Source organism: Methylotuvimicrobium sp., from assembly GCF_050611805.1.
In the GTDB taxonomy this organism is placed as follows: Bacteria; Pseudomonadota; Gammaproteobacteria; order Methylococcales; family Methylomonadaceae; genus Methylotuvimicrobium.
On sequence record NZ_JBNGHF010000001.1, the window covers coordinates 173,014 to 282,589 of the forward strand.

Here is a 109,576-nt window from a genome sequence, read left to right on the forward strand (position 1 = left end):
TTGGGCGTCGCGATCAAGAGTTTTCGCAATTCAGTCAAGGAAGGCGAGGACGATAAACAATTAAGCAAAGAAGAATCCGAAAAAGTGGAAGATTCGGTCGAATTGCAACATCAAAGCAAAGTCTAAATTCTGTTATGTTCGATATCGGTTTTACCGAACTATGCATGATCGGTTTGGTCGCATTGTTGGTCATAGGGCCTGAGAAACTGCCGAAAGTGGCCCGCGTTGCGGGCTTTTGGGTAGGCAAGGCGAAAAATACGGTGACCAAAGTCAAAGCCGAAATCAAGGAAGAACTGGACGCAGAAGAACTGCGTCAAGCGGTCCGGGAGCAAAGCGGCTTGGAGGAGATCGAACATTTCAAAGCAGAGGCCGATGAGCTCAGGCAAAAAATTAACAAGCCGATGCCGTCGATCGTTCCATCACCGAAGCGCGCCAAGAAACTTTGATCCTAAAAAATAAGTTGAGCATTCTAAATCCCGTTCGCTCTGAGCCTAGTCGAAGGGTGGACGGGATTTAGAATGCTCAACTAGTGGCTGGTATGTAGAATCCGCTCATGCATCGACCAAGCAAATGAAAGTGTTGTAGACCCTTCATGCTTCGACTTGGCTCAGCACGAACGGTCTACAACAATGAAATTTGACAGATGCGTTGATACCGTTACAGTTTGCTAACCGCTAACATCATCCCCCCACATAAACGTCAGCAACACATATCGTTTTCCGGCCGTCACATCGGTAGCGGCGTGAAGTAAGGTTCCGGAAAACACTAATGCGCCTCCTGATGGCGGACGGTAACGTTTAGCTCCAAATTCCGGAAAAACGATTTCGCCTCCCGTGTAATCGTCGTTCAAATTCAGCGATAATGCGAAACGCCGATGTTTGGCATCCGGCGTCACATTATCCCTATGCAGGCGAAAATAACCGCCGGTGATTGCATCGTAAGCCACGACTTTATAACCTTCCAGTCGGGTTACCGGATAATGAAAGGCGCGGGCAATAACCGGCAATAATCGCTCAACTAATGCGTCGTTTACAGCCTGAGCCAAATCCGGATCGTTTAAGCGATGATCGCGTCTAATTTTAGTTCTGGCATCGGGAATCAGTGTCGGTTCCCCGGCGACCATGCGCACCATGCCGCTATCGAAGTTATCCGCATCATGAGCAGCAATCAATTGTGTACACAACGAAGAGGACAACACTTCGGGAACGATTAAGACCGGGGCGGTTTCATTGCAAACTATGGAGTTTTGCGCCGGGATCGCATCGAGTATGTGTTCTATTTCGTTGAGGGTGGGATTTTCAAGACAGGCAAAAACGGTCAAGGTAGGGCGCAATATCAATACCAGCGATTCGCTTACCTGTGAGGCGTTCAAAAAAGCCTGTGTCAAGCGCCCGTCATCCTGAAGTATTGGAAATGGGGAATCGATCTGATGATTTTGATTTCCGGAAAATACTCCGAGTAGGTTGGTGTGATTAGCAATCGGCGCATATCGTATGAGTTCGACTTGAATGGCGGAAAATATGATAACAACCGGACCTTGTCCACAGTATTGTTCATAAAAAGTTACCGGCATTCCGTCTATTTCCGGTAATAAAAAATCCGGAGCGATTTTACCGGGCCGGATTTTTTGACAGAGTTCGTGAGAGGGTAGCAAATGGGTCTCCAGGGGTATTGCGTGCGAGTGTTAAAAACTGAGCGCGAATTGGCTTCTTTTGCCCTGCTAGATGCGGATAATCGACGGATAGCCGTCACAAAAAGAAAACCGGATGTTCGATTGAGTTGCCGGTTAATGAAGCGGTCAATGCTGAGGGGGGCTCAGCATTGACGATTAACGCTGATGTGCTTTTATATGATAAGCAAATCAGGCAGCCGCTTTTTTGCGCATGCCGACTAAGCCTATTAAACCGCTGATCATGAACCAAACGGCGGCAGGAACCGGAACCGGGGCGAAGTCACCGTCGCGAACCGCGATGGATAGATTTTGCCATGATTTCAGATCATCGGTTTGCAGACCGAAATCGGTTTGGAAAGTCCAAGCAAAATCTTCGGTATCTAGGAAAAATTCGGTACCTGTCCAGTACACGCCGGCTTGCAAATTTTTAAAAGGCCCCGTGTTGCTGAGTCCACTGTTGTTCGTCAGAAAACCGTCTTGATCAAATTCGGCGACATTTCCTAAAGTGGCATAGAATAAGTGTGACAATTCAGAATTCGGGCTGGTAATGTTCCAACCCCAATCCGTGCTGCCGTCAGCCGTTTGATAGTTAATGCCCTCAAATTCGACGCCGTATTGAAAATCCGTGCCGTTTACCGGTTTTACAGTCGGCAAGCGCCAGCCCTCGAAACCGGCATGGTTCAAAGTGCTTGCCCATTCGACCGCTTCATCCCATGTTTTACCGGTTGCGGTCATATCTAGCCAAGTCACGTTCAAATCGGTGTCGTACCACATGCCGTCGATACGTTTTTCCAAAGCAGCTTCGGAAAATCCGGAGAATGCCAAGCCGGTCGACAAAATAGCCGCAGAAAGGGACGTTTTAGTAAGATTCATGATTAGTCTCCAAGTTAAAGTTAAGGATCTCGTTCGTTTTTTGTGCAGCACTTAACAAAATAACCGCATACTGTGACAAATCGGTGAATGTTTGTTGAAGATTTAATGACAATGCAGAATTACTTGTGCTTATCGGGATGCGGCGGAAGACATGTATAATGGAAGGCCGTTAATCATTACCTATCGAGAAAAATGCTGACTTATCCTAATATCGATCCTGTTGCGTTCAGTCTGGGTCCCGTAAAAGTTCATTGGTATGGGTTGATGTATTTGATCGGTTTTGCCGCCGTTTGGGTGTTAGGCAAAAAAAGAGCCGAGCAACCTTGGTCGCCGGTTAAACCAGAAGCGATCGAAGACCTCGTTACTTATGGCGCACTAGGGGTTATACTCGGTGGACGGCTGGGTTATATTTTGTTTTATAACTTTAGTGAGTTTTTGAACGATCCGAGCATCATTTACAAAATTTGGCAGGGCGGCATGTCCTTTCATGGCGGTATGCTCGGCGTGTTTGTTGCAATGTGGATTTTCGGGCGGAAAAATAATTGCACCATGATGCAATTGACCGACATTATCGCTCCGCTGGCGCCGATCGGATTGGGCGCGGGCCGCATCGGCAATTTTATCAATGCCGAATTGTGGGGGCGAACGACCGAAGTGCCTTGGGGGATGGTGTTTCCGAATGCCGGGCCTTTGCCGCGTCATCCCTCGCAGCTTTACGAAGCGTTTCTCGAAGGGTTGGTGTTGTTCATCGTGCTTTGGATATATAGCAGTAAACCGAGGCCGACGATGGCCGCGACCGGCTTGGCGGTGATGCTTTACGGCTGCTTTCGGTTTTTTGTCGAATTTTATCGCATGCCCGATGCGCATCTGGGTTATTTGATGTTGGATTGGGTCACGATGGGGCAGATACTATCGACGCCAATGATACTAATCGGCGGATTTATGTTCTACTGGGCTTACAGAAAAACCGCATGAAGCAATATCTGGATTTATTGGAAAAAATCTTAACCGAAGGGACGTTGAAAGGCGATAGAACCGGTAGCGGTACTTTATCGATTTTCGGTCATCAAATGCGATTTTCGTTGGCGGACGGATTTCCGTTAGTGACGACCAAAAAAGTTCATTTGAAATCGATCATTCATGAGCTACTTTGGTTTTTGCACGGCGATACACGTTTGGATTATTTGCATCGGCATGGGGTGACGATTTGGGACGAATGGGCCGATGCCGACGGTGGTTTGGGGCCGGTGTACGGTTATCAATGGCGTTCATGGCCGTCTCCGGATAAAACGTATATCGATCAGATTGCTACAGTAATCGAGCAATTAAAAAGCAACCCTAATAGCCGGCGCATGATCGTTTCGGCTTGGAATGTTGCCGATTTGCCTGATGAGAAACTCAGTCCGCAGCAAAATGTTGTCAACGGAAAAATGGCATTGGCGCCTTGTCATGCGTTATTTCAGTTTTATGTTGCCGACGGCAAATTATCTTGCCAGTTGTATCAGCGCAGCTGTGATACTTTTTTGGGGTTGCCGTTCAATATCGCCAGTTATGCGTTATTGACTCACATGGCTGCTCAGCAGAGCGGTTTAGAGGTTGGCGATTTTATTTGGACCGGCGGCGATGTCCATCTGTATTTGAATCACCTGGAGCAGGCTAAATTGCAATTGACGCGCGAGCCTTATCCCTTGCCTCGCTTAGCGATCAAACGCAAGCCGGAATCGATATTCGATTATCGCTTCGAAGATTTTGAGATGCTCGATTACCAAGCTCACGCGCATATCAAGGCGACGATTTCGGTTTAGGAATGAGTACGAAATAACGTAGGTTTTTTGATTCTTCATTTCCAGAAGGTCACTGCCATTAAGTTACCTCGTTCCCACCGCTCCAGCGTGGGAATGCATACCGATCTTGCCTCGGCAGCTACTCCCTTTTGATTAAAAAAACCGTCTAAGAAAAAGGTATGGGATGTGTCTATCGAGGACCGCCGTGAACCCGTCCATGGGGGCTTGACGGCAGCGATCCCTGCTGCCGACATCCTCGCTAGCCACACCCCATACCTTCATAAAGTTAACCATTTTTGAGTTTAAAAGGTATGAGTTCCCACGGAGGATCGTGGGAACCAGAAAGCAGTTATCGTAGTTATTTCATGTTTGTTATTCGTACATGAATTCGCTCAAGTCCGGCGCTTTCGGTAATTGCAATTGAGTTAGCCTATCCGCGTTTTTTATCGCATTCAGTCTGTCCATGTTATTGGCGTGAATGCACTGAAATGCGCCGTTGAAGTCGGCGTTTAAAAAGGCTTTGGTCAAGTGAACGCATAAGCAATAGAGTGCAGAATAGTTTGTCGGATCGCCGTCTTTACATCGATCGATTTCCTTGGACAACAAGGTCATGACCGATAGGACGAAGCCGTCGTGCCGCCAATCTACCGGTTCATCGCTGACATCGTTACCCGAAAGCGCGATTGCGCTCAACGCGTAATAGGCGAGATCGGTCAAGCCGGCCAGAATAGCCGCCATTTCGCCGGATTTGATTGCCTTAAAGGTTTCGCTGCCGCCGTCCATCAGTAACGCCTGACGTAGAATGATATCCATATCGGAAACATCAACGGGCGCTCCGTGCTCGGCTTGCGGAATCGCTAATTCGTCGTGGTAAGCCCTGATTGCTGCTAAATGCTGATTCATTGCTGCCCCCTTTTTTGATGGATGTCGAAATGAGACTGGATGAGGCGAAAAAAGTTGCGTTAATTTTGTCCGCAGCAACGTTTGAATTTTTTTCCGCTGCCGCAAGGGCAGGTGGCATTTTTGCCTTGGCCGCTTTCCGTTTTCGGTTGGCCGATCGATTTGACCAAACCGTCCAGATAATACCAGCGTTCGCCGGATTTTTTGAAACGGCTGAGTTCGTGCATGACTCGCTCTTCATTATCGAGGTTAAAAAAGGCTTTAAATTCCACTAAACCTTTAACGTCGTTTTTACCGCCTTTTTTGACGTTGACGATTTCGAGCTTTGTCCAGACCGTTTTATCTTTAGAAAAATCGATAGACTGAGGCTTTTTAGCATTGTCCCAGGTTGCTAAAAGATAAGCAGCATCATGATAGGCATAGGCGGTAAAGCGCGAACGCATTAACATTTCCGCGGTTTCGGCAAATCGGCTACCGTTATGGTAAGTTCGGCAGCATTTTTCGTACGGTAGCCCCGAACCGCAAAGACACATATCAACCATCGATGTAATAACGAGTACGTTAACGGGTGCCGAAAACGACGATGGTTTTGCCGTGGGCGGTAATCAGACCTTTATCTTCAAGTTCTTTGAGCACTCTTCCGGCCATTTCCCGAGAACAACCGACAATCCGGCCGATTTCTTGGCGAGTGATACGCAGCTGCATGCCGTCCGGGTGAGTAACGGCATCCGGTTCTTTTGCTAGGTCAAGAAGGGTACGAGCGATACGGCCTTCCACATCCATGAAGGCGAGATCGCGGAATTTGCGGCTGGTGATCAAAAGGCGAGACGCTAATTGTTCGCCGAGCATGGACAGGATTTCGGGAGCATATTCCAACAATTCTTTTTTTAATGCTTGTTTTAGCCTTTCATAACCGATTTCCGCCAATTTGCAGGGCGTTCGTGTATTAACACTGACTTCTCGAGTGTCGGTCGGCTTAAATACACCGATTTCGCCGATAAAGTCGTGTTTGTTTAAATAAGCAAGGATCAATTCACGGCCGTCTTCGTCTTCGACACCGATACTGACAGAGCCTTCGATAATAAAATAGAGGCGGTCACCGGTATCGCCGGGACGAATGATGGTGGTTTTAGCCGGGTAGGACTTGGTATGGCACAAGTGTAAAAAAGGCTCCAATGCATCTCTATATGCCGGGTTTAGCTTACTAGGGGTCATAACAACTAATCATCCTCTAACTATGTTGTAAAAAAAATTCCGCTAACAGTGCCGCATTTTTATAAAAAAATCAACAATGATGATCTTTTAAATTTAGCCTGGTGTGTTAATCTATGCGACTTTTATTGGGTCGGTAAAGACAGATGGAAGCGAAAGTTAAATGGGTTGACGGTGTTATGTTTGTTGGCGAAACCGGTAGCGGACATGCAGTCGTCATGGACGGTTCTCCAGACCATGGGGGACGCAACATGGGGGCGAGGCCGATGGAAATGATTTTACTCGGACTAGGTGGTTGCTCGTCTTTCGATGTCGTAGATATTTTGCGCAAAGGCAGAAACGATATCGTCGATTGTCGTGTCGAAATAACGGCTGAACGAGCGGACTCCATACCCAGCGTGTTCACCAAAATTCATTTACATTTTGTCGTAACCGGACGCGAACTTAAAGCGAATGCTGTAGAACGCGCGATAAAATTATCGGCGGAAAAATATTGTTCCGCATCCATCATGCTGGGTAAAACAGCAGAGGTTACCCACGACTTTGAAGTAATCGAGGTTTAATAAATTTTGAAAAAATTAAAATTACACGGCTTTAACAACTTAACAAAGTCGCTCAGCTTTAATATTTACGATGTTTGTTATACACCGGCCGATCAAAAACAGGCTTATATAGACTATATCGATGAGGCTTACAATGCAGATCGCCTCACACAAATATTAAAGGATGTCGCCGAAATTATTGGCGCCAATATTCTGAACATAGCGCATCAAGATTACGATCCGCAAGGTGCCAGCGTGACCATGTTGATTGCCGAGGGCATGGATACTGAAGTCGATGCTGAACAACTCAACAGCGAGTCTCCGGGACCGCTGCCCGAAACCGTGCTCGCGCATTTGGACAAGAGCCATATCACCGTGCATACCTATCCCGAATGTCATCCCGATACCGAGATCAGCACATTCCGTGCGGATATCGATGTATCGACTTGCGGTCAGATATCGCCGTTAAAAGCATTAAATTATCTGATACATAGTTTTGAATCAGATATTGTAATCATGGATTATAAAATACGTGGCTTTACACGAGATGTATCGGGGCAAAAGCATTATATCGATCATAATATTACGTCGATTCAAAAATATATCTCGGAAGATACGCGCGAAAAATATCAAATGATCGACGTTAATGTCTATCAAGAACACCTTTTCCATACCAAAATGCTGTTGAAAGAAACCGAGTTGGAAAATTATTTGTTCGAAAAAGAAAGCGCGTTTAGCGAAGAAGAAAAGGAAGCCATACAAGAGCAATTGCAGCAGGAAATGGCTGAAATATTTTATGGCAGAAACTATGCTTAATTTTAGTTAGCAGTGAATTTTTTGCGGATTAGGTTGAATTTGATCTATCCGTTTTCTTATGGACTTAGACATTGTGACCAAGGAAGGTTATACATAGCTTCAACATCCGGTCCTGGATATCGTCAATCTAGCCGAGACGACGAATAAAGCCGAAAATTCACCACAAAATAAGCGTTAATTTGGTGCTTATGTCTTTTTCCCTTTTCTCTCCGATAAGATTACGGCATCGATTGCCGAATTTTCCCTAAAAAATTTCCCCAAATTTTGGAATTTATCGTTTTTCCGTTATTAAGCCAAGCGTACAAATACCGTGGAGTTGATTGATTTTATATGGAGTTTGCCTGAACTGAGCGGCTATTTTGTTTCTAGTATTATTTAAAAATTAATACTATGATTCTTTTTGCGAATATATTCACATAATGCCAATATTTATAATGAATATTTGTCGGTAATATGTGTTGTCATAACATCGGTTTGTGGCTGGGGCCCTGTTGCAATGGATGACGGATTTTTTCTGGTCCCAACGGTCCTCCGTGGGAAACCATGCCTTAGCCCGCCTAGGCAAGATCGGTCGCATTACTACGCTGGAGCAGTTGTGGAAACTGAAGAAGAGCCCGTGTGTCGGCTTATCGTAGGATTTCCTTATAAATAACGCCCTGGAGCTATGAGCTTTGTTGAGATTTCGGTAACTCGCTAGACAGGGCGCCGTGAATCCAGCACCTAAATTCCATGGGTCTTTGGCAATGATTCAAAATCATGGCTTATTTAGGTGCTGGGTGAATACGATCCGTGTAGGCTTGACGGCGGCGACTGATTGCCATGGATGGCATGAATGCAGATTTTGCAGGAGCAAAAATCTGCCCTGCCGCCGACACCCGCGAATCGAGCAACTGAACCCTGCATAAAGTAGGGAAGTTATTTACGACCAAACTTTGTAATGGCCATGTATATGGCTAAAGAAAGTCTAAAGAGCCCTCAGAAGCTCTGAATTTTATGTTCACGTTATATTGGTAATCTTGATTCGGCTTAAATTATGAAACCGTTTCCCTTATTAGCTTCAATGACAATCGTAGTGTTGGCCGCCTGTACGGCAGATTCCGCCGGGGTTAAGGAGCGCGCGGCGGATTTTGCGAAAGTAGAACAGATGCGCGATGCTGATAAACTTTATATAGTGGATTGTCTCCTGCCCGGTCAAATTAGAAGAATGGGCCGGATGATGACCTTTTTAACGGCTAAGATTCCGATCAAGACCACCGCGTTGGACTGCGAAATTCGAGGTGGCGATTATGTCGCATTCGATCGTTCGAATTATGCGACCGCTTTAAATTTATGGCTTCCTGCCGCACAAGAGGGAGATGCCGAAGCTCAGGCTTATGTTGGGGAAATTTTTCAAAAAGGGCTTGGAACTCAGCCCGATTATCAAAGCGCGGCGTTATGGTTTAAAAGAGCGGCCGAGCAGGGCAACAAGCGAGCGCAATTAAGTCTCGGTTATCTCTATGAAAAGGGGCTTGGTGTCGAGCAGGATTCCGCCGCAGCTATGCAATGGTATCAGAAAGCCTCAGGGCTCGACGAGAAAGATATACCCTATGCGGCAACTCTCCAGACTTCGCCGGATGAAGGCTTACTGGAAGAAATCAAATGGCTCAAAACCGAGCTCAACAATAGTCGAAACGAAGCAAGTCGCTTATCGGACGAACTCGCGAAAACACAGCGTCAATTACAGGAAAGCCAACAAAAACTGCAACGCTACCTAGACGAACGTAACAATACCCAGTCGAAACTAGATGCGGCTATCGGCCGCGGCGACAATGCCGCAATCCCCGGTTTAAAGCGTAAATTGCAAGATGCGGAACGGGAATTATCGGCTTACACGGCTCAGATCGGCAATCTTGAAAAGCAGTATCGTCAAGAAGTCGACCAACTCAACAGCAAATTGAAGGAAACTGAAAAACGGGCCAACCAAATCTATAGCCAACTCAAAAAACAAAAGACCGAAACCGGCGAAATCCAGCTTAAATTAGTCAACGCCGAGGCGCAATTAGCAAAAACCGAGCAAGAATTGTTGTCGGCCAAGAGTCCCGTATCGGCCACTCCGGCGGCGGACGATACGCAAAAATTGGATGTAATCGAGCGCAAACACAAGGATGCTCTGCAGAAAATTCAAAAGGACTTACAAGAAAAAGAAAACCGTGAACGGCTTATGGCCGATCAAATTGCCAGACTCGAAGCAGAGAAGGAAAGATACGAACAAGAAATCCAACAATTACAAAAATCTTCGATGACTGTTGCAGCAGCGCAAAAACCCGTCATCGAAATTATCGATCCGCCATTCGTGCGGGTCCGCGGAGTGCCAACTGTAACGTTGCGTTCCATCGTCAAAGAAAGGGAAATCATCGGTAAAGCCAGTTCGCCGGTGGGTATATTATCGGTGTTGATCAACGATGTAAAAAGTCGTCTCGACGAACGGGGCCTTTTTAACAGCAGTATAGCCATTACAGCTCAAGAAACACCGGTTAGAATCGTCGCGGTCGATAAAAACGGTGCGCGCGAAAGCCTCGAATTCAAAATGACCTTGGAAGGCCCGATAAGCGATAGTCAACGCGGTAAAGAAGACATTAATCGCTTGCAGACTGTCAGCCCATGGAAAGATTTGGATTTCGGCCATTATCATGCATTGATCATCGGCAACAACCGCTATCAGAAAATTCCGTCTCTCGATACGCCGGTTAACGATGCGCGAGCGGTCGACCGGGTTCTTCGCGAAAAATACGGATTTAAAACTAAATTATTGATCGACGCTAATCGTTATCAAATCTTGTCGGCGATGAATGAAATGCGGGCAAAGCTAACCGAAAAGGATAATTTGCTGATTTACTATGCCGGCCATGGCGAGTTGGATCAAGTCAACATGCGTGGGCATTGGTTGCCGGTCGATGCCGAAGCTGACAACAACGCGAATTGGATATCTACCGTTTCGATCACCGATATTTTAAATGCGATGTCCGCAAAACACGTCATGGTCGTTGCCGATTCTTGTTACTCCGGTGCGATGACCCGTTCTTCACTGGCGAGGCTGGATGCTGGCATGAGTTCTGAAAAGAAATCCGAATGGCTGAAAGCGATGCTCAAAGCCCGGTCCCGGACCGTAATGACTTCAGGTGGATTGAAACCTGTCATGGACGGCGGCGGAGGCGAGCATTCGGTATTCGCAGCCTCCTTCATCAAAGCATTGGATCGCAACGTTTCTTTGCTCGAAGGCCAGGAATTGTACAGGAACGTATCGGCCAATATCGTAGCGATAGCAGCGAAGTACGGTATTGAGCAAGTTCCGCAATACGCGCCGGTAAATCATGCGGGGCATGAGTCGGGAGAATTTTTCTTTGTGCCTAGTAATGGTAATTGAGGTTTCGGAGTTTTCATATTTTCCGAAATTTTGGTACTTACATTTATTGAATCCAAGAGTTATAAAACAAATTATTTTAATTTATTAATTAGGGGAAAAAATGAAAGTCAATAATAAAATATTATTTTTTACATCGATAGGAACAATTTTATTGCCGGTTGGACAATCATATGCTCAGTCATATGTAGGAGCACTGAGTGAAAACCAAATTCAGGTACAGAATATGTTTTTACCAGGGGGCCCGTCTTGTAATTCAAGCGATGTTCAGTTCAGTAGTTATTGTAATGATGCATTAATAGTAAATGTACCTAATTCTCTCACCCAAATTTCATCAATGCAGACAGCTTCACAAAGTATGAACGCATTAGCTATGAACAATGTTCAGCTATCATCGATCGGCGCACGAGTTGCCGCCGTAAGGGGAGGGCGTCAAGGTGGTGGCTTGAATTTAAGCGGATTGTTGTTTGATGATATAAATAACCCGCTAGCTCTAGGGCAAACTAACAAAGCTGCGGCGGGCGATACCGGTTATGAAAGACTTGGTATATTTGTTAACGGTAACATCGGATTCGGCGACAGACGAACAACTGCCAATGAACTCGGTTACAATCTCGATGAGCACGGGACAACTTTTGGCGCGGATTATCGAATTACCGATAATTTTCTCCTTGGTGCAGCGTTCGGATACAACAATTCAACTTCCCGGTATTTTAATAGTTTAGGAAGAAATGAAAATGACAGCTATACCGGCGCAATCTACGGGTCATTTTTTACCGAAAGCGGTTTTTTTATTGACGGAATTTTTTCCGGTAGCCATCTAGAGTATGACTCGATTAGAAATATTGCGGTCGCAAATACGAACGCTCAGGGAAATACCCAGGGTGATGAATTCAATGTAAGTATGAATACCGGCTATAACATGGCATTTGGTGGATTGACCTTGACTCCTCAAGTGCGAGTCGATTACACGACGACTCGGGTCGATGCCTTAACGGAAACGGGCGGAGCGGGTTTAGCTTTGCATATCGGTGGTCAAGAGTTTGAGTCGCTGCAAACCGCGGCCGGTTTACAGCTTTCTTATGCGCTGAGTTTGCCATGGGCCGTTATCGTGCCAAGTGCGAAAGCTGAGTACATTCATGAATTTGAAAACGATAGTCGGCGAATTAATGCTCGTTTTGTAGCTGATCCCACTGCTCAGTTCTCAATAATTACCGATAATCCCGATAGAGACTACATTGTTATGAATGCAGGTATTTCGGCGCAATTCGCTTATGGTTTGTCGGCATTTGCCAATTACGATACGGTTCAAGCCCATTCCTTCGTTAATAACCATAACTTTAGCGGCGGTTTAAGATGGGCAGTATCTTTCTAGAAAATACTATGATTTAGATTTTAGTCGTATCCGAGACAATCAGGATTAGGAGTAATCCTGATTGTCTTTATTAAGGCTATGTTCGCGTTAACAGTTGAAACAGTTCTCTTTCCTACTATACTCATCGCAGATCAAAATTCGGCGTCGGGGTGCCCGTCAAAGGACGCCGTAAATACGTCCATGTAGGCTTGGCGGCGGCTTGCCCTGCCGCCGACACCAGTCAATCGAGCAACCGTACCCTCCTTTCAACCATTGGGACGATATTGAAAAAAGGAAAGCAATTCAGAGTTGTATCCTTGGGTTTCATGTTGGCTTTAAGTTCAAAAGTATCAACTATTAACGCGAACATAGCCTTTTTTAAAATGTAATTAATACGATTTAGATAGGCTTGAAGAAAATGCAACTAAACCGATATATTCAAAATACGGACTACGCGGTATATTTAACTTATTGATAATGTGCCATCTTGATCTGAGTATACTTTCATTGAATGGAATTGCATTAACCGAACAAACGGAATAATAAGTTTCCGCTTGTTCGGTTAATGCACCTATCGATATTTTAAAAGGGAACCTGCACTCTGACTCCGCCTGAAAAATTATGGTTGTTGACGAAGGAATGGGCTTGAACCGTATCGTAATTGACGAATGCAGAAATGCCGTGCATAAATTGAGCGGAAATTCCCGCGCTCATCACTATGTAATCTCGGTCCGGTTTATCGGTCTGAATGTTGAACCGAGTCTGCGTAGGATCTTGGATAAAAAACGCCTGGATATTCCTTTGATCATTTTTGAATTCGTGAATATATTCGGCCCGCGCCATCGGCACGATGACGGCCCAAGGCAGACTGACCGCATAATTTAGCTGCAAGCCGGCAGCGGTCTGCATCGAATCGAAATCCTGTTCGTCTATATGTAGCGCCCAACCTAAACCGCCCCGTTCATTCAGCGCATCCACTTGGCTGCTCGTGTAGTCGACGCGAACTTGAGGGGTAATCGTTAAGCCGCTGACGTTAAAGTTATAGCCAGTATTCATCGATACGTTGAATTCTCGACCGGAATTATCGCCTATAGCATTGGTGTTGATATTATTACCAAAGTTATATTGAATACGTCTTCTGGTCGAGTAATCGATGTGGCTGCCGCTGAAAATACCGTCGATGAAAAAACCGTCTTCGGTATAAAACGAAGCGTATACCGCACCTGTATAGTTATCGGCCTCCATATCGCCCAAGTTATTCCTATATCTCGATGTTGCATTGTTATAACCAAACGCCATACCCATCAGAAAGTTATCGGTAAACCGGTAGTCCATGCCAACGGTTCCGCCGTGCGTATCGAGATTGTAGCCGGCTTCGTTTACCGTAGTCCTCCGATCGCCGAAGCCGATATTACCGTTGACGAAAACCCCGAGCCGTTCGTAGCTATCGTCGCCTGCAGCGCCTTTATTTTGATAATCGCCCCAATTCGCAAATTGGTTGGACGACACAGGATTACCGTTGCTGTCCATCATCAGGCCGCTAATATTCAAACCGCCGCCTTGTCTACCGCTTCTGATCGCACTAATGCGATTGCTCAAGAGTCCCAACTGAGTGCTGTTCATTTCCAACGAAATCGACTTTTGTGCAGCAGTTTGTTCGGACGTTACTTGGGTTAGAATGTTGTTAGGTATAATTCCATCATCTTCACCTACTAATTCATTACATCGATCTTGTAATTCTGTCCCTAAAAGAACACCTGACGGACAAATACTTAAAATTGTATTGCTTACAAAATCCCGGTTATCCTCGACCGCATAAACATCGCTGATTGAAATGCCACATAACAATGGTGCCGTTATTAAGGCCAGTCTTTTCGGATCACCGACCCGAAAGTTATTTTTTTTCATCACTCCCCCTGTTCACTAAGAAATTTGAAAAATTAAAATTCTATCGACCATAATCATTTGATACAAGACTTATAGTGTTTTTTGTAATTATTTTTTTAATAAATGCAAATATACAATTGATTTATAGATTAATTTATGCAATTTTCAAGTATACCGTATTCTTAGATGAAACTTTTTTAAGACAACATTCTTGATGAAAAACCACTACTTCGGCACAAAGAAAAAATCCCCCGACTTATGCCCGCATGATTTACCGGCGCGTATTGCGGAACTTGCTCAATACCGTATTTCGCTGTTATCGCTACGATATTGGCCGATAAGTTGCTCTACAATTCCTGGCCTTCGAGCAAAGAAACGTTGCGATCCAAGGTTTTGATGAAGGAGGCTGCGAATACCGAATGCTCGCCTCCGTCGCCATCCATGACAGGTTTTATCCGCCTTAAGTCATTAAGGTCCGGGACCGGGCTTTGAGTATCGCTTTCAGCCATTCGGATTTATTTTCAGAATTCATGCCGGAATCATAGATGGTTAAACCTAAGGATATAGTAAAATATTCAACAGCTTGTTGGATTGATCGTACACCTGTAAATTTCGATTGAACCATTCGCCGTAAACGTATTTTTTGTTGCCTTTGCCGTCGAATAAATAGCCGGTGACGTCTCTTGTTCCGGTTTTTTTCACTATCAAAAAAACATATTGGTTATTCAAACTACCGTGCAACTCATGCCATTGATCTTTTTTAGTCTTGAGTTCCGGCTTAGTCATCGCTTTCGGTTTGATTGCCGGCGATTCCGATTCGCTGAATGTGATCCCCGCCAATTGATTGGTTTGCGCAGAACCGTTAACGAGTATCAGGAGGGAACCGGCCATAATGACCCAAGCGCAGCGCCATGTGAATTTCATTTAATCTCCCGGTTGCAGATCGCCGCTGCCGATTATGCGTTTTTCGATGTGTGCCGGATGCCCGTAGTAGATAATGTCGCCGCTACCGATCAGATAGGCTTTCAATGTTTCCCGTGCAGTAACTGAAATATCCCCGGAACCCGATAACCGGATATCTGCCAACTTGCTGACCAATCCTTGTGCATTGATATCGCCGGCGCCATTGACGGTCACGCTGAAACGGTCGATCTGTCCGTCGGCGGTCACATTGCCGCTTCCGTTGAGCGTCAGAGCAAACGACTCTTGTCTGAGAGCGGTTAGGCGAATGTCGCCGGCTCCATGGAGAGCAAGCGAATCCAGACGCGGGCTCGTTATTTCGATCGTCAGCGGTAAATGTTGTTGATAGCTTTTTCGGCTGGCGATCGTCAAAACGCTACCGCTAACCGATGTTTCGATAATCGGAATCAAATTTCGGTCGCCGATGATCTCGATACTTTGCGCCGGGCCGTTACGATAATTAAGGTCGATTCCGGCGGCAACATGGATAGCCCGGAACTTCTCGACGTCGCGGTGTTCTTTGCCTAAAACTCCGGAGCCTTGTTCGATACGCGCATCGCTGCCGCCGTAAACGACACCGTCGATGATAATTTTGCCGGTCGTCGCTTGGCCTGCAACAGCATCGGTCGGTGAGGGTAATAAAACTGATAGGCCCAAGCTCAGACCGATAGTCAGAGATCGGCGGCCGGCCCTTTGTTCGGGCCGGAAATCGGTTGTTTGTTTTCCTTGCGTTGTCATAGCGCGTCTCCTGATGACGAATCGAATAAAAAAGCCGCGTTGTTAATTCGCACTATAAAACTGAACTCTGCGATTAACCGCATCGAACGGGTCCCGGCCCGGAAGGGGTTTGGATTTTCCAAGTCCTTTGGTAGTCAATCTATTTGAAGAGACGCCGAAATTACGCGCTAAATAATTTCTTACGGATTGAGCTCTGCGTCTAGATAAATCCAGATTATAAGAGGCCGACCCGGCCGCATCGGTATGGCCTTCGATGATCAAACGTTTGTCGACAAAATCGGACATCGTCATCATTTTTCCGACTTCTTCCAAAAATGGAAGTGATTCGGGCAAAATTTCATCCGAGTTATAGGCGAATTTAATCGGCAAACCGATACTGGTTTTTTCCGCTTCGACTCGTTCGGCGGTGGCTAAATCGTCGGCCCGCTCATTCCTTTTGGGTTGGAAATTGATAGAACGCATTTTCATGGTTCCCGGAGTGCCGTTCGTTTGTCCTCCGAACAGAACTTTGCCCATTTCCTCGGCGCTGGGCGGAGCATCGTACATGCGTACTTGCTCTGCAGTAACGGTTTGGGCATATAAAGCGAGTAATAGAATGCCGCTGGCGGCGGTGATAGAGTGATGTGGTTTCATGGTACTAACCTCTTTAATTTTAAAACGAAATGTTTCGTGTCATTCATCAAACCGGTTCAAAAATAATTGCCGGAGGACTGAATAGTTCCTTATTTTTGTTCCCAACGGGTAACTTTGCCGTTTTTGTCGAAAAATACCACTTGAGTGGAGTATTCCCAGGCTTCGCCCCAATCTCCGGAAGTGGTGCCTGTACAGCTCCAGCAAGGCCTTCCCCAAGCCGCTTTAACTTGGTTTTGATCCATGCCCTTGACCAGATAGCCGGCTTTGATGACTTCGACCATTTCCTTGTCCCACTCCGGATGTTCGGAAATCATTTCCTCGCGTCTGACCGGAGCATTTTCGCAGGCTTGTAAAATTAGGCCGGCGAGTAAGATTAATGTTAATTTTTTCATAATGCTTACCTTATCGAATGACATAGTCGATTGCGGCTTTAACCGAGTTGGCCGCTATTTTGGAATCGTCGAATTGACCGTCGTTAGTAAAATGTAATGCATCGGCCGGAATCGGATTTTTAGCGGCTATAGCTCTCAGTTTATCTGTGCCGGTAGGTCCAGAAACATCGATTGTGAAATCGGCACCGGGCGCGGGTATACTGTAGGTTTTGCCAGGTAAGCAATAATTATCGGGTTGATAGATATTCGGGAAAACCGTGTCAATTTTGCCTTCCGAATTGATCAGAACGATACGGACGTACATCGGTTCGCTGACCGTGAAATCGATTTGCATCGGTTCGCCGATACGGTACTCGGATTTGTTGGTTCTAAGTGATAACGCTCCGGGAGTAGGCGAAGCGTCGATAAATTGTTGCGGTGCCGGTGTTGGAGCCGTTGGTTTATATGTTATCGGCTCTTGAGCGGCATAATGGACATCTCCTTGTCCTTTCAGATTTTTGCGCAGTTGCCGGGTGGCATGATTCAAAGGAACGTTCTCATATAAGGCAAGATAAAGCTCTTGATTCAAGTCTGTTCCCGGTAAGCCGTGTTTTTGAACAAAATTTTGTAATGCGCTTTGCGTCGGTCCGTCGAGTTGTCCGCTAGGCTGTACATTGTAGCCGTGTAAATAAAGCAATTCTTGAACCTTGGCTATTTGTTCCGGGCGGGTATACGAATAATAATCGGCTAGGACTTGATCGATTACGACATCGTCGGGTTCGACACCGGGTATCAAACGCCAATAAGGCAATTTTTGATAGCGTCCTACTAATTGAATAATATTGAGTTGTACCAGCAAACGGACGGCGGCGTGTCTACCCTGGACTTTTTTGATCTCGCCCTTGGCCCCGAAAGTGACACTTTTAATCGTGAAACCGATACTGTCTTCTTTGGTGGCTTTATGTAATTTGATACCGTTGATCGCCTGAACTCTCGGTATGCCGGTAAAAGTCTTGAAATCGATCATATTAAAATCCAATGTGACGCTGGCCAACGAAGATTTGTTTTGATCGGAATAATTAAGCCCGTATTCTTTGACTTCGATATCGACATCGAACGAATCTCCTTGCGTGACTAAGCCTCGATCGAACTCGGTGATACCGCCCGATAAAATGACCTGAGGCAGAATTTTATCCTCATAGCCGCTATAACCGGTTTGAGCGGTATTGAGCATGAATTCGGGTTCGTAAGGAATGTAAAGCACGTTCCCGCCGATTCCGTTCAAGGTGCTCTTGACCATTTCAGTGATGTCGCGCGGAATTTCACCACTTGTTGCTACCGAAGTCCCGGTATTATCAAACACTTCCTTGGACATGATTTTGACCGGCTCGTTGCTGTATATTTCGGTCATCAAGCCTAATCTATTGATTGCGCGTTGGTAAATAGTGATCTTGGCTTCAGGTAGTGTTTCATTGAGCCCAATATCGGCATTCTGCGGATTTAAACCGCAGCCGACGAGCAAGAGCGGCAAGCCAATGATTCGAAAACCGCTAGTGAGTTTATAGTTGTTCATAACACGACCTCGTTTCTAAAAATTTGGTGTTCGGACGCTTATCGTCTTCGTTCGATGCAGACTGAATTGGCGCGTCTGTTATCTGAAAGGTTGACAATGGTGGCATTTTGCAAATTGGCGCCCGGACCGAAGGTTTGATTACCTGTACCGCCGCAACCGGAATTTTGATCGGTCTTGCGTCGCGCCTTTGCCAAGGCATTGCGTTTTATAAAATCGATATTGGGATTGAGCTGTATGTTATCGTTGATGGGTTCATCAATGCCGATACCGTCGTCTAAATCGTTGGCTAGAAGCGGCGTTACGGGCAAGCCGATAATGAGTAAAAAAGTACACAATCGAATGAGTGACATAGCCGTCTTCCTCGTCATGAGGGAAACCGGACCAAATGGTCGGACCGGTTCCCATTAAGTTTAAGATTTATTTGATATCGATTGACCCGGTATTGGCCGAGCTGTTTTTTCCGATCGCTTGGGTATTGGTTAAGGTATTTTTCGATGCGTTGATCACCGTGGATTTTTCGACCTTAGAACCTTCGACGCTGATCGAGCCGGTATTGGCCGAGCTGTTTTTTCCGATCGCTTGGGTATTAGTCAAGGTGTTTTTGGACGCATTGATCAACGTGGATTTTTCGATTTTCGAACCTTCGGCGAACGCGGAAGACGAAACGGCGGCAGTTAAAGTCAATGCAAGCAGTGAAGTAGATAATGTTTTCATGTGGTTTCTCCTGGGTGGTTTTAAAAGTTCGAGGTCAGTGTAACCGAGCCTCGGGTTTAAGGGCGTAAAGTAATCACGGAAAAAACGTGATTTATTCACATCCTAAGCTTAAATTCGTTATTTAATATCGACCGAACCGGTATTAGCCGAGCTGTTTTTTCCGATTGCTTGGGTATTGGTTAAGGTATTTTTCGATGCGTTGATCACCGTGGATTTTTCGACCTTAGAACCTTCGACGCTGATCGAGCCGGTATTGGCCGAGCTGTTTTTTCCGATCGCTTGGGTATTAGTCAAGGTGTTTTTGGACGCATTGATCAACGTGGATTTTTCGATTTTCGAACCTTCGGCGAACGCGGAAGACGAAACGGCGGCAGTTAAAGTCAATGCAAGCAGTGAAGTAGATAATGTTTTCATGTGGTTTCTCCTGGGTGGTTTTAAAAGTTCGAGGTCAGTGTAACCGAGCCTCGGGTTTAAGGGCGTAAAGTAATCACGGAAAAAACGTGATTTATTCACATCCTAAGCTTAAATTCGTTATTTAATATCGACCGAACCGGTATTAGCCGAGCTGTTTTTTCCGATTGCTTGGGTATTGGTTAAGGTATTTTTCGATGCGTTGATCACCGTGGATTTTTCGACCTTAGAACCTTCGACGCTGATCGAGCCGGTATTGGCCGAGCTGTTTTTTCCGATCGCTTGGGTATTAGTCAAGGTGTTTTTGGACGCATTGATCAACGTGGATTTTTCGATTTTCGAACCTTCGGCGAACGCGGAAGACGAAACGGCGGCAGTTAAAGTCAATGCAAGCAGTGAAGTAGATAATGTTTTCATGTGGTTTCTCCTGGGTGGTTTTAAAAGTTCGAGGTCAGTGTAATCATCCTTGAAAAATTACGATGTGAAACATTCACATTCGATTTGTGATTTAGTGACCGGCAGGAAATTGCCAGCAATCTTTCCTCTTTATTCGTCTAAAGACGGTGCTACCATTAAATTAACGTAAACCCCTCATTCCGCCATGGACTGGCAAGCTTTTGAGGCGCATTAGAGCCTGAGTACAAGCGTTACTTATTTTTGCGACGTCTTATTATTGGCAGAGACTGTAAGACGGTTCTAGTTAAAAATAAGGATGGATACGATGATTTTCTCCCCACCTTCTGAGAAATCGCAATTCTTTGCTCAGTGTAATTATTCAAAACCGATTAATTAGGTTGGTCTTAAGAATAAAAAGAGAAGAATTAAAAAAATCGAATTGCATGCAACAATAATTGACCGTCTTTGTCAAGAATAGTCATCACTTTTGTTGTTGTCACGATTTATTCCGGTATAAACAAAAAGTTGCCGGTAAACGACGATTCCATCCAAGGGATTTGTTGGCCGCCGGTTTCTTGATTGACGCCTTGCAAGACCCGTTTGAAAACTTCTTCTATCGTGAGTCCGGGAACTTGCATAGTATTGAGCAAATGCTTGGTATAGATTCCGTTGTCGTCTTCGCCGTCGGCGGCAACCGAACCGGGACTGGTCGCAAAGCCGATAATGGTGCCTTTTGGTCCGTCTATTTTGGCGAGGCCCCGGCCGGCACTCCGGAAACTGCGCGGCAACGGATTGTCCCGGCAGGCATCCAAAATCACGATTTGCAAATTATCTTCGCCTTCCATCGCGCCCAATACTTGTCCGATATTGACCGCTTTATAACGGACATCGGACTGCCTTTTAATGACCGCATCCGTCGGGATTAGGTAATTTGACCCGTCGACCTGAACACCGTGGCCGGCGAAATAGAATAAACCGACTAATTTTCCCGCACTCATTTGCCGGCCGAATTTATCGATCGCCGCTTCCATTTGCTCTTGATTTCCATCGAGCAATAACGTGACCTCAAACCCTAAACGGCTCAGGGAGTCGGCCATGGCTTTGGCATCGTTGACCGGGTTCTTTAACGGGCTGAAGGCATAAGCACTATTTCCGATAACTAAGGCCGTACGGCGCAGCGGAACAGTTCCGATAGCATCAATGGCGGCGCTAGGCATGGATTGCATTGTTGGCGATGTTTCCGACAAATGTTGGGTGCCGGGCGGCAGGGTGATCATTGCGGGATTTGGTGATGCGATTGCAGGATTAGAATCGGCAAAGGCAATTTCGACATCGACATAACCTTCGTTGTCGTGGTTGCCGTTGATTACGTCGTTAGTTCTGAACATTAAGGGGCCGTCTTCGGATGCCGTAAACGTGACGTCCGAACCGACTACGAAAGGCTTTCCCTGTTGGCCGATTTTAGCGATTAGAGTCGAATGACTATATCCGTCGATAATCGTGGGGAATAACGGAGAATTATCGCACCACGCCTTGTATAAACCGATGCCGTCGGGGCCGGTAAAATTGCAGGTCGGATAAGTCCGCCATTGTCCTTTGGCCGATATCCGATAATTCTGCCCAGCCGAAACCTTGACGCCGCTATTTCGCCATTCCTCAACCGCTGCCGATACGCGGGTTTGGGTACTTGTTCCTGAAGCGAGGGGGCGAGTCGGTATGTTGTCGGTATAGTGACGTTTCGGCGCGCATGCCGATAGCGATAAACATGCCGTAATGATGATGTTAAAATATATATTTTTCATAGTGTTACGGTATAAAGACGACTAGAAATAGCTCGTGTCCTCACATAATTATAGCGGCGATTTATATTTATGGTTCATGGATTCATTTGAAAGGCCGCTCGACTTCAAGTGATAAATTCATGATGCACTGTAAGTTTGCCGAAAAGTTCGGATGACAAATTGTAATGACGCGATAGGCAAATCGATCGTGTTTATTACCCGAATACCCGGTGAATATCGCACAGAGTTCCTAAGTTAATCCGCATACGATGGAGTTGCGCTAAATCGTAACTCAATTATTAACTTAGGGTGTGTGCCATGAAAACAAGAAAAAAACCGATGGTAAAGCTATTTATGACTGCTTTACTGCAAATTCCGTTGATGTCGACCGCGTTCGGTGCTGAAGGCGTCAGTTGCGATGCTTACCGTTGTTCGATCTCGATACATGAAAGTTTGGCGATCGAGTCCGGAGTTGCCGATTTTTACGGAGACGGCGACCGTTATGAAATGATCGGGGATTTGATAGTCAAAACCCCGGCGGGCAATGTGCCGTTACTGGATGCAGAGTTGTATTTTTCCAGAAATACCGACAATACCGATATCGGATTCGAAGTCTACGGCGTTGCCGAAGCGCCCTTTCCGTCAGTACCTCTGTTGGCTGGTGCGAGCTTTACCGCCAAACCGCTGGCCGCAGTCGGATTGGCTGGCAGAAAAATGTTGAAATCTTTGCTTGAGTCGGACGGCTATACCTTGCCTTTAGCGGAAAACCCGAAAGACCCGGAAGGCGATCCTAACGATATCAAGCAGCCGGCTTATTTGTTTTTTCATTTCCAAAGCGGTTTGGCGTTCGATATGCCGCTTAATGCATTATTGGGAATGAATCAGGAGGGCGATAATCCGTTCAATTTTTCGGTGCCCGGCGATAAAAGCGTGACCTTTATTCTCGATCTAGAAGAGCCTTATTTTTTCATTTCACAAAACACGCGCGAATTGGTAGCGGAAAAATCGGAAGCCGCAATCGATTTGGCTAAACAAGCCAACGAAGAGAGGAAAAAGGAGCGGGAGCAGCAAAACGGCGGGGATACTAAAGAAAACAACGATGCAGTCAAAGACGCCGCCTCGGAAACCGCCAAATCGGCATTACCCGATTTAGGCGATCTGGCGTTTTCGTTCGAGGGCGGTATTCCATTCAGACCGGAAACAATATGGGGAATACCGGAAGGAGCGGGGGAATTCAAAGGCCATCTGTACATAGAAACCGAATTACCGCTGTATAAATTCGTCAAACTCAACGGCGAAATCGTCACGTATATCGGCAAAGAAGGTTATATGCAAGGCGGTAACGGCAAAGTCGAGGTTTCGTTCGATCTGATTCCGAATTTCCTGAACTTTTCGTTTCCGCTCGGCAATGCCACTGCAGGCGTTACGATAACCAAGGACGAACAGGCCACCTATTTCAGCGGAATCAACGATCCGAATTATTCGTTTTTACCGTCTTTCGTACCGTTCACACCGGCCAACAAAACACTGGTTTCGGGTTATATCAGCAGCGGCAATCCAGTGCTGACGCAATTGCGGGCCAAGGGTCAGTTCGGCTACGATACCGCCGGACTGAGCAAACTGGTCGGCGTCAATCTGAATAATCTAGCAGTCAACAGTGCCGATCTGACGGTAACGGTCGAAGGTATCCGGTTGCGCGGACGGACATCTTCAAGCATTCATCCGTCGATAAAATTGGGCGGTTCGGTCGATGTCGACATCTTCTTTCCGTTTACCCGTCCGGAATTGAGCTATGTTCGTATGTCGGGTCAAATGCAGGTTGCAGGCGTCGGATTGTCGCCGGTTGCTTTGGATATCAGCGCCAAAGGTTTTTTCATCAACGGAAAATTCGTCACGCCGCTCAGCGAGATCGGCATGGGCGGTCAAATTACCAACCAAGGGCCTTTATTGACCGGTAACGCAGGCATCTATTTGCCGATCGGCGATATTACCGCCGCGTTGAACAAAGCGAGGGAAGGCGTACTGAAGGCCGAACAAAAAGTCCAAGAAGCCGGGTATTTGGTCGATCAAGCGCGGAAACAAGTGCAGGCCGATCGGGACCGCGATGCGGCTAATCTGGAAAAAGCCCGTGCCGAAGTCATTAGTGCGCAAAATGGCGTTAAATCGTTGCAGTCGAAGATCAACTATCAAAACGGTTTGATTAAAAAATATAACGGCGAAATTGCTGCTAAAAAAAGATGGTATAACAAAAAGCCTTGGCACAAAAAACCGGCCGCTTGGATCGCCTACACCGGGTATCGTACTTATAAGCTGGGTCAGATAGGGGTTGCCAAAACAGCGATTGCCGGACTGAATGTTGCGATGGCGGCCGCCAAAGGGGTATTGTGGACTGCCGAACAGGTTCTGTACGGTATTCAACAAGGTATCTCGACATTGCCGATCGATTTGGATCCGCGCGTGTCCGGATTGATTATCGGCTTGGAAAGCGCGAAAGCGGCATTAAAGGTCGCGAAATTGACTTTGCCCGACTTACCGGTGATCGATCTCGATGTCGGCGGTAAAATCGATCTAACGCTCGATATCAAAGGCATTCGCGGTAATCTCAGCGCTCAAATGAACGGACAATCGCTTGCCGACGGTAAAGTGGCTTTCGATCCGATGCCTAAAGCCTGTGTGAATATCAGTAAACTCGGCGAATTCTGTACGCCTTTCTGATAAAAGCACTACTCGTGCTTGATAATTAGCCCCGCTCACGGATGTGGCGGGGCTTTTTTATGGCTACGTTCGCGTGATCAGTTGAAACGGTCTCTTTCCTACTAAATAAACCATTTAGGAAATAGTCAATGATTACTTTCCCATACTCTGAGCGTGGAAGAGGGTACGATTACTCGCTTGACAGGACGCCGTAAATACCTCCATGTAGGCTTGACGGCGGCTTTCCCTGCCGCCGACACCTGCCAATCGAGCAACCGTACCCTCCTTTCAAGAATCCGCTCAATATTGAAAAAAGCAAGTTATTCAGAGGTATATCCTTTGGTTTCTGCTGACTTTGAGTTCAAATAGGTATCAACTATTAACGCGAACATAGCCTATTTTATTCGCTCTTTGCAAATATAGCCTGACGCAAGGAAGTTCAAAAATCGAGAAGGTAGGGAAGCGCGCTGCTAAGCCAAACTTGCGTCCGAATTGAATGTTAAGAACCGGCGACCTTGATAGGCAGTCGAGCCGGCAGCTCGGCGACCGATGAAATGATCAAATCCGGCATCACGCGTCTGGCGTCCGCATAGGCTTTGCGGAATTTGCCTGTCTTCACCAGAATGCCGATCAGGCCGGCATTTTGACCGCCGCCGATGTCGGAATCGATGTCGTCGCCGACGATCGCGACGTGTTCGGGGGGCAATTCCAATTCGGTCAGCGCCGCACGGAAAAATCGGGCGATGGTTTGCCGATGATCGTCGCCTGCTGGCCGCTGGCGTATTCGAGCGCGCTGACGAACCCGCCGATATCCATTTGCAGGCCCTGCTCGGTTTGCCAAAAGCGGTTCTTGTGGACCGCGATCAGCCGCGCGCCGCCGGTCAGCAGACGAAAGACGCGGTTCAGAACCGGGTAAGACCAACGGTCGCCGATATCGCCGACGATCACGAAATCGGCCTGAGTATCCGATTGCCGGAACCGATCGAAATCGTGTCTGACATCGTCGGCGAGCAGCAAATGGCAGACCGGATCGCCGAATTGTTCGAGGTAGATCAACGTGGCGCGCGTCGCGCTGACGATCTCCCGCTCGTCTATATCGAAGCCGAGGAGGGTTATTTTGTCGTGCAGCGAAGCGGCCGACAGCGTGCTGGTGTTGGTGATGAAACGGCAACGGTAACCGCGCCGTTTGATCTCGGCGATAGCCTCGACGGCGCCTTCGATGACGTTCGAATCGACATACAAAACACCGTCGAGGTCGAAAAGAATACCTTGGATTAAAGATAGTTTTGGCATTCGGAAATCCTCGATTCGTTTCAAAAAGTGATTTTGCCGCATCATGGCCCATAGAGCCATTAAGAAGATAACAATTCGGGTTTGAATTTTGAGTTATCGAAAGGCTAGTGGAGGTTTTCAAAAAGGAATTTTGCAGATTTATCAAATATTCGAAATTTCAGCCTCATTGTTTACGCCAAGGCCAAGTGGAACTATCCAGACACGGAGGGTAAATAGAGAAATGCAAAAGACGATTGCTGTTTGCATTTGTACGATGCCGAATAGCGATTCAGTATTTACCAATTGACCGCAACGGCCGATAAAATCTTCTTCGGATTTTTTGGCAGAATTTTCCACCGGTTCAGCCGTTGCAAACGAAGTTATCAAGTGCGAAAGGTTTCGGTTTCATGTTAGGCATGTAACGAATAAGTCCATCGTCCATATTGATGATATGGCAGAAGTGCGTAAATCGATTAGAATTTCCAGCATAAGAAACTGAATTGCTCCTTGATTTTCAAAGTGATGTGAAGTCTGAACTGAAGATTATTTGCTATCTTTTGGTATTGTTTGATCAATCATGTAGTTATCGATACCTATATATCATGTTCAATTTGCATGTTATCCGGCAGAAAAAGAGGAGATCAAGGATAATCTTTGTCAACAGTTGTTTCATGCAGTTAAGATATCACGGTCAAGATAATGACTTAAACGCCAAGAATGATGAGGCTATGAACGAGAATAAATGTGAAATGGAAAACAAATTAGTTGATATCTTTCGAAGCCGATCAGCTGGGCCTTTTTTGTTCTTAGGATCTGGTTTTTCACGGAGATATTTAGGTCTTGAAGACTGGCGCGGGTTCCTTAGCAAGTTTTGCGTTGCAGGAAAACCTTTCGAATACTATTTGTCAGCTGCCAATGGAAATTACCCAAAAGTGGCTGCTCTTTTAGCAAAAGATTTTAATGAATACTGGTGGACAGCACCAGAGTATGCAGGTAACGTCGAACGCTACAAATCTAAAATTAAAGATGAAACTTCTGCCCTAAGAATTGAAATCTGTAACTATCTATCCAACTCTTGATCAGTCTAAAGCTAAAGAGTCTGATTATTCTGAAGAGGTCGGGTTGTTAGCGAATTTGAATGTCGATGGCGTAATTACGACTAACTGGGATATGTTCATCGAGCAGCTGTTTCCAGAGTATAAAACGTACATTGGGCAGGAAGAGTTGCTGTTTTCAAACCCTCAAGAAATAGGTGAAATTTATAAGATTCATGGGTGTTCCACCAGCGCTGGTTCATTGGTGTTGACTGATTCCGATTATGACTCTTTTAATGAAAAAAACACTTATCTTGCAGCAAAGTTGATAACTTTGTTTGTAGAGCATCCCGTTGTGTTTATTGGTTACTCTATCGCAGATGAAAACATTAGCAGTTTGCTGAAAGCAATCTCCGGATGTATTGGAAAAGACAACATTGAGCAATTGAGGAAAAATCTTATTTTTGTTCAGCGTTTGTCTGAAGGAGAAGAGCCAAATATTTCTGATACCTACTTGACTATCGACAGGATACAAATACCACTGGTCTTAGTTAAAACAAATGACTTCTTACCAGTATATAAAGCAATCCATTCAACAAAAAGAAAAATTCCAGCCAGAGTTTTGCGCTATTGCAAAGAGCAGCTTTACGAACTGGTTCAATCTGCTGAGCCTGAGAAGAAAATCTGCGTTGTCGATATTGATGAAATCGAAACAAAGGATGATGTTGAATTTCTAGTTGGTGTAGGTGTTGCCCAGCAAGAATTTGTAGGGCCGTCTCCAATTGGTTATGAAAGCATTAGTACAAATGACCTATTCGAAGATTTGCTCCATGAGAATAAAGGCTATGATTGCGAGCAAATTCTTAAACATGTTGCCCCCAAATCTTGTAAGTCGACGCCCAATGTGCCGGTGTTTATGTATTTAAGCAAGCTGGGAATTGATAGTGAGCGAGCATACAAAGAAAGTGGTTATCAGCTAGATAAAGTTGTTTATCGTGATATTAAAAAGATGCGAATGGAATCATATAAGAGACCGTTTTTTAGAAACTACCGGCACATGGATATGGATGAAATAATTAAAGCTTGTACTCCAGAAAATGCTTCCGCTTACATTCCATTTCTTAGTGCCGATAAAATTAACACGACAACCCTCCACCAGTTTCTAATTGAGAATGAAGAGAAGTTTGATTACGGGGTCTCTAACTATGCAAGTAACTATAGAAAATTGGCTGCTCTTTATGATAGGTTGAGATGGGGGTGGTAGCGTTTAACAAATCAAAACAGCCGACTGCTAACGCGTCGGCTGATTGAAGCGTTGAGTTTGGTAAGCAAGGTGGTGGTATCATTATGCAAACAACTTAATTGAGCAATTCGGAGTATCATTCATATTATGCAACTTGCTACCGGAACCGTTGTCAACGGAAAAATCGTGCTGGAAGGGGTCTCTCTTACCGAGGGTGCCGTGGTAACCGTCGTTACGCGCGGTTCTGACGAAAGCTTTTTACTTACCGAGGCCCAAGAAAACGAACTACTTGCGGCCATGGCTGAAATTGAACGTGGTGAATATGTAAGCTTGGAAGAACTATTGCAGTCTCTTCCCGCGCATAATTGAGCATGGCGCTTCGGATAAGAATCGCCGCACGAGCAGCAAACCAGATTCGCAAGGCATCTGAGTGGTGGTCGGTAAACCGCCCCAGCGTTCCAAACGCTATCGCCACAGACTTTGGCGAGGCAGTGGCTTTGTTGGCCGAACAACCAGGCATCGGCGCTAAATATAAAGGTTCTCGCACCGTTGGCGTTCGCCGCCTTTTTCTCAGTCGCGTAGGGTACTTCATTTACTACAAAGCTGAGGGCAGTTTCCTTCATGTGCTTGCGTTTTGGCACGCAAGCCGAGAGCACCAGCCATCTCTATAATTTGGCCTAACACAATGGTCAAAGGGACGCGCCGCCCGTTGGCGGCTTCTCTTGGCTTTCTTCAGCGGCACGCCCCTTACCTTTACTTTATATTTTCAGCACAGTCAGCAAGTAGGGGCAAAATGACACCAGAATATTGGATTGATGCTGAGCAGAGGATTGCATCTTACTTGGCGGGTAATGATGTCGAGGACATCAAATACATGCAGGTCGAGCAGACCTTTGATGATCTGAGAGGTGAAGTTCATGTATGGTATTTACTACACTCCTTGCCTAATGCCGCCACGAAGCCGCATCTTCTATCGGTTCCAGGTGTGTTTCTATATCGATATGGTCGAATCTAGCCTTGTTCCGATGTTCTATGGTTTCCAGCAAATCATAGCCTTGCTGTACAGACCATTGCCCCGGCACCAATACATGCACCGACATGAAACGTCGCGCGCCGGCATAGCGGGTGCGCAAAGCAGGGTAGGCAATTTGATCCGAAGTGATAAATTGTTCCAATACCCTACAATTTCCGCTAGTTCTTCCCCCGGCAGCGTAGCACCCATCAATCTCGAAATAGTACGGAGCAGCAGATGCAAACCTGCCCAAAGAATGTCGATTGCAACTGAAATCGCAATCACCGGATCGAGAATCTCCCAGCCTTGCATTCCCAATTGCTCAGCAAAAACCAGCGTCAACTGAAACCGATTGTCCAACGCGATCAAGCCAATACCTGGGACAATTCCGACTTTGGTCCACACGTCGATCATCAAATGCTTACTGTCGGCTTCTAAGTAATTGAATGCTGGCTGCGACCGACCGTAATCAGAATTTTAGCCGCAACCGGATTGATTAACGACGCAAACACGGAAATGGCGATACCGACATACAGTAGCCGTAAAGGCTCCGGATGCAGCAGGCGATCCACTGCCATTAAGTTAAGCCGTCACAGAATAAGTAATGTTGGCATTCAGGCTCGAATGTGCTCCAAAAGCCTGCCATCCATGGCACTAGATTCCGCCAGTCCATGGCGGAATGACGGGGTTCCCTTAACTTAATGGCAGTGACACCTAGCGCGGGCCAATGATTTCTTTTCGGCAGCCATCCACTCAATCCTAAAAAGCAGTTTAGCCCTTCCAAATTACGACGTGTACTCAAAAAAATTGGTTCAATTAAATCACAACCTGGTTCGAATTGCGGCGCGCCTGAATTTGAAATATCTGTGATCAGAATAAACTTAGTAATGGGCATGAAATAAATCGGGGGATTGTAGGTGCGAATTCATTCGCACTGTGCGGATAAATCCTCACCTACGCTGGAAATTCATCAGCGCACTTGAGGAAGTTATTTTATGCGCGTTCCTTACTTTTTCTATGATTCGTCAATCCGATCGATTAAACACAACGACCAATGATTCATCGGAATCCGGTTCGTGAATAAATCACAGAACCGGCGTTACTCGATCACCGCGTTTTCCTCTCCAAATCGGGATACTGTACCCAAGTTCAACGAAACGTTCGAACCCGTATTAACTAAATCAAATAATCAAAACCCGAGGAAAACGTCATGAAAAAATTCACAGTAACAGCAGTCGCATTGGTCGCAGTCTTCAGCGGATCGGCAATGGCCGAAGGTTCCAAAATCGAAAAATCGACTTTGATCAACGCCTCGAAAAACACGCTGACCAACACGCAAGCCATCGGCCGCAACAGCGCCGCGAGCACCGGTTCGATCAACGTGGTCGGCTCGAAAGTCGAAAAATCGACCGTGATCAACGCGTCCAAAAACACGTTGACCAACACCCAAGCGATCGGCAGGGACAGCGTCGCGAACACCGGTTCGATCGACATTCGCTAAAGCAAAAGCGGTGAATAGTTCACAATTTTAGAGTGAACGGTTCACCGCAAAACACACAGTCAAACGGTACATTAAAACCGTGGTAAACAAACTCAATACTTAAAATTCAAGAGGAAAACGTCATGAAAAAATTCACAGTAGCAGCAGTCGCAATGGTCGCAGTCTTTAGCGGATCGGCAATGGCCGAAGGGTCCAAAATCGAAAAATCGACTTTGATCAACGCCTCGAAAAACACGCTGACCAACACGCAAGCCATCGGCCGCAACAGCGCCGCGAGCACCGGTTCGATCAACGTGGTCGGCTCGAAAGTCGAAAAATCCACCGTAATCAATGCGTCTAAAAACACCTTGACCAACACCCAAGCAATAGGCCGCAATTCGGTCGCGAACACCGGTTCGGTCGATATACGCTAATGTCGAAGGTGTGGTGAATAGTTCACTACAAAACCAATAGGACACCGATAAATTAATACCGTAACAAACCCTTTAAATAATTAGGGTCAAATAAATAGGGTCAGGTACAAATTAAACGCAGGCCAATGCAGTATCATTTAACCCATACCTGACCCCAGTTATTTTTATATCATGTCCGATTTAGATGTTATCCCGCAGAACAAGAGAAGATCGAGGATTATCTTTGTCAGCTGTTGTTTCATGCAGTTAAGATATCCAGGTCAAGAGAATGACTTGTTCTTTGTGACAAGTTACTGATTAAAACTACCGTTACACAGATCAAATGAGACTTTCACATCTCTGCCAATTTTCGCCGTTAGAAATCCGTAACATGCACAAGAACCAAAAGATTCACCTGACTTCGCTGCGCTACGCAGGTGATCTTCCAGATTAAATGCCAGAATGGATAAGCTATTTCAAAGGTTAGGATCAAAATCCAATGCTCACGTTGGGCGTGATTTTGAGATTGTTGCGAAAGAGTTTTTTTCGAGTCAAGGATTAGAGCTGATGCCCGATTTAAAAGTACTAGTAGGAGTCGGTACTATTAAAAAAGAGCATGCCTTCGATTTAGGGTGTGAAAGACAAAAAGTAATAGTTGAGTGTAAATCTCATCGCTGGACGTCTGGTGACAATGTACCTAGCGCCAAAATGACCGTATGGAATGAGGCCATGTTCTATTTCTATGTGGCCCCTGAAGATTACAGAAAAATCATGTTTGTGCTTAAGGACAGAAGCGATAAGCGTAATGAAACGCTTGCTGAGTACTACTTGAGAACTTACAATCATCTAGTGCCGAGTGATGTGGAGTTTTGGGAATATGATGAATCGACAAAAAACGCAGAAAAATTGGCATTTAACACTTAAATTTGGCCGACGCTAAAAGACAGCGCGGGGGCAAGGAAGTATTACATAATCGGAAATATGAGTTTTTATGGAATATGAGTGGGATGAAAACAAAACGGCAGCCAATCTGTCCAAACACGGTGTTTCCTTCGCGGAAGCAAAAACGGTTTTTGATGATCCGTTATACGTGGATTTCTACGATCCCGACCATTCTTACGTAGAACATCGTTTTATCCTACTAGGCGAATCAGTACAAGGGAGGTTATTGTTCGTTTCTTATATGGAGCGTAACAATATCATTCGGTTGATTAGCGCAAGAGAAGCAACGACATCGGAGCGAAAAGCATATGAACAAGAATGAAGTTGAAGATGAATTACGGCCGGAATACGACTTGCAAGGTTTACAGGTCAGAAAATTAGGACCCGGCCGCAAAAAGTTTTGCAATACGGTTCGTTTAGAGCCGGATGTGATTGCGGCGTTCCCCAACGCCGATGCTGTAAATGAAGCATTGCGTTATTTAATTGAAATAGCCCAGCATTCGGCCAGCCTAACCCAACGCTCCAGCGGACTCCGCTAAAACTACGTCGCTGAGCTAATTGTTAGGAGTGTGACCCGGAGACACGATGAAATTAAGAAGGCCGGAATCGATAATGCGTGTTCCAGTTTCGTTGCGCCAAGCCTTAAGTAAAGGCACGCGGTACAACTCTTTAGCCGGTATTTACGCGCATTCCCTGCCTAATGCCGCCATGAAGCCGCATCTTCTATCGGTTCCAGGTGGGTTTCTATATCGATATGGTCGAATTTATCCTTGATCCGATGTTCTATGGTTTCCAGCAAATCATGGCCTTGCTGTACAGACCATTGCCCCGGCACCAACACATGTACCGACATGAAACGGCGCGCGCCGGCATATCGGGTGCGTAAAGCATGATAGGCAATTTGATCCGAAGCGATAAATTGCTCCAACACCCCTACAATTTCGGCTAGTTCTTCTTCCGGCAGCGTAGCATCCATCAAACCGGAAATAGTGCGGCGCAATAGATGTAACCCTGCCCAAAGAATGTTGATTGCAACTAAAATCGCAATCACCGGATCGAGAATCTCCCAGCCTTGCATTCCCAATTGCTCAGCAAAATCCAGCGTCAATTGAAACCGATTACCCAACGCGATCAAGCCAATACCTAGGACAATTCCGACTGTGGTCCACACGTCGGTCATCAAATGCTTACCGTCCGCTTCTAAAGTAATTGAATGCCGACTGCGACCGACTGTAATCAAAATTTTAGCAACAACCAGATTGATTAACGACGCAAACACGGATATGGCGATACCGACATCCAGTTGCTGCAAAGGTTCGGGATGTAGAAGGCGTTCCCACGCTGTGTAAGCGATGCTGCCGGCCGCCAACAAAATCATGATGCCCTCGGCACCACTGGAAAAATACTCGATCTTATCGTGGCCGTATGAGTGAGATTCATCCGGCGGTCGAGCAGCAATGTTCAATGAAATCAACACAATTACCGCAGCTACCAGATTAATTAACGACTCTAGCGCATCGGACAACAAGCCAACCGAACCGGTCAGCCAATAAGCATAACTCTTCAGCGCTATGGTCAATACAGCCGCAATGATCGACAACCACCCGTAGCGGGCCAATGATTTCATTTCGGCAGCCATCCACTTAATCCTAAAAAACGCAGTTTAGCCTATCCAAATTACCACTTGTACATAAAAAACATTGGTTCAATTAAATCAAAACCCAGATCGAATTGCGGCGCGCCTGAATTTGAAAGATCTGTGATCAGAATATAAATTTACTTTTTCTATGATTCGTCAATCCGATCGATTAAATACTATGGCCAATGATCCATGGAAATCCGGTTCGTGAATAAATCACAGAACCGGCGTTACTCGATCACCGCGTTTTCTTCTCCAAATCGGGATACTGTACCCAAGTTCAACGGCACGGTTGAACCCAACATCAGCCATTAATAATCAGAGGAAAACGTCATGAAAAAATATACATTAGCAGCAGTCGCATTGGTCGCAGTCTTCAGCGGATCGGCAATGGCCGAAGGTTCCAAAATCGAAAAATCGACCTTGATCAACGCTTCGAAAAACACCTTGACCAATACCCAAGCCATCGGCCGCAACAGTGCCGCGAGCACTGGGTCGATCAACGTGGTCGGCTCGAAAGTCGAAAAATCCACCGTGATCAATGCGTCTAAAAATACCTTGACCAACACCCAAGCGATAGGCCGCAATTCGGTGGCTAACACCGGTTCGGTGGACATTCGCTAATACAGAAGCGGTGAATAGTTCACAATTTTAGCGTGAACGGTTCACCGCAAAACAAACAATCAAACGATACAGTAAAACCGTAACAAAAAACCAATACTTAAAACACAAGAGGAAAACGTCATGAAAAAATATACATTAGCAGCAGTCGCATTGGTCGCAGTCTTCAGCGGATCGGCAATGGCCGAAGGTTCCAAAATCGAAAAATCGACCTTGATCAACGCTTCGAAAAACACCTTGACCAATACCCAAGCCATCGGCCGCAACAGTGCCGCGAGCACTGGGTCGATCAACGTGGTCGGCTCGAAAGTCGAAAAATCCACCGTGATCAATGCGTCTAAAAATACCTTGACCAACACCCAAGCGATAGGCCGCAATTCGGTGGCTAACACCGGTTCGGTGGACATTCGCTAATACAGAAGCGGTGAATAGTTCACAATTTTAGCGTGAACGGTTCACCGCAAAACAAACAACCAAACGATACAGTAAAACCGTAACAAAAAACCAATACTTAAAACTCAAGAGGAAAACGTCATGAAAAAATTCACAGTAGCAGCAGTCGCATTGGTCGCAGTCTTCAGCGGATCGGCAATGGCCGAAGGCTCCAAAATCGAAAAATCGACTTTGATCAACGCTTCCAAAAACACGCTGACCAACACGCAAGCCATCGGTCGCAACAGTGCCGCTAGCACCGGTTCTATCAACGTGGTCGGTTCGAAAGTCGAAAAATCGACCGTGATCAACGCGTCTAAAAACACCTTGACCAACACCCAAGCGATAGGCCGTAATTCGGTAGCGAACACCGGTTCGGTCGATATTCGTTAACAGCTCGATTCTTAAGTGTTTAGGCTTTGTTTAATTTCCCATTTTCTCCTGGATTTTCCGTCAGGAAAGGAGATTTTAAGGAAGAGTCCTAAACACCGTCTTTTGAATGAACGTCGCCGAAGACAAATTTACTGTAAGGAGAAAGACCTAATGGATTACCGCATGACACAGGGACGTGTTTTTTTAGGCTATGTTCGTACTAGTAGTTGAAATTAATACTACACCAATTTCGAAACATAAGGGTACGCTTTGCGTACCACAGCAGTACCGCCGGTAGTTTAACGTTCCTTCATGTGTTGCCTTGTGCCATCATTAGGTACGCGCAGCGTACCTTCATTTCACATCGGTCCGTAAACGAATTCATAACTTTACTCTTCGCGCCTCCATTCGTCGATCATCGCGGCCACTAAATTCGTCCAAGTTTGATGAGATGCACCTAGGCCCTTGCCGGTTTCGGCATGAAAATATTCGTGAAAGAGTAACAGATTACGCCAGTGCGGGTCTTCCTGAAAACGGCTGTCTTCCCCGAAAGCGGGAATGCGTCCATCGAAGCCCGGCTGAAAAAGTTTGATCATGCGGTCCGCCAATTCTTTGGCGAGCATGCCTAGAGTCAGCGAAGCGGGTTTATCGTCCAACATGACATCGACTTTGAATTCGGGACCCAAGGCTTTATCCAGTTTGCGTAGCGATTCGACCATTAAGAAACCGACCGGAAACCAGATCGGACCGCGCCAGTTCGAATTGCCGCCTTTCAATTTGGATTCGGCTTCTCCCGGCTCATAGCGGACGCTGCTCGCTCCGAACTCGAAGGGGGTTTCGGCATGGAATTTCGATAGACTACGCATACCGAACGGCGATAAGAATTCGTTACAGTCGAAGACGCGTTCCAGCATGCGTTTAATTTGAGCTTGATTCGGAATGCTCAACAAATAATTGGTTTGGCCGTTCCGTTCGACGGGATGACAACTGAACTGAGCGAATTGATTGCGGTTTGTCAGGAACCATTGCAGATTGGCCCGGAACGATGGAAATGGGGCGATCCAATCGGCTTCGAGGCGTTCGACGGCAAATAACGGGATCAGCCCGACCAAGGAGCGGACCCGGAACTTATCGAAATGCCCGTCATGTTGTCGGAGCACGTCATAAAAAAAGCCGTCGTCTTCGTCCCAAAGTTGGTAGTGGCGTCCGCCCATGTTTTTCATTGCGGCGCCGATGTAAATATAATGTTCCAAAAATTTGGTCGCGAGGCTTTCGTAGGTGCGGTTGGTCAACGCGAGTTCCAAGGCGATGCGCATCATGTTCAAACAGAACATCGCCATCCAGCCGGTTGCATCGGATTGTTCGAGAGTTTGGCCGCCGTTCAGGGGTTGGCTGCGGTCGACGACCGAAATGTTGTCGAGGCCTAGGAATCCGCCTTCGAAGATATTATTGCCTTGGCTGTCGACTTTGTTGACCCACCAAGTGAAATTGAGCATTAGTTTATGAAAACAACGCTCCAGAAAGTCGCGGTCGGCATGGCCGTGCAAGCGCTTTTCCATGTTGTAAACGCGCCAGACCGCCAACGCGTGTACCGGCGGATTCAAATCGGAAAAGTCCCATTCGTAGGCCGGGATCTGACCGTTCGGATGCTGAAATTGTTCGAATAACATCAGCCACAGCTGTTCTTTAGCAAACTGAGGATCGATCAATGCCATCGGGATGCTGGCAAGCGCTAAATCCCAAGCGGCAAACCAAGGGTATTCCCACTTGTCCGGCATCAGCAGCACACGCATCGAATTGAGATGCCGCCAGTGCCGGTTACGGATGGTTAGCCGCGATTCCGGCGGCGGTGCGCTCGGCAAATCGCCGTCGAGCCATTTGCGTACGTCGAATAAATAGGTCTGTTTGCTCCACAGCAAGCCGGCCAATGCTTGCCGCTGCACTAAGCGTTCTTGTTCGGTCGCAAGCTCGGGATGAAGCGTTCGATAAAATGTATCGGCTTCCGATTTGCGTTGTTTAATTAAGCTTTCCGCGTCCCGGAACGGCTCGTCGACGAGTTGCTCGCTTAGACGCAGATGAATTACGGCCGTTTTGCCAGACTCGATATCGAACGCATAATGTAAACAGGCCTTGGAACCGGAATTGTCGGGTTTAAGGCACGGTTCCCGATCGATAAGGTAGCGGTGAAACGCGTCTTTGGTGTAAATCTGCGTATTCTCGGTACCGTAGACTCTAAGGGTATTGGTTTCGTTATCTGTAAACAGCGGCGTGCAGTCGCCTTCGGCATATAAATGGTAATTGGGTAAGCGGTAAGGGAAAAGTAGGCCGGGTAGCGCACCTAGCTTGGCGGTATCGGCCAATAAGCAGCGATAGGGCGAATTCGGGGAATCGATTGATTTAATTTCCGGCGCCTGTTTGCGCGGTTCGCTCCAGGCCCAAGTATTTCTAAACCACAGATGGGGAAGTATGTGCAGCGGTGCGTCGTCGGGTCCCCGGTTGGTTGCGGATATTTTGATGCAAATATCGCTGGGCGATGCTTTGGCGTATTCGATTTCGATATCGAAGTAGCGGTTTTCGTCGAATAGTCCGGTATCGAGCAGCTCGTATTCGGGGCCTTGTCCTCCCCGGGCTTGATTTTCCCGAACCAACGCTTCGTAGGGATAGGCGCGCTGCGGATATTTGTATAGATAACGCATGTAACTGTGCGTCGGCGTGTTGTCGAGATAGAAATAATATTCTTTGACGTCCTCGCCGTGATTGCCTTCCCACATGTTGAGACCGAACGCGCGCTCTTTTAAAATCGGGTCTTGTCCGTTCCATAAGGCGATGGCGAAGACTAATAGTTGATAGCGATCGCAGATGCCGGCCAAGCCGTCTTCTCCCCAGCGATAAGCCTTGCTACGCGCCAAATCGTGGGGCAAATAACGCCAGGCATCGCCATCCGGACTGTAATCTTCGCGGACGGTTCCCCAGGACCTTTCGCCGACATAGGGACCCCATAACCACCAGGGAGGCATATCGCCCCGGTTTTCTTCGATTCGTTTGCGCTCGTTACAATCAGCCATGATCGACTCCTTGGAAGTGACCGGTAAGAGGTATCGATATGATCTATAATTCGAGTTTTATACCTTTCGCAATTCAAATTTCGGCAGTACCTTAGGAGGGGCCGAGCACCCCGGTGCCGAATTTTGATCTACGATGGGTATACATTGTTCGTATTTCCCTATCGATGTTTAATTCAATTGCGATAGCTGAGCCTTTGCCGAAATAACTCGCTGCACGCTTTAAACAAGCCGCATCATTGACTTGCCGAACTTGCCTACCCTAAATCAAAAAATAGGGACGTTATTTATAACCAAATCCTTACCAAGCTGACGGTAATTTTTTGTTGATTTTAATGTGTTTGTTTTCGCATGAGACGTATCCGCCTTTTTCCAATTCGCTCAGGATTCGGCTGATCATCTCCCGCGACGAGCCGACCCGCATCGCGATATCTTTGTGGGTCAACGGTATCGCAACGACTAATTGGCCCTCTTGATTCCGTTCGGCCAGGCTTTGTATCAGTTTAACGAGCCGTCCGTAGACGTCCAATAATGCCAAGCCATGGGCTAGGCTCGTCAAAAATCTTACCCGCTCGCATAGATAACGTATGATCGCCAATGCGATTGCAGAGTTTTGAGTCAGTAGCTGTACGAATTCGGCTTTGTGCAAAACGATCAATTCACATTTTTCGAGGGCGACGGCATTTGCGGACCGAGGGGCTTCGTCAAGTAGGGACAATTCTCCGAAATTATCTCCCGCTTGCAATGTGGAAAGAATCATTTCTTTTCCGTCTTCATTGGTTACGGTAATGTTGACTTTGCCTTTTTGTATGATGTACATGGCATTGGAAGTATCGCCTTCGCATAAGATCAACGAGTTTTTCAGAAATGTCCGGGTTTGGGTCAGTTTTGCCAGAGCGGTAAGTTCTTCGTCGTTCAATTCGCTGAATAAACCGTTGTTTCTTAAAATGTCAATATCGGTGGCCATGGCGACTCTGCTTTGATTGGTTATCAAGTAATGATTTCGGCGATTTATACCCGTCGTAGATCAAAATTCGGCGCCTGGGTGTCCGTTAAAGGACGCCGTGAACCCAGCACCTAAATTATCCCAGATGGTTAAGCATAGCCAATGGACTATGGAATTTAGGTGCTGGGTGAATACGTCCATGTAGGCTCTATGCCAGCTCCATGCTGGCAAAGCCTTTATGAGCGCCATGGATGGCGTGAATGTCGATTTTGCAGGAGCAAAAATCGACCGAACACCCAGGCGCCTCCTCTGGCACTGCCGAAATTTGAAGTGCGAAAGGTATACATTGGCAAAAATCGCTTTTCCTTATATTGATTTACAAAGCTAGCACATTAAAGAATTAATTGCTTACCATAATAAATGAAAGGGCGTTTTAGCCCGAATCGTTTAATGCAAGTTGACGAATATTGTTCTTTTATCAATAGAGTAGTCAAAATAAGTCCTGATTAGCAAGATGCTTCAGCTTACTGAAGCCAAGAGTCCGAGCAGGGGGCTAGTCGTAGTCGCAAAAACTAAAATATGCTTCCAGCTTGGGTAACCTGCTCAGGAAGCTCTAGCTTCCCGGCAATCAAGAAAGATTGAACGAGCGAGTCGGGGTTGATTGAGAGTGAGCGGAGGTTGTGTCGGTCTCAGGAAGCTGGAGCTTCCGGGGTGTGTTTCCCAAGCTGGAGCTTGGGAAAGAGCGTGATGTGGGTTGGCCGTTTTTAACTTGACGCGCATGGCTTGCGAATCCCGTCCTGCTAAGGATATGCTGATCTTTGCGCTTTAGCTGAAGAAACTTGCTAATCAGGAAATAAGTTGTAACTCAACAGAGTTTTGCCGGAGGTCATTTGTTATGAAAACCATAGCCGTTACGTTTTTAGTACTGACGGGGCTTGAAGTTCAGGCCTCGGAGTGCAGTAACATCCAATATCTGGATGCCAAGAGTCAAGGCGTCGAAGTCGTAAACGATCGTTGCGCCAAGGGAAACGAAGTTGGCCTGGGGACCGTCTTTAAATTAAGCCGGGACGCAAGATTATGGATCAAATCGTTACCTAAGCCCGAAACCGATGCGGATTTTCAACTCATTTGCCAAAACGGTTCGTCCGTACCACTCGAAGTCACGGTATCGAGCCTGTTTTTGCCGTGGATTACGCCGACCGATTTGAAAAATTGCACTGGCTGGGTGGACCATAAACTCAAATGCGACGGCGTTCATGGCGGCAGTAACGCATTCTTTTGCGCTATCGCGGCGATCAAGCGTTCCGAGACCGCAGGCAGCGGGCAACTTGCGATGTCGACCTCGGTTAAGATGAGAAATTATTCGGACGATGAAAAACAGGCCGGCATCAACGAAATCTTCGAGGCTATAGAGCCTGAAGTCTGGCTGTGCCGGAATCTTTTTCAAGTCGACGGCAAAATCACGGTTCAATGGAACGTCGATTCGATGGGGCGCGCCGAGTCCGTTACGCTATCGTCCATAGGATCTGAAGGCGGCCGGTTTTCGGATTGTGTCGAAGCCGTCATCAAAGACTACCGTTATCCGGCAACAAGAACGGGCCAAAAGTTTACCCGCACTTTTTGATGCTTGATTTACCGATCAACCGATGGATTGTGTTGATACCGCTAATCGCGGCGGCATTTTTGGCCGGCTTGATTCTGGACCGCTTGGCGGATACCGCTATCGACGACTGGATACACGATTCCGCGTTGGTCTTTCAAGCACGGGAAGATTGGCGGTACACTGCGGTTGTGGTTTTGGATCACGGCGTCCCGATCGATGTCGGCCGTAAACAGGCTTTACCGCTTTTTGCCAAAGCTACGGAACGAATTATTGCCGCTGGCGGTAAGGGCGTTTTTCTCGACGCGGTCGTTTCGAAAGAAATGGAAGGCAGAATGCCTTATGCCGCTTGTATCGAACCCTCCGGCGCCGTGCAATGGTCGCAGCCTCGATGTGCTGCTTCCCCTACCGGCGAATGCCGAATGAGTAATAGCGAATTAGGCAACGCGCCTTTGCAAATGCCGGCCTTTGCTATCGAACATTTCAAAATTGCCCCCTATTTTAGCGGTCAAGAAGCGCTTCCCGATTTCTTGCTGTACGGCTTGGAGGCCGCTTTCGCAGTACCCGAACACGGTTTGGTAGCAAGCGACCGCTTGGTCACTAAAAATAACAGCCCCATCTCACGATGGTTGGATTTGAGCCCGGATCATGCCGTCGTTGCTCTGACTCGATTTATCCTTCCGCAAAATACCGGCGACGAATATTTGCACGGACCCGATGATGAACTATGCGACGGCCGCCATCCATGCCGCCGAATACGGTTGAGCAAGCCGCAGTTCGTCATATCCGAAGAAGGCAATAGGCCGATGATACCGGTCAGTCGCTTGGCGTCTTGCGATAGCGAAATTGCAGAGCAGACTGCCGCGTTATTGAGGGATAAAGTTGCCGTGTTTCAGTTGACTGCACCCGACGAAGCCACCGACGTGTTGGTGACGCCGATGACGACGGGTTTGTTCGGCCCTCATTTGCCGACTCACGGAGCGCAGTTTTTGGCCGATGCGGTCGAGACGCTATTGAATCGAGATCATCCGAGAGCGCCCGCGTTACCGGTAAAAGCGGCATTGTTTTTGACGGCGGCCATGATCGGCGTCCTATCGGGCGCTTATTTGAAACAGAGCTTTGTTTGGCTTATCGGCGGCTTGTTTATTGCGGCTGTCGGGTCTTTGTGCTATTTGAACGACTTGGTTCAACTTTGGCCGGTAACGGCTAGTATGATCGTTTTTATCGCAGGTGTCGGCCAAACGATAGGCATCCATTTGATCATCGGTTCGCGGGAAGGCAAGCTGATTATCAACTATATGCCGAGGCAAATTCATAATTTATTGATAAGCTTAAAACCCAACGAGACCTTTCAAAACCGGCGTCGATTCGCGCTGGTATTGATGAGCGATTTGGCCGGGTATACGACCGTGACCGGTTTCATTAAGGATCCGGCCGAAGTGCTGAATCTAATGAACGATTATTTGAGTGAAACCTCATTGATTCTTCAGGATAAATACAATGGCTGGTTGGAGGATTATGTCGGCGATATGGTTTGCTATTATTGGCCCTATCAATGCAACGAAGGGGAGAATGTATCGGCATGCGCCAATGCATTGCAGGCCGCGTTGGAATTGGTCACATTGCAAAAACGTTTTTTTGCGACGCTCGAAGAGCGCTATGATCGAAAAATTGAAGCCGATGTGCTCAAACGGATTCATGCGATTATCGACGCCGGTGTCGGCTTGACTGCGGGTTCGGTGGTGATGGGCGATCTGGGGCCGAAAAAAGGCGTCAGAAAATTCGGTATTTTGGGCGATCCGATGAATCTGGCCGCGCGAGTGGAAAGCCTGACCCGCTTGTTCAATACCGAGATCATCGTCACCGAAGACTTTATCGGCGCAGCCCGGCAATTGAATTATCCGGCCCGGCGCTTAGGGCGCCTGCAAGTCAAGGGCAGGAACGAACCGGCAAACTTATATGCCGTGGGTCATGCCGGCGACCCGCGTTTTTCGTCGGATGCGATTGCCGCTTGGGAAAATTGGCTGACCGGAATCGAAACGTATGGCTCGGCGACATCGGAATGTCCCGAAGTTTATCGAAAGGACCGAAGCACGATAACGAAATGGCTGGAAAGACGCTTATTGGGCGCCGACGGCGTCTGGCATTTGGACGAAAAATGATTCCGGCGCATTCCCCGGCTCAATGACATCAAACACATACCGAACCATGGATCGAGATCCTAAACAATCAGCCGTCAACCGAACTAAAGAGTCGGATGAAACCATCATTCAACAAAAGCCGCGCCGAACAGAGGGCAATTCGGATTTATATTCGGCTCGAACGCAGCACGAACTCTTCGGAACGACCGGCGGAATCGGTAAAACAGCGACCGGTTTTGATGAAGGAAGTCCTTATGCCGACGGCTCAGTGACTCCGGGTTCGGGCTCGGTATTGAAAAATCGCTATGACCTTTTGGAGAAAATCGGAACGGGGGGCATGGGTAGTGTTTATAAAGCCTTGGACCGGCGCGATATCGAAGCCGGCAATTCAGCCTTTATTGCGGTCAAGGTGCTGAATGACGAGTTCAGGGCTAATCCCGAATTATTGAAGGCCATGCATAGCGAAGCCAGAAAAACCCAATCGCTGGCGCATCCGAATATTTTGACCGTTTACGATTTCGACAGAGACGGTCCGATCGTATTCATGACGATGGAATATCTGGAAGGCGTTACGCTGGACAAAATCGTCAAAAACCATCCGGCGGGACTCGAACAGTCCGAAGCATTGGCGATTATTAAGCAAATTTGCGCTGCGTTGAGCCATGCGCATGCAAAAGGGATTATCCATTCGGATTTTAAGCCCTCCAACGTATTCATCGATATTCATAATCGAGTCAAGATATTGGATTTCGGTATCGCACGGCTACAGAATTTTTCCCGGGTGGGAAGTTTCGATGCCGGCGTGCTTGGCGGCATGACGCCGGCTTATGCAACGCTGGAAATGTTGCATGGGGAAAAGCCGGATCCTCGGGACGATATTTATGCGTTGGCTTGCGTGGCTTATGAATTGTTCGCCGGCTTTCATCCGTTCAACCGGCAGCGTGCCGACGATTCTTTGCAAAAAAAGGCCCGCCCCAAAGCGATACGATCGCTCAATGCCCGGCAATGGAATGCATTGAAGAAGGGGCTGCAGTTCAAGCGCGAAGATCGAACCGATAGTGTTGAAGCGTTTTTAAAAGGTTTGGAATCCCGGAACAAGCCTTACCAGGCTTTGTATTATGTCTTGCCGGTAGCAATATTGCTGGGGGCGGCGATGATGATTCGGCCCTATTGGGAGCAGTATTCGATCGAAAAACCGGAAAACGATGGACCAGCCGAACGGCCGATCGATAAAACGGCTGCTCAATATGAAACGGAGAAGCCGGTCGCTGATGAAGAAACTTCCGAAGTTTCAACACCGTTAAACGGCAAAATCGATCAAAATTCCTTACCCGAGCATATCTTTACTGTTTCGATCAACAAAACCGACTTTAAAATCGGAGAAAGTTTAATAGTCGATTTTCAGGTCGAGCAAGCCTTGCATGTCTACATCGCCGTAATCGATGCGGCGGGTGCCGTGGGTTGGGTATATCCCAATCCCTATCAGGAAAATAATTACAGTCTTCCCGGCAAGCGCTACCGGATTCCGCCGGAAGAGGGCGATTTTACAATCGATATCGGAGAGCCGAAAGGTACTGACCAAGTGATTGCGATAGCAAGCCCCGATGCTTTGCCGATCGATGCTATCGATGTTTTTAACCCGGAAAAACTCAAAGAAACCTACCAAGTCGTCATCAAAACACTGGAATTTACCATTCGCTGAATGTATTAATCGTCATCGTCTTCCCGGCTTGCCAGCGCGACAATTATTTCCCGATATTCATCGGCTTTAGGGCGGTACAGGAACACGGCCAAAACCGATAACGCGGTAAAAATATAAAGGGTGTTGTAATCGTCTCCCAGCAGGAATATCACCAAGCCCATCAAAGCGACCGTTTCGGCGAGTCCCATCGATACGATCACGGTAAGCAAATAGCGCTGTTTGGCCGGCTTTGGCCCGGGCATGGTTTGGTTTAGACGCAATTGAATATGGCGGAGCAGATTGGTCACCGGAAAACCGATAATGGCCAACACATAAAAGAGGGTACGAATCAGGACGCGTTGATCTTCCGGAAGATTAATCCGCCATGGTTCGCCGGCTACATGGCAAAAAATCAAATAGGCCGCTACGGTTGTAAGGGTCAGCCCGGCGACGGTCCAATGAAGTTTGAGATCGTTGTTACTGTGTTGTAAAGAATGGTGACTCGACATGAGACTTCCTGTAAGTTTGTGATAACCATGTAGATTGCGAAAAAATTCAGGTTGGCGGGTAGCCAGGCTACCGAAAAAAGCCATTTTAGCTAATTTCTGTGTTCCCGCGTTTTAATCTCAAAATATCTTGGAAATTGTTGGTGATCATTGGTTAGAAAGCGCCGGATGTAGGGTGCGCATCGCGCACCTAGGGCTGGGATCTGTCGTCGGATTCGGTGCCGTGGAAAGGTGCGCGATGCGCACCCTACGGTGTTCAAAATATTTTGAAAATTGTTGATGTTCATGATTTATAAAGCGTTATGATCCTAAAGTCGATAAAACCCTGACATTGTTCGGGAAAATGCTATAGTCGTCGTGTCCTAGGTCTTTTTTTCTAACCCGCAGCGACTCTCCTAATGGCATGACCCAATTTTTAAATCACAGTATCCTCGAAAAACTTGGCGAAAGCATGCACGCGAATGTTTTTAAAGCGCAGCATGTTCGTACTTCGGAATTAGTCGTTTTAAAAGATATCAAGCTTCGATTTTGCGTGAAGGGTATTGGCGATTATGTTCGACAACAAATCGACTTGCTCAGTCAGTTGGCTTTGCCGCATAGCATAATTCCGGAAAACCTCAGTAGGGAAAACGGCAGGTTGGTATTGCGCCAGCCTTATATCGATGCCAAGCCGTTATCCGAATGTTTGCCGTTAGGTTCTGAACCCGACATCGAACGTGTGCTGACGATTGCCGTAGCGCTGGCCGAAAGGCTCGAAGAAATCCATAAAGCCGGGCATATTCACAAAAGTATCAAGCCGACCAATATTTTGATACGGCCGGATAATTTATCCGTCCAGATAATCGACGACATTCGTATCCTCGATATCAATCAGGTCAGTCATTTTATCTACGATCCGCATTTTCGGACACAGACCCTGCCTTATCTTTCGCCGGAACAGACCGGGCGCATCAAATACACGGTAAATTATGCAACCGATTTGTATTCTTTGGGCATGGTGCTTTATGCCTGTCTAATCGGTAAGGCACCGTTTTCATTTAACGATCCGATCGCAATCGTTCATTCGCATCTTGCCGAAACGCCGGAGCCTTTACATCAAATCGACCCGCTAATACCGACGGCTTTGAGCAATATTATTGCATTGCTGTTGGAAAAAGCACCCGAAAAGCGCTATCAAACCGCATCCGGCCTGGCAAACGATCTGCGCACTTGTTTGACGCAATGGCAGATGGAACGGCGTATCGACAATTTCGTATTGAAGCAGCGCGATTTCAGCAACCGGATCACGATCCCTTCGGTAATGGTCGGTCGAGATAGGGAAAAGCAGCAATTGTTGGGAGAATTCAATAAGGTCTGTTCGGGCGTCTTTCGTGCAGCATTGATTTCCGGTTGGTCGGGCATCGGCAAGACTCGGCTGATTCAAGAACTGCAACTACCGATCGTCGCACATTCCGGATATTTCACATCCGGTAAGTTCGACCAGTTCAAGAAGCACATACCTTACAGTACTTTGATACAAGCGTTCACGAGCTTGATCAAAACCTTTTTGTCCGAAGATAAGGATAGGATCGAATACTGGCGTCAGCGTATCGGCGACCAATTGGGCGACAACGGTCGCTTGATGATCGATTTGGTGCCGGAATTGGAACTGATTATCGGCCCGCAGCCGAGCGTCGCCGATTTGCCGCCGGTCGAAGCGCGCAACCGTTTCAATGATACCATCGGGCATTTTATCGCTGCCTTGGCCAGCGCCGAAAATCCGTTGACCTTGTTCATTGACGATTTGCAATGGTGCGACGGCGCGACCTTCGATGTCCTGGAAAGTCTATTCGACAATTCGGCGGAATATCCTTGGCTGTTTTGGGTGGGCGCATATCGGCATAACGAAGTCGATGCCGGCCATCGATTGAATCGCTTGATCGAACGTATCAAGCGTGATGACCGGCCTTTATTGGAGATTCGTCTGAATGCCTTGGGCTTGCATGAAGTCAATTTGATGACGGCCTACATTCTCAATACCTATCCGGTTCGGACCGAAGCATTGGCCGAAATCATATTTCAGACCTCGGCGGGCAATCCGTTGTTCGTCAATGAAAGTTTGCGCTGGCTGCATAGTTACCGGCATTTGCATTTGGGCGATGACGGCATTTGGACTTGGGATGACGAACATTTACGGCATACCGAGATTCCCGATACGGCATTGGATTTGTTTAAGGACAAAATTACCAAGTTGGCTCGTCAGACGCTCGACATGTTGATGATTGGAGCCTGTCTGGGCGCGCGCTTTCAAGCCGAAGATTTGGCGCGCGCCGCCGGTATCGAAATGTCGGTGTTATATCAATTACTGTCGGAAGCCTTTGTCGATAACATTTTATTGCGTGAAAAAAATCAACTCTATTTTTTTCACGACCAAGTTCAAGCGGCGGTCGAGAGTTTCATGGATGAAACGAAAAAGCGCGAGGTTCACGAGCGTATCGCACAAGCCTATATTGAAGCGATTCCCGAAAACGCCGACCTCGAAACGCAAGCGAATTTATTTGCGATCGTCGAACATTTAGAGGGCGGTCGTCCACAAAAACCCAGCGAGGAGCGGCTCAAACAAGAGGCCGTGTTTAATTACCATGCCGGAATTGCCGCGATGAAAGCACTGGCGATGGATAACGCCAATTTTTTCTTTGCGCAGGCCAAAGCCTTGTATCCCAATCCGGACTGGGACATCGATTATGAATTTTTATTCGATTTGCATAAATATTTGGCACGAACCGAAATGGCGCTCGGCAATCAGCCGGCTTCGGAAGCGATACTCAATACCTTGATTGCTAAGGCTAAAATCGATCTGGACCGGGTCGACTGCTTGTACGAGCAGACCACGGGCTTGTCGTCGATGGGCAAGTTCAAAGAGGCGATTGAATTGGGTAATCGCGGTTTGAGCTATTTTGGGCGCGCGATTCCGGAAGAGGACAATGAGGCCTTGCAGCGTGCGGGAAGCATTCTGGAACAAATTCATCAAGCGCATGACGATGTCTGGCAACAAATTCTCGATATCACGCCCAGCGGCGATCGCGCGACGCGGATCGAAACCGGTATCTATAGCGAATTGATACCGGATTATTACTTGGCCGGCATGGTGCCGCAATTGTATCTTTCCGCGATTCAGTCGACGCAAAACTGTTTGGCCGGCGGTGTCGATGAAACGGTGATTTACGGTTTTTCGATGGTCGGATTGTATTTACAGCGTCAGGATAAATACGACATGTCGTTTCGATACGAAGATCTCGGCCTCGCGTTATCGGAGCGCTACCCAGATACCTTCGGCGCGACCAAGGGAATCAACGGCATTTTATGGACCAATATGCATAATCGAAGGTCATCCGAGCATATCATTCAGCAATGTCAGCAAAATATTCACCGCGGCAAAAATTGCGGCGATTTATACAACGCCGGTTTGTCCTACGGGCCTTATCTTTGGCATTTGATCCATCGCGGTAACGATTTGTATCAGGTGATTAGTGTGGCCGAAGAGTGCCGGCGCTTTTCGAAAAAATTTAATCTGTCGTTATCGCTCGGGCTTGCCGAAAGCGTATTTGCTGGCTGGGTCGATGAAATGAATGCCGGCCGAAATAAGCTAACCGAGGCGAAAATCGATGCCAAGTTAAAACGTTGGGAGCAAGACAAGCATGTCGTGTCGATCGGCGGATATTACACTTTAAAAGGAATTAGCAGCCATTATCTCGGCGATTATCGGCTGGCAGCCGTTTTTCTGGCGAAGGCCGAGCCGTATTTACGGGGCCTAAGCGACAATATTTTAAACCGGCTCTGGTATGTATTTCGTTACGTCAATGGTTTGAGGCTAAATCAAACATTGGACGATCAGGAGCGAAATTATCTCTTGCGCTGCCTGGAGCGGGTCGAGGTTTGGTCCTCGTTGGGGCCGATTCTCAAGCCCTATTTGCTGTTCATGATGATGGAACGGGCTTGTCATGCCGGCGACTTCAGTCAGGCACGACGCTATGGCTTGGATGCTATCGATTCGGCTAAGTCGCGGCAATTTCTATTTTTGGAGGCATTTTTACACGAACGGCTGGGACAGATACTGCTCGATAGACAACACGATCATGCTTCGTATCATTTGAATTGGGCCGTTAAAATTTATCGTCAATGCGGCGCCGAAATCAAAACGGCGCAATTGGCGAAGCAATATTCGTTTACGGTTACCGAAAGGGGTAAACAGACCGAGCAATCGTTGGCGCAATTGCTCGATGTCGACTATTTGGTTCGAGCGACTCGAACGATCACGCAACAACTCGATTTCAAACCCTTACTGGTGACGATCATGGAATCGGTGATGGCGCGCTTGGGTGCGAAAACCGGTTATTTGCTGATTGCCGAGAATCGGCAACTAAAAATATTGGCGAAAGGCGTCAAGCATGACCGGGTCGATGTCGAGGTTCGAGACGGTAGCGAATTGTCGGTCGATACCCTTAGCCTTGCGATCGTCAATTATGTTTATCGAACCGCCGAACTGGTGGTCTTGAACAATGCTGGGGCCGAAGGCGATTTTAAAACCGATGATACGGTACAGAAAAGGCAACTCAAATCGGTATTATGCTTGCCGTTGCAAATGCAACAACAAGTCCTGGGTGTTTTGTATCTGGAAAACAGTTTAATCAAATCGGTGTTTTCTCTCGAAGATATCGAAATGACCCGGCTATTGACCGCACAAGCGGCGATTGCGCTGCAAAACACCTTGTTGATCGAAGAAATGAAACAAAGCCAGCTGCAAATCAATTTGCTCAATAAAGAGCTCGAACAACGGGTTGCCGCGCGGACCTCGGCATTGAATAAAGCCAATGAAGAACTGAAAAGTTTTGCTTATGTCGTATCGCATGATTTAAAAGCGCCTTTACGCGCGATCAATCAATTATCCGGCTGGATTGCCGAAGATTACCGAGAGGTTTTCGATGATGACGGCAAGGAGCAAATGGCCTTATTGCAAAGCCGGGCAAAACGCATGCATGAGATGATCGACGGTATATTGCAGTATTCGCGGGTTGGGCGCATTAAAGAACCTGACGAAAAAATCGACATCAATGTGTTATTAATAGAAATGATTAAGCATATCGCACCTCCGCCGCATATCGAAATCAAAGTGCAAGCTGGCTTACCGACGATCGTAGGAGAAAAGCTTAAAATATTTCAGGTTTTTCAAAATTTACTGGATAATGCGATCAAATATAACGATAAAAGCCATGGGGTTATTGAAATAAGTTGCCGCGAACACGAGTCCAGCTGGGAATTCAGCGTCAAAGATAACGGTCCGGGCATCCCAAGACACTATCAGGAGAAAATCTTCCAACTGTTTCAAACGCTCGCACCAAAGGATCAATCCGATAGCACCGGTATCGGATTAAGCCTAATCGAAAAAATAGTCGACAACTGGGGCGGCCGTATCCGGATCGAGTCTGAACCGGGCTGCGGTTGCAATTTTTTGTTTACAATACCGAAAACCGCACAACATGAATAACATACAACCCATTCTCTTGGTCGAGGATGATCAGGTCGATGTGATGACCGTTCAGCGGAGTTTCAAAAAACTTGGCGTCCTCAATGAATTGCTGGTTGTGCATGACGGCGAACAAGCGCTCGAATATTTACGCAATCCAGAACAAGGCTTGCCGGCCATCATTTTGCTCGATATCAACATGCCTAAGATGAACGGTCACGAATGCCTGAAACATCTCAAAGAGCATCCGGTATTCAGAAATATTCCGGTCATGATGCTGACCTCATCAAAAGAAAGGCAGGATGTCGACCGTTGTTTCGACTTAGGAATTTCCGGGTATATTCTCAAGCCGGTCGATTACGAACAGTTTTTAGACGCAATCCAGGTGCTTAAGCCTTATTGGACGCAGCGTTCATGACCAGGAAAAAGCCGGTGAGCTTGCTGTTGGTCGAAGACGATTTGGCTGATCAGATGAGTTTCAAGCGCTTTGTCAAACAAGAACAATTACCTTACGACTATACGATTGCAGAATCGGTGGCTGAAGCGGTTGATCTGTTGAAAAAACAGACCTTCGATATCGTGTTGGCCGACCATGCGCTCGGCGACGGAACCGCATTCGATATCGTCGATTATATTCCGATGGCAACCCCGATTATTTTTGTGACCGGTAGCGGCAACGAAGCCGTCGCCGTGAAAGCTCTGAAACTGGGTGCCGCCGATTATTTGACCAAGGATCTCAACGGCGAATATCTGCATCTCATCCCGATTACAATCGACAATGTTTTAAAAGCGAAAGCGGTCGAGGCGGAACTGGAATCTTATCGCCAGCATCTTGAACAATTGGTTGAAGAACGTACCGCCGAACTGCGTTTGGAAATCGATTACCGCAAGCGGGCCGAGGAAAGGTTGACGCAGGAAAAAGAGCGAGCCCAAGTTACGCTCAAATCGATCGGCGATGCGGTAATCGTTACCGACAATACCGGCCGGATCGAATTCATCAATCCCGCCGCCGAAAAACTGACCGAATGGCGGCATGCCGAAGCGCTCGGCCGTCCTATCGACGAAGTTTTCCATATTATCGACGAAAAAACCCGAAAGCCATTGCCGAATCCGGTCGCGCAATGTTTATCCGAGGGCGAGGCGAAAATTCTGGTAAGCGGCACAGTTTTAATCGATCGATTGGGCCGCGAATATGCGATACAGGATTCGGCGGCTCCGATTCGCGGGGAAGGTAACGAAATTCAAGGCGTGGTCTTGGTATTCAGCGATGTCAGTCACGCCCGCCGTTTATCGAGAGAGCTTGCCTATCAAGCGTCGCACGATCCCTTGACGGGCTTGGTCAATCGCCGCGAATTCGAATCGCGGTTGAACCGCGTATTGCGGACTCGTAAAGTATGCGAAGATCAATTCGCGTTTTGCTATCTCGATCTCGATCAATTCAAAGTGATTAACGATACTTGCGGACATACCGCAGGTGATGAACTGCTCAAGCAGGTGACTTCATTATTGCAGCGTAAGGTACGTAAACGGGATACATTGGCGCGCTTGGGCGGCGACGAATTCGGGGTGCTGATGGAACATTGCGCGATCGAGCAAGCCGAACGGCTGGCCGACGAACTGCGCGAAATCATTGCCGATTATCGATTCAACTGGAACAACCAAAGCTTTCATATCGGTGTCAGCATCGGCTTAATGGCGATTACCGACGAATTTAATTGCTTGAACGATTTGTTAATGGTCGCCGATGCATCTTGTTATGCCGCGAAAGATGCCGGACGTAACCGGGTTTTTGTCTATCAAAAAAACGACGAGGAAATTCGCCGGCTATCCGGGCAAATGCAATGGGTCGCCAAACTCAACGACGCGCTCGATAATCAACGCTTTCAATTATACCGTCAGCCCATCTACAGTACAGCCATGCAAGGTGGCGAACACTATGAAATTTTGGTCAGGATTTTGAGTGCGGACGGAGAAATCATTCTGCCCGGCGCATTTATTCCGGCCGCCGAGCGCTACGGCCTGATGAGTCGAATCGACGAATACATCATCGAAAATACGCTGCTTTGGTTTGCCGAACATTCTGGCGCGCTGGCCGATCTGTCGATGTGCTCGATAAATTTATCGGGGCAAACGCTCGGTTCAGATTCGGCTCAGCTCTGTATTCAGGCGGCGCTAAAAAAATTCAATTTACCGGCGGATCGCTTCTGCTTTGAAGTGACCGAAACCGCCGCGATTGCCAATTTGAACCAAGCGACTCAATTCATGGGGGCCTTGAAAACGCTAGGCTGCTGTTTTGCGTTGGACGATTTCGGCAGCGGCTTGTCGTCGTTCGCCTACCTGAAAAATCTGCCGGTGGATTTTCTAAAAATCGACGGAATGTTTGTCAAGGATATTTGTTGCGATCCGGTCGATTTGGCGATGGTCAAATCGATCAATGAAATTGGGCATTTGCTGGGTAAACAAACCATTGCCGAATTCGTTGAAACCGAAGCGATCTATCAGCATTTATTGGAATTAGGCGTCGACTATGCCCAAGGCTTTTGGTTGGGTCGTCCCGAGCCGTTGGGCGAATAAGAAAAATAAAGAAAAAAACACCGCTATTCGCTACCGTGACGGAACGATTTCATGATCATCAAAAAAGCCAGAAAATCATAAAGCCCGTGAATGATCATCGGCGTCATCAGGTTTCTTTCGCCGCCGAAGTCCATTGCCAAGCCGAGATAAATACCGATTAAGGTTGCCAGTAGCGCATAAAGCGGTGTCACGGCATGGACCAATCCAAAAATGATATTACTGCCGATAAGTCCCGCAGCCATTCCCCAAGAGGCTTCGATCCACGGTTGAATCAATCCTCTAAACAATAACTCCTCTGAAAATCCGGCGATCGCGGCGAGAAAAAAAATATCGGTCCATTGGCATGTTTTCAGCCCGGAACCTAGGGTGTCGACCAATAGGCTGCGAATTTTACGAATCGATGGGATATTGATTTGCTCAAGTGCGAAAAAAAATATAAATAACGGCACCGTGCCGACAATACCGTGAAAAAGCGCTTGTTCGGAAAAATAAAGATCGGCAAAAGGATTAATACCGGCAAACCAGCCCAACAAAGCGGCGACTAGAATCAGCGAGCCTTCGAAATTGCAGGCGGTGGTAAAAAAGCGGGAAGAGTCGAATGAAGATTTGGCCATGAGGGAATCGTTAATTAATCGGCATAGGGATTCTAAACAAAAACAGCTAAAATGCTCAATCCGTTGTCGTTTAAAAGAACCCGATTATGCAGTGTTTTATTTATAAAAGTCTAAAAAAAGAAGAACTTTATTTGTATCTCGATAAAAAAGACGATTTCACCGAAGTGCCGGATACTTTGTTCAAATCGATCAGTCCGATGCAATACGTGATGGAGCTGGAGTTGACAGCGGACCGTAAACTTGCACGCGAAAATTCGGAGAGAGTCATAGAAAGTCTTAAGGCCAAAGGCTTTTTCGTGCAAATGCCGCCGACTTTGCTTCCCGGATCGGAAAAGATCCAGTGATTCATTTGTTGAGTATTTAACATCTTAGCCTTCTCGTCGGTCTATGCAGCAATTTTTTATTTTCCTTACAAACAATCGGTGTTATAGTTTGTTCAATAGTTGAACAGAGTTACCGCGCTTGCTGATCGTGACACAGTAGGGCGGTAGCGTGCCTGAAGCTATTACTCCCTTTTGATCGAAAAACCGTCTAAGAATAAAAGGTATGAGATGTGTCTATCGAGGACCGCCGTTCACCCAGCACCTAAATTATCCCAGATAGTTAACCATAGCCAATGAACTATGGAATTTAGGTGCTGGGTAAACCCGTCCATGGGGGCTTGACGGCAGCGTTCCCTTCTGCCGACATCCTCGCTAGCCAAACCCCATACCTTCATAAAGTTAGCCATTTTTTGACTATAAAGGGAGTAATTTGAAATCCAAATCGATCGGTACTATCAATATTTGTTGGCTTGAGTAAGCAATATTGCTAGGCACACCTCCTATTCCTACCGAATAAAAACCCATGGTTAACGACGTTAAAACGTCAACTCAGTTGCAAGATGAAACGCACTTACGCGTGCTTCGTCTGTTAGAAAATAATGCGCAGATGAATCAGCGGGAATTGGCGGAAAATCTTGGTGTAAGTTTGGGTAAAGTCAATTATTGCCTAAAAGCGCTGTTAGGCCGCGGACTGATAAAAATGCATAACTTCCGCAATAGCCAAAACCGATTGGCTTATGTGTATTTATTGACGCCAAGCGGCATCGCGGAAAAAACCTTATTGACCAAGCGTTTTCTAGATATTAAGTTGGCTGAATACGAATTGTTAAAGCAAGAAATTGAGGCTTTGGCACAGGAGGTTGACGGTGCGGCAATGCAAGGAGGTCAGGATGAGTAATGTCAGGAAGCAAACAAAAAACTCAGGTGAGGGTCGCGTATGCTAGCCCAAGAAGATATTGAACAAATTGAAAAACTGGTTGAGAACATCATCGCGCGTCAACCGGAGAAACTCAATGCTAATGTGCGCTATGAGCTGGATCTGCGGGAGCGCACGGTACGCGTCGAAGAAGAATTAAAGCATCAACGAGACCTGATGATACAAGGTTTCGAAGCGATGGAAAAACGTTTTGAACAAGTCGAAAAACGATTTGAGCAAATTGACAAGCGCTTCGAACAAGTTGAAAAGCGTTTTGAGCAAATTGACAAGCGCTTCGAACAAGTCGACAAACGTTTCGAGGAGATGCGCAAGGACATGAACACTGGTTTTATAGAAATGAATCGAAGACTGGATCGTTTCATGTATTGGACGCTTGGCTTAGTTGTTTCAGCCACGATGGTGATTATCAATTTAAATTGACTTGATTTGCCAATTGCAAACAAATTAAATGCCTTGGAGAAAGCACCGGAAATGAGACAAAAATAACGTTATTTGCTGGATGCTACTTATGCAAAAAGAATATGAAACAATACAAGAAGCCTTGGAGAGCGTAAAAGGCATTGGATTAGCCATAGTTTACGGCTCATGGGGGAACAGACCGTCAGCGGTGACAGCGATTTAGATATTGCCGTGGCTATGCACAAGGTTCTCTTCGCGCGTCCGAAAAAATAGCTGAAATGTACTTGTTGGTCAGAACGGTTTTTTTGAGGAGCTGACGCGTTTAAACAATAAAATAAATGATTTGAACCTATCTCCAAGCGAATGACGAACCCAAAATTATGTCCATATTCGGTTAACCCCTAAAAATATAATAAATCAATTAAGCGCATTAAAAAAATTATGGATTTTAACGGCTTAAAAGCCCACATAATTCAGTTAGCAAAATCAAATGACAACATAGAATTGCTTTGGCTATACGGATCGTATGCAAAGGGCAGTGCGCATGAAAACAGCGATATCGACTTGGCGGTTGCGTTTAAAATCTGGGAAGACGACGTGATTGAGCGGCGATTAAGGCCGGAGTTGCTTGCTTTGGATTGGCGGCACACATTAAATTTACCCGACGGAAAATTAAGTGTGTTGGACATGAATATTGCACCCATTCCGTTAGCTATGTCTGTGCTAAAGAACGGCGAATTGTGGCTTTGTAAAAATGAGTATCGCCAGGCTCAAGAGTTGCAACGCATTATGTCGAAATGGGAGATAGATTACCTGTATCACTATCAACATCAACAGGCTATGAGTGTCTGCAATGGATGACGCCTATGTTTTCTCGATGCGTGAGCATCTTGCTGAGTTGAAAAGCGAGTTGCAAGGATTAACAGACATTATCAATCAACGCGAATTAAGTCGTTACGAGTATCGAGCAGCTGAACGCACCTTGCAGGTGCTTATAGAAGCCTGTATCGGCATTGCCAAGCATTGGAATTACGTTTTTTATAAAACCGCACCTGCCGATGCATACGCCGCGTTCGAAAAACTATCTCAGCAAGGTGTTGAGGCAGTCAATGATGTAGAATGGCGCAAAATCATTGGCATGCGAAACGCTCTAGTACATGATTATCTCAATATAGAACCTGACATCATTAAGGCTGTAATCAAAAAAACGGCTTATATAAAATTGCTAGAGTTTGCCAATAAGGGATTAACGGCATTGCAAGAGCCTATCAATCGCTGATCAAATCCTTGGGGTTGGGTTCTGATTTAGGGTGTCGAAATTTACCGATTTTTATGTCAGAAAAAATGACTGTTTTATGGATTTTGAGAAAATAACTGGCGCTTTATAACCTTATGATCATCAACAATTTCCAAGATATCATGAGCGTCGTAGGGTGCGCATCGCGCACCTTTCCACGGTGCCGAACCGACAAGAGCCCGATCCAGGTGCACCCTACATCTGGCGCTTAATAGCCTATGAACACCAACAATTTCAAAAATATTTCAGTTTAAAAAGCGGGAACACAGCAATTAGCTAAAAATGGCTTTTTTCGACAGCCTAGTCCTGACCCATTTCCGCTAACGGCGACCCATTAAACACCGGTATGGAATAATTTCTGAAATAAGCAAATTTAAAGGCAAGCTGGAAGGGAAAGCCATAATACAGCATCGCGTTGATCAAAAGATTCGAACCGTTAACCGTATTGTCATTAAGTTAAGAAAAGCCCGCTCTCCTGATGGTGAGGGTTAAGGCAAAAAAGCTTTATACGAACCCCCATAGGCGCCAACTTAAGGAAAAACGCGTCATTCCGCCATGGACTAGCGGAATCCAGGGCCAGGGATGGCAATGCTTAGCTTCACAATCATGTCACCTGGATATCGGCAATCCATGTCGATATGACGAATAAAGCCATAAATGCACCATTGACATAGACACTAAGTTGGCGGTTATGCCTCCTCATCCTAACCTTCTCCCGGAAAGAGAAGGAATTGTCCTTCCTAACTTAATGGCAGTGACCATTAAGCGAGGTAGCGCAAAATTGCCTGATAACGGCTATGCATGATCAATTTGCCCTTCGGACCGAACGCTAACCTAATGCACCGACACTATCGGTCGTCTATGATGAGCGCAAATGAGATACAGCAAGAAAGTATTCTTTTAGTGTATACGGATTGGTGTTGGTGGTTTCGCAATGAAAAGGTTTTTTCATAATTAGGCTTATGCACGATCAAAACTTTAAAAACCTGATTCTGGATTACCCCGTGCAAGCCTTGCAGTTTTTTGCCGCGGAGGAAGCCCACGACGATTTGCAAGAAGCGCGGATTATCCCGTTTCGACAAGAACAGCTTAAAGAACGGCTCGGCGACCACTTTCACGAATTAGATACGCCGTTACTCGTTGAATGGCCTGATGGCCGTCGTGAAGTGATTTTGTTTCTGCTGGAGGAAGAGACCGAAGCCAGGCGCTTTTCCATTTATCGCCTAGCACATTATTGTCTGAACTTATCCGAATTGGCAAAAACCGAACGGGTGGTTCCGGTCGTAATATTTCTGGATCGGGGGCATCATCCGTACGAATTGCATTTAGGCGGCGATCGGCATACCTACCTCAGTTTTCAGTACATCAGTTGCGAACTGAAAAATCGGTTGGCCGACGATTACCGGCAAAGCGATAACATAGTCGCCCGCCTCAACTTACCCAATATGCGTTATGCCAAAGAACAAAAGCTGGATATCTACCATGATGCACAATTGGGTCTAGTGCAACTGGAGCCCGACCCGAAAAAGCAACTAAAATATATCGACTTTGTCGATTATTATACGAACCTGACAGAAGATGAAATCGAAACCTATCGTAAAGACTATTTATCCGAAGCGGAGGCACGTATGGGATTAGCGCAGATATTAAGAGAAGAAGGCAGAGAAGAAGGTAGACAAGAAGGTAGACAAGAAGGTAGACAAGAAGGCAGAAAAGAAGGAGAAATCAAAGGAGAAATCAAAGGAGAGGCTCAAATGCTCCTGAAACAAATTCAACTGAAATTCGGCGGGCATCCCGTTTGGGTAGAAGAAAAAATCAATCAGGCCGATAAAACCCAGTTGGATCAATGGGTAGAGCGTATCTTGTTTGTTGATACTTTGGATCAATTGTTTAAGGTTTAGGATGCAATGCCATTAAGTTAAGCCGTTCGTGGTGAGCCCTTCGGCTAAGCTCAGGAGAGCCCTGTTGAACCTGGGCGGCTTAACTTATCAGCTCGTACTTTCCACTCATCCTTCGACATGGCTCTCCTGAGCGTGGCCGAAGGCTTAGTGCGAGCGGAAAAGTCCTTAAGTTAATGGCATTGAGGCGTAGGAGGGTTCAGAGCACAAGCCCATCATGGTTCGATGGTAAAAGCTGATAATCAATGAGAGCCTGTCCCCTTCGCATTAATGGTAAACAGTTTGAATAAATACAGGCGTTGAGAGGGTTTGTGTTCTGATCGCTGGGTTTAATTGTGTCGGCAGGGTTTTTTATAGTCAATTATTTAATAATGACTGGTTCATTAATGAACCTGACCCCTTTTTAGACCCTTTTTACCTTCGCATAACTATCCGGATGACACAAAATTACCGAAGCCCAATTAATTGCAAGGTGATACAACATGCTAGCCCAAGAAGACATTGAATTTATCAAAAATCACCTAGCCGAGTGGTTGGCTGAACAGTCGCTTGGTAAACCGCCGGTTGTTTACGAGATAGAGCTGCGTGAGCGCATGGTGCGCGTCGAAGAGGCGCTAAAAAATCAGGGTGAAGAACTCAAAGCTCAGCGAGAATTAATCTATGCACTAATGAAGCAAATGGATAAACGCTTCGAACAAGTCGATAAGCAGCTGACACAAAACAGGGAGGAGGCAAACAAACGCTTCGAACAAGTAGATAAACGTTTCGAGCAAATGGATAAACGCTTCGAACAAGTGGATAAACGTTTCGAGCAAATGGATAAACGTTTCGAACAGGTAGACAAAAAATTTGACGAAATGGGCAGGCGTTTGGATCGATTTATGTTTTGGTCGTTAGGTTTGACCGTATCGGCTGCGTTTTTTATCGTGAACTATTTGAAATAATTAATATGATACCTAATCCTGCAATCTAAAAATAGGATATATGGAGTATCCATATGATATTTCGATTCTTTTTATTTTCATAAATGCATGAGATTATAAGCCTGATCTTTGCCAATGGGACGGTGTAAATTATCGACTCGGACTTTTCCAATCATCCTTCGACATGGCTCTTCTGAACGTAGCCGAAGGGCATAGGGTGAACGGAAAAGTCCTTAACTTAATAGCATTGCGGAGTAACAGCACAAACCCATCATAGTTCGATGTCAAGAACTGAAAATCAATGAATCTGTTGCCTTCGAATCGATGAGTAAACGGATTCAAGAAATGGGACGGCGTTTAAAGCAGTTAATATTCTCCTAGATGAGGTTAAGAGTAACGGCTGGATTTTTATAGTGAAATAACTGGAAAAATATTTAATGCATTTAATGAACCTGACCCTGATGTATCCCCACAAAACGCTCGTTCCCATGCTCTGCGTGGGAATGCCGATTTAGACGCTCTGCGTCGACTGCCGCGGGCAATTGGATTAAGAAACTGTAGAGAATGTCTGGTTGATCTTGTCGGGATTATCGACCTCTGGGGACGCAGAGCGTCCCGGGATGCATTCCCACGCAGAGCGTAGGAACGATGAAAAAAATCAATATATCTATCAATTTTCAGCCATAGCAAATTGTTTTATCTGGCTATTTCGTGGGGATACCTCAGAACCTGGCCCCTTTTCTTCCTAAGTTCCATTGGCCATGGTTAATTGTCTTGGATAATTTAGGTGTTGGCTGTCAAGCGACTCACCGAACCGCCCACAATGAGTTATGTCTGTAAAAGTTAGTTTGTGCATATTCCTAAGGGGGTCAGTCGGTTGGCTGGACGGTTCTCGGGAAGCCAATGCTTGGAAAAGGGCTAAACTTGAAACCGTGTTAATAAAACTACAACAATAATGCTAAAAAAAATTACATCAGAACGAAAAGTCCGGATGGCGATCGTTGGCTGCGGTCGCATTTCAAAAAATCATTTCAACTCAATTCAAGTCCATGAAAATGAATTGGAACTGATAGCCATTTGCGACATCAATGCCGATACAATGAAAGAGCACGCGGAAAGATATAACGTGCCCGGTTACCTCTACATTGAGGAATTGTTGCAAACGGAAAAACCGGATATTGTCGTGTTATGCACACCGAGCGGCCTGCATTCGGATCAGGCACAACTCGCCGCTAGATACGGTGTCAACGTCATGACCGAAAAGCCCATGGCGACTCGTTGGCATGACGGGAAAAATATGGTCAAGGCCTGCGACGAAGCCGGCGTGCATCTGTTCGTCGTCAAGCAAAATCGGCGCAATGCAACGCTCCAATTATTGAAAAATGCGGTCGAAAAAGAACGGTTTGGCCGGATATACATGGTCAATATCAATGTATTCTGGACGCGGCCTCAAGACTATTACAACAGCTCAAAATGGCGCGGTACTTGGGAGTTTGATGGCGGGGCCTTTATGAACCAAGCCAGTCACTATGTCGATTTGCTCGACTGGATCATTGGTCCCATAGAAAGTATACAAGCCTATACCGCTACCTTGGCGCGCAACATCGAAGTCGAAGACAGCGGCGTTGCCAGTATTAAATGGCGCTCCGGTGCATTGGGCTCGATGAATGTTACGATGTTGACATATCCTAAAAACCTGGAAGGCTCGATTACGATTTTGGGCGAGAAAGGTTCGGTGAGAATCGGCGGTGTTGCCGTCAATGAAATTCAACATTGGGAATTCGCCGATATACAACCGGACGACGATAAAGTAAAAAGCGCCAACTATGAAACCACTTCGGTTTACGGATTTGGTCACCCTCTGTATTACAAAAATGTCATCGATGTACTTAGGGGGCGAGCGGAACCGGAGACGGACGGACGCGAAGGCTTGCGATCGTTGGAAGTGTTGATTGCAACCTATCTTTCCGCTAGAGACGGTAAACGCGTCTCACTGCCATTGGATTACTGAAGATGAGTTATACGATACATCCTACCGCCATCGTTGACGAAGGTGCGCAAATTGGCGAAGACACCCGTATATGGCATTGGGCGCATGTCTGCGGCGGCGCTAAAATCGGCGCGCGTTGTTCGCTGGGTCAAAACGTATTCGTCGGCAACAAGGTTGAGATCGGCGACAACGTCAAAATTCAAAACAACGTGTCGGTGTACGATAATGTCACACTGGAAGACGACGTATTCTGCGGGCCGAGCATGGTGTTCACAAATGTCTATAATCCACGCTCGGCCGTGTCCCGCAAGGACGAATATCGCGATACGCTGATCAAGAAAGGCGTGACGTTGGGTGCTAATTGCACCATCGTTTGCGGCGTAACGATCGGAGAACAAGCCTTCATCGGCGCGGGTTCGGTCGTCAATAAGGATGTGCCCGCTTATGCATTGATGGTTGGCGTTCCGGCAAAACAAATCGGTTGGATGAGTGAATATGGAGAACGCCTTCAATTGCCTTTGCGAGGAAAGGGCGAAGCCAAATGCCCGCATACCGGTACGATTTATGTCTTACAAGACAATACAGTATTCAAAAAAGAGGTTGGCAATGAATATTGAAGCCATCTATGATCACGGAAAGCTGTCGTTTGTGACCCCCATCCGTTTAAAGCACGGAAAATTCCGGGTGATTGTCACAGTGCCGGATGATGAAGTTGAAGTACAAGGCGATGCTTATACTTTACCTCCTGAAGTGTTGGCAATGGCAAAAGCAATGGAAGAAATATTGGATCGCATTCGTAATGAGCCACCGCCTGCAGATGAAGACTTGCCGCCATTGACGCAGAAACAGCTCGACAGAATTGAGGCATTTGCATTGCGTGAAGAAGTACGAGGCTTGCGGTAGATGGATTTACTTTTGGATGTGAATGTTGTGTTGGATATATGCGCCAAACGGCAGCCATTTTATACAGAGGCGCGCGATGCGATTCAGCTTTGTACATTTCATGGAGGTAAGTTGTGGCTTTACGTCGGCTCTGTCCAAACTTTGGAATACAACCTGTATAAAGAAATAAAGCAGAGGAATGAGCTTCAAGGAGCAGGGCTAACCAACCGGCAGTTACATGCAAAATGCTTGGCTTTACTTGAAGCCTTTGCTAAAGGCAAGCATTGGTTAGCAGCGCTGGCAATGGAAGGTAATGTATTTTCAGCAGGAGATCCCGAAGATGCTCAATTACTGCTGGCCATGAAACGATTTGCAGAGAGCAAAATAAAACTGCTTACGCGAGACGAGCCTTTACTTAAAGCGCATCCGGATAAAACGATTTCACCACAAGAGTATATCCGTCAAAACATACCGGCTTCAGATCGCTTCATCGACTTTATCGATCTCAAAACCCAACAAAATAATATCCGTCCACCGCTCGAGCAAAACATTCATCGAGTATTACATCACGGCCAATACATCATGGGGCCGGAAGTTAAGCAACTTGAAGAAAAGCTAGCCGCATATACCGGTTCAAAGCATTGCATTACAGTCGCCTCGGGAACCGAAGCATTGTTGATTTCGCTGATGGCATTGGGAATCAAGCCAGGCGACGAAGTCATTACCACGCCATTTACTTTTATTGCTACGGCGGAAGTCATTGTACTGCTGGGTGCCAAACCGGTTTTCGTAGATATCGAACCCGATACCTGTAATATTGACGCAAGCAAAATCGAAGCGGCGATTACTCAAAAAACCAAAGCGATTATGCCGGTCAGTCTTTACGGACAACCGGCCGACATGGACGAGATAAACGACATTGCAAAAAAACACGACCTGCCGGTTATCGAAGACGCTGCACAAAGCTTCGGTGCGACTTATAAAGGACGCAAATCCTGTAATTTATCGACGATAGGCTGTACCAGCTTTTTTCCGAGCAAACCGCTCGGCTGCTATGGTGACGGCGGGGCAATTTTTACAAACGACGATGTCTTGGCGAAAGCCATGCACGAGATTCGCGTTCATGGACAGGAGCGTCGATATTATCATGCGCGAATTGGCGTAGGCGGCCGTATGGATACCCTGCAGTGCGCTGTGGTACTGGCAAAACTGGAGCGCTTCGATTGGGAGATCGAACAGCGCACTAAAGTTGGTGATCGTTATCTGAAAATGTTGAAAGATATTCCCGCAGTCACCCGCTTGGTCATTAGACCCGATAGGGATTGCGTTTGGGGGCAGTTCACCATCCAGGTTGAAAATCGCGATGTAGTGTTGGAAAAACTTAAAGATGCCGGTATTCCCACGGCTGTTCACTATCCGGTACCTTTACACCAGCAGCCTGCTTATCAATCTGTCTGTCGTATTTCTGACAATCTTGAGAATGCGGGCGCCATCTCCGCTAGAGTTTTCAGTTTACCAATGCATCCTTATATTGGCGAAGAGACCCAAGCCGAGATTATCAACGCCCTTGTCAACGCAGTATCATGAAAATCGTTACTGTAATCGGGGCGCGCTCTCAATTTTCAAGGCTGCCGCCGTATCGCGCATGATTCGCGATGAATATGCCGGAAAAATCGAAGAAGTAATGGTACACAGTGGCTAGCACTTCGACGATAACATGTCGAAAGTCTTTTCTGAAGAGCTGGATATTCCGCATCCTAAGTACAATTTGGAAATCTCCGGAGGTCAGCATGGGGCGATGACTGGTCGAATGCTCGAGGCGGTCGAGAATGTGTTACTGGAAGAAAAACCGGATTGGGTTTTGATATATGGCGACACCAAATTCTACACTGGCTGGTGCTCTGGCGGCGGTCAAGGTGCTTATTCCGGTAGCCCATGTAGAAGCCGGATTACGCTCTTTCAACATGCGGATGCCCGAGGAAGTTAATCGTATCCTCGCCGACAGAGTATCCACTTTACTTTTTTGTCCGACAGAAACAGCAGTCAACAATCTGAAGGCGGAGGGGATTGGCAAAGGCGTGCATAACGTCGGTGATGTCATGTACGACGTTGCGTTGTTTTATCGGGACAAAGCTAAAGCACAGAGCAAGATACTGAATGCGCTTAATCTAACGGAACGTGGTTTCGCGCTCGCGACCTGTCATCGGGCGGAAAATACGGATGATTCTAAACGACTCTCGGAAATTGTTTCGGCGCTTGCCGAAGTGTCGCGGCAAATGCCCGTAGTTTTTCCGTTTCCCCTCGTACTCGTAAGCTAATCAATGAAAATAGCCTTGCGCATCATTTAACTTCGTTAATTGTTACTGAGCCGTTACCGTTTTTGGATATGGTGGCCTTGGAACAAGCAGCCAAGGTCATTCTTACCGATTCGGGCGGCGTACAGAAGGAGGCATTATTCTATGGCGTACCCTGTATTACGATGCGGGATGAGACTGAGTGGGTCGAGACGGTTGAGTTGAGTTGGAATCGTTTGGTTGGTGCCTCGAAAGAATTGATTGTTTCGGTTATTGAGGATTTTGGGGCTGTCGGTGTGAAATCTCAGGGTCTTGTTCCTTATGGCCATGGAAAAGCCGCACACGATATTGTTGCTTATCTAGCATAGAATTTTATTTTTACGGTTATTTTAGGAAATTTCATGAAAGTTTTTGTAACGGGCGGTTTGGGACAAATCGGTTCCCATATTATTGAAATGTTGCTTGAGCGCGGCGACCAGGTTTTGACAGTGGACAATTTGGCAACAGGCCGAAGGGAGCATCTAGCCGATCACCCGAATTTAACGATAACGATCGATACCATCGCCGACAAAGAATTAATGGATAAGCTTATCGGCGATTTCAAGCCCGATGCGATCGTACACACGGCAGCATCCTATAAAGACCCGGACGATTGGTACAACGATACCTTGACTAACTGCGTGGGCGGAGCAAACGTCATAGACGCAGCCAAAAAATTTAGCGTCAAGCGCTTCGTTTATTTTCAAACGGCACTTTGCTATGGACTTAAACCGATTCAACAGCCCATACGTTTGGATCATCCTCGTTTTCCTGGCAGCAGTAGTTATGCGATCTCTAAAACGACCAACGAGTTTTATCTTGAGCTATCGGGCATCGATTACGTTACTTTCCGTCTAGCCAATGTGGTGGGGCCGCGAAATGTAGCCGGCCCTTTACCGATCTTTTATCAACGTTTAAAAGATGGCAAGCAATGTTTTGTAACTAAAGCACGCCGCGATTTCGTGTTTGTGAAAGATTTGGCGCGCGTTGTCTTGAAAGCATGCGACGGTATCGGTCATGGCGCATACCACTTTTCGTCAGGCAGGGACGTAGCTATTCAAGAGCTTTACGACGCAGTGGTTAATGCAATGGACTTACCGCATCAACCGGAAGCGGAAGTCAAAGAACTGGGCCCGGATGATGTTCATTCAATTCTATTGGATCCGTCGCGCACTTTCGAAGACTTCGGAAACATCGAATTTACTTCGCTTCAAGAAACAGTTTCTTCTGCGATAGAGTATTACAAAAAGCATGGAACGCTAGGCGAATATACGCACCTTCGCTTGCAAGATAAGAAATAATCGGTGGATAGCATGCGTATTTTAATTACCGGCGGGGCGGGTTGCCTGGGCTCGAATTTGATTGAACACTGGCTGCCGCAAGGCCATGATATATTCGTGATTGATAACTTCGCGACCGGCAATCGCGAAGTGGTTCCCGAAGTAGATGGTTTAACGGTGAAAGAGGGATCTGTCGCGGACCCTGCTCTTGTCGATGACTGCTTCAATGCGTTCAAGCCGGACGTGGTGGTGCATGCCGCGGCAGCCTACAAAGACCCGGATGACTGGCTCGAAGACTCCCGTACGAACGTTATAGGTAGTATCCATGTTGCTCGAGCGGCAAAATTGCACGAAGTCAAACGACTGATTAATTATCAAACAGCGCTTTGCTACGGGCGGCCGCAGCAATTGCCTATTCCGGCTAGCCATCCCACGGCTCCCTTTACCAGTTACGGTATTACCAAAACGGCGGGTGAACAATTCATGCTGATGTCCGGTGTGCCGACGCTCTCATTACGTATAGCCAACGTTACCGGTCCGCGTCTTGCAATCGGCCCCATACCGACGTTTTATAAACGTTTAAAGGCCGGTCAGAATTGCTTTTGTTCGGATACCTCGAGAGATTTTCTGGATATGTCCGATTTTCTCGCCTTTATGGATCTGGCTATCAAAGCCGATGCTCCAACCGGCGTCTTCAATATTTCGACTGGAGAAGCTCATTCGATCAAGGAAATTTTTGATATCGTCAGCGATTTTCTCGGATTGAAGGCCATAGAAGTGCCTGTCGTTCCGCCAGCAGCAGACGACGTGCCTGTGGTCTCACTTGATGCAACCGAAACTTATGACGCTTTCGGTTGGAAAGCGAAGATCGGATTCGTTGATACGGTTCGACGTCAATTGGTTTGGTATGATCAGTACGGAATTTCAGACGTATTCAGCCATTTAAAGCAGAAATTTGACAGTAAATGAAAAGTTTTTTTTTATACTCTCTTTTTATTAATAATTGGAGCGGGAGCAGGATATTACGGGCACGAAAAAATTAATATTATTTTGCCATCCAATATCCCTATAGAAGAAATTTCAAATACCGAAACATTCAGCGAAAGCTCCCTTAAATGCTTAACCGAACCAATGATCGATTCGATTAAGGGAAGCGGATCGGTTGATCAAGCATTTTCAGCTTGTATCAATGAATTACAATTTTTAATGGGTAGTGAATTCCAGCAATTGGATGAAAATGCGTTAAAGGCAATTTTTTCTACGATAGTTGCGGCTCAATTCGCGGAGTATGGTAATAGTTCTGCCGTTTCATACGAAAAAATCAAGGATTCGGAATATCTAAACTGCGGTAACACGATACTGCTTGCCGGTTATTTGTACGGAACTGATAAAAATAGCCTTCGCTCGATCGGTTTCGACGGTGGGGCAATTGGCAATCACGCGCAACTCCTTTATCTGGGAGATACTCAATTATTACTAGATCCGACAACAGGTCTTGTAGCGCAAGTCGGTTTTGATGATTTATTAAGCGGTACCCCCGTTCCATTAAATAAAATTCGAATGTTTACGGTTAAAGCAAAGACTATCGATTCATTCAGGAAGAAAGTATTCTTGGCAGTTATTGACGGTAAATATCGACCATCGGATTTTATGTACATGCACGAGTCGATTAGCGAGCATTTAAAAAAAGGAAGTAGTGATAACTACTTTACACCAGGTGGTATTTATATCCGAAATATATTGAGAAACAAACAGTCATCGTCGATCGATTGGAAACAAAAATGAGCAATGTAATGAGTTTTTCCGATTCCAAAGTTTTGGTTGTTGGGGGCGCGGGATTTGTTGGCAGCAACCTGGTCTGTCAAATTCTGGAGCAATATCCGCGTGAAATAATAATTGTGGACAATTTATTGTCGTCAGATGTCGCCAATATTCCTTCCGATTCACGCGTTCGTTTCGTTTTCGGCTCAATTACGGATGAGCAAATCCTCGCTGCATTACCGGACGATCTTGATTTTGCATTCCATTTGGCCTGTTACCATGGGAATCAGTCCTCCATTGCCAACCCTTTTGCAGACCACGACAATAACACGTTGACCTCGCTGAAACTGTTCGATCGGTTGAAAGAATTCAAGCAACTCAAGAAAGTTGTCTATGCCGCTGCAGCATGTGCAGTGGCGGAAAAAACCTATGATGCCCCTACTGCAACCACTGAAGAGCAACCGGTGACGCTATATCACGACAGTCCGTACTCGATTTCCAAAATCATTGGCGAACTTTACGGCAACTTCTATTTTCAGCGCTATCAATTGCCGTTCGTGAAGGCGCGCTTTTCCAATGTCTATGGACCTCGGGAAATTTTAGGCGCGGGGCAATGGCGCGGAACAGTGCATACTGTCTGGCGGAATGTCACGCCAACTTTTATCTGGCGGGCGTTGAACGGTGAGGCTTTACCTTTGGATAACGGCGGCAATGCCAGTCGCGATTTTATTTTTGTAGAAGATATGGCGCGCGGACTCATGGCTTGTGCGTTAAAGGGGGTTGCTGGAGAAGTCTACAATTTGGCGACGGGTAGAGAAACGAGTATTTTGGAACTGGCTACACTGATCAACGAATACACGGGTAACAAAACGCCGCTCGACCTGCGTCCGGCACGCGATTGGGACCGTTCCGGCAAGCGATTTGCTTCCACCGAGAAGGCTGCGCACGAATTGGGTTTTAGCGCCCAGGTGGAAGTTCGCGAGGGTATCAGGCGCACCGTTAAGTGGACCCGTGAAAACGCAGAGCTCATCAAGCGCTGCATAGCCAAGCACGACAAGCTAATGACTCAGGTTGGCGGGTAACCAATGCAGATTAAAGGCAATCGCTTCCTTGTCATCGGAGGTGCCGGATTTATTGGCTCCCATGTTGTTGATCAGCTCTTATCTGAAGGCGCGGCTCATGTTCGCGTTTATGATAATTTTTCGCGAGGTACGCATATAAATTTGCAAGAAGCTCTTAGAGATGTGCGAGATTGTGCCGGGGCAAATATTCTTGCGATGCATTCAATCATAAGTAACAGATATTACAACGTAGGAACTAGTGTAAAAACCTCTATCCGGGAATTGGTTAGTAAGATTGGTGAATTGTATCCCCGAAGATTTGATGCTCAGTTCAAAGAGTTCGATAGTCCTTTTGTGCGAAATCGTGTCGGTGCGACACGGCGAGCAGCAGAAGAAATTGCATTTAAAGCAAATATTCCGCTAGGTCAAGGTTTACGAGAGCTAATTCATTGGCATGCGAACCAAAATAAAAAGGTTTTTTCATGAATGCATCTTTAGGCATTTTCCGTTCATTACGAGTGCTGGCAGGCTATCGTCAACGCGTATTGGAGGGCATCATCCATGACGTACGCCAACGCTATGTGGGTTCGGTTTTTGGTACCCTTTGGATGGTGCTGTTTCCTTTATTACAACTAAGTATTTATGCCGGTCTTTACACATTCATCTTTAAAATCCGCCCATCAGGTCTCAACGAAATGGGCTATGTGGTATTGGTCTTCTCTGGCCTTGTACCACTAATGGGATTTAACGAGGCATTGATGGCCGCTACCACGTCATTGTCCGCCAACAAAAATCTACTATTGAATACCGTCTTTCCCGCCGAGCTAATTCCATTGCGCGCGGCGATTGCAGGCCAGGTAACAAGCCTGGTCGGATTGATCATTACGTTAGCAGTAGGTTATGCACTGGGTAGAGCCAGCTGGCAAGCGGCGATTCTGGTTCCGGTGTTTTGGGTATTACTATTGATGTTCGCTATGGGGATAGGTTGGATGTTTTCGCTATTCTCTCTTGTGGCGCGGGATATTCAACACGGCCTCGCATTGGTGATTATGCTTTTCTTCGTGCTCAGTCCTTTTGCCTACACGCCGGAAATGGTGCCGGCAGCCATGAAATCGCTGATTTACCTGAACCCTTTGTCGTATTTCGTACTGACTTTCCAACAACTTATCTGTTATGGCACCTGGCCCGATCCGGTGGCTGCAGGCGGAGCCAGCCTTTTGGCTTTCGTAAGTTTTTTTGCAGGATTCAGTGTTTTTAAGCGAGCTAAATATATCTTCTTCGACTATGCATGAGCCATTAGCAATTCGCCTACAAAATGTTTCCAAAACCTATAGATTGCATGGAAGCCAGCGAGATCAGTTGATTGACGTGTTGAGATTGCAACGGTTTGGGATTAGAACCAAAACCCCAACCAAGGAATTTTCGGCCCTTAGCGACATATCGTTGGATGTTCCGCGCGGACATCGAATTGGCATAGTCGGACGCAATGGAGCCGGCAAAACAACGCTCCTTAAACTGATTTGCGGAAACTTTGCGCCCAGCCTGGGAAGTATAGAAGTGAACGGTACCGTACAGGCATTGATGAACATTGGCTTGGGGTTTCATCCGGAATATACCGGTCGGGAAAACGTCGAAGCATCGTTACAATACAATGGTCTCGGGCGCGAAGAATACCAAGAAGCCATGGACGGAATCATCGAGTTTTGCGAGTTAGGCGACTTTCTCGATCAACCGTTCAAAACCTATTCATTGGGAATGCAGGCTCGGCTGATGTTTGCGGCTGCAACAGCCATTCGGCCGGATATTTTGATCGTAGATGAGGTACTGGGTGCCGGGGATGCTTATTTTGTTGCGAAATCCAAGGCTCGAGTCGAAAAACTAGTGAGTTCGGGCTGCACCATGTTGCTTGTTTCTCATTCCATGCAGCAGGTGTTGGAGCTTTGCGACGAAGCTATATGGTTAGATCAAGGGAGGATTCGGATGCAGGATGAGTCCTTTTTGGTTGTTAAAGCGTATGAGGAATATCTGCATGGACCAATAGATAATTTGAAAAATGCCTTCCCCCCAATTGTACCGCTCGATGAAAGCTTAATTGACAGTTCTAAGAAATTAAAGAATTTGAGAAAGACTCCACACCATAATTCATCACGAAATATTTCTTTGCCAATAAATATTAAATTTCAAGAACCTAATTTTATCCCTCACACTTATAGCCCCATTTTTGATAATGAAAGTAATGGAGCTCAGTTTGACTTTGTTGCTCCAGGCGGTATTTCAAGATGGAATTCAGAACGAGGTGTGAAAATATGTGGTTTTTCTATTTTTTCAGAAAATGGGCGATCAAATAAATTAATTTCAATGCGTCCATGTCAATTCGTATTAAATATAATAGGCGAGGAAGAAGGAGATTTTTCTTGTAGATATGGAATAGTTTTTAACGATTTATCGGGCAATTGCATTGCCAGAATTTATAGTCCACCTGATAATTTTCGAATAATAAAAGGCCAGATAAGAGAAGTATCAATGACATTAAATCCACTACAGATTGGTCCCGGTGAATATACAATCGGTATCAGCGTTCTCGAAGCAGATTCTTTAGAATTATTGAACTCCTCGAAAAGATATGACCTTTTAGGACGAAGTTTTAGTGTTACCATAAGCTTGCCAGAAACGTACTCTGCACTAAGCGCGTGTTTTATTCATTCAGCAGAATGGAATTTTGAAAATGCCTAATTATTTTGATTCTAAGATTTACAAAAGAAAACCTATTGAAATTTTACATGAAATTCCAGTGTTTTCGTCAACTGATGACTATATAGAAAATTATAAGAAAATTGCATCTGATCATGTAAATGCAATGGAGCCTGGAAAAGATAATCCATTCATTGCTAACGAGTTGTGGGAAACTTTAGAACAGTCTACAAGAGTTTTATTAGAAAAACATATTTCTAAAGGAGCAAAAATATTAGATGTTGGTGTTGGTCTAGGAAGGTTACTTGCACCTTTAAATCAATTTGACCGATATGGGTTGGATATTAGTTTGGATTATTTACAAGTAGCGAAACAACAAGGTATAGAGGTTGTATTTTCAAAAATAGAAGATATGCCTTACCAGGATAATATATTTGATGCTGTAGTAGTTTGTGATGTTTTGGAACATGTCTTAGATCTTAATCAATGCTGTAAGAAAATTATTCAGGTTTTGAAGCCTGATGGGTTTTTATTTGTTAGAGTTCCTTTAAAGGAAGATTTGAATCCTTATCTAAACGATAACCTCCCATATCAATACATTCACCTAAGATCATTTGATGTGGCCTCTCTCAGGCTTCATTTTGAAAAGATTTTTAAAATGGGTTTTGTAGAAGCATCATCTGCTGCACCATATCTTCAGGGCAGTGCGAGACTTAAAGTACGCTTCCTTCCAGAACAGCAAATTATTGCTTTACGTGAGGCATTAACCCATCTTGATCAACCAGCTCCACTTTTAGATAAGATTGCTCAATTATCTGAGGAGGAATTTATAAATTGGATATATGAATGGCGCGATATGAATTATTCAGACTATCAAAAAATAGCGGACTATATTATTTATGGGATGGATGTCAATGCTATTTTTAAAAAGAAGAAAATTCTTGTTTAATTAGGTTACATAGGAATTTGCATTCTGCTGTGGTTTTTTATTTTTATAAAAGTAATTTGCAATATGTATTTTAAACATTTTATATTGTGTATATAAACTTTCAAAATCAATAAAATATAGAAGTATTAGACTCAGTAAAGGATGAATTTAATCCCGCACATTTTTAATTGGACATTTTATTTTTTGGTATGAAATATAAATTACATGAGTTTAGTCGCTAATTAGTTTAATATTGTTACTAATTTTTTAAGTTGTCTAGAAAGAAGTGTGCCCGTATTGATTTTCGGCCAAGGCTTATTGTTTAACAATTGCACCTGTCGATTTGTTGCTTTGTGCTTAAGTAATGTTAAGAATTATAATAATAAAAATTATAAAATTTTAATATAATATATTATCCGTTTTTCACTGTCTAGCCATAATTATTATATAACCATGCTTGCACACAGATTAATTGCAAAATATTTTTAAAGAGTGTGTCTTTATCTTTAATTCAAATGTGAGTTAATTATGGATCAAAAACGAATATCGAACGAAAACTCAGGATTTTGGAACGAGCTATGCGGATCGCAGTTAGCAAAATATCTGGGAATTACTGATTCTTCTCCGGAATCGCTGAAGAAATTCGATGATTGGTATTTTAATTTTTACCCATATTTGTCAGATCATATTCCATTTGAGGTGCTCAATGGAAAAGACGTGCTTGAGGTTGGATTGGGTTATGGCTCTGTTGCACAGCGATTAGCTGAAACAGGAGCTCGTTACTCAGGACTTGATATAGCGGGCGGTCCAGTGGATATGGTAAATCATAGGCTTAATCAAAATGGACTAAAAGGTCATGCAACGCAAGGTAGTGTTCTTGATCCGCCGTTTAAGTCAGAAACATTTGAATGTGTTGTAGCCATTGGATGTTTACATCACACGGGTAATCTTCAGTTGGCAATAGATCAGTGCTGGAGACTGTTGCGTCCTGATGGACAGCTGATTTTTATGGTCTATTATGCGTATTCTTATAGAAGATTCCGTATGGCTCCAATGACAACATTGGCTTATATGGTAAAAGAGTTTGCGGGGTACAGAGGGGTGGTTGGTAGTAGCGCCACTAGGGAACGTGCAGCGTATGACTCAAATTCGGACGGAGCGGAGGCTCCTCATACGGATTGGATTTCAGTGAAATCAGTGAAAAAAATGTGTGCACAGTTTTCAAACTTTACTGCAAGAATTGAAAATATTGATCAAGAACCTCCTTTCACTAATACACCAAGAATCGAGTTATTGACTACGCGATGGCCAAAAATAGTTGGTTTGGACTTATACGCGACTGCTACAAAGTAGTTTTCTATGAATGTTCTCTATCTTTATAATGCTACGCAAACATATACGGCTACCGTATTTGAGCATCTAGCTAGCTTTCAAAAATATTCAAGGCATCGGTCTTTTTTTGTGCATCAAGATCAATATGCTGATCTAAATATTGATTATTCGCTGTTTGATGTAGTAGTTGTTCATTACACTATCCGGTTACCTTTCAATCAGATATCTCAGAAAAATGCCAACGCTTTGTCCCAATTTCGCGGACTGAAGGTCCTTTTTATCCAGGATGAGTATGATCATCCGACTTGTACTTGGGATTGGATAAAACGGCTCGGCATAAGTCTCGTTTTTACTGTTGTACCATCTGACGGAGTGGCAACAGTATATCCACCTCGAGATTTTCCAGGAATTCGTTTTGTTAGCGTGTTAACTGGGTTTGTTCCTGATGATTTAAGAACTCATACCCAAATTCCCCCCTCTGAAAGAAGTTTGATTGTTGGATACCGGGGGCGCCCATTGCCAGTTCGGTATGGGGAACTTGGGCAGGAAAAAGTCAGGATCGCTAAACTTGTTAAAGAATACTGCCTAGATAGAGAGATTCCTCATGATGTTGCATGGACGGAAGAGGCTAGAATTTATGGTCCGAAATGGTATGAATTTATGTCTTCATGCCGAGCCATGTTGGGTTCGGAAAGCGGGAGTAATGTATTTGACTGGGATGGTAGTCTGATAAAAATGATTAAAGACTACAAAATCAAAAATCATGATACTACCGATGATGAGATATATGAGAATCTAATTAAGCCTTTAGAAATTCCAAATTTAATGAATCAAGCTTCTCCCCGAATTTTTGAGGCTATTGCTGCGCGTACCGTATTGGTTCTTTTTGAAGGTAACTACTCAGGAGTGGTGAAGCCAGGAATCCATTTCATTCCGTTGAAAAAAGATGGTAGTAATCTCAATGAAGTGTTCGGATTATTGGCTAACGGCGACTATGTTGATGCAATGTCCGAGCGGGCTTGGCGCGACGTAATTGCATCGAACAAGTACTCATACAGGTCGTTTGTGAATTTAGTAGACACGGAAATGGAGCGATCGCTCACCGAACTACGGTCCCACAGCGACAATTTGTCCAGAATCGTCGCAGATACCAATAAATCGGATCATCCAACACCGGTTACAACCTGTCCCATTCGGGCAAAGCCCCCTCAGCCTTCGACGGACACGATTATTCATACAGTTGTTGGATCGCATGGCCTTAAAGATTTTTTTAGGCGATTTGCCATTTATATGTGGTGGAAGTTGCCAGAGTCGGTGAGGCTAACTTTGAAGCCAAGGTTAAAACGGTTTATTGGACGAGGTTGAAAGCAAATGTGTGGATTTTTTGGTCTTCTTGCGGACCGCTCTCGTGCAATTGATCAGTCATCTGCCGACCTTGATGTAGGCTTAACCCTTATCCGCCACCGCGGACCTGACGGAACGGGCAAGTGGGTGTCGCCAAACGGGCAAGTAGGTTTTGGGCACGTACGCCTTTCCATCATCGATTTGGAGAAGGGTGCCCAACCCATGCACAGCGATGATGGCCGCTACACCATCATCTACAACGGAGAGATATTCAACTACATTGAGTTGCGGGCGGAACTGGGCGAAAGCTTGTTTCGCACTCACTCCGACACCGAAGTGGTCTTGCATGCCTTCCAGTGCTGGGGAGCGGACTGTGTCAACAAGTTGCGGGGCATGTTTGCAATCGCAATCTGGGACGCAGCTGAGCAACGCTTGTTTCTGGCGCGCGACCGGTTTGGGATCAAACCCCTCTACTGGGCAAAGACTTCCCAGAGCTTTTATTTTGCTTCCGAGATCAAGGCGCTGCTACCCTTTCTGGACCGGCGTTCGGTCAATAGCGCGGCGCTCTCCGATTACTTCACCTTTCAGTTTTGTCTAGGTGAGAAGACACTGATGGATGGCGCGTGGCAAATGCCAGCCGCCCACTTCGCCTTCGTCACGCCAGGCCAAAAGCCTCAGATGCAACGCTATTGGGAGGTGCATTACGAGGTTGATTACGACCATACCGAGCAGTGGTTTACCGAACGTCTGCGTCAACTGCTACAAGACTCCGTACATATGCATATGCGGGCCGATGTCGAGGTGGGAAGTTACGTCAGCGGTGGGGTCGACTCCAGCTTGTTGGCATCGCTCGCACGCGAAGTACGGCCGGATGGCCCCTTCAAAGCATTCAACGGCCGCTTTATGGATGGCCTTGAGTTTGATGAATCGCGTTATGCCAAAGCCCTTGCGGACGAACAGAACATGCAACTGCATGTAGCGGATATTAGTGAGCAGGATTTTGTTGACCACATTGCCAAGGTCATCTGGCATCTGGATCAGCCGACTGCGGGGCCCGGATCTTTTCCGCAGTACATGGTTTCCAAGCAGGTGGGCGAACACATCAAGGTGGTGCTTGGCGGGCAAGGGGGAGATGAAATCTTCGGCGGCTATGCCCGCTACTTGGCGGCTTATTTTGAGCAGTGCATCAAGGGTGCTATTGATGGCACTTTGCACAATGGAAACTACGTGGTTTCTTATGAGTCCATTATTCCGAATCTTGAAACCTTGCGCCAGTACAAACCCATGCTACGCGAGTTCTGGTCTGGCGGCCTGTTTGGTGAACGAGACGAGCGCTATTGGCGCCTGGTGAACCGAGCCAATACGTTTGGCATCATTCTGGCGCCCGAGGCCATTGACCAGCGTGCCACCTTCGAAGAGTTCAAGAGCATTTTTTGGGGCAGCAATGTGGGCAAGGAGTCATACTTCGACTCCATGACGCACTTCGACTTCAAGACGCTGTTGCCGGCGCTGTTGCAGGTTGAGGATCGCATGAGCATGGCACACGGCGTTGAAGCGCGTGTACCGTTCCTCGATCATCCCCTGGTGGAATTTGCAGCCACCATTCCGGCTGATATTAAGTTCCGTAACGGCGAATTAAAGCGCTTGCTGAAAGCCGTGTTCAGCAACCATCTGCCCGCAGCCATCCGTGACCGCAAAGACAAAATGGGCTTTCCGGTACCCCTTAATCTGTGGCTTAAACGGGGCGGCCCAGCTAGGGATTTGATCGGTGACGTTCTAGGTTCACAACGCGCTCGTACACGTCCCTACCTGGGCAATGGGCTGTCCATCGATGCGGTCCTCGATTCGCAAAGTGCCTATGGCCGTAATCTATGGGCTTTGCTGAGTCTTGAGCTGTGGCACCAACAGTTTGTGGACAACACCGGTGCGTAGAAACGTACTTTTTTGCTACTCACGCCTACCGTCTTTTACCAATGCGGTTCGGGACTATGTGCGAGCGTTTGGTGACTATTCATCACACCGTGTTCACTATTACGACATGGACTCGGGGCCGCTGGAATTCGATCTAGAACCGTTTGATTGTCTGATTTTTAGTTACTGCTTCTGGGCGCGCTGCCTGTCGATCTCCCCGGCTTTTCGTAAACGGGTAGCCGACTTTTCCGGTCTGAAAATTGCCATTCTTCAGGACGAATATGAGTACTTCCTGTGGCACGAAAAGACTCTGATTGCGTTGGGCATGGACACCATTGTTACCTGCGTGCCAGAGGCCTATTGGCGTGATGTTTTTCGTGATGACGCATTTAGAAGCGTTACCTTTATCAATGCCCTCACTGGTTATGTGCCAGACAGTCTGTTGGATTTGCCGACCCCCAAGCCTCTAGCTGAGCGGAACTGGACACTGGGATATCGAAGTAGGCCCGTGCCCTTTACTTATGGACGTCTAACTCAAGAAAAGCTGCTGATAGGGCAGCGAATGAAACAGATATGTGCGGAACGGCGCATCCCCGCCAACATTGAGGTCACGGAAGAGTCTCGTATCTATGGGCCGGCCTGGCCAGAATTCATCGGGAACTGCAAGGCTGTTTTGGGGACGGAAAGTGGCTCCAATGTTTTTGACTTCGACGGCTCGATCAAGCCTGCCATTGAAGATTTTCTCAAAGCACATCCGGATGTCGACTTTGAATCTGTGCATGAGCGCTTTCTGCAGGGGCACGATGACACGATTCACATGAACCAGGTTTCCCCCAGAATTTTCGAAGCCATCGCCATGAAGTCTGGCTTGGTGCTGTTTGAAGGGAACTATTCGGGCGTTGTTCGGCCGTGGGACCATTTCATCCCATTGAAGAAAGACTTTAGCAACGTTGACGAGGTTTTTTCTGCGCTGGAGGACATCGAGGGCCTAAAAACGATGACAGAACGAGCCTACGACGATGTTATCAAGTCAGGAAAATACCACTTTCGGTCATTCATTGATGCCATTGACGCACATATTTCGGATTCTGGCGCAGTTGACAAGGGATATGAGCCATGTTACGGCTTGATTGCGTGGCGCACTTCTGCAGAGGCAGAGCTGAACACAATCTCAGGTCAGCAAATGCGAATTCCTACTAACCGCCCGCTACTCTATTTCGATTCAATAACCGACCCCTTTCTGACTATTCGAATCAACTGGGGTGCCTTGCACCGGGCGATTATGAGGTGCTATGAATCAATCTTGTATTCTCCAATGGGACGGAAGTGCAGGGAGTTCTTGCAACAAAATGCGGTGCTGTATGCCGTGGTGCGCAAATGCGTTCGACTGTTGACAGGCCGGTGGTAGCGTGAATAACGAGCATCCGTCAGGCTACGAGCCGCTTGTGTCCATCATTGTGCCGATGGCCGACGATGAAGTGGACGGAGAGATGCGAGTCGCCATAGCACATGCGCAAACCTGGAAAAACATTGAGGTCCTTCCGGTTTACTCTTGTAAATCGCCTTTCAAGCCCGTTGTTTCCGATTGCGGCAGTCTTGCCAAGGCGATTCATCTGGGCAAATCAGCTAGCAAGGGGGATTTCATTAGCTTGCTGCTGCCGGGGGCCGCTTACACATCGGACAAGATTACTCGGCAGGTTGCGTTTGTCGAGAAATTTGAGTTGCAAGACGCTGTAGTGTTTTGCGACTACACATTATTTGATGGCAGCGACGCAGATGGCGTGCCCATTGCACTTCCATCGCTTGACCCCTCAATTATGTTCCGCAAAATCTACTGTGGCTTGCCTTTGGATTTCAGTAGTTTATTCATTCCACGTAAAGCGATGGATAAATTTGAGCTGCTTGATGAGGATGTTGGCATAGAAATGCTACACAGACTCGTTCTGGTATTGAGTCAGCATATGCCTTTCGTCGGTATGGCCGAACAGCTGGTCTCCATCACTAACCGAAACAGACTTAGCAGTATCGAAAAAGTGTACTTGCGCGACCTCTATGTGAGGTTGCTTCCTGAAATTTTAAGCCTAAAAGAGCCTGCAGTTTATGATGCAGACTTCTTTACGGCGCTTGGAGATGCTACGGTTGCCCGACTTACTCAGAGGCTGCCACTTGCGGCTTGGGAGACCTTTCGGGCCGCGCTTAGGTTGCTTCGCAATTCATCGAATGGACGTCGTGCGCTCCTATCGTTTGCTAAACCTTTGCTGCGGAGTGCATTTCATTCTCTTCCGGTCAGCGCAAAGCGCTTGTTTCGCTCGAATATGCAGAGACAGATTGATACTGAGAGTACAAGGTTAGATTTTTCTGCTATCTACCGGTTCAATGGGTTTGTGGGCACTGAATCACTTTCAGGTGCAGGTGCTACCCGGTTTCAAACCAGAATCATCCGTAGCGAGCTACCTAAGATTTTTCGTCAACTGGGTGTCAAGAGCATTGTTGATATCCCCTGCGGGGATTTTCATTGGATGCGCGACGTTGACCTTGTCGGCATTCACTACACCGGTGCGGATCTGGTGGATGAAATGGTTAGTAAAAATCAGCGTCTGTTTGGCGGATCCGATCGAGTGTTCCGATGTGTCAATTTGATCTCTGGGCCACTACCTGAAGCTGATCTTGTTTTTTGCCGTGACTGCTTGGTTCATTTGCCTTACGAAGACGCCTTGGCAGCGATCGAGACGATCCGAAAGAGCAAGTGCCAATGGCTTTTGACGACAACGTTCACACGAACTACACCCAATACGGACCTTGATGCGACGGGTTGGCGGGCGTTGAACCTGACCTTGCCGCCCTTCAACTTTCCCCAGCCCTCGCTTCTGATATCGGAAAAGTGCACCGAGGCCGGTGGCTTGGCGGGAGACAAGTCACTTGGACTGTGGCGAATTGCAGATTTGCAGCCTCGCGAACGGGCATGAGTCCAGACAAGCCATGCGTGTATTTATACTCCCTTCTTGGTGCCCAACCGCTGACCAGCCTTTAAGTGGCACCTTTTTTGTGGAGCAGGCCCATGAGATTGCCCGGTTATGGCCTGGCTGGACGGTCGCGTTATGTTGCTTTGATCTTGCTCGATGCCGCATACCTTGGCGTCCCTGGCATATTCTCCGGTTCTTGAGGTATGCGTTGCGTACACCCCGGTTGGTGGTTGAACAGGCCCAGTCCGGCTTGCATGAATACAGGGTGTGGGCTCCCTACCTTCCTCGATTTGGACGGCAAAGCAAATGGGCCTCAACTGCCAAGGCCTTAAGTTCGCAAGCGAGGGTAGCACTTGAGGACTTTATTGAACGGTTTGGCAAGCCCGATTTGATCCACGCCCACGCCGTCTATCCAGGTGGCGCTGCTGCGGTGGCGCTGGGGCGTGAATATGGGATTGCGGTAGGCCTTACAGAGCATTTAGGCCCCTTTCCTCCGCCGGCACTATGTCTGCAAAATGGAGATGTGATGCCACTGGTGACCGACACTTACGCTAGTGTGTCACTGTGCAGTGCCGTGAGCCAGGCACTGGCCGATCGCATTGTTGGTCTGGGCATGGCGGATGAGGTAGCCATTATGCCCAATTTTCTACCTGACTATTTTGGATCGGATCACACCAATGCGCCAACCCAGCACGATGGATTTTCATTTCTCAGTGTTGGTGGGCCCAGTCATGCGAAGGGAACTGATGTGCTGCTAAAAGCGCTGGCCCAAGTTGACGGAAACGTGACTTTGCGCATTGTCGGCGACGGTCCCGGGCTTCCATTCTTTCAACAGATGGTCGCCGATCTTGGTTTGACTGGGCGGGTGTTCTGGTTGGGCTCGGTGCCTCGCGATAAGATGCCTGAGCACTATCAAAGGTGCGATGCTTTTGTGCTACCAAGCCGAGGTGAGACCTTTGGTATTGCCTTCATCGAGGCGCTGTCTTTTGGCAAGCCGTTGATTGCTACCCGCTGTGGTGGCCCTGAAGACATCGTGCATGCGGGTAACGGATTGTTGGTGCCTTTGGATGATATCGAGGCCCTGGAACTAGCGATGCAGTGGATGACTGAGCATACGGGAAGCTATGACTCGGAGGCATTGCGCTCGGACTTTCTCGCCCGGTTTTCCTCCAGTGCGGTGGTTGCGCGACTACAGCAATGGTACCTTGCTTTGAAGCACGGCGGCCAAGGTACAGCGAGACTATAAGAAAAGATGAAAAAATTAAGATCCTCTGTGGTGATGTTGACTCCTGATCGTCAGATAGACCGCAGGATCTTATTGAGCGCCGATAGTCTTGAGGCCGCGGGCTGGGATGTTACCATTGTCGCAATGCCGCTAGACGCTCAGTGCACGGATGATCGGCGCGTGGTACGGATTGGCTTGGATGCTGGCCATGCCAATCGGGAAAATCGGGTTCTGGATACCTATCGCTGGGTGCGTGGTCACTTGCCCATGAATGGTTACCTGATGCGCTGGCTGAAGCGGATGGCATGGCGGCATTTGGTGGATCAGGAATCGTTTTATTCCAAACTATTTTGCAGCACGACATCGCGATTTGCGCCCCACGTTATTGTGGCAAACGATTTGCCTATGTTGCCTGTTGCAAAGCAGTTGGCCGACGCATGCGGTGCCAGGCTGGTTTATGACAGCCATGAACTCTACAGCGAGCAGGAGTTTTCTAACCGCGAGAAACGCCGTTGGGCAGAGATTGAGGCAAAATACATCGGGGCTTGCGACGTTGTTATTACCGTCAATCAGTCGATTGCAACAGAGTTGGAACGGCGGTACGGCGTTAGTGATGTCAAGGTGATATACAACGCAGAACGTTCACTCAATATTCCGATAAGGTTTCGACGGTTTCATGAAGTCTTTGGTTTAGCCGCAGACAAAAAAGTATTGTTGCTACAAGGAGGGCTATCTGTAGGGCGTAATTTGGAGGTGTTGATAGATGCTATGCGTCATGTACAAAACCCCTCAGTAGTACTTGTCGTTCTTGGCGATGGGCTGTTGTTGCGCAGCCTGAAGAAGATGGCTTTGGCCGACAGAGTTTTTTTTCATCCAGCAGTTCCACAGAATGATTTGCTGGCACTTACTGTAGCTGCGGACGCTGGGGTGATCCCGTATCAAGCAACATGTCTTAATAATCGTTATTGTACACCCAACAAGTTGTTTGAATTCATTTCGGCTGGTCTTCCGATTCTGGCTAGCGATTTGCCTGAGATTCGGAAGCTGATCGAAGGGCAGCAGATAGGTTTGGTTGGGGATAGTAGTACACCTGAAAAGCTGTCGATATTGATTGATGATTTTTTTTCGGACGAACAACGCTTTGCCTCTTGGCGGGCAAACTTGGCAACGGTGCGGCAGCTAGTGTGCTGGGAAGAAGAAGAAAAAAAGCTGGTGAAAATTTATAAGGCATTGCGATGAAAGTTGCTGTTGTGTATCAGTATTACCAGGGACATAGCGCGCCCGGGCATTCACTAGTTTATGAGTTGACGCAGTTTTTGGCCGATCGAGGCCATGATGTTACGGTGATATCCGGCGAAACGGGGTACATGCAGAGGAATAACCCGACTTTGCCTTGGTACCGGCGCATTGTTAGACGCATACGCGATGGCAAAGTGAACGTGGTGCGAACTTATACCTATTCCGAGTTGCATCGAAGCTATCTGGGGCGATTGCTGAGCTTTATCTCCTTTACATTGTCATGCCCGCTCGGGTTGTTGGCCGTCGACAAACCGGATGTTATATTAGCATCTTCGCCACCGATTTTTCCGATGTTTCCAGTCTGGCTAATTTGCAGGGCGAGGCGAATCCCCTTTGTAATTGAAGTCCGCGATCTGTGGCCAGCTTCTGCTGTGCAGATGGGTATCTTGAAAAGCAGGCAACTCATCAGAATTATGACGTGGATGGAGCGTGTGCTTTACAACCAGTCTGTGAAGATTGTGGCTTTGACTGAGGGGATCCGCGATGACATTTGTTCCCGGGGTTGGCCAAAAAGCAAGGTTGAACTCGTAACCTGTGGCGTGGATTTCGACAAGCTTTACCCTGATGCGCCAGGGGCAGCATTTATCCGAGAAAAATACGGTTGGCATGAAAAAAAAATTGTCATGTACTTTGGTGCGTTAGGTGAGGCTAATAACTTGCCCGTTACACTCCGTGCAGCGCAACGCTTGCAGGAACGGCAAGACATCCTTTTTGTTTTAATCGGCGACGGTATCAAGCGGATTGAAACTGAAAATCAGGTATCAGCACTTGGCATAAAGAATGTTCTCGTGCTTCCCCCAGTCCCGAAGGATGATGCTCGTTTGTATATCAATGCGGCTGATTTGTGTTTGGTCACGTTACGAGACATTCCTTTATTTGATGGTGCGATTCCGACTAAACTGATTGATTACATGGCGTGTGGTAAGGCGGTGCTCTGTGGAATTCGAGGGGAAGCAGAACGTATCGTGAATGATGCCGGGTCTGGCGTGATGTTTGAACCCGACAACGACGAGAACCTTAGCAGGTTAGTACTTGAGTTGTTGAGTGACAAAGCTCAAGTTGAAAAAATGGGGGCGGAAGGATTGGCTTATGTACAAAGTCGCTTTTCCGCAGTGAAGATACGACAGCAAATGGAGTCGGTCCTGTTGGCTGTCGTTAATAATACTCGCAGTCCCGAAGTCGTGTGATGGTAAGGGTAACCGAGTTAAGGGCTGAACGTGTTGCAGTTGTTGGCGCCTCCAGCCAGATAGGTTTAGCGCTGCTCCCACGCTTGGCATCTGCGGGTTACGTGGCTTATCGCATTGGTCGAGAAGATAGAAGTGCCGCCGAAGGTATTACGACGTATATATTTGAAGAGTCGACCTGCAGCTTTGTTCCGCGCCTCGACTTTGTGGATACAGTAATCTCTTTGGCTCCACTTCCCTCTATTGAGGTTGTGGTGAAAATGGCGCAGTCCTTGGGAGCGAGAAGATTCATTGCATTTGGTTCGACTGCTCGGTTCTCAAAGCGAGGTTCAACTTCTGCTATTGAGCAGGATTTTGTGGCTCAGCAAGAGCGTGCGGAAAATCTCTTTTCTATGGAGTGCGAGGCAACTGGTATCGGGTGGACGTTGTTTCGTCCGACTATGATTTATGGAGCCGATGCCGATCAGAATGTTTCCTTCATAAAGACGATGATCCGAAAGTTCGGTTTTTTTCCGATTCCAATCGGAGCAAACGGCCTACGACAGCCAGTCCATGTCGACGACCTGGCTGATGCCTGTGTTGCAGCACTTAAATCAAATAAAACCATCAATAGAGCATACAACTTGGGAGGTGGTGAGGTTTTAGGTTTTCCAGAGTTGGTAAAAAGAATTTTTCAAGGAGAGGGAAGAACGCCGGTTCTGATTCCGATACCTTTAGCGCCATTTTCGCTCTTGATCGCACTGGCAAAGAAATTTCCTGAGTCAGCATTTGTTCGACAAGAAATGGTCGAACGCATGTTCCAGGACTTGACTGCTGATAACCAAGCCGCAATAGATGATTTTGGCTACGCGCCGAAACCCTTCTGTTTGGAAAAGAGGGGGCCAAATGGGTAGTATTATGCTATACAGCTTAATGGTTTCGAGCATGAAGCAGTTGTTTGGCTTGGTTTTAGCTTGAAATGACGGCCAGTCTTTATGTTCAGTCGACTGATATGGATGAGGTCATCGCGATTAGCGCTAAATGATAGCTTACCGGTGATCGAAGATGCCGCGCAAAGCGTGGGTGCGACATTCAAAGGACGCAAATCCTGTAATTTATGGACGATTGGCTGTACCAGTTTTTCCGAACAAACCGCTCTGCTGCAATTGTGACGGCAGCGCCAGTTTTACCAACGACGAAAACATCACTCAGGGGTTCCGGGAGATACGCTACCATGGCCAGAGCAAACGCTACGTGCATACCCGCATTGGCGAGGGCGGCCGCATGGATACGCTGCAATGCGCCATCGTCCTGGCTAAGCTCGAACGCTTCGACTGGGAAGTAGAGCAACGCCTTGCCGTTGGCCGGCGCTACAACCAGTTGTTGGACGAAGCCGGCATCTCACACGTACAACAGCGCCCTGACCGCACCAGCGTTTTCGCACAATACACAGTCTTTACGCCGAAACGCGAAGTCCTGCAAGCGCATTTAAATCAAACCGGTATTCCAATAGCCGTGCATTATCCGGTACCGCTCAACGAACAACTGGCCTATAAGCACTTATGCTGCCCTGATTGCACGCAGGTCGCGCAAAATATTGCCGGGCAGGTGATGAGTTTGCCGATGGGGCCGGATTTGAATGAAACGAGCCAAAAAGCTATCGTGGAAACGTGTCTAGCGGAATTATGAGTCTAAATACAAAGCCGGGATTAAATTTAAGAGTACCTTCGAAACTAAAGTGTGTTTCCCAAGATAGCTGGCATGCACGATCAAAACTTTAAAAACCTGATTCTGGATTACCCGGTGCAAGCCTTGCAGTTTTTTGCCGCTGAGGAAGCACACGACGATTTGCAACAAGCGCGCATTATCCCGTTTCGACAAGAACAGCTAAAAGAACGACTCGGCGACCGCTTTCACGAATTGGATACGCCGTTACTCGTCGAATGGCCCGATGGTCGTCGCGAAGTGATTTTGTTTCTGCTGGAAGAAGAAACCGAAGCCCGGCGCTTTTCCATTCATCGCCTAGCACATTATTGCCTGGACTTATCCGAGTTGGCACAAACCGAACGCGTGGTTCCTGTCGTCATTTTTCTGGATCGGGGGCATCATCCGTACGAATTGCATTTAGGCGGCGATCGGCACACCTACCTCAGTTTTCAATACATCAGTTGCGAACTGAAAAATCGGTCGGCTGACGATTATCGCACTAGCGGTAACATCGTCGCCCGCCTGAACTTACCCAATATGCGTTATGCCAAAGAACAAAAGCTGGATATCTACCATGATGCACAATTGGGTCTAGTGCAACTGGAGCCCGACCCGAAAAAGCAACTAAAATATATCGACTTTGTCGATTATTATACGAACCTGACAGAAGATGAAATCGAAACCTATCGTAAAGACTATTTATCCGAAGCGGAGGCACGTATGGGATTAGCGCAGATATTAAGAGAAGAAGGCAGAAAAGAAGGAGAAATCAAAGGAGAAATCAAAGGAGAGGCTCAAATGCTTCTGAAACAAATTCAACTGAAATTCGGCGGACATCCAGTTTGGGTAGAAGAACAAATTAACCTGGCAGGCAAAGACCAGTTGGATCAATGGGTAGAGCGTATCTTGTTTGTCGATACTTTGGAGCAATTGTTCAAGGTTTAGGATGTAATCTCATTAAGTTAAGCCGTTCGTGGTGAGCCCTTCGGCTAAGCTCAGGAGAGCTCTGTCGAACCATGGGCGGCTTAACTTATCGGCTCATACCTTCCACTCATCCTTCGACATGGCTCCCCTGAGCGTGGCCGAAGGGCTTAGTGAGAACGGAAAAGCCCTTAAGTTAATGGCATTGAGGCGTAGGAGGGTTCAGAGCACAAACCCATCATGGTTAGATGGTAAAAGCTGATAATCAACGAGCCTGTCTCCTTCGAATTGATGGTAAACAGTTTGAAGAAATGAGGTAGCGATTAGACTGGTTTATATTCTGGTCGCTGGGTTTAACTGTGCCGGCAGCTTTGTTTATAATCAATTATTTAAAATGGCCGTTTCATTAATGAACCTGACCCCTTTTTGCTTTTCGCTTTGAATTTTCTAAAATCTGGCTGTAGTAACCGGGCATAAACCAAATCAAAATGAAAATAGATAAAAACCTTGCCGATTATTTAATCGTCGGAGGCGGCATCGTCGGTTTGACAATTGCGCGTCAACTTTGCATTTCAAAGGGAAAAAATGCGAACATCGTTGTCTTAGAAAAAGAATCGGCGATAGGTATGCATTCCAGCGGACGCAACAGCGGTGTTATGCACAGCGGAATATATTACCCCTCACAATCTCTCAAGGCCAAAGTCTGCGGGGCTGGCGCAAGAGAAATGGTCGCATGGTGCAAAGAAAGGGATCTGCCGGTATTGCCCTTGGGAAAAGTGCTTGTGCCGGTTAGAGAGGAAGACGGACCTCAAATCGATCTTTTGTTGAATCGCGCACAACAAAACGGTGTGGAAGCTTCAAAAATCGATGCCAAGCAATTAAGTGAGCTCGAACCGGAAGCGCGGTCGGCGACGGGTGAGGCAATCTGGGTGTCCTCAACTTCGGTGATTGATCCCAAAGCGGTTATTAAAACACTGGTTAGCGAACTTGAGTCGGAAAATATTAACATCCTTACCGATGCCCCTTTTTTGTCGGTGGATAAAGAAAAACAAGAAGTTTCGACGCCTAAGGGAAGCATCGGATATCGCCATTTAATCAATTGTGCGGGCCTTCATGCCGATACCGTAGCGCATGCATTCGGTGCGGGCAGACAATATACGCTTCTGCCTTTTAAAGGATTATATTGGAAACTAGATGAAAAATCAGGAATCGGCATCCGCCATTTGATATATCCGGTGCCCGATTTACGCGTGCCTTTCCTTGGCGTACATACCACAACGTCTACCGATGGAGCAGTATATTTAGGCCCAACAGCGGTACCGGCATGGGGGCGTGAAAACTATCGGGGGTTAGATGGTGTTCAGTTTAGAGAGACCGGAAAAATCCTCTATCATCTGGGCTGTCAGTATATTGAAAATAAACAAGGATTTCGATTATTGGCATATCAAGAAGGCAGAAGATACTTCAAACGCTGGTTTGCCGAAGCCGCACAAGGTATACTCCCACGTCTTAAAGCACGACATCTTCTTCCATGCGATAAAGTGGGCATTCGCGCGCAAATGCTTGATACATCGAAAAACGAACTGGTGACCGATTTTCTGATAGAACGCGGCGAACAAGAAACGCACATACTGAATGCAATCTCGCCGGCATTCACCAGCGCATTCCCATTTGCGCGATATCTAGTCGACAATTACATCAACGGTTAAATGAAAAAATGAATATCTCGGGAAAAAGAATATTAGTAATCGGCGGCGCGGGTTTTATAGGAAGCCATGTCGTTGCTGAACTACTCAAGACTGATGTCGGCGAAGTCATCATCTACGATAATTTTGCTCGGGGCAAAAGATCGCATATCGAACCCTACCTAAACGATACGCGCTGTAAACTGTATGCGAACGGCGGAGACATCCGAGAAATCGACTTATTGAACGATGCAATGCAAGGAATCGACGGTGTCATTCATTTGGCGGCGATGTGGTTGTTGCATTGCAAAGATTTTCCTCGTACGGCATTCCACGTCAACATCGAAGGCACTTTCAACGTGTTGGAGGCGTGCGTTAATAATAACGTCGAACGCTTAGTCTATTCGTCATCGGCATCGGTGTACGGCGATGCAGTCGAAGTACCGATGACGGAAACCCACCCCTTCAACAACCGCAATTTTTACGGGGCTTCTAAAATCGCCGGCGAAGCGATGTGCCGTGCGTTTCACGATCGCTACGGACTGAGTTATGTCGGCTTGCGCTATATGAATGTCTACGGGCCGCATCAGGATCAAACTGCCGCCTATACCGGTGTTATTCCCATCATGTTGAATAAAATCGATGCGAACGAGCCGCCGGTCATCAACGGGGACGGTACCCAAGCGTATGATTTTATCGACGTGGAAGATGTGGCGCGCTGTAATGTGCTGGCGCTACAAGCGGAGGCGACCGACGAGTTTTACAATGTCGGTTCGGGCGTACAGACCAGCATCAAGCAGTTATGTGACTTGATCTTGGAGTTGAAGCAATCCTATCTGAAAGTGACTTATAAGCCGTACAGCGCAGACGACGCGCGTCGCATGGTGCAGAACCGCATTGGATGCCCTAAAAAAGCCGAAGCCGACCTAGGATTCAAATATCGGTATGAATTGCGCGAGGGCTTGCAAAAGTTGATTTCGTGGCGCGAAAGCAATAAAGGGCAGATTTAATGGAAAAACGTTCGATAGCCATTTCTTTGCCTTCGACAGGCGAAGAAGAATGGAACGCGGTCCGCGAACCCTTCATGACCGGCTGGCTGACTCAAGGTCCCAAAGTAGCAGCATTTGAAAAAGCCTTTGCCGAACGCCACCAAGTAAAGCATGCTCTGGCTACCACGAGCTGCACGACCGGCCTACACCTGATTCTGGCTGCGATGGGAATAGGCCCGGGTGATGAAGTGCTGGTGCCGGCGTTTACCTGGGTCGCCACAGCCAATGTGGTGCTCTATTGCGGTGCGACACCTGTGTTTGTCGATGTCGATCCCATCACCAACAATATCGACCCGCGAGATGTGGCGCGGCGCATTACTTCCAAAACAAAAGCTTCGATCATTGTCCATCTGTTCGGCTTGTGTGCCGACATGGATGCGCTGAGAGCGGTATTGCCCGCCGGCTTGCCCATTATCGAAGATGCCGCCTGCGGAGCCGGGGCAAGTTACAAAGGCATACCCGTCGGCGGCTTAGGCGACGCGGCGGCCTTTTCTTTTCACCCGCGTAAATCCATTACAACCGGCGAAGGCGGCATGGTGACCACTCAAGATGCCGAGCTGGCCGCCACCATGGACAAACTTCGCAACCACGGCGCCGAAATTTCCGAAGAGCAACGCCATAAAGGCCCGCGCCCCTATCTTCTGCCTGAATTCAATCTGCTGGGATTTAACTACCGGATGACCGATCTGCAAGGGGCGGTCGGACTGGTACAACTGGGCAAACTTGACCGGTTTATTGCCGAGCGCCAGCAATGGGCGGAATATTATCGCGACCGGCTTGCCGATGTAGCCTGGCTGCGCATGCCGATATTTCCGGAAAACGGCAATCATGCCTGGCAGGCTTTTGTGGTTTATGTCGATCTCGACAAAGCGCCCATGCCCCGCAACGACATCATGGAACGATTGCAAGCCCAGGGTATCGCCACCCGGCCCGGCACCCATGCCGTGCATATGCTCGGCTACTACAGCGAACGCTTTAATATCAAACCGGAAGATTACCCCGGCGCACTGAACTGTAACGACAACACCATGGCAATTCCCCTGCACAACCGCATGAGTGCCGAAGACTACGAATATGTGGTCGATGCGTTGAGGTCGATTGCCTAAATGTGCGGAATTGCGGGGATTTTCAATCTCAACGGCGAACCCGCTTCGCCGGTGGTTTTGCGCAGAATGACCGATGCCATCGCGCATCGGGGCCCCGATGGTGAGGGTTTTTATAGCGACGGCTTTATTGCCCTAGGCCACAGGCGGCTGGCGATAATCGATCTATCGCCAGCCGGCCATCAGCCGATGATTTCCCGCGATCAGCAAGTGGTGCTCAGCTATAACGGCGAGATCTACAACTTTCAAGAGATACGGACGCAACTGGAGTCGCTAGGGCATCAATTTCATTCCAAAACCGACTCCGAAGTTGTGCTTAACGCCTGGAACCAATGGGGCGCGGACTGCGTTAACCGCTTCAACGGCATGTATGCTTTTGCGGTTTGGGACAAACGCGAACAATCTTTGTTTCTGGTGCGCGACCGTTACGGCATTAAGCCGCTCTACTACGCCTGTTGGGGCCAGACCTTTCTGTTCGGTTCCGAACAAAAGGCCATTCTGGCTCATCCGGCCGCTAAACGAGAACTGGATAAACGAGCATTGCTCGAGTATTTCACGTTTCAAAACCTCTTCACCGATCGCACGTTGCTGGAAGGCGTCAAACTGCTCTCTCCCGCCAGCATTGCTAAAATTCCGCTTGGCGGTAACGGCAGCCCGCAAATAAGCAGGTATTGGGATTATCGGTTCCGCGAACCGGATCATCCCGCCGACCCCAGGGAATATCGGGAAGAACTGGATAGACTGATGCGCCAGGCAGTGAATCGGCAACTGGTCACCGATGTAGAAATAGGCGCCTACCTATCGGGCGGCATGGACTCCGGCACGCTTACCGCACTTGCCGCCAAGGACTTGCCTTATATCAAAACCTTTACCTGCGGGTTCGATATGAGTTCGGCATCCGGCATCGAGCTATCCTATGACGAGCGCGTCAAAGCCGAAGCCATGTCCGCCCTCTTCAAAACCGAACACTACGAAATGGTGCTGAAAGCCGGCGATATGGAGCGCTGCATGCCGAAATTGGTCAGGCACCTGGAAGAGCCTCGTGTCGGACAAAGCTATCCGAATTATTATGCGGCCCAACTGGCCGGCAAATTCGTCAAGGTGGTGCTTTCCGGTGCCGGCGGCGACGAGCTGTTCGGCGGTTACCCTTGGCGCTATTATCGGGCTACCGTCTGCAACGATTTCGAGGATTACATCGATCAATATTATCTGTATTGGCAAAGACTGATCGACAACCGGCATATAAAAACCATATTTGCCCCGATCTGGGATGACGTAAAAGAAGTTTGGACACGGGATATCTTTCGCGACGTGTTTCTCACCCACGACAACGAACTGAATCGCCCGGAAGATTACATCAACCATTCGCTTTACTTCGAAGCCAAAACCTTTTTACACGGTTTGTTCATTGTCGAAGATAAACTAAGCATGGCGCACGGCCTGGAAGCCAGGGTGCCTTTCATGGACAATGACCTGGTCGATTTTGCCATGCAATGCCCGGTCAACCTCAAGTTGAATAATTTGGCGGAAGTGGTGCGTATTAACGAAAACGAATCCGGCAGCAAGCAGAACCAGTATTTTCAAAAAACCAAGGACGGCAAGCAGATTCTCCGTGATGTGATGCGCCAGTACATACCCGATGTGATAGCCAATGCCGAGAAACAGGGGTTTTCGGCACCGGATGGTAGCTGGTTCAAGGGCGAAAGTATCGAGTTCGTTAAACGCAAGCTAATGAGCGGTAATGCGAGGATCTATGATTGGCTTGATAAAAAAACCGTCCATGCTTTGATCAACGAACATCTTAGCGGCGAGCAAAACAGACGCTTGCTGGTTTGGTCATTGTTGAGTATGGAAGAATATATAAATCAATGTTTTTAATTATTGTTGTTTGAAAATTCGTTCAAATTCTAAACGCCTAGTTTATTTGATAACTGATAATTTAATATGAAAAGCGGCAAAGATTTCTTTTTTGAAGATGTGTCTTGGGAAATTAGACAGCAGATACTAATGTATGATTCTGCGCGTTTAATGTCGGATAAAGAGCGGGCCGTGTATTTTGGGCTACCCAGAGGATGTAGGATTCGTGAGGGCGCAAAAATAATTTCTCCAGAAAACTTAACTATTGGGGAAAATTGTTGGATAGGTGAAAATGCCATGTTGGATGCCTCTGGTGGCTTGTCTATAGGGTCCAATACCTCTATTGGGCTTAATACTCTTGTGTGGACTCATGATAGTCATCAACTCAATATCCAAGGTATGAATACGCCTGAAAATAAAGACAAGATAAAAAGGAAGGCAACAAAAATCGGTAGCAATTGTTTTATAGGTGGTCCAAGCGTAATAATGCCTGGAATTATCATTGGTGACAACTGCGTGATTGCTCCAATGAGCGTAGTTTACGAAAATTTATTAGATGGTACGGTATATAGACCATATAGAGATATGCATAGATCACTGGCAAAAAGAGATATTCAAATCAAAAGTTTGTTGGCAAGAATTGAAGCGCTTGAAAAGCAAGTGTTATAAGCTTTTTTGTGGAGAGCGCATATTTCATGTTGATTGAGATAAGAGATAGTGATGCAGTTGGTTTTTAATGTTTTTTCTACTTTGATTGTCTTTGTAGTGAGTTTTTTGTTTTCAGCGTATATAGTACGATTTTATAAGTCGGAAATTGCAAATCATCAATCAAACAGATTCGGAGCAATTGATGGATTAAGAGGATATTTGGCTTTGAGTGTTTTTATTGAGCATTATGTCACAACATATTATTGGAAGACACAAGGGGAATGGCGTAGGCCGCCAGAACAATATTTTGAAAATTTTGGCACTGTTGGAGTGGCAATTTTTTTTATGATTACTGGTTTTTTGTTTGTTTCTAAGGTGATGCAAAATAAAGAAGTTGATTGGGTAAAGCTTTTTAAATCAAGGGTATTCAGGATTTATCCTTTATATCTTTTCTGTGTTTTAATTGTTGTTATAGTTTCTTTCTACGATTCTCGCTTTTCTTTAAGGGTTTCAGGCTATGAGCTATTTATACAGTTTATGGCATGGATTTTATACTACGGAGAGGAGATAAATGGATACAAAGATACTGTCTTAATTATTGCTAGCGTGGCATGGACATTAAAGTACGAGTGGTTGTTTTATATTTCACTTCCGGCAATACGATTTGTCATTAAAAAAGGTTGGCCTCTTATTTTGATTGCTAGCATAGGCATTGTTATTTTATTTTTTAAAAAGCTAACTTTATATCATGTAAGCTCTGATTACTTTATATTATTTTTAATAGGTGGATGCGTTGCTTGGCTAAGGGTTTCCTACCAAGACAGACTGACAATAATCAACACCCCTTTAATATCTATTTTTGCTTTAATAGCCTATGTAGCAGCGCTGTGGTTAGATGATACTTATCGCCTTGCTCATATTGCACTTATGTCATTATTTTTTCTGTGTGTTGCTTTAGGAAATACATTGTTCGGTCTGTTTTCAAATAAGGTATCCATATTTTTGGGGGAGATAAGTTTTAGCATCTACCTTGTGCATGGAATTATATTGTATTTCTTATTTTCTATGTTTTTTTCAGACATTGTAAAGTATTTATCATTAAGCGAGTTTCTACTGTTTATGCCTCTAACATCACTCTTTGTGATTTTGTGTTCTTGGATGACTTTTACTTGTATTGAGGCTCCAGTAATGAAATTTGGAAAAAAATGAATCAAGAAATTGGATAGGTGTTTATTTGTTATTAGATAAAGATATAAACAAAGTCGATCTAAAAATTTGTTCTAAATGCATTTATGATGAGCGGGTCTCAGCAATTAGCTTCGACGCGGAAGGTGTCTGTAATTTTTGCCGTCAGGTCGAAATTTTGGCTAATCAATACGGTACTGGCACCAGCGACGGCATAACCAAATTCGACAAGATCGTGGCGGAAATCAAAGCTGCCGGTCGCGGCAACAAATATGACTGCGTAGTCGGGGTAAGCGGGGGGACCGATTCCTCCTATATGGTTTACTTGGCAAAAAATTGGGGGTTGCGTCCTTTAGCGGTGCATTATGACAATACCTGGAACTCGTCGATTGCCACGCAAAACATTCGAAAGGTGTTGACTACCCTGGATGTCGATCTCTACACACATGTAATTGACAATAAAGAAGCTGACGACATATTTAAATCATTCTTGCTTGCTGGGGTGGCTGAATTTGATGCCTCAACCGATTTAGCTCTAGCCGAAACGATGTATCGTGCTGCATATAAATTCGGCATCAAATACGTATTGGAAGGCCATTCCTTCATCACCGAAGGTATTACGCCCGTGGGACGGAACTATTTCGACGGCAGATATATTCAAGCTATTCATAAACAGTTTGGGCGTTTGCCGATGAAGACCTATCCGCTGATGACCTTCGCCCGGTTTTTGTGGTGGTCTTCGGTGGCAAGAATCAAAAAAATCAGACCATTTTGGTATCTTGAATACTCCAAGGAAGAGGCCAGGGCTTTTCTGGAAAAGGAATTCGGCTGGGAATATTATGGTGGACATCATTTGGAAAATAGAATAACCGCCTTTGCACACGGAATTTATTTACCTGAGAAATTCAAAACAGATTTCCGCAATAATACCTTGTCGGCTCTGGCCCGGAATGGCAAGATGTCCCGGGAGGAGGCTTGGGTTGAATATAATACATCGCCAAAGGTCGAAGTCGAGTTGGTAGAGTATGTTAAAAAACGCCTGGAACTTTCCGATGCAGAATACCTGTGCATCATGAATCAGACGCCAAAATCCTGGCACGACTACCCAACCTACAAGAAACGCTTTGAATTGCTGCGTCCGATGTTTGCATTATTGGCCAAAGCCAATCTAGTCCCCATGAGTTTTTATCTGAAATATTGTTTTCCGGCACCGGAGAATCCATCTTGATTACCCTGATCGATTATGGAATGGGCAATCTGGGTTCCATTCAGAATATGTTGCGTTATATCGGCGTTGCCAGCAAAACGACATCCAATCTTGACGAGATAAAACACGCTGACAAAATTATTCTCCCTGGCGTGGGGGCGTTCGATAAAGCCATGGAACATATCAACAGCAGCGGTTTGCGTGAGGTTTTAGAGCAAAAAGCATGCGTGGACAAGATCCCTGTATTGGGAATCTGTTTAGGCATGCAGCTACTCACCCGAGGCAGCGAAGAAGGCGTCCTGCCGGGTCTAGGCTGGATCGCGGCAGATACGCGCCGCTTCCCGAATTTGCCGACGCTGAAAGTGCCGCACATGGGCTGGAATCTGGTTTATCCGGGTACGGCAACCCGGCTTACCCGCGATTTCGAGGAAGAAACTCGATTTTATTTTGTCCATTCTTATTATGTCACGGTGGATAATCCCAACAATTCAATACTTAAGACTCAATACGGCATAGAGTACGATTCGGCGATACAGAATGAAAACATTTATGGCGTGCAATTTCACCCGGAAAAAAGCCATCGCTTTGGTATGCGTTTGTTAAAAAATTTTGCGGAGCTGTGATCCATGTTGCGTACTCGTGTCATACCTTGCCTGCTTCTTCGCAACGAGTCCTTGGTTAAAACGGTCCGGTTTGGGCGCTTTGGCTATATCGGGGACCCGGCGAACACCTGCCGCATTTTTAACGAATTGGAAGTGGATGAGCTGACTTTTCTGGACATCAGCGCCAGCAGGGAACAGCGGGAGCCTAACTACAAGGTGTTGAGCGAAATCGCCAGCGAATGTTTCATGCCCGTCTCTTACGGCGGCGGTATTTCGTCCGTGCAAGTAGTCGAAAACGTTCTGAAACTTGGTTTTGAAAAGGTCATTCTCAATACTTCCGCACTGGCGTTTCCCAATCTAATCAACGAAATTTCGAAGAGTTTCGGCAGCCAGAGCGTAGTCGTATCGATTGATGTAAAAGCTAACTTCTTGGGGGGCCAACAATGCCGTGGATTGTCCGGCACTCTAAATAGCAAGCGAAATCCGGTAGACTGGGCACAAGAGATTCAAAAAAGAGGGGCGGGAGAAATTTTGCTGACCTCCATAGACAGAGAAGGCACTTGGTCGGGATTCGATCTGGAACTCATTCGGCAGGTGTCGGACGCCGTGACGATCCCGGTAATTGCGAACGGTGGCGCGGGGACAATTCGCGATATTGGTGAAGCGGCAAAAATTGGTCATGCTTCCGCGATTGCACTGGGAAGCATGGTGGTTTATCAGAAAAAAGGGATGGGAGTTTTAGTCAATTACCCAGAGCGAAGCGAGCTGGAAAGGGTGTTAAGTTGATTGGTTTATTTGGAGGCACTTGCAACAACATGTATGTTTTTGCAAAAGGTCTTTTCGATGCAGGTTTTGCCGTAACTTTCATTCAGGATAGGAAAGACAATTTCCCGCATAGCCAACCCGTATGGGAAGATGTTGAATGCTTTTTCCGGTCAGGGTTCGATTATCAAAATATCGACTGGGATACCTTTGAAAAAGACAATAATTGGGTAAAGCCATTTTGGTATTTCAAGCCATCGATTGCCATAAACGGGGAAAAAGAAATTTTCAGAAAAAGCCCGATTTTCTGGCCGATTAAATTTGTTGCCTGCCGTTATCTAAGAAAAAGGCCGGAGAGTTTGGCGATCTTCGAGACCATGAAAAGCTGCGATTTTCTGATCGTTTCAGGAATAGATGCCAGCATACTCGCTATGTTGTCGGGCAAGCCGTATATGGTATTTCCCCACGGCAGCGACATGCGTGTGGCGATCGGCGCCGAAACCGCCGGAACGGGATGGAATGCCAGAATACTGGAAGCGCTCCTTGTTTATGCCTTTAAAAAGGCGGCATGCATAGGCAGCCAATTGCCTGACGCAAGTGCCGAGGTCAGCAGTCGGGAATATAAAAGATTGAAAGATATGAGGGTGGATAGAGTTCCGCTTTCCTATTTGCCGCACGATCGGCTGAGTAGGGAAATCCGCCGGGAAAGACTGAAAACGCTGTTTAAGAAAATCGATATCGACTTGGTCGAAGCCGATTTTTATTGTTTTACTCCTTCTCGGATCAATTTTTATTGGAAAGGCCATGACCGTTTATTCGAGGCGATCAATCAGAACAGGGAAATATTGAAAATACATTTTATTTTCCTGGGCTGGGGGGACGATTACCAACAAGCGATGGCCTATGTCGATCAAAATGATTTACACCGCTATATCACGGTTGTTCCCATATTCTGTTCTAAACAAATATTATTCCGCTTTTTCGAAGCGGTTGATGTGATAATCGATGAGTTTAACGGCAGCGGCAGTTACGGAACCGGGCTTTCCGAAGCCATGAGTCGCAGTTGTCCGGTCATCACATGGATATCGGATATGTTCGACAAACCCGGCTGGGAAGCGCCCCCTGTTATTCAGGCCAGAAGCAAGGAAGAAATTAGCGAAGCCATCGTGAAAGTCTCCAATGGCGAAATCGATCTGGACGACTGGAGCATGAAAACAGCGGCATGGTTTAACAGGGTGCATAGCAACGCGGCAGTCAAACAGGTTGTCAATGAAAAATTCGGACATTATTTAGATGCTGGACGTTTATAGAAAAATTTATTCCTTATGCGGCGGCGATAGGGGCAGATTCGTTTTCTTGATCGTTGCGGCTTTATTCCTGGCGATTTTTGAGATGGCGGCCATTGCATTGATAGCGCCTTTTTTATCGTTACTGATGCGGCCGGATATGCTGGAAAAAAACCAATATTTGCATAAGGCCTATTTGTTTAGCGGCATAAACGATGCGGATCAATTCATGATAGGCTTGGGTATAGTGGTTTTGGTGTTTTATATTTTCACCAATGTTTATATTATCGTGGTTAATAATTCAATCATGAGGTTTTCGCTAAACCAAGGATATAAGATATCTACAAAGCTGTTCACCGCATATCTATCTAGAGATTATATTTTTTTTACAAACCACAACACGGCGGAATTAAGTCGTGTCATATTTCAAGATGTAGCGCGATTAACCGATAATGTACTAACGCCATTTTTAATGTTGGTTTCGCGTAGTGCATCTGTTATTGCTATTCTGGTGCTGTTGGTTGTTGTGGATCCGATAGTTACAGGGGTCGCTGCTTTTCTTTTCGGTGGATGTTATATATTGTTTTTTATGTTGAACAGAAAAGCATTGATCGACATAGGTCAGCGTTTTTCTTATTACAATAATTTAAGATTCAGGCTGGTTTCCGAAGCGTTTGGTGGCATAAAGGATTGTAAAATATACGGTGCGGAGCATTATTTTGTCGAAAAGTATCGGGATAGCTCCTATCTTGATGCCATCAATCAGGCGAAAAGAAGAATGTTACTGTTCATACCCCGGTATGTCATAGAAACTCTGGCGATAGGATCTTTGATTATTTTTTCAATCTTTACCTATATCCAAGGTAAAAGTGATGGTTTGATTGCAACATTGCTGGTGTTCTCGCTTGCCGCTTACAAAATCATGCCGGCAATCCAAATCATCTATACCAATGTTGGCCAGATTAAAAGCGATAAAAGGGCGCTCGATCTTGTTTTGCAAGATATTGCCTTGGCAGAGCAAGGTGTAGTGACACAGCGTTTTGAAGTCGGAGATTTTACCTTTAAAGATATTTTAAAGATTAAAAATTTATCATTCAGTTACCCCACTGCGAGCCAACCGGTTTTCAAAAATTTAAACCTTGAAATTGAACCCAATACGATAGTCGGATTTGCGGGGCGAAGCGGTTCCGGAAAGTCTACCCTGGTCGATATTATTCTCGGCTTGCTGGATTATCAGCAAGGCGAAATTATCATCGATAATCGGCAATTGACAGCCCGGAATAAATCCGGATGGCAAAACAAGCTGGGTTATGTGCCGCAATCGATACATTTGCTGGATGCCAGTCTGGCGGAAAACATTGCTTTTGGGATATCTAAAGAACAAATAGATTATCAGCGGGTGAGAAAGGCGCTTGTTGCCGCGCAGCTTGAAGAGTTGGTAGATCATGAATTAGCGGACGGTGTGGAAACCTTCGTCGGCGAAAGGGGCGCGCGTTTGAGCGGTGGGCAAAGGCAACGGATTGGTATCGCAAGGGCGCTATACCGGCAGCCTGAAGTGCTTATTTTGGACGAAGCAACCAGTGCCTTGGATAATCTCACTGAAGGTCTGATTGTCGATTCGATATGCAAACTGTCGGGGGAGTTGACCATAATCATGATCGCCCATCGGCTAACCACCTTGAGACAATGCGACAAAATATATGTTTTGGAAAAAGGCAGGATAACGGCGACAGGCAAATACGATGAGCTTATGGCGAATAACGAATATTTTCAGAGTTAATGATAACGATGAAAAAGCATTTAAGAATTTGCGCCGTCGGCAACTCTTCCAGCATTCACGTAAAAAAAAGAACCCAATGCTTCGCGGATAGGGGGCATGAGGTTAGTCTTATCAGTCCGGTCCGAAATCAGATAGAGGGCGTTAAGAATATTTATTTTCCCACCCATAAAAACAAGCCGGGTTTGCCGGGGTATATTTACAGGCTGATAAAAGCTATACGAGCGGAAAACCCGGATATAGTGCATTTGCATTATGGGGAAGTTTATCAAGTAACCGCTTGTTATTTTTCCGGTTTTAACTTCGCTGTCACGTTAATGGGTAGCGATGTCATAAATGGCTTTGGGAAATTAGCCTGGCCGCAAAGGCTGTTATTGGTCAGCATGCTGAAAAAGGCCACCCTGCTTAACCCGAAATCACAAAATATTGCCGCGATGGTCGAACACAATATCGGCAAACACCCTAATACCATTGTTACCTATTGGGGGGCCGACTTTAACAAATTCAAACCGACAAACAAGTTAATGGCTAGGCAGCAGTTGGGATTCGACTTAAACACGCATTTGATATTAAGTCCCAGAGTATTAAGACCGATTTACAACATCGGTTTGATTGTCAAGGCTTTGCCGATAGTACTTGGGCAAATCGACGCAAAACTATTGTTGTGCGAATCCATGGCCGAGCCTGAATATAAAGCCCAACTGCAGGTCCTGATAGCGGAATTAAACCTGGAGGATAGAGTTATATTCTTAGGCGAAATGACAAACGATGCCATGCCACTGCTATACAATGCCGCCGATGTCGTAGTCGGCATTCCCGACCATGATGGCATGCCAATGTCCTTGCTTGAAGGCATGGCTTGCGCGGTGCCCAATATTATTCCAAAACTTAAATCCTACGAAGAACTAGTGATCGATAAGCAATCGGCCTATTGTGTCGATTTACGAGAGTCCGATATTGCCGAGGCTATTATCGAGTTGGCTAAAAACGAGGTTTTGCGGGAAGACATTTGTAACAATGCCTATCGCACGGTTAACGAAAAAGCCAATTTCGCCGTCGATGTCGCAAAAGTCGAGGACGCTTTTTTAGAAATTGCCAATGACCAATAAATTCAATATCGTCATTGCAGTCGTTACCGTCGCATTTCTTGTCGGGCTTGCTGGTTTTGCTTACAAATCTGGCAATATTCATAAATTAGTCGACAAAGTCCGTTTCGTGATTTCCAACAAACCTGCCGGTGACGGCGAAGTGATCGTTTACTTTTTGAAGGATGATCGCGTCGAGAGGTTGGAAGAAAGCGGCATAGCCGGATTCAGTCACATGCCTACCGACTTGATCGTACCGAAGGGGAGTTATCAATTAGGCGATAGCGGATTTGGATATACGTTAAACCGGGAGGGTCTATATCGTTTTGTGGTCCCTAACCGAAAAAATATTCAGAAGATCGTCTTTGAATCCGATATTGATGCCTTGTTATCAGCGATTGCCTGGATCGTGACACATGGCAACGCCGATGATAAAAAGACTTTCGATGAACTAACGGAAAAAGCCAAAACCTCGAAACTATTTATTACTTGTGGCAATATTTCCGAATGGGCGAAGATTGTACTATCGGAAAAAGGTATTAAAGCGCGGGTGGTAGGCGGCATTACCTTAGATGATTGGAACGACTATGACAACGGTCATCGAATGCTAGAAGTTTATCGAGCAGAACTCGACAAATGGCTGGTATACGATCTGGACAATAATACCTACTTTATTGATCGACTTAGCAAAAAGCCTTTGAATGTAGTGGAGTTCAGTGCGCGGGTCGCAAGTAGGGATTATCAGGTTGTGAGTTTGTCGGCCGATACCCGAGTGGACATATCGGCTTTCCAGGCTAAAAATGGATATGACTACGGATTTTTCGCTGAAGCTATCAATGCCGACTTAGCCACTTGGTATGCACGAGTCATGCAGGTGCCGTTGATTAACGATGATGGTCGCTACTATTTTTTTGATTCGGAACACCGGAAAAAACTGGAAGGCTATAGACCATATTACAAATATATAGAAAAAGCTGTGTTTTTGAAAAAGTTCTATTAATGTTGGAAAGCTGCGTGGCCGAATTCAGTCGGTCCGCACGTGTTATTTAACACCGCTGCCTTAAACTTTAAGCGGTTCGGGTTTTTAAAGTGGTTTGATAAATTTAAGGCTCTGTAGGATTTTCCGTGGTAATGCATAATGATATCTATTCGCAAAATTAGAATGTATTTAAATAAAAAAGTTAATTTCCATTTCCATTGTCTTTGTCATTTCAAAACACTGGCATTGCTTTTACCACGGGAAATCCGGAAGAACCAAATTTAATGCTTAACATCATCACCATCGTCGGTGCTCGGCCTCAGTTCATCAAGGCGGCAACGGTATCGAGAGTCATTAAGGCCAGAAATGATATTTCCGAAAAAATAATTCATACCGGCCAGCATTATGACGGCAATATGTCCGATATTTTTTTCGACGAATTGAATATTCCGACGCCCGATTATAATTTGGGGATAGGCGGCAGTTTCCATGGTCAAATGACCGGACAACAGCTGGAAAAAATCGAAACGATTCTTTTGCAGGAAAAACCGGACATAGTTTTGGTTTATGGTGACACTAACTCGACTTTGGCTGGCGCGTTGGCGGCTGTTAAGCTTAATATAACCTTAGCACATATTGAAGCAGGGCTACGATCTTTCAACAAAAAAATGCCGGAAGAAATTAATCGGGTTATTACCGACCACATCGCCGATTTATTATTTTCCCCAACGGAAACGGCAGTGGAAAATTTGATCAACGAAGGTATCAGTCGAGAGCAGATAATATTATCCGGAGATGTCATGTACGATGCCGCGTTATATTATGCGGATAAAGCTGAATCCAAAGCCGATGTTTTAAAACAACTAAACATTGGCGGTAACTATATATTGGTTACCTTGCATCGAGCCGAAAATACCGACAACCCGGATAGGCTGAGCGCTATCGTCAATGGCTTAGCTGAATTGTCAGCAAACAAACATTCGGTGGTGTTGCCGTTACATCCAAGAACACGAAAAAAGTTGAGCGAATTTGGGCTTTTGGAAAATCTTTGCGGATCGGTTCAAGTTATTGATCCGGTAGGATATCTGGAAATGGTTCTTCTCGAAAAAAATGCAAGCCTTATTATTACCGATTCCGGCGGCGTGCAAAAAGAGGCTTATTTCCATAAAATACCGTGCATTACTCTCCGCGACGAAACCGAATGGGTCGAATTGCTGGATATCGGTTGGAACAAGCTTTGCGATGTAAAACAGGGCCGATGGGATAGTTTGATCACGCGGTTCGCCGAACAAATGCAGCCTTGGGAACCGATTTATGGTACGGGGAACGCGGCTCACCACATCGTTTCACAGTTGGTGGAATACGCCCGATGAAGCGAAAAAAAATACTGCATACCGCCTTATTCAGTCATTTACCCATCGGGGTTAGAAACCAAATGCGGGCGGAGTATTTATCGGTACAGGATACGGGTATTTCCTGGGAAATCGTGGTCTGGAGCAAAGATAATGCCGACCTGCCTTTTATGCGGCAATTGCCAAAAATGTTCCACTCCCTGTTTCTAAGGCGACTTTATTTTTTTATCTGGCTAATCACTCAAAAAAGTAATTTCGATATTTTCATATTAAGATACCCGCCAATTGATCCATTTTTATTGCTGTTTTCGCCATTTCTAAAGCCTATCGTTACAGTTCATCATACCAAGGAGGTCGAGGAAATAGCTCAAACCCGGACGGGATTAAAAAGAAAAGCCGCTTTAGCGATTGAAAAAATTATCGGCAATATTATTTTAAAACAGACGGCGGCTATTATTACCGTTACCGCGGAAATTTACGATTATGAAATAAAACGCTGCGGTTTTAAGCCGAAATATATTTACCCCAACGGGATCGATAGCAGGTTAATAGGTTTAACCGGAGATAAAAGAGGATGTGAACCCGAATTTATTTTCGTTTCTTCATATTTTGCCAATTGGCATGGCTTAGATCTATTTTTGGATATTTTGGAAGTCGATGATTCGCCTTGCTTGCTGCATTTGGTAGGACAAATATCCCCGGCCGATCTGAATAGAATAAAAACCACAGACAGTCTTTCGCAACGGATTATGATGCATGGAAAACTGGATGCAGTCGAGATAAACAAACTTATGGCAAGTTGCGATTTGGGTTTATCTTCCTTCGCATTGTTTAGAAACAATATGCGGGAAGCCTGTACTTTAAAGGTACGGGAATATTTGGCGGCGGGACTGGCTGTCTTCTCCGGGCATAAAGATAGCGGGCTACCCGATGATTTTGCATATTATCGACACAATGAAAGCTCGTTAAAGAATATTATTTCTTACGCAATTGCTACGCGTTCCGTTGAAAGACAAACAATACGTTCGGCTGCTTTACCTTATATCGAAAAAAAGCAGTTGCTAATGGATTGCTACGAATGGATTCAAGGACTGAACACATGAAAATAAAAATAATACACGTCATTACCGGCCTGGATACGGGCGGCGCAGAAATGATGTTGTATAAATTGTTATCAAAAATGAATCAAGACGAGTTTGATGCGCAGGTCGTGTCCTTAACAGATATTGGTCCGGTCGGAAAAAAAATTCAAGGTTTGGGGCTGCCTGTACGTGCTTTAGGGATGAATCGGCTGATTTTGCGATTTCTTGCCTTATTCCGGTTATTGTTTTGGGTTAAAAAATCTAGCCCTTGCTTGATACAAAGCTGGATGTACCATGCCGATTTTATGGCCGGCATAGTCGCAAAACTGACCAATACACCTGTAATCTGGGGTATTCATCATACCAATTTGGACCCGGCTCTTAATAAGCAAACCACAATTCGGATTGCCAAGTTATGCTCGCATTTATCGGGTTTTATGCCTGAAAAAATCGTTTGTTGTTCCGAAGCCTCAAAAAGGGTTCATCAACAGTTGGGATATAATGTCTCGAAAATGCAAGTGATACCTAATGGTTTTGATTTAGAGCAATATAAACCGAACCGACAAGCGTATTCAGATGTTCGCAAGATGTTGAATCTTGACGGAAGTTGCTTTCTGATAGGACTGGTGGCGCGGTTTGATCCGCAAAAAGATCATCATAATTTCATAAAAGCGGCAGCTATTTTGAATAAGCGGCATCCGCAAGTGCATTTTCTATTATGCGGCGATGGTGTAGACGCTACAAATAAAGAATTGATGGAATGGATTAAAGCGGCCAAAATCGAGACAAATGTCCACTTATTAGGCCGTAGAGACGATGTTGCCGTGTTGAATTCCGCCTTGGATATCGCATCGACCTCGTCTCGTGGAGAAGGCTTTCCCAATGTGATAGGTGAAGCCATGGCTTGCGGTGTTCCTTGTGTTGTCACCGATGTCGGCGACTCCGCTTTGCTGGTGGGCGAGACCGGCCTAGTCGTTCCGCCTAAAGATGAGATTGCGCTGGCAAGTGCGTGGCAAAATATTTTGACTATGCCGGTTTCGATGCGGAACTCTCTTGGAGTAAAGGCTCGAGAACGCGTACTCATCAAATTTTCATTATCTTCTATTGTTGACCAATATCAATCGCTCTATCGCAGCGTAGCAACGTCTGCTCAATAACTACAAATTTTACTAACCGGAAACAACAAACATCCTTGCGATACCATCTCAACTCTACATCCTTGTTTTTACCGGCATTTGCATGAATACTCCTCAATGAGCCAACAGAACTGTTTAACGACTCCTGAACAGATACGCCGTTTAGCCTTTATTTCAAGTCAGGCGTTTTCTTTGCACAATTTTCGCGGCTCGCTGATCCGATCCCTGACGGATAAAGGGGTTCAAGTTTATGCCCTGGCTCCCGATTACGACGAAGAGAGCCGGGGAAAAGTACGGGCATTGGGCGCGCAGCCGCTGGATTGTTCAATGTCTCGGGCAGGAATGAATCCGGTTCGGGATATCATCGACTTGTGTCGACTGGCCAGACAATTACGTGCGCTCAAGCCCGACGCCACTTTTGCCTATTTCATCAAACCCGTGATATATGGAACGCTTGCTGCTGCGTTAGCTGGAATACCGCATAGTTTTGCCATGATAGAAGGTGCCGGCTATGTTTTTAACGAGCATATTGGTCAGACGTGCGAACGGAGATTGCTTAGGCGTTTCGTTGGTCGTCTATATAAGTCGGCTTTGAGATGTGCGCATCTGGTATTTTTGTTGAATCGTGACGATCGGCAATTATTTGTCGAATCTGGTATGGTTTCTGCTGAGAAAGTGATTTTACTGAATGGTATCGGTGTTGATTTAGCAGATTTTTCGCCGGAGCCTCCTCAGTACGAACCATTGTGTTTCATTATGATCGCCAGATTGTTACGCGAGAAAGGTGTTTGCGAGTTCGTGTCAGCCGCTCGAATTGTCAAATCCAAATACCCCGGAGTACGTTTTTTGTTATTGGGCGCCACCGATGAGAATCCCGGATCAATATCTCAAAATGAGATTAATTGTTGGGTTACAGAAAAGTTAATCGAGTGTCCCGGGCATGTTAAGGATGTGAGGCCCTGGATTAAAAAGGCAAGTGTTTTTGTGTTGCCTTCATATAGAGAAGGCATGCCGCGTAGCACGCAGGAAGCGATGGCAATGGCCAGGCCGGTTATTACAACTGAGGCTGTAGGCTGTAAAGATACGGTAGAGGAAGGAGTCAACGGCTTCAAAGTTCCTGTCAGGGACCCTGAAGCGCTTGCGAAAATCATGCTATATTTTGTCGAAAATCCGGAAATTATCGCTAACATGGGGGCCAAGAGTCGGGAGATGGCTGAAGCGAAATATGACGCTTCACTTATTAATGCCGAAATTTTGTCGAAAATAGGCGTTGTCTAATAATGCGGCACAATAAAAAAAATAAAGTATTAGTTACTGGCGCAAACGGATTCATTGGCCAGGCGATGGTGAAAGTCTTGAACGAATATGATCATGACATACGCACTTTGGTACGGAAGCAGATCAATGTTAACGGCCATATTTCACTTGATTTGTTCAAAGACAATATCCCTTACGAGCTTTGTGAAGGTATAGATTGTATCTTCCATTTTGCAGGCAAAGCCCATGATTTATCTATAAGCCAGAAAGATGAAATATGCTATTGGCACGTCAATACAGAAGGCACTCGCAAACTGCTGGAGGCTGCCCACCGGTCGGGCGTTCAAAGCTTTATCTATTTCAGCAGCGTTAAAGCAGCAGGTTTCAATGGGCAGCAATTAATTGATGAACAAAACCATACCCCTGCCGACACGCCCTATGGGCAATCCAAATATGCCGCTGAGCAATTGGTATTACATGGCGGCTTTGTGCCGCATCCTGTCGTCATCCGGCCCAGCATGGTGTACGGTAATACCGAGAAAGGCAATTTGCCGCGCATGATTGATGCGATTCGAAAAGGCGTTTTTCCGCCAATACCGGAAGTGCATAATAAGCGCTCAATGGTGCATGTGGAGGATGTGGTGCAGGCAGCTTTGTTGGCAGCAGAAAAGCCGGAAGCGGCGGGGCAGGTTTACATCGTGACGGATGGGCATTCTTATTCGACGCGTCAGATATATAACTGGATTCGGGAAGCCTTGGGAAAACCTCAGTTATCGTTAAAGATGCCTTTGGCTTTGTTGCGGGCAATGGCTAAGGTTGGCGACGGTATCGGCAAGCTGCGTGGTCGGCGGTTTATGTTCGATTCCGATGCGTTGGATAAACTGATTGGCTCGGCCTGGTATTCATCGGCAAAAATAGAGCGTGAATTGGGATTTAAGCCGGGGCATGATTTAAAGAGTTCGTTGCCCGAGATTGTCAGGTATCTTGAAAAGTGAGATTCAATTATTTTGTAGGGTTTGCATCGCCTATTTTTTACAAGCACTTGGAATTGCATAAGTTTCGTAAGTGTTACGCGATGCGTACCCTAAACGCATGATAAACCGGAATGAATGTCGACTCGATGCTTAAGACGGTATGGTAATCACATTAGCTCTGTGCGCGTTCGTTTTTGCGCTAAGTTATTTGTTGACGGGTTGGTTCAGACGATATGCCTTGACTAAAAGTCTATTGGATGTACCGAATGCCCGTAGTTCGCATACTTTGCCGACACCGAGAGGCGGTGGATTGTCGGTCGTGCTGGTTTTTTTATCGATGGCCGGTGGCCTGTCTTTTTTCGATGTTATTGCGATCGATCCCCTCGAGATAGCCGGTTTGATATTGTTCGGAGCATTGGTTGCGGGCATCGGTTTTTGGGACGATCATGTTTCGATATCTGCGAAATGGCGGTTTTTGGTGCATTTTTTTGCAGCGACCGGGGCTTTATTGGTCTTGCCCGAATTGCCGGTGCTTCGTTTTTTCTCGATCGAGATTTCCGGTTGGGGCTTGTTGTTTGGCATTTATGCCATCATGCTAGTTTGGTTGTTGAATCTGTATAATTTCATGGACGGGATTGATGGTATTGCCGGAGTCGAGGCGATTACTACGGCGATGTCTGCGGCCTTGTTATTGGCTTTGCAAGGTGAAAACGATTGGGCCTTGCTGATGCTTTTACTGTCTTTGTCGGCGGGCGGTTTCTTGGTCTGGAATTGGCCGCCGGCGAAAATTTTCATGGGTGATGCTTGTAGCGGTTTTTTGGGTTTCGTTTTAGGTTTGCTTGCTGTCATGTCATCGTTGTCTGGTTCGATGAATCTATGGAGTTGGTGGATTCTACTGGCGGTGTTCATTGTCGATGCAACGGTTACACTGCTTAGGCGTATTCTGCGAGGTGAAGCATGGCATCAGGCGCACCGCAGTCATGCCTATCAGATATTATCGAGGCGCTTGAATTCGCATAAAAAAGTCACGCAAGGCGTGCTGGCTATGAATATTTTTTGGCTGTTGCCTTGGGCTTATCTGGCGGTGAGATTCCAAACATGGGCGTCGTTGTTTTGTGTCGTTGCGATGGCGCCTTTGTGTGTTGCGGCTCTGAAACTTGGCGCCGGAACGACGAATGACTGAAAATGATGTTGCAGATGATAGTCTGGTACAGTCCACTTTTCATTCACCATTACTTAATCGAATGACGCGCAAAAAGCTGCCGATCGGCATACAAACCTTTCGCGAGATACGCGAAGACGATTGCTATTATGTCGACAAGACCGCTTTTGCGTTGAAGCTTGCGGTCGAGGGCAAATATTATTTTCTGTCGCGGCCGAGGCGATTCGGCAAATCCTTGTTTCTCGACACGCTGGCCGAATTATTTGCCGGCAACGAAGCGTTGTTTCAAGGGCTTTATTGCCATGATAAATGGGATTGGACTAAGCAGTATCCGGTGATTCGGATCAGTTTCGGTGGAGGGGTGCTTCATACGCGGGAGGCATTGGACAAACGGATTCTGGACATACTACGCATCAACCACGAAAGTCTAGACGTCTCCAGTCCAGAGGATTTGGATATTTCGGGAATGTTCGGCGAAATCTTGCGCCAGGCGAACAAAAAATACGGCCAGCGAGTAGTCGTGCTGATCGACGAATACGACAAGCCGATACTCGACAACATCACCAACCCGGACATCGCTCGGCAGATGCGCGATGGGTTACGGAATTTATATTCAGTGATCAAAGATTCCGATGCTTATATCCGCTTTGCATTCTTGACCGGCGTATCCAAATTCAGCAAGGTTAGTCTATTTTCGGGTTTGAACAATCTCGAGGATATTACTGTCAATGTCGCTTATTCGGCTATTTGCGGGTATAGCGAAACCGATGTCGACACGGTGTTCGCTCCTGAAGTTGAGGGTTTGGACCGCAATAAAATCAGGGATTGGTACAACGGTTATAACTGGTTGGGCGAGCCGGTTTACAATCCGTTCGATCTCTTGTTGTTGTTCCGCGAGCGTCAATTCAAAGCTTTTTGGTTCGAGACAGGTACGCCGACGTTTTTGGTGGATCTGCTGATGCAGCGCGGTTTTTTTACACCGGATTTCGAAAAACTATTGGCAACCGAAACCTTACTGTCGA

104 protein-coding genes and 2 pseudogenes (1 of these 106 cut by a window edge) are annotated in these 109,576 nt (G+C 46.4%); 79 read left to right on the forward strand and 27 right to left on the reverse strand.

The genetic code is table 11. The annotated features are described in order from the left end of the window. Nucleotides 1-126, forward strand: partial view of a twin-arginine translocase TatA/TatE family subunit gene (gene tatA / locus ACRJJO_RS00740; protein WP_431064078.1) — the 3' portion only. Its footprint begins 90 nt before the window's first position; only the last 126 of its 216 coding nucleotides appear in the window; its start codon lies off the left edge, out of view; the stop codon is at nucleotides 124-126. Between the two features lie 8 nt (nucleotides 127-134). Next, nucleotides 135-446, forward strand: coding sequence for a Sec-independent protein translocase protein TatB (gene tatB / locus ACRJJO_RS00745; RefSeq protein ID WP_431064079.1), 312 nt, complete (start codon nucleotides 135-137; stop codon nucleotides 444-446). 221 nt (nucleotides 447-667) lie between these two features. Here tatB and ACRJJO_RS00750 read toward each other — a convergent pair whose 3' ends face one another. Together ACRJJO_RS00750 and ACRJJO_RS00755 are read right to left on the reverse strand one after the other, a co-directional pair. Next, on the reverse strand, nucleotides 668-1,654 hold the full coding sequence (locus ACRJJO_RS00750; RefSeq protein ID WP_431064080.1) for a 2OG-Fe(II) oxygenase: 987 nt from the start codon (nucleotides 1,652-1,654) through the stop codon (nucleotides 668-670). 207 nt (nucleotides 1,655-1,861) lie between these two features. Beyond that, nucleotides 1,862-2,545, reverse strand: coding sequence for a VPLPA-CTERM sorting domain-containing protein (locus tag ACRJJO_RS00755; RefSeq protein ID WP_431064081.1), 684 nt, complete (start codon nucleotides 2,543-2,545; stop codon nucleotides 1,862-1,864). Between the two features lie 192 nt (nucleotides 2,546-2,737). Between ACRJJO_RS00755 and lgt the strand changes: the two genes are divergently transcribed. Together lgt and thyA are read left to right on the forward strand one after the other, a co-directional pair. Beyond that, nucleotides 2,738-3,520 (forward strand): prolipoprotein diacylglyceryl transferase, encoded by a 783-nt coding sequence (lgt, locus tag ACRJJO_RS00760; protein ID WP_431064082.1) that lies wholly within the window; start codon nucleotides 2,738-2,740, stop codon nucleotides 3,518-3,520. Continuing rightward, nucleotides 3,517-4,350, forward strand: a complete 834-nt coding sequence (gene thyA, locus ACRJJO_RS00765) for a thymidylate synthase (protein WP_431064083.1) — start codon at nucleotides 3,517-3,519, stop codon at nucleotides 4,348-4,350. Before lgt ends, thyA begins: the two co-directional genes overlap by 4 nt. Nucleotides 4,351-4,701: 351 nt before the next feature. Here thyA and ACRJJO_RS00770 read toward each other — a convergent pair whose 3' ends face one another. The 3 genes from ACRJJO_RS00770 to crp are packed head-to-tail and all read right to left on the reverse strand — an operon-like array spanning nucleotide 4,702 to nucleotide 6,444. After that, nucleotides 4,702-5,232 (reverse strand): nucleoside triphosphate pyrophosphohydrolase family protein, encoded by a 531-nt coding sequence (locus ACRJJO_RS00770; RefSeq protein ID WP_431064084.1) that lies wholly within the window; start codon nucleotides 5,230-5,232, stop codon nucleotides 4,702-4,704. Between the two features lie 59 nt (nucleotides 5,233-5,291). Beyond that, complete coding sequence (locus ACRJJO_RS00775) at nucleotides 5,292-5,771, reverse strand: YchJ family protein (RefSeq protein ID WP_431064085.1); 480 nt, start codon at nucleotides 5,769-5,771, stop codon at nucleotides 5,292-5,294. A 19-nt stretch (nucleotides 5,772-5,790) separates the two neighbouring features. Beyond that, nucleotides 5,791-6,444 (reverse strand): cAMP-activated global transcriptional regulator CRP, encoded by a 654-nt coding sequence (gene crp, locus ACRJJO_RS00780; RefSeq protein WP_014146545.1) that lies wholly within the window; start codon nucleotides 6,442-6,444, stop codon nucleotides 5,791-5,793. Between the two features lie 143 nt (nucleotides 6,445-6,587). On the opposite strand from crp, the gene ACRJJO_RS00785 reads away from it, so the two are divergent. From ACRJJO_RS00785 to ACRJJO_RS00800, 4 genes are all read left to right on the forward strand, one after another. After that, nucleotides 6,588-7,004 (forward strand): OsmC family protein, encoded by a 417-nt coding sequence (locus tag ACRJJO_RS00785; RefSeq protein ID WP_404358936.1) that lies wholly within the window; start codon nucleotides 6,588-6,590, stop codon nucleotides 7,002-7,004. Between the two features lie 6 nt (nucleotides 7,005-7,010). Continuing rightward, a complete protein-coding gene (speD, locus tag ACRJJO_RS00790; protein ID WP_431064086.1) occupies nucleotides 7,011-7,799 on the forward strand; it encodes an adenosylmethionine decarboxylase in 789 nt (262 codons plus the stop codon). A 1,033-nt stretch (nucleotides 7,800-8,832) separates the two neighbouring features. Then, on the forward strand, nucleotides 8,833-11,202 hold the full coding sequence (locus tag ACRJJO_RS00795) for a caspase family protein (protein ID WP_431064087.1): 2,370 nt from the start codon (nucleotides 8,833-8,835) through the stop codon (nucleotides 11,200-11,202). Nucleotides 11,203-11,302: 100 nt separating this feature from the next. Next, nucleotides 11,303-12,574, forward strand: a complete 1,272-nt coding sequence (locus ACRJJO_RS00800; protein WP_431064088.1) for an autotransporter outer membrane beta-barrel domain-containing protein — start codon at nucleotides 11,303-11,305, stop codon at nucleotides 12,572-12,574. Between the two features lie 561 nt (nucleotides 12,575-13,135). Here ACRJJO_RS00800 and ACRJJO_RS00805 read toward each other — a convergent pair. The 12 genes from ACRJJO_RS00805 to ACRJJO_RS00860 all read right to left on the reverse strand — a co-directional run bounded on the left by ACRJJO_RS00805 (nucleotide 13,136) and on the right by ACRJJO_RS00860 (nucleotide 22,038). Further along, nucleotides 13,136-14,461: an autotransporter outer membrane beta-barrel domain-containing protein gene (locus tag ACRJJO_RS00805; protein ID WP_431064089.1), complete on the reverse strand. Its 1,326-nt coding sequence runs from the start codon at nucleotides 14,459-14,461 to the stop codon at nucleotides 13,136-13,138. Between the two features lie 326 nt (nucleotides 14,462-14,787). Continuing rightward, entirely contained in the window at nucleotides 14,788-14,949 is a 162-nt protein-coding gene (locus tag ACRJJO_RS00810; RefSeq protein ID WP_431064090.1) for a hypothetical protein, read from the reverse strand. Between the two features lie 46 nt (nucleotides 14,950-14,995). After that, nucleotides 14,996-15,364, reverse strand: a complete 369-nt coding sequence (locus tag ACRJJO_RS00815; protein WP_431064091.1) for a hypothetical protein — start codon at nucleotides 15,362-15,364, stop codon at nucleotides 14,996-14,998. Next, nucleotides 15,365-16,138, reverse strand: a complete 774-nt coding sequence (locus ACRJJO_RS00820) for a head GIN domain-containing protein (RefSeq protein WP_431064092.1) — start codon at nucleotides 16,136-16,138, stop codon at nucleotides 15,365-15,367. A 42-nt stretch (nucleotides 16,139-16,180) separates the two neighbouring features. Then, on the reverse strand, nucleotides 16,181-16,771 hold the full coding sequence (locus ACRJJO_RS00825; protein ID WP_431064093.1) for an OmpA family protein: 591 nt from the start codon (nucleotides 16,769-16,771) through the stop codon (nucleotides 16,181-16,183). 89 nt (nucleotides 16,772-16,860) lie between these two features. Further along, complete coding sequence (locus ACRJJO_RS00830) at nucleotides 16,861-17,163, reverse strand: hypothetical protein (RefSeq protein ID WP_404358955.1); 303 nt, start codon at nucleotides 17,161-17,163, stop codon at nucleotides 16,861-16,863. Nucleotides 17,164-17,173: 10 nt separating this feature from the next. Further along, nucleotides 17,174-18,715, reverse strand: a complete 1,542-nt coding sequence (locus ACRJJO_RS00835) for a DUF4384 domain-containing protein (RefSeq protein ID WP_431064094.1) — start codon at nucleotides 18,713-18,715, stop codon at nucleotides 17,174-17,176. A gap of 38 nt (nucleotides 18,716-18,753) precedes the next feature. Beyond that, nucleotides 18,754-19,065 carry a hypothetical protein gene (locus tag ACRJJO_RS00840; protein WP_404358959.1) on the reverse strand — a complete coding sequence of 104 codons (312 nt, stop codon included), beginning with the start codon at nucleotides 19,063-19,065 and terminating at the stop codon, nucleotides 18,754-18,756. A 67-nt stretch (nucleotides 19,066-19,132) separates the two neighbouring features. Further along, entirely contained in the window at nucleotides 19,133-19,429 is a 297-nt protein-coding gene (locus ACRJJO_RS00845) for a hypothetical protein (RefSeq protein ID WP_431064095.1), read from the reverse strand. A gap of 117 nt (nucleotides 19,430-19,546) precedes the next feature. Then, nucleotides 19,547-19,843: a hypothetical protein gene (locus ACRJJO_RS00850; RefSeq protein ID WP_431064096.1), complete on the reverse strand. Its 297-nt coding sequence runs from the start codon at nucleotides 19,841-19,843 to the stop codon at nucleotides 19,547-19,549. A gap of 117 nt (nucleotides 19,844-19,960) precedes the next feature. Next, the gene (locus ACRJJO_RS00855; protein WP_431064096.1) at nucleotides 19,961-20,257 is read right to left on the reverse strand and encodes a hypothetical protein; all 297 of its coding nucleotides are present in this window, start codon (nucleotides 20,255-20,257) and stop codon (nucleotides 19,961-19,963) included. A gap of 482 nt (nucleotides 20,258-20,739) precedes the next feature. Next, nucleotides 20,740-22,038, reverse strand: coding sequence for a caspase family protein (locus ACRJJO_RS00860; RefSeq protein ID WP_431064097.1), 1,299 nt, complete (start codon nucleotides 22,036-22,038; stop codon nucleotides 20,740-20,742). Nucleotides 22,039-22,335: 297 nt separating this feature from the next. Here ACRJJO_RS00860 and ACRJJO_RS00865 point away from each other — a divergent pair, with 297 nt between their 5' ends. Further along, on the forward strand, nucleotides 22,336-24,732 hold the full coding sequence (locus ACRJJO_RS00865) for a hypothetical protein (protein WP_431064098.1): 2,397 nt from the start codon (nucleotides 22,336-22,338) through the stop codon (nucleotides 24,730-24,732). 478 nt (nucleotides 24,733-25,210) lie between these two features. Here the strand turns inward: ACRJJO_RS00865 and ACRJJO_RS00870 are convergent, their stop codons facing one another. The 3 genes from ACRJJO_RS00870 to ACRJJO_RS00880 form a co-directional block, all read right to left on the reverse strand. Next, a complete protein-coding gene (locus tag ACRJJO_RS00870) occupies nucleotides 25,211-25,417 on the reverse strand; it encodes an HAD hydrolase-like protein (protein ID WP_431064099.1) in 207 nt (68 codons plus the stop codon). Between the two features lie 11 nt (nucleotides 25,418-25,428). Then, complete coding sequence (locus ACRJJO_RS00875; RefSeq protein ID WP_431064100.1) at nucleotides 25,429-26,064, reverse strand: TIGR01458 family HAD-type hydrolase; 636 nt, start codon at nucleotides 26,062-26,064, stop codon at nucleotides 25,429-25,431. 81 nt (nucleotides 26,065-26,145) lie between these two features. After that, nucleotides 26,146-26,340, reverse strand: coding sequence for a hypothetical protein (locus ACRJJO_RS00880; protein ID WP_431064101.1), 195 nt, complete (start codon nucleotides 26,338-26,340; stop codon nucleotides 26,146-26,148). Nucleotides 26,341-26,654: 314 nt separating this feature from the next. Here ACRJJO_RS00880 and ACRJJO_RS00885 point away from each other — a divergent pair, with 314 nt between their 5' ends. The 4 genes from ACRJJO_RS00885 (at nucleotide 26,655) to ACRJJO_RS00900 (ending at nucleotide 28,931) form a co-directional block, all read left to right on the forward strand. Then, nucleotides 26,655-27,062, forward strand: coding sequence for a hypothetical protein (locus tag ACRJJO_RS00885; RefSeq protein WP_431064102.1), 408 nt, complete (start codon nucleotides 26,655-26,657; stop codon nucleotides 27,060-27,062). Further along, nucleotides 27,031-28,281 carry an SIR2 family protein gene (locus tag ACRJJO_RS00890; protein ID WP_431064103.1) on the forward strand — a complete coding sequence of 417 codons (1,251 nt, stop codon included), beginning with the start codon at nucleotides 27,031-27,033 and terminating at the stop codon, nucleotides 28,279-28,281. Before ACRJJO_RS00885 ends, ACRJJO_RS00890 begins: the two co-directional genes overlap by 32 nt. Before the next feature lie 126 nt (nucleotides 28,282-28,407). Then, nucleotides 28,408-28,629 (forward strand): hypothetical protein, encoded by a 222-nt coding sequence (locus tag ACRJJO_RS00895; protein ID WP_431064104.1) that lies wholly within the window; start codon nucleotides 28,408-28,410, stop codon nucleotides 28,627-28,629. A 2-nt stretch (nucleotides 28,630-28,631) separates the two neighbouring features. Continuing rightward, nucleotides 28,632-28,931 (forward strand): type II toxin-antitoxin system RelE/ParE family toxin, encoded by a 300-nt coding sequence (locus ACRJJO_RS00900; RefSeq protein ID WP_431064105.1) that lies wholly within the window; start codon nucleotides 28,632-28,634, stop codon nucleotides 28,929-28,931. Between the two features lie 273 nt (nucleotides 28,932-29,204). On the opposite strand, the gene ACRJJO_RS00905 is transcribed toward ACRJJO_RS00900, so the two are convergent. Further along, nucleotides 29,205-29,435, reverse strand: coding sequence for a cation transporter dimerization domain-containing protein (locus ACRJJO_RS00905; RefSeq protein WP_431064106.1), 231 nt, complete (start codon nucleotides 29,433-29,435; stop codon nucleotides 29,205-29,207). Between the two features lie 271 nt (nucleotides 29,436-29,706). After that, nucleotides 29,707-29,850 carry a hypothetical protein gene (locus tag ACRJJO_RS00910; RefSeq protein ID WP_431064107.1) on the reverse strand — a complete coding sequence of 48 codons (144 nt, stop codon included), beginning with the start codon at nucleotides 29,848-29,850 and terminating at the stop codon, nucleotides 29,707-29,709. A gap of 632 nt (nucleotides 29,851-30,482) precedes the next feature. Here ACRJJO_RS00910 and ACRJJO_RS00915 point away from each other — a divergent pair. The 5 genes from ACRJJO_RS00915 (at nucleotide 30,483) to ACRJJO_RS00935 (ending at nucleotide 32,646) form a co-directional block, all read left to right on the forward strand. Further along, entirely contained in the window at nucleotides 30,483-30,773 is a 291-nt protein-coding gene (locus ACRJJO_RS00915; RefSeq protein ID WP_431064108.1) for a hypothetical protein, read from the forward strand. 122 nt (nucleotides 30,774-30,895) lie between these two features. After that, nucleotides 30,896-31,186: a hypothetical protein gene (locus ACRJJO_RS00920; RefSeq protein ID WP_431064109.1), complete on the forward strand. Its 291-nt coding sequence runs from the start codon at nucleotides 30,896-30,898 to the stop codon at nucleotides 31,184-31,186. Nucleotides 31,187-31,627: 441 nt separating this feature from the next. Further along, nucleotides 31,628-32,089 (forward strand): hypothetical protein, encoded by a 462-nt coding sequence (locus ACRJJO_RS00925; protein ID WP_431064110.1) that lies wholly within the window; start codon nucleotides 31,628-31,630, stop codon nucleotides 32,087-32,089. 67 nt (nucleotides 32,090-32,156) lie between these two features. Then, entirely contained in the window at nucleotides 32,157-32,429 is a 273-nt protein-coding gene (locus tag ACRJJO_RS00930) for a BrnT family toxin (RefSeq protein WP_431064111.1), read from the forward strand. Next, nucleotides 32,416-32,646, forward strand: coding sequence for a hypothetical protein (locus ACRJJO_RS00935; RefSeq protein WP_125217593.1), 231 nt, complete (start codon nucleotides 32,416-32,418; stop codon nucleotides 32,644-32,646). The genes ACRJJO_RS00930 and ACRJJO_RS00935 overlap by 14 nt, the downstream gene beginning before the upstream one ends. Nucleotides 32,647-32,804: 158 nt before the next feature. Here the strand turns inward: ACRJJO_RS00935 and ACRJJO_RS00940 are convergent, their stop codons facing one another. Beyond that, complete coding sequence (locus tag ACRJJO_RS00940; RefSeq protein ID WP_431064112.1) at nucleotides 32,805-33,746, reverse strand: cation diffusion facilitator family transporter; 942 nt, start codon at nucleotides 33,744-33,746, stop codon at nucleotides 32,805-32,807. Nucleotides 33,747-34,079: 333 nt separating this feature from the next. Here ACRJJO_RS00940 and ACRJJO_RS00945 point away from each other — a divergent pair, with 333 nt between their 5' ends. The 3 genes from ACRJJO_RS00945 to ACRJJO_RS00955 all read left to right on the forward strand — a co-directional run bounded on the left by ACRJJO_RS00945 (nucleotide 34,080) and on the right by ACRJJO_RS00955 (nucleotide 35,192). Beyond that, nucleotides 34,080-34,370 carry a hypothetical protein gene (locus ACRJJO_RS00945; RefSeq protein WP_125217589.1) on the forward strand — a complete coding sequence of 97 codons (291 nt, stop codon included), beginning with the start codon at nucleotides 34,080-34,082 and terminating at the stop codon, nucleotides 34,368-34,370. 120 nt (nucleotides 34,371-34,490) lie between these two features. After that, nucleotides 34,491-34,781 carry a hypothetical protein gene (locus ACRJJO_RS00950; protein ID WP_125217589.1) on the forward strand — a complete coding sequence of 97 codons (291 nt, stop codon included), beginning with the start codon at nucleotides 34,491-34,493 and terminating at the stop codon, nucleotides 34,779-34,781. Between the two features lie 120 nt (nucleotides 34,782-34,901). Beyond that, nucleotides 34,902-35,192: a hypothetical protein gene (locus ACRJJO_RS00955; RefSeq protein ID WP_431064113.1), complete on the forward strand. Its 291-nt coding sequence runs from the start codon at nucleotides 34,902-34,904 to the stop codon at nucleotides 35,190-35,192. Between the two features lie 368 nt (nucleotides 35,193-35,560). On the opposite strand, the gene ACRJJO_RS00960 is transcribed toward ACRJJO_RS00955, so the two are convergent. Next, nucleotides 35,561-38,236 (reverse strand): MGH1-like glycoside hydrolase domain-containing protein, encoded by a 2,676-nt coding sequence (locus ACRJJO_RS00960; protein ID WP_431064114.1) that lies wholly within the window; start codon nucleotides 38,234-38,236, stop codon nucleotides 35,561-35,563. A 298-nt stretch (nucleotides 38,237-38,534) separates the two neighbouring features. After that, entirely contained in the window at nucleotides 38,535-39,200 is a 666-nt protein-coding gene (locus tag ACRJJO_RS00965) for a Crp/Fnr family transcriptional regulator (RefSeq protein ID WP_431064115.1), read from the reverse strand. 874 nt (nucleotides 39,201-40,074) lie between these two features. Between ACRJJO_RS00965 and ACRJJO_RS00970 the strand changes: the two genes are divergently transcribed. From ACRJJO_RS00970 to ACRJJO_RS00980, 3 genes are read left to right on the forward strand one after another with little or no spacing between them, the layout of a single operon-like run. Next, complete coding sequence (locus ACRJJO_RS00970) at nucleotides 40,075-40,803, forward strand: hypothetical protein (protein WP_431064116.1); 729 nt, start codon at nucleotides 40,075-40,077, stop codon at nucleotides 40,801-40,803. After that, nucleotides 40,803-42,941, forward strand: coding sequence for an adenylate/guanylate cyclase domain-containing protein (locus ACRJJO_RS00975; RefSeq protein WP_431064117.1), 2,139 nt, complete (start codon nucleotides 40,803-40,805; stop codon nucleotides 42,939-42,941). Before ACRJJO_RS00970 ends, ACRJJO_RS00975 begins: the two co-directional genes overlap by 1 nt. A 46-nt stretch (nucleotides 42,942-42,987) precedes the next feature. After that, nucleotides 42,988-44,622 (forward strand): serine/threonine-protein kinase, encoded by a 1,635-nt coding sequence (locus ACRJJO_RS00980; RefSeq protein ID WP_431064118.1) that lies wholly within the window; start codon nucleotides 42,988-42,990, stop codon nucleotides 44,620-44,622. A 5-nt stretch (nucleotides 44,623-44,627) separates the two neighbouring features. Here the strand turns inward: ACRJJO_RS00980 and ACRJJO_RS00985 are convergent, their stop codons facing one another. After that, complete coding sequence (locus ACRJJO_RS00985) at nucleotides 44,628-45,110, reverse strand: hypothetical protein (RefSeq protein ID WP_431064119.1); 483 nt, start codon at nucleotides 45,108-45,110, stop codon at nucleotides 44,628-44,630. Between the two features lie 400 nt (nucleotides 45,111-45,510). Here ACRJJO_RS00985 and ACRJJO_RS00990 point away from each other — a divergent pair, with 400 nt between their 5' ends. From ACRJJO_RS00990 to ACRJJO_RS01000, 3 genes are read left to right on the forward strand one after another with little or no spacing between them, the layout of a single operon-like run. Further along, nucleotides 45,511-50,631: an AAA family ATPase gene (locus ACRJJO_RS00990; RefSeq protein ID WP_431064120.1), complete on the forward strand. Its 5,121-nt coding sequence runs from the start codon at nucleotides 45,511-45,513 to the stop codon at nucleotides 50,629-50,631. Further along, on the forward strand, nucleotides 50,624-51,028 hold the full coding sequence (locus ACRJJO_RS00995) for a response regulator (RefSeq protein WP_431064121.1): 405 nt from the start codon (nucleotides 50,624-50,626) through the stop codon (nucleotides 51,026-51,028). The genes ACRJJO_RS00990 and ACRJJO_RS00995 overlap by 8 nt, the downstream gene beginning before the upstream one ends. Continuing rightward, on the forward strand, nucleotides 51,025-53,184 hold the full coding sequence (locus ACRJJO_RS01000; RefSeq protein WP_431064122.1) for an EAL domain-containing protein: 2,160 nt from the start codon (nucleotides 51,025-51,027) through the stop codon (nucleotides 53,182-53,184). Before ACRJJO_RS00995 ends, ACRJJO_RS01000 begins: the two co-directional genes overlap by 4 nt. A 23-nt stretch (nucleotides 53,185-53,207) precedes the next feature. Here the strand turns inward: ACRJJO_RS01000 and ACRJJO_RS01005 are convergent, their stop codons facing one another. Beyond that, nucleotides 53,208-53,798, reverse strand: coding sequence for a lysostaphin resistance A-like protein (locus ACRJJO_RS01005; RefSeq protein ID WP_431064123.1), 591 nt, complete (start codon nucleotides 53,796-53,798; stop codon nucleotides 53,208-53,210). An 86-nt stretch (nucleotides 53,799-53,884) separates the two neighbouring features. Between ACRJJO_RS01005 and ACRJJO_RS01010 the strand changes: the two genes are divergently transcribed. From ACRJJO_RS01010 to ACRJJO_RS01265, 52 genes and pseudogenes are all read left to right on the forward strand, one after another. Beyond that, nucleotides 53,885-54,142, forward strand: a complete 258-nt coding sequence (locus ACRJJO_RS01010; protein ID WP_431064124.1) for a YcgL domain-containing protein — start codon at nucleotides 53,885-53,887, stop codon at nucleotides 54,140-54,142. 502 nt (nucleotides 54,143-54,644) lie between these two features. Continuing rightward, nucleotides 54,645-55,019 (forward strand): MarR family EPS-associated transcriptional regulator, encoded by a 375-nt coding sequence (locus ACRJJO_RS01015; protein WP_431064125.1) that lies wholly within the window; start codon nucleotides 54,645-54,647, stop codon nucleotides 55,017-55,019. 39 nt (nucleotides 55,020-55,058) lie between these two features. Then, the gene (locus ACRJJO_RS01020) at nucleotides 55,059-55,478 is read left to right on the forward strand and encodes a hypothetical protein (protein ID WP_431064126.1); all 420 of its coding nucleotides are present in this window, start codon (nucleotides 55,059-55,061) and stop codon (nucleotides 55,476-55,478) included. A gap of 420 nt (nucleotides 55,479-55,898) precedes the next feature. Next, complete coding sequence (gene mntA / locus ACRJJO_RS01025; RefSeq protein ID WP_431064127.1) at nucleotides 55,899-56,318, forward strand: type VII toxin-antitoxin system MntA family adenylyltransferase antitoxin; 420 nt, start codon at nucleotides 55,899-55,901, stop codon at nucleotides 56,316-56,318. Then, the gene (gene hepT, locus ACRJJO_RS01030) at nucleotides 56,311-56,736 is read left to right on the forward strand and encodes a type VII toxin-antitoxin system HepT family RNase toxin (protein WP_431064217.1); all 426 of its coding nucleotides are present in this window, start codon (nucleotides 56,311-56,313) and stop codon (nucleotides 56,734-56,736) included. The genes mntA and hepT overlap by 8 nt, the downstream gene beginning before the upstream one ends. A gap of 980 nt (nucleotides 56,737-57,716) precedes the next feature. Further along, a complete protein-coding gene (locus tag ACRJJO_RS01035) occupies nucleotides 57,717-58,655 on the forward strand; it encodes a hypothetical protein (protein WP_431064128.1) in 939 nt (312 codons plus the stop codon). A gap of 479 nt (nucleotides 58,656-59,134) precedes the next feature. Beyond that, nucleotides 59,135-59,596 (forward strand): hypothetical protein, encoded by a 462-nt coding sequence (locus tag ACRJJO_RS01040; protein WP_431064129.1) that lies wholly within the window; start codon nucleotides 59,135-59,137, stop codon nucleotides 59,594-59,596. Between the two features lie 934 nt (nucleotides 59,597-60,530). Further along, complete coding sequence (locus tag ACRJJO_RS01045) at nucleotides 60,531-61,586, forward strand: Gfo/Idh/MocA family protein (protein WP_431064130.1); 1,056 nt, start codon at nucleotides 60,531-60,533, stop codon at nucleotides 61,584-61,586. Between the two features lie 2 nt (nucleotides 61,587-61,588). After that, the gene (locus tag ACRJJO_RS01050) at nucleotides 61,589-62,182 is read left to right on the forward strand and encodes an acyltransferase (RefSeq protein WP_431064131.1); all 594 of its coding nucleotides are present in this window, start codon (nucleotides 61,589-61,591) and stop codon (nucleotides 62,180-62,182) included. Further along, nucleotides 62,172-62,468 carry a hypothetical protein gene (locus tag ACRJJO_RS01055; RefSeq protein ID WP_431064132.1) on the forward strand — a complete coding sequence of 99 codons (297 nt, stop codon included), beginning with the start codon at nucleotides 62,172-62,174 and terminating at the stop codon, nucleotides 62,466-62,468. The genes ACRJJO_RS01050 and ACRJJO_RS01055 overlap by 11 nt, the downstream gene beginning before the upstream one ends. After that, complete coding sequence (locus tag ACRJJO_RS01060; RefSeq protein WP_431064133.1) at nucleotides 62,469-64,034, forward strand: DegT/DnrJ/EryC1/StrS family aminotransferase; 1,566 nt, start codon at nucleotides 62,469-62,471, stop codon at nucleotides 64,032-64,034. Nucleotides 64,035-64,164: 130 nt separating this feature from the next. After that, nucleotides 64,165-64,434 (forward strand): UDP-N-acetylglucosamine 2-epimerase, encoded by a 270-nt coding sequence (locus ACRJJO_RS01065; protein WP_431064134.1) that lies wholly within the window; start codon nucleotides 64,165-64,167, stop codon nucleotides 64,432-64,434. Continuing rightward, nucleotides 64,316-65,109, forward strand: a pseudogene (gene wecB / locus ACRJJO_RS01070) (non-hydrolyzing UDP-N-acetylglucosamine 2-epimerase). Before ACRJJO_RS01065 ends, wecB (ACRJJO_RS01070) begins: the two are co-directional and overlap by 119 nt. Nucleotides 65,110-65,142: 33 nt before the next feature. Next, nucleotides 65,143-66,081 (forward strand): NAD-dependent epimerase/dehydratase family protein, encoded by a 939-nt coding sequence (locus tag ACRJJO_RS01075; protein WP_431064135.1) that lies wholly within the window; start codon nucleotides 65,143-65,145, stop codon nucleotides 66,079-66,081. A gap of 12 nt (nucleotides 66,082-66,093) precedes the next feature. Beyond that, nucleotides 66,094-67,029, forward strand: a complete 936-nt coding sequence (locus ACRJJO_RS01080) for an NAD-dependent epimerase/dehydratase family protein (protein WP_431064136.1) — start codon at nucleotides 66,094-66,096, stop codon at nucleotides 67,027-67,029. A 162-nt stretch (nucleotides 67,030-67,191) separates the two neighbouring features. Next, nucleotides 67,192-67,845, forward strand: a complete 654-nt coding sequence (locus tag ACRJJO_RS01085) for a hypothetical protein (protein ID WP_431064137.1) — start codon at nucleotides 67,192-67,194, stop codon at nucleotides 67,843-67,845. Nucleotides 67,846-67,853: 8 nt separating this feature from the next. Continuing rightward, a complete protein-coding gene (locus tag ACRJJO_RS01090; RefSeq protein ID WP_431064138.1) occupies nucleotides 67,854-68,903 on the forward strand; it encodes an NAD-dependent epimerase/dehydratase family protein in 1,050 nt (349 codons plus the stop codon). 3 nt (nucleotides 68,904-68,906) lie between these two features. Continuing rightward, entirely contained in the window at nucleotides 68,907-69,368 is a 462-nt protein-coding gene (locus tag ACRJJO_RS01095; RefSeq protein WP_431064139.1) for an NAD-dependent epimerase/dehydratase family protein, read from the forward strand. Further along, a complete protein-coding gene (locus ACRJJO_RS01100; protein ID WP_431064140.1) occupies nucleotides 69,365-70,174 on the forward strand; it encodes an ABC transporter permease in 810 nt (269 codons plus the stop codon). Before ACRJJO_RS01095 ends, ACRJJO_RS01100 begins: the two co-directional genes overlap by 4 nt. Continuing rightward, nucleotides 70,167-71,615, forward strand: a complete 1,449-nt coding sequence (locus ACRJJO_RS01105) for a polysaccharide ABC transporter ATP-binding protein (RefSeq protein ID WP_431064141.1) — start codon at nucleotides 70,167-70,169, stop codon at nucleotides 71,613-71,615. Before ACRJJO_RS01100 ends, ACRJJO_RS01105 begins: the two co-directional genes overlap by 8 nt. Continuing rightward, complete coding sequence (locus tag ACRJJO_RS01110; protein WP_431064142.1) at nucleotides 71,608-72,522, forward strand: class I SAM-dependent methyltransferase; 915 nt, start codon at nucleotides 71,608-71,610, stop codon at nucleotides 72,520-72,522. The genes ACRJJO_RS01105 and ACRJJO_RS01110 overlap by 8 nt, the downstream gene beginning before the upstream one ends. Nucleotides 72,523-73,029: 507 nt before the next feature. Next, nucleotides 73,030-73,854 (forward strand): class I SAM-dependent methyltransferase, encoded by an 825-nt coding sequence (locus tag ACRJJO_RS01115; protein ID WP_431064143.1) that lies wholly within the window; start codon nucleotides 73,030-73,032, stop codon nucleotides 73,852-73,854. A gap of 6 nt (nucleotides 73,855-73,860) precedes the next feature. Then, nucleotides 73,861-75,198: a hypothetical protein gene (locus ACRJJO_RS01120; RefSeq protein WP_431064144.1), complete on the forward strand. Its 1,338-nt coding sequence runs from the start codon at nucleotides 73,861-73,863 to the stop codon at nucleotides 75,196-75,198. 6 nt (nucleotides 75,199-75,204) lie between these two features. Then, the gene (gene asnB, locus ACRJJO_RS01125) at nucleotides 75,205-77,109 is read left to right on the forward strand and encodes an asparagine synthase (glutamine-hydrolyzing) (protein ID WP_431064145.1); all 1,905 of its coding nucleotides are present in this window, start codon (nucleotides 75,205-75,207) and stop codon (nucleotides 77,107-77,109) included. Further along, nucleotides 77,102-78,496: a hypothetical protein gene (locus tag ACRJJO_RS01130; protein WP_431064146.1), complete on the forward strand. Its 1,395-nt coding sequence runs from the start codon at nucleotides 77,102-77,104 to the stop codon at nucleotides 78,494-78,496. The genes asnB (ACRJJO_RS01125) and ACRJJO_RS01130 overlap by 8 nt, the downstream gene beginning before the upstream one ends. Nucleotide 78,497: 1 nt before the next feature. Beyond that, nucleotides 78,498-80,054, forward strand: a complete 1,557-nt coding sequence (locus ACRJJO_RS01135; RefSeq protein ID WP_431064147.1) for a class I SAM-dependent methyltransferase — start codon at nucleotides 78,498-78,500, stop codon at nucleotides 80,052-80,054. Nucleotides 80,055-80,067: 13 nt separating this feature from the next. Then, nucleotides 80,068-81,297 carry a glycosyltransferase gene (locus ACRJJO_RS01140; RefSeq protein ID WP_431064148.1) on the forward strand — a complete coding sequence of 410 codons (1,230 nt, stop codon included), beginning with the start codon at nucleotides 80,068-80,070 and terminating at the stop codon, nucleotides 81,295-81,297. Nucleotides 81,298-81,303: 6 nt separating this feature from the next. Continuing rightward, nucleotides 81,304-82,515, forward strand: a complete 1,212-nt coding sequence (locus ACRJJO_RS01145) for a glycosyltransferase family 4 protein (RefSeq protein WP_431064149.1) — start codon at nucleotides 81,304-81,306, stop codon at nucleotides 82,513-82,515. Beyond that, nucleotides 82,512-83,762 (forward strand): glycosyltransferase family 4 protein, encoded by a 1,251-nt coding sequence (locus ACRJJO_RS01150; protein ID WP_431064150.1) that lies wholly within the window; start codon nucleotides 82,512-82,514, stop codon nucleotides 83,760-83,762. The genes ACRJJO_RS01145 and ACRJJO_RS01150 overlap by 4 nt, the downstream gene beginning before the upstream one ends. Continuing rightward, a complete protein-coding gene (locus tag ACRJJO_RS01155; RefSeq protein ID WP_431064151.1) occupies nucleotides 83,762-84,652 on the forward strand; it encodes an SDR family oxidoreductase in 891 nt (296 codons plus the stop codon). The genes ACRJJO_RS01150 and ACRJJO_RS01155 overlap by 1 nt, the downstream gene beginning before the upstream one ends. 102 nt (nucleotides 84,653-84,754) lie before the next feature. Beyond that, a pseudogene (locus tag ACRJJO_RS01160) lies at nucleotides 84,755-85,427 on the forward strand (DegT/DnrJ/EryC1/StrS family aminotransferase). 72 nt (nucleotides 85,428-85,499) lie between these two features. Further along, complete coding sequence (locus tag ACRJJO_RS01165; RefSeq protein ID WP_431064152.1) at nucleotides 85,500-86,390, forward strand: hypothetical protein; 891 nt, start codon at nucleotides 85,500-85,502, stop codon at nucleotides 86,388-86,390. Nucleotides 86,391-86,854: 464 nt separating this feature from the next. Further along, on the forward strand, nucleotides 86,855-88,075 hold the full coding sequence (lhgO, locus tag ACRJJO_RS01170) for an L-2-hydroxyglutarate oxidase (protein WP_431064153.1): 1,221 nt from the start codon (nucleotides 86,855-86,857) through the stop codon (nucleotides 88,073-88,075). An 8-nt stretch (nucleotides 88,076-88,083) separates the two neighbouring features. Then, entirely contained in the window at nucleotides 88,084-89,061 is a 978-nt protein-coding gene (locus ACRJJO_RS01175) for an NAD-dependent epimerase/dehydratase family protein (protein ID WP_431064154.1), read from the forward strand. After that, nucleotides 89,061-90,206: a DegT/DnrJ/EryC1/StrS family aminotransferase gene (locus tag ACRJJO_RS01180; RefSeq protein WP_431064155.1), complete on the forward strand. Its 1,146-nt coding sequence runs from the start codon at nucleotides 89,061-89,063 to the stop codon at nucleotides 90,204-90,206. Before ACRJJO_RS01175 ends, ACRJJO_RS01180 begins: the two co-directional genes overlap by 1 nt. Then, nucleotides 90,207-92,081, forward strand: a complete 1,875-nt coding sequence (gene asnB / locus ACRJJO_RS01185; protein ID WP_431064156.1) for an asparagine synthase (glutamine-hydrolyzing) — start codon at nucleotides 90,207-90,209, stop codon at nucleotides 92,079-92,081. Nucleotides 92,082-92,147: 66 nt separating this feature from the next. Next, nucleotides 92,148-92,729: an acyltransferase gene (locus ACRJJO_RS01190; RefSeq protein ID WP_431064157.1), complete on the forward strand. Its 582-nt coding sequence runs from the start codon at nucleotides 92,148-92,150 to the stop codon at nucleotides 92,727-92,729. A gap of 51 nt (nucleotides 92,730-92,780) precedes the next feature. Beyond that, nucleotides 92,781-93,917 (forward strand): acyltransferase family protein, encoded by a 1,137-nt coding sequence (locus ACRJJO_RS01195; RefSeq protein WP_431064158.1) that lies wholly within the window; start codon nucleotides 92,781-92,783, stop codon nucleotides 93,915-93,917. Next, on the forward strand, nucleotides 93,904-95,121 hold the full coding sequence (locus ACRJJO_RS01200; protein WP_431064159.1) for an N-acetyl sugar amidotransferase: 1,218 nt from the start codon (nucleotides 93,904-93,906) through the stop codon (nucleotides 95,119-95,121). Before ACRJJO_RS01195 ends, ACRJJO_RS01200 begins: the two co-directional genes overlap by 14 nt. Further along, nucleotides 95,118-95,723 carry an imidazole glycerol phosphate synthase subunit HisH gene (gene hisH, locus ACRJJO_RS01205; protein WP_431064160.1) on the forward strand — a complete coding sequence of 202 codons (606 nt, stop codon included), beginning with the start codon at nucleotides 95,118-95,120 and terminating at the stop codon, nucleotides 95,721-95,723. Before ACRJJO_RS01200 ends, hisH begins: the two co-directional genes overlap by 4 nt. Before the next feature lie 3 nt (nucleotides 95,724-95,726). Next, nucleotides 95,727-96,488 (forward strand): AglZ/HisF2 family acetamidino modification protein, encoded by a 762-nt coding sequence (locus ACRJJO_RS01210; protein WP_431064161.1) that lies wholly within the window; start codon nucleotides 95,727-95,729, stop codon nucleotides 96,486-96,488. Between the two features lie 29 nt (nucleotides 96,489-96,517). Further along, nucleotides 96,518-97,774, forward strand: a complete 1,257-nt coding sequence (locus ACRJJO_RS01215; protein ID WP_431064162.1) for a hypothetical protein — start codon at nucleotides 96,518-96,520, stop codon at nucleotides 97,772-97,774. Nucleotides 97,775-97,910: 136 nt separating this feature from the next. Continuing rightward, complete coding sequence (locus tag ACRJJO_RS01220) at nucleotides 97,911-99,530, forward strand: ABC transporter ATP-binding protein (protein ID WP_431064218.1); 1,620 nt, start codon at nucleotides 97,911-97,913, stop codon at nucleotides 99,528-99,530. 8 nt (nucleotides 99,531-99,538) lie between these two features. Further along, nucleotides 99,539-100,636 (forward strand): glycosyltransferase, encoded by a 1,098-nt coding sequence (locus tag ACRJJO_RS01225; RefSeq protein ID WP_431064163.1) that lies wholly within the window; start codon nucleotides 99,539-99,541, stop codon nucleotides 100,634-100,636. Beyond that, nucleotides 100,626-101,612, forward strand: coding sequence for a transglutaminase domain-containing protein (locus ACRJJO_RS01230; protein ID WP_431064164.1), 987 nt, complete (start codon nucleotides 100,626-100,628; stop codon nucleotides 101,610-101,612). Before ACRJJO_RS01225 ends, ACRJJO_RS01230 begins: the two co-directional genes overlap by 11 nt. A gap of 263 nt (nucleotides 101,613-101,875) precedes the next feature. Next, nucleotides 101,876-102,964 (forward strand): non-hydrolyzing UDP-N-acetylglucosamine 2-epimerase, encoded by a 1,089-nt coding sequence (gene wecB, locus ACRJJO_RS01235; protein ID WP_431064165.1) that lies wholly within the window; start codon nucleotides 101,876-101,878, stop codon nucleotides 102,962-102,964. 149 nt (nucleotides 102,965-103,113) lie between these two features. Then, nucleotides 103,114-104,046 (forward strand): hypothetical protein, encoded by a 933-nt coding sequence (locus tag ACRJJO_RS01240; protein WP_431064166.1) that lies wholly within the window; start codon nucleotides 103,114-103,116, stop codon nucleotides 104,044-104,046. Further along, nucleotides 104,043-105,182 carry a glycosyltransferase family 4 protein gene (locus ACRJJO_RS01245; protein WP_431064167.1) on the forward strand — a complete coding sequence of 380 codons (1,140 nt, stop codon included), beginning with the start codon at nucleotides 104,043-104,045 and terminating at the stop codon, nucleotides 105,180-105,182. Before ACRJJO_RS01240 ends, ACRJJO_RS01245 begins: the two co-directional genes overlap by 4 nt. Nucleotides 105,183-105,278: 96 nt before the next feature. After that, on the forward strand, nucleotides 105,279-106,439 hold the full coding sequence (locus ACRJJO_RS01250) for a glycosyltransferase family 4 protein (protein WP_431064168.1): 1,161 nt from the start codon (nucleotides 105,279-105,281) through the stop codon (nucleotides 106,437-106,439). A 2-nt stretch (nucleotides 106,440-106,441) separates the two neighbouring features. Then, on the forward strand, nucleotides 106,442-107,413 hold the full coding sequence (locus ACRJJO_RS01255) for an NAD-dependent epimerase/dehydratase family protein (protein ID WP_431064169.1): 972 nt from the start codon (nucleotides 106,442-106,444) through the stop codon (nucleotides 107,411-107,413). Nucleotides 107,414-107,552: 139 nt separating this feature from the next. After that, nucleotides 107,553-108,575, forward strand: coding sequence for an MraY family glycosyltransferase (locus tag ACRJJO_RS01260; RefSeq protein WP_431064170.1), 1,023 nt, complete (start codon nucleotides 107,553-107,555; stop codon nucleotides 108,573-108,575). Further along, the coding region (locus tag ACRJJO_RS01265) for an AAA family ATPase (RefSeq protein WP_431064171.1) at nucleotides 108,568-109,576 on the forward strand (1,009 nt) is incomplete at its 3' end. The genes ACRJJO_RS01260 and ACRJJO_RS01265, both read left to right, overlap by 8 nt.

Bases quoted from the DNA above. Each gene is read 5' to 3' on its own strand.
- tatB (WP_431064079.1), top strand. From the start codon at position 135: ATGTTCGATATCGGTTTTACCGAACTATGCATGATCGGTTTGGTCGCA.
- ACRJJO_RS00755 (WP_431064081.1), bottom strand. From the start codon at position 2,545: ATGAATCTTACTAAAACGTCCCTTTCTGCGGCTATTTTGTCGACCGGC.
- lgt (WP_431064082.1), top strand. From the start codon at position 2,738: ATGCTGACTTATCCTAATATCGATCCTGTTGCGTTCAGTCTGGGTCCC.
- thyA (WP_431064083.1), top strand. From the start codon at position 3,517: ATGAAGCAATATCTGGATTTATTGGAAAAAATCTTAACCGAAGGGACG.
- ACRJJO_RS00770 (WP_431064084.1), bottom strand. From the start codon at position 5,232: ATGAATCAGCATTTAGCAGCAATCAGGGCTTACCACGACGAATTAGCG.
- ACRJJO_RS00775 (WP_431064085.1), bottom strand. From the start codon at position 5,771: ATGGTTGATATGTGTCTTTGCGGTTCGGGGCTACCGTACGAAAAATGC.
- crp (WP_014146545.1), bottom strand. From the start codon at position 6,444: ATGACCCCTAGTAAGCTAAACCCGGCATATAGAGATGCATTGGAGCCT.
- ACRJJO_RS00785 (WP_404358936.1), top strand. From the start codon at position 6,588: ATGGAAGCGAAAGTTAAATGGGTTGACGGTGTTATGTTTGTTGGCGAA.
- ACRJJO_RS00795 (WP_431064087.1), top strand. From the start codon at position 8,833: ATGAAACCGTTTCCCTTATTAGCTTCAATGACAATCGTAGTGTTGGCC.
- ACRJJO_RS00800 (WP_431064088.1), top strand. From the start codon at position 11,303: ATGAAAGTCAATAATAAAATATTATTTTTTACATCGATAGGAACAATT.
- ACRJJO_RS00805 (WP_431064089.1), bottom strand. From the start codon at position 14,461: ATGAAAAAAAATAACTTTCGGGTCGGTGATCCGAAAAGACTGGCCTTA.
- ACRJJO_RS00810 (WP_431064090.1), bottom strand. From the start codon at position 14,949: ATGGCTGAAAGCGATACTCAAAGCCCGGTCCCGGACCTTAATGACTTA.
- ACRJJO_RS00815 (WP_431064091.1), bottom strand. From the start codon at position 15,364: ATGAAATTCACATGGCGCTGCGCTTGGGTCATTATGGCCGGTTCCCTC.
- ACRJJO_RS00820 (WP_431064092.1), bottom strand. From the start codon at position 16,138: ATGACAACGCAAGGAAAACAAACAACCGATTTCCGGCCCGAACAAAGG.
- ACRJJO_RS00825 (WP_431064093.1), bottom strand. From the start codon at position 16,771: ATGAAACCACATCACTCTATCACCGCCGCCAGCGGCATTCTATTACTC.
- ACRJJO_RS00830 (WP_404358955.1), bottom strand. From the start codon at position 17,163: ATGAAAAAATTAACATTAATCTTACTCGCCGGCCTAATTTTACAAGCC.
- ACRJJO_RS00835 (WP_431064094.1), bottom strand. From the start codon at position 18,715: ATGAACAACTATAAACTCACTAGCGGTTTTCGAATCATTGGCTTGCCG.
- ACRJJO_RS00840 (WP_404358959.1), bottom strand. From the start codon at position 19,065: ATGTCACTCATTCGATTGTGTACTTTTTTACTCATTATCGGCTTGCCC.
- ACRJJO_RS00845 (WP_431064095.1), bottom strand. From the start codon at position 19,429: ATGAAAACATTATCTACTTCACTGCTTGCATTGACTTTAACTGCCGCC.
- ACRJJO_RS00850 (WP_431064096.1), bottom strand. From the start codon at position 19,843: ATGAAAACATTATCTACTTCACTGCTTGCATTGACTTTAACTGCCGCC.
- ACRJJO_RS00855 (WP_431064096.1), bottom strand. From the start codon at position 20,257: ATGAAAACATTATCTACTTCACTGCTTGCATTGACTTTAACTGCCGCC.
- ACRJJO_RS00860 (WP_431064097.1), bottom strand. From the start codon at position 22,038: ATGAAAAATATATATTTTAACATCATCATTACGGCATGTTTATCGCTA.
- ACRJJO_RS00865 (WP_431064098.1), top strand. From the start codon at position 22,336: ATGAAAACAAGAAAAAAACCGATGGTAAAGCTATTTATGACTGCTTTA.
- ACRJJO_RS00875 (WP_431064100.1), bottom strand. From the start codon at position 26,064: ATGGCTCTATGGGCCATGATGCGGCAAAATCACTTTTTGAAACGAATC.
- ACRJJO_RS00885 (WP_431064102.1), top strand. From the start codon at position 26,655: ATGCAGTTAAGATATCACGGTCAAGATAATGACTTAAACGCCAAGAAT.
- ACRJJO_RS00895 (WP_431064104.1), top strand. From the start codon at position 28,408: ATGCAACTTGCTACCGGAACCGTTGTCAACGGAAAAATCGTGCTGGAA.
- ACRJJO_RS00900 (WP_431064105.1), top strand. From the start codon at position 28,632: ATGGCGCTTCGGATAAGAATCGCCGCACGAGCAGCAAACCAGATTCGC.
- ACRJJO_RS00910 (WP_431064107.1), bottom strand. From the start codon at position 29,850: ATGGCAGTGGATCGCCTGCTGCATCCGGAGCCTTTACGGCTACTGTAT.
- ACRJJO_RS00915 (WP_431064108.1), top strand. From the start codon at position 30,483: ATGAAAAAATTCACAGTAACAGCAGTCGCATTGGTCGCAGTCTTCAGC.
- ACRJJO_RS00920 (WP_431064109.1), top strand. From the start codon at position 30,896: ATGAAAAAATTCACAGTAGCAGCAGTCGCAATGGTCGCAGTCTTTAGC.
- ACRJJO_RS00925 (WP_431064110.1), top strand. From the start codon at position 31,628: ATGGATAAGCTATTTCAAAGGTTAGGATCAAAATCCAATGCTCACGTT.
- ACRJJO_RS00930 (WP_431064111.1), top strand. From the start codon at position 32,157: ATGGAATATGAGTGGGATGAAAACAAAACGGCAGCCAATCTGTCCAAA.
- ACRJJO_RS00935 (WP_125217593.1), top strand. From the start codon at position 32,416: ATGAACAAGAATGAAGTTGAAGATGAATTACGGCCGGAATACGACTTG.
- ACRJJO_RS00940 (WP_431064112.1), bottom strand. From the start codon at position 33,746: ATGGCTGCCGAAATGAAATCATTGGCCCGCTACGGGTGGTTGTCGATC.
- ACRJJO_RS00945 (WP_125217589.1), top strand. From the start codon at position 34,080: ATGAAAAAATATACATTAGCAGCAGTCGCATTGGTCGCAGTCTTCAGC.
- ACRJJO_RS00950 (WP_125217589.1), top strand. From the start codon at position 34,491: ATGAAAAAATATACATTAGCAGCAGTCGCATTGGTCGCAGTCTTCAGC.
- ACRJJO_RS00955 (WP_431064113.1), top strand. From the start codon at position 34,902: ATGAAAAAATTCACAGTAGCAGCAGTCGCATTGGTCGCAGTCTTCAGC.
- ACRJJO_RS00960 (WP_431064114.1), bottom strand. From the start codon at position 38,236: ATGGCTGATTGTAACGAGCGCAAACGAATCGAAGAAAACCGGGGCGAT.
- ACRJJO_RS00965 (WP_431064115.1), bottom strand. From the start codon at position 39,200: ATGGCCACCGATATTGACATTTTAAGAAACAACGGTTTATTCAGCGAA.
- ACRJJO_RS00970 (WP_431064116.1), top strand. From the start codon at position 40,075: ATGAAAACCATAGCCGTTACGTTTTTAGTACTGACGGGGCTTGAAGTT.
- ACRJJO_RS00975 (WP_431064117.1), top strand. From the start codon at position 40,803: ATGCTTGATTTACCGATCAACCGATGGATTGTGTTGATACCGCTAATC.
- ACRJJO_RS00980 (WP_431064118.1), top strand. From the start codon at position 42,988: ATGGATCGAGATCCTAAACAATCAGCCGTCAACCGAACTAAAGAGTCG.
- ACRJJO_RS00985 (WP_431064119.1), bottom strand. From the start codon at position 45,110: ATGTCGAGTCACCATTCTTTACAACACAGTAACAACGATCTCAAACTT.
- ACRJJO_RS00990 (WP_431064120.1), top strand. From the start codon at position 45,511: ATGACCCAATTTTTAAATCACAGTATCCTCGAAAAACTTGGCGAAAGC.
- ACRJJO_RS00995 (WP_431064121.1), top strand. From the start codon at position 50,624: ATGAATAACATACAACCCATTCTCTTGGTCGAGGATGATCAGGTCGAT.
- ACRJJO_RS01000 (WP_431064122.1), top strand. From the start codon at position 51,025: ATGACCAGGAAAAAGCCGGTGAGCTTGCTGTTGGTCGAAGACGATTTG.
- ACRJJO_RS01005 (WP_431064123.1), bottom strand. From the start codon at position 53,798: ATGGCCAAATCTTCATTCGACTCTTCCCGCTTTTTTACCACCGCCTGC.
- ACRJJO_RS01010 (WP_431064124.1), top strand. From the start codon at position 53,885: ATGCAGTGTTTTATTTATAAAAGTCTAAAAAAAGAAGAACTTTATTTG.
- ACRJJO_RS01015 (WP_431064125.1), top strand. From the start codon at position 54,645: ATGGTTAACGACGTTAAAACGTCAACTCAGTTGCAAGATGAAACGCAC.
- ACRJJO_RS01020 (WP_431064126.1), top strand. From the start codon at position 55,059: ATGCTAGCCCAAGAAGATATTGAACAAATTGAAAAACTGGTTGAGAAC.
- mntA (WP_431064127.1), top strand. From the start codon at position 55,899: ATGGATTTTAACGGCTTAAAAGCCCACATAATTCAGTTAGCAAAATCA.
- hepT (WP_431064217.1), top strand. From the start codon at position 56,311: ATGGATGACGCCTATGTTTTCTCGATGCGTGAGCATCTTGCTGAGTTG.
- ACRJJO_RS01035 (WP_431064128.1), top strand. From the start codon at position 57,717: ATGCACGATCAAAACTTTAAAAACCTGATTCTGGATTACCCCGTGCAA.
- ACRJJO_RS01040 (WP_431064129.1), top strand. From the start codon at position 59,135: ATGCTAGCCCAAGAAGACATTGAATTTATCAAAAATCACCTAGCCGAG.
- ACRJJO_RS01045 (WP_431064130.1), top strand. From the start codon at position 60,531: ATGCTAAAAAAAATTACATCAGAACGAAAAGTCCGGATGGCGATCGTT.
- ACRJJO_RS01050 (WP_431064131.1), top strand. From the start codon at position 61,589: ATGAGTTATACGATACATCCTACCGCCATCGTTGACGAAGGTGCGCAA.
- ACRJJO_RS01055 (WP_431064132.1), top strand. From the start codon at position 62,172: ATGAATATTGAAGCCATCTATGATCACGGAAAGCTGTCGTTTGTGACC.
- ACRJJO_RS01060 (WP_431064133.1), top strand. From the start codon at position 62,469: ATGGATTTACTTTTGGATGTGAATGTTGTGTTGGATATATGCGCCAAA.
- ACRJJO_RS01065 (WP_431064134.1), top strand. From the start codon at position 64,165: ATGTCGAAAGTCTTTTCTGAAGAGCTGGATATTCCGCATCCTAAGTAC.
- ACRJJO_RS01075 (WP_431064135.1), top strand. From the start codon at position 65,143: ATGAAAGTTTTTGTAACGGGCGGTTTGGGACAAATCGGTTCCCATATT.
- ACRJJO_RS01080 (WP_431064136.1), top strand. From the start codon at position 66,094: ATGCGTATTTTAATTACCGGCGGGGCGGGTTGCCTGGGCTCGAATTTG.
- ACRJJO_RS01085 (WP_431064137.1), top strand. From the start codon at position 67,192: ATGATCGATTCGATTAAGGGAAGCGGATCGGTTGATCAAGCATTTTCA.
- ACRJJO_RS01090 (WP_431064138.1), top strand. From the start codon at position 67,854: ATGAGTTTTTCCGATTCCAAAGTTTTGGTTGTTGGGGGCGCGGGATTT.
- ACRJJO_RS01095 (WP_431064139.1), top strand. From the start codon at position 68,907: ATGCAGATTAAAGGCAATCGCTTCCTTGTCATCGGAGGTGCCGGATTT.
- ACRJJO_RS01100 (WP_431064140.1), top strand. From the start codon at position 69,365: ATGAATGCATCTTTAGGCATTTTCCGTTCATTACGAGTGCTGGCAGGC.
- ACRJJO_RS01105 (WP_431064141.1), top strand. From the start codon at position 70,167: ATGCATGAGCCATTAGCAATTCGCCTACAAAATGTTTCCAAAACCTAT.
- ACRJJO_RS01110 (WP_431064142.1), top strand. From the start codon at position 71,608: ATGCCTAATTATTTTGATTCTAAGATTTACAAAAGAAAACCTATTGAA.
- ACRJJO_RS01115 (WP_431064143.1), top strand. From the start codon at position 73,030: ATGGATCAAAAACGAATATCGAACGAAAACTCAGGATTTTGGAACGAG.
- ACRJJO_RS01120 (WP_431064144.1), top strand. From the start codon at position 73,861: ATGAATGTTCTCTATCTTTATAATGCTACGCAAACATATACGGCTACC.
- asnB (WP_431064145.1), top strand. From the start codon at position 75,205: ATGTGTGGATTTTTTGGTCTTCTTGCGGACCGCTCTCGTGCAATTGAT.
- ACRJJO_RS01140 (WP_431064148.1), top strand. From the start codon at position 80,068: ATGCGTGTATTTATACTCCCTTCTTGGTGCCCAACCGCTGACCAGCCT.
- ACRJJO_RS01145 (WP_431064149.1), top strand. From the start codon at position 81,304: ATGAAAAAATTAAGATCCTCTGTGGTGATGTTGACTCCTGATCGTCAG.
- ACRJJO_RS01150 (WP_431064150.1), top strand. From the start codon at position 82,512: ATGAAAGTTGCTGTTGTGTATCAGTATTACCAGGGACATAGCGCGCCC.
- ACRJJO_RS01155 (WP_431064151.1), top strand. From the start codon at position 83,762: ATGGTAAGGGTAACCGAGTTAAGGGCTGAACGTGTTGCAGTTGTTGGC.
- ACRJJO_RS01165 (WP_431064152.1), top strand. From the start codon at position 85,500: ATGCACGATCAAAACTTTAAAAACCTGATTCTGGATTACCCGGTGCAA.
- lhgO (WP_431064153.1), top strand. From the start codon at position 86,855: ATGAAAATAGATAAAAACCTTGCCGATTATTTAATCGTCGGAGGCGGC.
- ACRJJO_RS01175 (WP_431064154.1), top strand. From the start codon at position 88,084: ATGAATATCTCGGGAAAAAGAATATTAGTAATCGGCGGCGCGGGTTTT.
- ACRJJO_RS01180 (WP_431064155.1), top strand. From the start codon at position 89,061: ATGGAAAAACGTTCGATAGCCATTTCTTTGCCTTCGACAGGCGAAGAA.
- asnB (WP_431064156.1), top strand. From the start codon at position 90,207: ATGTGCGGAATTGCGGGGATTTTCAATCTCAACGGCGAACCCGCTTCG.
- ACRJJO_RS01190 (WP_431064157.1), top strand. From the start codon at position 92,148: ATGAAAAGCGGCAAAGATTTCTTTTTTGAAGATGTGTCTTGGGAAATT.
- ACRJJO_RS01195 (WP_431064158.1), top strand. From the start codon at position 92,781: ATGCAGTTGGTTTTTAATGTTTTTTCTACTTTGATTGTCTTTGTAGTG.
- ACRJJO_RS01210 (WP_431064161.1), top strand. From the start codon at position 95,727: ATGTTGCGTACTCGTGTCATACCTTGCCTGCTTCTTCGCAACGAGTCC.
- ACRJJO_RS01215 (WP_431064162.1), top strand. From the start codon at position 96,518: ATGTATGTTTTTGCAAAAGGTCTTTTCGATGCAGGTTTTGCCGTAACT.
- ACRJJO_RS01220 (WP_431064218.1), top strand. From the start codon at position 97,911: ATGCTGGAAAAAAACCAATATTTGCATAAGGCCTATTTGTTTAGCGGC.
- ACRJJO_RS01225 (WP_431064163.1), top strand. From the start codon at position 99,539: ATGAAAAAGCATTTAAGAATTTGCGCCGTCGGCAACTCTTCCAGCATT.
- ACRJJO_RS01230 (WP_431064164.1), top strand. From the start codon at position 100,626: ATGACCAATAAATTCAATATCGTCATTGCAGTCGTTACCGTCGCATTT.
- wecB (WP_431064165.1), top strand. From the start codon at position 101,876: ATGCTTAACATCATCACCATCGTCGGTGCTCGGCCTCAGTTCATCAAG.
- ACRJJO_RS01240 (WP_431064166.1), top strand. From the start codon at position 103,114: ATGCGGCAATTGCCAAAAATGTTCCACTCCCTGTTTCTAAGGCGACTT.
- ACRJJO_RS01245 (WP_431064167.1), top strand. From the start codon at position 104,043: ATGAAAATAAAAATAATACACGTCATTACCGGCCTGGATACGGGCGGC.
- ACRJJO_RS01250 (WP_431064168.1), top strand. From the start codon at position 105,279: ATGAGCCAACAGAACTGTTTAACGACTCCTGAACAGATACGCCGTTTA.
- ACRJJO_RS01255 (WP_431064169.1), top strand. From the start codon at position 106,442: ATGCGGCACAATAAAAAAAATAAAGTATTAGTTACTGGCGCAAACGGA.
- ACRJJO_RS01260 (WP_431064170.1), top strand. From the start codon at position 107,553: ATGGTAATCACATTAGCTCTGTGCGCGTTCGTTTTTGCGCTAAGTTAT.